The sequence below is a fragment of the Muricauda sp. SCSIO 65647 genome, assembly GCF_021534965.1.
In the GTDB taxonomy this organism is placed as follows: domain Bacteria; phylum Bacteroidota; class Bacteroidia; order Flavobacteriales; family Flavobacteriaceae; genus Flagellimonas_A.
On the sequence record NZ_CP091037.1, the window covers coordinates 1911175 to 2026517 of the forward strand.

101 protein-coding genes (2 of these 101 only partly in view) are annotated in these 115343 nt (G+C 43.6%); 48 read left to right on the top strand and 53 right to left on the bottom strand.

What is annotated here, in order from left to right:
- The 10 genes from L0P89_RS08495 to L0P89_RS08540 form a co-directional block, all read right to left on the bottom strand.
- Positions 1 to 1066 carry the 5' portion of a SulP family inorganic anion transporter gene (locus L0P89_RS08495; protein WP_235264672.1) on the bottom strand. The gene continues 797 nt to the left of window position 1, outside the view, so only the first 1066 of its 1863 coding nucleotides appear in the window; the start codon lies at positions 1064 to 1066; its stop codon lies beyond the left edge, outside the window.
- A 55-nt stretch (positions 1067 to 1121) separates the two neighbouring features.
- Positions 1122 to 1757, bottom strand: coding sequence for a carbonic anhydrase (locus L0P89_RS08500; protein ID WP_235264673.1), 636 nt, complete (start codon positions 1755 to 1757; stop codon positions 1122 to 1124).
- 86 nt (positions 1758 to 1843) lie between these two features.
- A complete protein-coding gene (locus L0P89_RS08505) occupies positions 1844 to 2602 on the bottom strand; it encodes an SH3 domain-containing protein (RefSeq protein WP_235264674.1) in 759 nt (252 codons plus the stop codon).
- Between the two features lie 2 nt (positions 2603 to 2604).
- Positions 2605 to 4386 (bottom strand): BatD family protein, encoded by a 1782-nt coding sequence (locus L0P89_RS08510; RefSeq protein ID WP_235264675.1) that lies wholly within the window; start codon positions 4384 to 4386, stop codon positions 2605 to 2607.
- Positions 4386 to 5282, bottom strand: coding sequence for a tetratricopeptide repeat protein (locus L0P89_RS08515; protein ID WP_235264676.1), 897 nt, complete (start codon positions 5280 to 5282; stop codon positions 4386 to 4388). The genes L0P89_RS08510 and L0P89_RS08515 overlap by 1 nt, the downstream gene beginning before the upstream one ends.
- Positions 5263 to 6309, bottom strand: coding sequence for a VWA domain-containing protein (locus tag L0P89_RS08520; protein WP_235264677.1), 1047 nt, complete (start codon positions 6307 to 6309; stop codon positions 5263 to 5265). Before L0P89_RS08520 ends, L0P89_RS08515 begins: the two co-directional genes overlap by 20 nt.
- Positions 6309 to 7307: a vWA domain-containing protein gene (locus L0P89_RS08525; protein WP_235264678.1), complete on the bottom strand. Its 999-nt coding sequence runs from the start codon at positions 7305 to 7307 to the stop codon at positions 6309 to 6311. The genes L0P89_RS08520 and L0P89_RS08525 overlap by 1 nt, the downstream gene beginning before the upstream one ends.
- Positions 7307 to 8956: a BatD family protein gene (locus L0P89_RS08530; RefSeq protein WP_235264679.1), complete on the bottom strand. Its 1650-nt coding sequence runs from the start codon at positions 8954 to 8956 to the stop codon at positions 7307 to 7309. Before L0P89_RS08530 ends, L0P89_RS08525 begins: the two co-directional genes overlap by 1 nt.
- 1 nt (position 8957) lies before the next feature.
- Positions 8958 to 9824, bottom strand: a complete 867-nt coding sequence (locus tag L0P89_RS08535) for a DUF58 domain-containing protein (RefSeq protein WP_235264680.1) — start codon at positions 9822 to 9824, stop codon at positions 8958 to 8960.
- Between the two features lie 68 nt (positions 9825 to 9892).
- Positions 9893 to 10894 (bottom strand): AAA family ATPase, encoded by a 1002-nt coding sequence (locus tag L0P89_RS08540; RefSeq protein ID WP_235264681.1) that lies wholly within the window; start codon positions 10892 to 10894, stop codon positions 9893 to 9895.
- 170 nt (positions 10895 to 11064) lie between these two features.
- Between L0P89_RS08540 and L0P89_RS08545 the strand changes: the two genes are divergently transcribed.
- The 3 genes from L0P89_RS08545 to L0P89_RS08555 are packed head-to-tail and all read left to right on the top strand — an operon-like array spanning position 11065 to position 13821.
- Complete coding sequence (locus L0P89_RS08545; protein ID WP_235264682.1) at positions 11065 to 11922, top strand: aldo/keto reductase family oxidoreductase; 858 nt, start codon at positions 11065 to 11067, stop codon at positions 11920 to 11922.
- Between the two features lie 10 nt (positions 11923 to 11932).
- A complete protein-coding gene (locus tag L0P89_RS08550) occupies positions 11933 to 12688 on the top strand; it encodes an SDR family NAD(P)-dependent oxidoreductase (protein ID WP_235264683.1) in 756 nt (251 codons plus the stop codon).
- Positions 12685 to 13821 carry an ATP-binding protein gene (locus L0P89_RS08555; RefSeq protein WP_235264684.1) on the top strand — a complete coding sequence of 379 codons (1137 nt, stop codon included), beginning with the start codon at positions 12685 to 12687 and terminating at the stop codon, positions 13819 to 13821. The genes L0P89_RS08550 and L0P89_RS08555 overlap by 4 nt, the downstream gene beginning before the upstream one ends.
- 22 nt (positions 13822 to 13843) lie before the next feature.
- Here L0P89_RS08555 and L0P89_RS08560 read toward each other — a convergent pair whose 3' ends face one another.
- From L0P89_RS08560 to L0P89_RS08570, 3 genes are all read right to left on the bottom strand, one after another.
- Positions 13844 to 15772 (bottom strand): amylosucrase, encoded by a 1929-nt coding sequence (locus L0P89_RS08560; RefSeq protein ID WP_235264685.1) that lies wholly within the window; start codon positions 15770 to 15772, stop codon positions 13844 to 13846.
- Between the two features lies 1 nt (position 15773).
- The gene (locus L0P89_RS08565) at positions 15774 to 16718 is read right to left on the bottom strand and encodes a carbohydrate kinase family protein (RefSeq protein WP_235264686.1); all 945 of its coding nucleotides are present in this window, start codon (positions 16716 to 16718) and stop codon (positions 15774 to 15776) included.
- Positions 16719 to 16810: 92 nt separating this feature from the next.
- Positions 16811 to 19360: an adenosylcobalamin-dependent ribonucleoside-diphosphate reductase gene (locus L0P89_RS08570; protein WP_235264687.1), complete on the bottom strand. Its 2550-nt coding sequence runs from the start codon at positions 19358 to 19360 to the stop codon at positions 16811 to 16813.
- 321 nt (positions 19361 to 19681) lie between these two features.
- Between L0P89_RS08570 and L0P89_RS08575 the strand changes: the two genes are divergently transcribed.
- On the top strand, positions 19682 to 20407 hold the full coding sequence (locus L0P89_RS08575) for a metallophosphoesterase (protein ID WP_235264688.1): 726 nt from the start codon (positions 19682 to 19684) through the stop codon (positions 20405 to 20407).
- A gap of 45 nt (positions 20408 to 20452) precedes the next feature.
- On the opposite strand, the gene L0P89_RS08580 is transcribed toward L0P89_RS08575, so the two are convergent.
- Positions 20453 to 21013 (bottom strand): hypothetical protein, encoded by a 561-nt coding sequence (locus L0P89_RS08580; RefSeq protein ID WP_235264689.1) that lies wholly within the window; start codon positions 21011 to 21013, stop codon positions 20453 to 20455.
- A 648-nt stretch (positions 21014 to 21661) separates the two neighbouring features.
- Between L0P89_RS08580 and L0P89_RS08585 the strand changes: the two genes are divergently transcribed.
- Both L0P89_RS08585 and L0P89_RS08590 read left to right on the top strand, forming a co-directional pair.
- Entirely contained in the window at positions 21662 to 22426 is a 765-nt protein-coding gene (locus tag L0P89_RS08585; RefSeq protein ID WP_235264690.1) for a hypothetical protein, read from the top strand.
- A gap of 254 nt (positions 22427 to 22680) precedes the next feature.
- The gene (locus L0P89_RS08590) at positions 22681 to 22818 is read left to right on the top strand and encodes a hypothetical protein (RefSeq protein ID WP_235264691.1); all 138 of its coding nucleotides are present in this window, start codon (positions 22681 to 22683) and stop codon (positions 22816 to 22818) included.
- A 135-nt stretch (positions 22819 to 22953) separates the two neighbouring features.
- Here the strand turns inward: L0P89_RS08590 and L0P89_RS08595 are convergent, their stop codons facing one another.
- The 6 genes from L0P89_RS08595 to L0P89_RS08620 all read right to left on the bottom strand — a co-directional run bounded on the left by L0P89_RS08595 (position 22954) and on the right by L0P89_RS08620 (position 27563).
- Positions 22954 to 24507, bottom strand: a complete 1554-nt coding sequence (locus L0P89_RS08595; protein WP_235264692.1) for an aldehyde dehydrogenase family protein — start codon at positions 24505 to 24507, stop codon at positions 22954 to 22956.
- 74 nt (positions 24508 to 24581) lie between these two features.
- A complete protein-coding gene (locus tag L0P89_RS08600; protein ID WP_235268012.1) occupies positions 24582 to 24950 on the bottom strand; it encodes a DUF1304 domain-containing protein in 369 nt (122 codons plus the stop codon).
- A 4-nt stretch (positions 24951 to 24954) separates the two neighbouring features.
- Entirely contained in the window at positions 24955 to 25494 is a 540-nt protein-coding gene (locus L0P89_RS08605; RefSeq protein ID WP_235264693.1) for a 3-hydroxyanthranilate 3,4-dioxygenase, read from the bottom strand.
- Between the two features lie 104 nt (positions 25495 to 25598).
- Positions 25599 to 26099 (bottom strand): CAP domain-containing protein, encoded by a 501-nt coding sequence (locus tag L0P89_RS08610; RefSeq protein WP_235264694.1) that lies wholly within the window; start codon positions 26097 to 26099, stop codon positions 25599 to 25601.
- A gap of 305 nt (positions 26100 to 26404) precedes the next feature.
- Complete coding sequence (locus L0P89_RS08615; protein WP_235264695.1) at positions 26405 to 26878, bottom strand: CAP domain-containing protein; 474 nt, start codon at positions 26876 to 26878, stop codon at positions 26405 to 26407.
- Between the two features lie 175 nt (positions 26879 to 27053).
- The gene (locus L0P89_RS08620; RefSeq protein WP_235268013.1) at positions 27054 to 27563 is read right to left on the bottom strand and encodes a CvpA family protein; all 510 of its coding nucleotides are present in this window, start codon (positions 27561 to 27563) and stop codon (positions 27054 to 27056) included.
- Positions 27564 to 27600: 37 nt separating this feature from the next.
- On the opposite strand from L0P89_RS08620, the gene L0P89_RS08625 reads away from it, so the two are divergent.
- The 3 genes from L0P89_RS08625 to L0P89_RS08635 all read left to right on the top strand — a co-directional run bounded on the left by L0P89_RS08625 (position 27601) and on the right by L0P89_RS08635 (position 30008).
- Positions 27601 to 27957 (top strand): hypothetical protein, encoded by a 357-nt coding sequence (locus tag L0P89_RS08625; protein WP_235264696.1) that lies wholly within the window; start codon positions 27601 to 27603, stop codon positions 27955 to 27957.
- On the top strand, positions 27958 to 28269 hold the full coding sequence (locus L0P89_RS08630; RefSeq protein ID WP_235264697.1) for an antibiotic biosynthesis monooxygenase family protein: 312 nt from the start codon (positions 27958 to 27960) through the stop codon (positions 28267 to 28269).
- Between the two features lie 68 nt (positions 28270 to 28337).
- Positions 28338 to 30008, top strand: coding sequence for a glycerol-3-phosphate dehydrogenase/oxidase (locus L0P89_RS08635; RefSeq protein ID WP_235264698.1), 1671 nt, complete (start codon positions 28338 to 28340; stop codon positions 30006 to 30008).
- Between the two features lies 1 nt (position 30009).
- Here L0P89_RS08635 and L0P89_RS08640 read toward each other — a convergent pair whose 3' ends face one another.
- Positions 30010 to 31254, bottom strand: a complete 1245-nt coding sequence (locus L0P89_RS08640) for a PDZ domain-containing protein (RefSeq protein ID WP_235264699.1) — start codon at positions 31252 to 31254, stop codon at positions 30010 to 30012.
- A gap of 196 nt (positions 31255 to 31450) precedes the next feature.
- Between L0P89_RS08640 and L0P89_RS08645 the strand changes: the two genes are divergently transcribed.
- Positions 31451 to 32203 carry a LytR/AlgR family response regulator transcription factor gene (locus L0P89_RS08645; protein ID WP_235264700.1) on the top strand — a complete coding sequence of 251 codons (753 nt, stop codon included), beginning with the start codon at positions 31451 to 31453 and terminating at the stop codon, positions 32201 to 32203.
- 27 nt (positions 32204 to 32230) lie between these two features.
- Here L0P89_RS08645 and L0P89_RS08650 read toward each other — a convergent pair whose 3' ends face one another.
- Positions 32231 to 33232: an NAD(P)H-dependent glycerol-3-phosphate dehydrogenase gene (locus L0P89_RS08650; protein ID WP_235264701.1), complete on the bottom strand. Its 1002-nt coding sequence runs from the start codon at positions 33230 to 33232 to the stop codon at positions 32231 to 32233.
- A gap of 124 nt (positions 33233 to 33356) precedes the next feature.
- Between L0P89_RS08650 and L0P89_RS08655 the strand changes: the two genes are divergently transcribed.
- A complete protein-coding gene (locus tag L0P89_RS08655) occupies positions 33357 to 34277 on the top strand; it encodes a nicotinic acid mononucleotide adenyltransferase (RefSeq protein WP_235264702.1) in 921 nt (306 codons plus the stop codon).
- 220 nt (positions 34278 to 34497) lie between these two features.
- A complete protein-coding gene (locus L0P89_RS08660; RefSeq protein ID WP_235264703.1) occupies positions 34498 to 35469 on the top strand; it encodes a phytanoyl-CoA dioxygenase family protein in 972 nt (323 codons plus the stop codon).
- Here L0P89_RS08660 and L0P89_RS08665 read toward each other — a convergent pair whose 3' ends face one another.
- The 6 genes from L0P89_RS08665 to L0P89_RS08690 all read right to left on the bottom strand — a co-directional run bounded on the left by L0P89_RS08665 (position 35470) and on the right by L0P89_RS08690 (position 39722).
- Positions 35470 to 36057, bottom strand: a complete 588-nt coding sequence (locus L0P89_RS08665; RefSeq protein ID WP_235264704.1) for a DinB family protein — start codon at positions 36055 to 36057, stop codon at positions 35470 to 35472.
- Between the two features lie 10 nt (positions 36058 to 36067).
- Entirely contained in the window at positions 36068 to 36427 is a 360-nt protein-coding gene (locus L0P89_RS08670; protein WP_235264705.1) for a YciI family protein, read from the bottom strand.
- A gap of 6 nt (positions 36428 to 36433) precedes the next feature.
- Positions 36434 to 37144: a membrane or secreted protein gene (locus L0P89_RS08675; RefSeq protein ID WP_235264706.1), complete on the bottom strand. Its 711-nt coding sequence runs from the start codon at positions 37142 to 37144 to the stop codon at positions 36434 to 36436.
- An 88-nt stretch (positions 37145 to 37232) separates the two neighbouring features.
- Positions 37233 to 37715, bottom strand: coding sequence for a cytochrome c (locus tag L0P89_RS08680; RefSeq protein ID WP_235264707.1), 483 nt, complete (start codon positions 37713 to 37715; stop codon positions 37233 to 37235).
- Positions 37716 to 37746: 31 nt separating this feature from the next.
- Positions 37747 to 38721, bottom strand: coding sequence for a YheT family hydrolase (locus tag L0P89_RS08685; RefSeq protein WP_235264708.1), 975 nt, complete (start codon positions 38719 to 38721; stop codon positions 37747 to 37749).
- Positions 38721 to 39722, bottom strand: a complete 1002-nt coding sequence (locus L0P89_RS08690; RefSeq protein ID WP_235264709.1) for a bestrophin family protein — start codon at positions 39720 to 39722, stop codon at positions 38721 to 38723. The genes L0P89_RS08685 and L0P89_RS08690 overlap by 1 nt, the downstream gene beginning before the upstream one ends.
- A gap of 92 nt (positions 39723 to 39814) precedes the next feature.
- Between L0P89_RS08690 and L0P89_RS08695 the strand changes: the two genes are divergently transcribed.
- Both L0P89_RS08695 and L0P89_RS08700 read left to right on the top strand, forming a co-directional pair.
- On the top strand, positions 39815 to 40093 hold the full coding sequence (locus L0P89_RS08695) for a UBP-type zinc finger domain-containing protein (protein ID WP_235264710.1): 279 nt from the start codon (positions 39815 to 39817) through the stop codon (positions 40091 to 40093).
- Position 40094: 1 nt separating this feature from the next.
- A complete protein-coding gene (locus tag L0P89_RS08700; protein WP_235264711.1) occupies positions 40095 to 41750 on the top strand; it encodes an FAD-dependent oxidoreductase in 1656 nt (551 codons plus the stop codon).
- Between the two features lie 5 nt (positions 41751 to 41755).
- On the opposite strand, the gene L0P89_RS08705 is transcribed toward L0P89_RS08700, so the two are convergent.
- Complete coding sequence (locus L0P89_RS08705) at positions 41756 to 42730, bottom strand: nitronate monooxygenase family protein (RefSeq protein ID WP_235264712.1); 975 nt, start codon at positions 42728 to 42730, stop codon at positions 41756 to 41758.
- Positions 42731 to 42832: 102 nt separating this feature from the next.
- Here L0P89_RS08705 and L0P89_RS08710 point away from each other — a divergent pair, with 102 nt between their 5' ends.
- Positions 42833 to 43309, top strand: a complete 477-nt coding sequence (locus L0P89_RS08710; protein ID WP_235264713.1) for a thioesterase family protein — start codon at positions 42833 to 42835, stop codon at positions 43307 to 43309.
- Here L0P89_RS08710 and L0P89_RS08715 read toward each other — a convergent pair.
- From L0P89_RS08715 to L0P89_RS08735, 5 genes are all read right to left on the bottom strand, one after another.
- Positions 43293 to 44186, bottom strand: coding sequence for a DMT family transporter (locus L0P89_RS08715; RefSeq protein ID WP_235264714.1), 894 nt, complete (start codon positions 44184 to 44186; stop codon positions 43293 to 43295). The genes L0P89_RS08710 and L0P89_RS08715 overlap by 17 nt on opposite strands.
- Positions 44186 to 44536: an arsenate reductase family protein gene (locus L0P89_RS08720; RefSeq protein ID WP_235264715.1), complete on the bottom strand. Its 351-nt coding sequence runs from the start codon at positions 44534 to 44536 to the stop codon at positions 44186 to 44188. Before L0P89_RS08720 ends, L0P89_RS08715 begins: the two co-directional genes overlap by 1 nt.
- A 65-nt stretch (positions 44537 to 44601) precedes the next feature.
- Positions 44602 to 45294: an aspartate/glutamate racemase family protein gene (locus L0P89_RS08725; protein ID WP_235264716.1), complete on the bottom strand. Its 693-nt coding sequence runs from the start codon at positions 45292 to 45294 to the stop codon at positions 44602 to 44604.
- 184 nt (positions 45295 to 45478) lie between these two features.
- Positions 45479 to 45781, bottom strand: a complete 303-nt coding sequence (locus L0P89_RS08730; RefSeq protein WP_235264717.1) for an ArsR/SmtB family transcription factor — start codon at positions 45779 to 45781, stop codon at positions 45479 to 45481.
- Between the two features lie 101 nt (positions 45782 to 45882).
- Positions 45883 to 46626 carry a DUF3298 and DUF4163 domain-containing protein gene (locus L0P89_RS08735; protein WP_235264718.1) on the bottom strand — a complete coding sequence of 248 codons (744 nt, stop codon included), beginning with the start codon at positions 46624 to 46626 and terminating at the stop codon, positions 45883 to 45885.
- Positions 46627 to 46734: 108 nt separating this feature from the next.
- Here L0P89_RS08735 and L0P89_RS08740 point away from each other — a divergent pair, with 108 nt between their 5' ends.
- The 5 genes from L0P89_RS08740 to L0P89_RS08760 all read left to right on the top strand — a co-directional run bounded on the left by L0P89_RS08740 (position 46735) and on the right by L0P89_RS08760 (position 52996).
- The gene (locus L0P89_RS08740) at positions 46735 to 47112 is read left to right on the top strand and encodes a nuclear transport factor 2 family protein (RefSeq protein ID WP_235264719.1); all 378 of its coding nucleotides are present in this window, start codon (positions 46735 to 46737) and stop codon (positions 47110 to 47112) included.
- Between the two features lie 27 nt (positions 47113 to 47139).
- Entirely contained in the window at positions 47140 to 48294 is a 1155-nt protein-coding gene (locus tag L0P89_RS08745) for a cystathionine gamma-synthase (RefSeq protein ID WP_235264720.1), read from the top strand.
- 137 nt (positions 48295 to 48431) lie between these two features.
- Complete coding sequence (gdhA, locus tag L0P89_RS08750) at positions 48432 to 49775, top strand: NADP-specific glutamate dehydrogenase (protein ID WP_235264721.1); 1344 nt, start codon at positions 48432 to 48434, stop codon at positions 49773 to 49775.
- A gap of 84 nt (positions 49776 to 49859) precedes the next feature.
- On the top strand, positions 49860 to 50579 hold the full coding sequence (gene recO / locus L0P89_RS08755) for a DNA repair protein RecO (protein WP_235264722.1): 720 nt from the start codon (positions 49860 to 49862) through the stop codon (positions 50577 to 50579).
- Between the two features lie 68 nt (positions 50580 to 50647).
- Complete coding sequence (locus L0P89_RS08760) at positions 50648 to 52996, top strand: TonB-dependent receptor domain-containing protein (RefSeq protein WP_409557573.1); 2349 nt, start codon at positions 50648 to 50650, stop codon at positions 52994 to 52996.
- Positions 52997 to 53048: 52 nt separating this feature from the next.
- Here L0P89_RS08760 and L0P89_RS08765 read toward each other — a convergent pair whose 3' ends face one another.
- Positions 53049 to 53414 carry a hypothetical protein gene (locus L0P89_RS08765; RefSeq protein ID WP_235264724.1) on the bottom strand — a complete coding sequence of 122 codons (366 nt, stop codon included), beginning with the start codon at positions 53412 to 53414 and terminating at the stop codon, positions 53049 to 53051.
- Positions 53415 to 53558: 144 nt separating this feature from the next.
- On the opposite strand from L0P89_RS08765, the gene ileS reads away from it, so the two are divergent.
- The 4 genes from ileS to L0P89_RS08785 all read left to right on the top strand — a co-directional run bounded on the left by ileS (position 53559) and on the right by L0P89_RS08785 (position 58665).
- Positions 53559 to 56960, top strand: a complete 3402-nt coding sequence (ileS, locus tag L0P89_RS08770; RefSeq protein ID WP_235264725.1) for an isoleucine--tRNA ligase — start codon at positions 53559 to 53561, stop codon at positions 56958 to 56960.
- Positions 56961 to 56963: 3 nt separating this feature from the next.
- Positions 56964 to 57347, top strand: coding sequence for a TraR/DksA family transcriptional regulator (locus tag L0P89_RS08775; protein ID WP_235264726.1), 384 nt, complete (start codon positions 56964 to 56966; stop codon positions 57345 to 57347).
- Positions 57348 to 57429: 82 nt separating this feature from the next.
- A complete protein-coding gene (locus L0P89_RS08780) occupies positions 57430 to 57990 on the top strand; it encodes a hypothetical protein (protein ID WP_235264727.1) in 561 nt (186 codons plus the stop codon).
- Positions 57991 to 58020: 30 nt separating this feature from the next.
- Positions 58021 to 58665 carry a lipoprotein signal peptidase gene (locus L0P89_RS08785; protein WP_235268014.1) on the top strand — a complete coding sequence of 215 codons (645 nt, stop codon included), beginning with the start codon at positions 58021 to 58023 and terminating at the stop codon, positions 58663 to 58665.
- Here L0P89_RS08785 and L0P89_RS08790 read toward each other — a convergent pair.
- The gene (locus L0P89_RS08790) at positions 58638 to 59213 is read right to left on the bottom strand and encodes a 5-formyltetrahydrofolate cyclo-ligase (protein ID WP_235264728.1); all 576 of its coding nucleotides are present in this window, start codon (positions 59211 to 59213) and stop codon (positions 58638 to 58640) included. The genes L0P89_RS08785 and L0P89_RS08790 overlap by 28 nt on opposite strands.
- Before the next feature lie 411 nt (positions 59214 to 59624).
- Between L0P89_RS08790 and uvrC the strand changes: the two genes are divergently transcribed.
- From uvrC to L0P89_RS08835, 9 genes are all read left to right on the top strand, one after another.
- Positions 59625 to 61412 (top strand): excinuclease ABC subunit UvrC, encoded by a 1788-nt coding sequence (uvrC, locus tag L0P89_RS08795; protein WP_235264729.1) that lies wholly within the window; start codon positions 59625 to 59627, stop codon positions 61410 to 61412.
- Positions 61413 to 61420: 8 nt separating this feature from the next.
- On the top strand, positions 61421 to 63670 hold the full coding sequence (locus tag L0P89_RS08800) for a patatin-like phospholipase family protein (protein ID WP_235264730.1): 2250 nt from the start codon (positions 61421 to 61423) through the stop codon (positions 63668 to 63670).
- 345 nt (positions 63671 to 64015) lie between these two features.
- Complete coding sequence (locus L0P89_RS08805; RefSeq protein ID WP_235264731.1) at positions 64016 to 64792, top strand: DUF3108 domain-containing protein; 777 nt, start codon at positions 64016 to 64018, stop codon at positions 64790 to 64792.
- A gap of 13 nt (positions 64793 to 64805) precedes the next feature.
- Entirely contained in the window at positions 64806 to 65774 is a 969-nt protein-coding gene (locus L0P89_RS08810) for a tryptophan 2,3-dioxygenase family protein (RefSeq protein WP_235264732.1), read from the top strand.
- A complete protein-coding gene (locus tag L0P89_RS08815; RefSeq protein ID WP_235264733.1) occupies positions 65774 to 67087 on the top strand; it encodes a peptidoglycan DD-metalloendopeptidase family protein in 1314 nt (437 codons plus the stop codon). The genes L0P89_RS08810 and L0P89_RS08815 overlap by 1 nt, the downstream gene beginning before the upstream one ends.
- Complete coding sequence (gene pgi, locus L0P89_RS08820) at positions 67053 to 68690, top strand: glucose-6-phosphate isomerase (protein WP_235264734.1); 1638 nt, start codon at positions 67053 to 67055, stop codon at positions 68688 to 68690. Before L0P89_RS08815 ends, pgi begins: the two co-directional genes overlap by 35 nt.
- A gap of 159 nt (positions 68691 to 68849) precedes the next feature.
- Complete coding sequence (locus L0P89_RS08825) at positions 68850 to 71561, top strand: TonB-dependent receptor (protein WP_235264735.1); 2712 nt, start codon at positions 68850 to 68852, stop codon at positions 71559 to 71561.
- A 92-nt stretch (positions 71562 to 71653) separates the two neighbouring features.
- Positions 71654 to 72091: a hypothetical protein gene (locus L0P89_RS08830; protein WP_235264736.1), complete on the top strand. Its 438-nt coding sequence runs from the start codon at positions 71654 to 71656 to the stop codon at positions 72089 to 72091.
- Positions 72092 to 72278: 187 nt separating this feature from the next.
- Positions 72279 to 72575 (top strand): hypothetical protein, encoded by a 297-nt coding sequence (locus tag L0P89_RS08835; RefSeq protein WP_235264737.1) that lies wholly within the window; start codon positions 72279 to 72281, stop codon positions 72573 to 72575.
- A 27-nt stretch (positions 72576 to 72602) separates the two neighbouring features.
- Here L0P89_RS08835 and L0P89_RS08840 read toward each other — a convergent pair whose 3' ends face one another.
- A complete protein-coding gene (locus tag L0P89_RS08840; protein WP_235268015.1) occupies positions 72603 to 73643 on the bottom strand; it encodes an endonuclease/exonuclease/phosphatase family protein in 1041 nt (346 codons plus the stop codon).
- Between the two features lie 96 nt (positions 73644 to 73739).
- On the opposite strand from L0P89_RS08840, the gene L0P89_RS08845 reads away from it, so the two are divergent.
- On the top strand, positions 73740 to 76475 hold the full coding sequence (locus tag L0P89_RS08845) for a TonB-dependent receptor (RefSeq protein ID WP_235264738.1): 2736 nt from the start codon (positions 73740 to 73742) through the stop codon (positions 76473 to 76475).
- A 55-nt stretch (positions 76476 to 76530) separates the two neighbouring features.
- Entirely contained in the window at positions 76531 to 77892 is a 1362-nt protein-coding gene (locus L0P89_RS08850) for a DUF5689 domain-containing protein (protein WP_235264739.1), read from the top strand.
- A gap of 12 nt (positions 77893 to 77904) precedes the next feature.
- Here L0P89_RS08850 and L0P89_RS08855 read toward each other — a convergent pair whose 3' ends face one another.
- Together L0P89_RS08855 and L0P89_RS08860 are read right to left on the bottom strand one after the other, a co-directional pair.
- Positions 77905 to 78306 (bottom strand): response regulator, encoded by a 402-nt coding sequence (locus L0P89_RS08855; protein WP_235264740.1) that lies wholly within the window; start codon positions 78304 to 78306, stop codon positions 77905 to 77907.
- Positions 78303 to 80177 carry a PAS domain-containing sensor histidine kinase gene (locus L0P89_RS08860; RefSeq protein WP_235264741.1) on the bottom strand — a complete coding sequence of 625 codons (1875 nt, stop codon included), beginning with the start codon at positions 80175 to 80177 and terminating at the stop codon, positions 78303 to 78305. Before L0P89_RS08860 ends, L0P89_RS08855 begins: the two co-directional genes overlap by 4 nt.
- 252 nt (positions 80178 to 80429) lie before the next feature.
- Between L0P89_RS08860 and L0P89_RS08865 the strand changes: the two genes are divergently transcribed.
- From L0P89_RS08865 to L0P89_RS08875, 3 genes are read left to right on the top strand one after another with little or no spacing between them, the layout of a single operon-like run.
- A complete protein-coding gene (locus L0P89_RS08865) occupies positions 80430 to 80912 on the top strand; it encodes an ankyrin repeat domain-containing protein (RefSeq protein ID WP_235264742.1) in 483 nt (160 codons plus the stop codon).
- Positions 80909 to 81532 (top strand): NUDIX hydrolase, encoded by a 624-nt coding sequence (locus tag L0P89_RS08870; RefSeq protein ID WP_235264743.1) that lies wholly within the window; start codon positions 80909 to 80911, stop codon positions 81530 to 81532. Before L0P89_RS08865 ends, L0P89_RS08870 begins: the two co-directional genes overlap by 4 nt.
- Entirely contained in the window at positions 81507 to 82310 is an 804-nt protein-coding gene (locus L0P89_RS08875; protein ID WP_313790914.1) for a nitrilase family protein, read from the top strand. Before L0P89_RS08870 ends, L0P89_RS08875 begins: the two co-directional genes overlap by 26 nt.
- On the opposite strand, the gene L0P89_RS08880 is transcribed toward L0P89_RS08875, so the two are convergent.
- Positions 82294 to 83913, bottom strand: a complete 1620-nt coding sequence (locus L0P89_RS08880) for an Ig-like domain-containing protein (RefSeq protein WP_235264744.1) — start codon at positions 83911 to 83913, stop codon at positions 82294 to 82296. The two genes, L0P89_RS08875 and L0P89_RS08880, sit on opposite strands and share 17 nt — an antisense overlap.
- A gap of 52 nt (positions 83914 to 83965) precedes the next feature.
- Complete coding sequence (locus L0P89_RS08885; protein WP_235264745.1) at positions 83966 to 84595, bottom strand: ComF family protein; 630 nt, start codon at positions 84593 to 84595, stop codon at positions 83966 to 83968.
- A 119-nt stretch (positions 84596 to 84714) separates the two neighbouring features.
- On the opposite strand from L0P89_RS08885, the gene L0P89_RS08890 reads away from it, so the two are divergent.
- Together L0P89_RS08890 and L0P89_RS08895 are read left to right on the top strand one after the other, a co-directional pair.
- The gene (locus L0P89_RS08890; RefSeq protein ID WP_235264746.1) at positions 84715 to 85614 is read left to right on the top strand and encodes a hypothetical protein; all 900 of its coding nucleotides are present in this window, start codon (positions 84715 to 84717) and stop codon (positions 85612 to 85614) included.
- A 37-nt stretch (positions 85615 to 85651) separates the two neighbouring features.
- Positions 85652 to 87193 carry a glycine--tRNA ligase gene (locus L0P89_RS08895; RefSeq protein WP_235264747.1) on the top strand — a complete coding sequence of 514 codons (1542 nt, stop codon included), beginning with the start codon at positions 85652 to 85654 and terminating at the stop codon, positions 87191 to 87193.
- A gap of 71 nt (positions 87194 to 87264) precedes the next feature.
- Here the strand turns inward: L0P89_RS08895 and L0P89_RS08900 are convergent, their stop codons facing one another.
- Both L0P89_RS08900 and L0P89_RS08905 read right to left on the bottom strand, forming a co-directional pair.
- Positions 87265 to 87882, bottom strand: a complete 618-nt coding sequence (locus tag L0P89_RS08900; RefSeq protein ID WP_235264748.1) for a hypothetical protein — start codon at positions 87880 to 87882, stop codon at positions 87265 to 87267.
- Between the two features lie 47 nt (positions 87883 to 87929).
- Positions 87930 to 88853, bottom strand: coding sequence for an AraC family transcriptional regulator (locus L0P89_RS08905; RefSeq protein ID WP_235264749.1), 924 nt, complete (start codon positions 88851 to 88853; stop codon positions 87930 to 87932).
- Positions 88854 to 89065: 212 nt separating this feature from the next.
- On the opposite strand from L0P89_RS08905, the gene katG reads away from it, so the two are divergent.
- Positions 89066 to 91246, top strand: a complete 2181-nt coding sequence (gene katG, locus L0P89_RS08910) for a catalase/peroxidase HPI (protein ID WP_235264750.1) — start codon at positions 89066 to 89068, stop codon at positions 91244 to 91246.
- A 235-nt stretch (positions 91247 to 91481) separates the two neighbouring features.
- On the opposite strand, the gene L0P89_RS08915 is transcribed toward katG, so the two are convergent.
- The 4 genes from L0P89_RS08915 to L0P89_RS08930 are packed head-to-tail and all read right to left on the bottom strand — an operon-like array spanning position 91482 to position 97720.
- A complete protein-coding gene (locus L0P89_RS08915) occupies positions 91482 to 91826 on the bottom strand; it encodes a VOC family protein (RefSeq protein ID WP_235264751.1) in 345 nt (114 codons plus the stop codon).
- The gene (locus L0P89_RS08920; RefSeq protein ID WP_235264752.1) at positions 91819 to 93279 is read right to left on the bottom strand and encodes a vanadium-dependent haloperoxidase; all 1461 of its coding nucleotides are present in this window, start codon (positions 93277 to 93279) and stop codon (positions 91819 to 91821) included. The genes L0P89_RS08915 and L0P89_RS08920 overlap by 8 nt, the downstream gene beginning before the upstream one ends.
- Positions 93280 to 93339: 60 nt before the next feature.
- Positions 93340 to 95610 (bottom strand): aminotransferase class III-fold pyridoxal phosphate-dependent enzyme, encoded by a 2271-nt coding sequence (locus tag L0P89_RS08925; protein ID WP_235264753.1) that lies wholly within the window; start codon positions 95608 to 95610, stop codon positions 93340 to 93342.
- Between the two features lie 43 nt (positions 95611 to 95653).
- Positions 95654 to 97720, bottom strand: a complete 2067-nt coding sequence (locus L0P89_RS08930) for a TonB-dependent receptor domain-containing protein (RefSeq protein ID WP_235264754.1) — start codon at positions 97718 to 97720, stop codon at positions 95654 to 95656.
- Between the two features lie 40 nt (positions 97721 to 97760).
- Between L0P89_RS08930 and L0P89_RS08935 the strand changes: the two genes are divergently transcribed.
- Both L0P89_RS08935 and L0P89_RS08940 read left to right on the top strand, forming a co-directional pair.
- Positions 97761 to 98522, top strand: coding sequence for an exodeoxyribonuclease III (locus L0P89_RS08935; RefSeq protein WP_235264755.1), 762 nt, complete (start codon positions 97761 to 97763; stop codon positions 98520 to 98522).
- Between the two features lie 65 nt (positions 98523 to 98587).
- Complete coding sequence (locus L0P89_RS08940) at positions 98588 to 99628, top strand: aldo/keto reductase (RefSeq protein ID WP_235264756.1); 1041 nt, start codon at positions 98588 to 98590, stop codon at positions 99626 to 99628.
- On the opposite strand, the gene L0P89_RS08945 is transcribed toward L0P89_RS08940, so the two are convergent.
- The 6 genes from L0P89_RS08945 to panC all read right to left on the bottom strand — a co-directional run bounded on the left by L0P89_RS08945 (position 99625) and on the right by panC (position 106660).
- Entirely contained in the window at positions 99625 to 101796 is a 2172-nt protein-coding gene (locus L0P89_RS08945) for a PQQ-binding-like beta-propeller repeat protein (protein WP_235264757.1), read from the bottom strand. The genes L0P89_RS08940 and L0P89_RS08945 overlap by 4 nt on opposite strands.
- A 42-nt stretch (positions 101797 to 101838) precedes the next feature.
- Entirely contained in the window at positions 101839 to 103200 is a 1362-nt protein-coding gene (radA, locus tag L0P89_RS08950; protein ID WP_235264758.1) for a DNA repair protein RadA, read from the bottom strand.
- A gap of 113 nt (positions 103201 to 103313) precedes the next feature.
- Positions 103314 to 104456, bottom strand: a complete 1143-nt coding sequence (locus L0P89_RS08955; RefSeq protein ID WP_235264759.1) for an alpha/beta hydrolase — start codon at positions 104454 to 104456, stop codon at positions 103314 to 103316.
- A 23-nt stretch (positions 104457 to 104479) separates the two neighbouring features.
- Complete coding sequence (locus tag L0P89_RS08960) at positions 104480 to 105445, bottom strand: lysylphosphatidylglycerol synthase transmembrane domain-containing protein (RefSeq protein WP_235264760.1); 966 nt, start codon at positions 105443 to 105445, stop codon at positions 104480 to 104482.
- A 2-nt stretch (positions 105446 to 105447) separates the two neighbouring features.
- Positions 105448 to 105798: an aspartate 1-decarboxylase gene (panD, locus tag L0P89_RS08965; protein ID WP_235264761.1), complete on the bottom strand. Its 351-nt coding sequence runs from the start codon at positions 105796 to 105798 to the stop codon at positions 105448 to 105450.
- Positions 105799 to 105811: 13 nt separating this feature from the next.
- Positions 105812 to 106660, bottom strand: a complete 849-nt coding sequence (gene panC / locus L0P89_RS08970) for a pantoate--beta-alanine ligase (RefSeq protein ID WP_235264762.1) — start codon at positions 106658 to 106660, stop codon at positions 105812 to 105814.
- A gap of 98 nt (positions 106661 to 106758) precedes the next feature.
- Here panC and L0P89_RS08975 point away from each other — a divergent pair, with 98 nt between their 5' ends.
- The 5 genes from L0P89_RS08975 to L0P89_RS08995 all read left to right on the top strand — a co-directional run.
- Positions 106759 to 107568, top strand: a complete 810-nt coding sequence (locus tag L0P89_RS08975; protein WP_235264763.1) for a glycogen/starch synthase — start codon at positions 106759 to 106761, stop codon at positions 107566 to 107568.
- A gap of 5 nt (positions 107569 to 107573) precedes the next feature.
- Positions 107574 to 109448, top strand: a complete 1875-nt coding sequence (locus tag L0P89_RS08980; protein ID WP_235264764.1) for a DUF4270 domain-containing protein — start codon at positions 107574 to 107576, stop codon at positions 109446 to 109448.
- Between the two features lie 119 nt (positions 109449 to 109567).
- Entirely contained in the window at positions 109568 to 111415 is a 1848-nt protein-coding gene (glmS, locus tag L0P89_RS08985) for a glutamine--fructose-6-phosphate transaminase (isomerizing) (RefSeq protein ID WP_235264765.1), read from the top strand.
- A gap of 200 nt (positions 111416 to 111615) precedes the next feature.
- Positions 111616 to 114417, top strand: a complete 2802-nt coding sequence (locus L0P89_RS08990; RefSeq protein WP_235264766.1) for a TonB-dependent receptor — start codon at positions 111616 to 111618, stop codon at positions 114415 to 114417.
- A 17-nt stretch (positions 114418 to 114434) separates the two neighbouring features.
- Positions 114435 to 115343, top strand: partial view of a G-D-S-L family lipolytic protein gene (locus L0P89_RS08995; protein WP_235264767.1) — the 5' portion only. It continues 750 nt past the right edge of the window; 909 of the gene's 1659 nt are visible here — the first part of the coding sequence; its start codon is at positions 114435 to 114437; its stop codon lies beyond the right edge, outside the window.

The following is a 115343-nucleotide window of genomic DNA, read 5'->3' on the forward strand; positions in this document are numbered from 1 at the left end:
CGCCAAAAACGGCCGCTATACTATTGCCTATGCCTTGCCCTACCAGTTCTTTGTTGGGTTTGTGCTTGGTATTGGTCATATTATCGGCGACCACAGAGGTCAGCAATGAGTCGATCGCCCCCAAAAGGGCCAAGGTAAGGGCCGTAAAAATATAGGGTGTAATGGCCGTCAATTTGAATTGGGTAAAAATGTCCATCTGCAAGATTGGCAACCCTTCAGGAATCTGTTCAATAGGGCGGTAATCGAGTCCGAATCCAAAGGCAACCCCCGAAACGACTATCAAGGCGACCAGGGTGCTCGGTACGGCCGTGGTAATGCGTTTGAACCCATAAATGATAAAAATGGTCGCCAAGGCCAAGACCAACTCAAGCCAATCGATATTTTTCAAGGCTCTGGGCAATACCTTGATGGTACCTACTACCCCAGAGGCATCTTTGGCGGCAAGGGTTTGTGATTCTTTGAGTATATCGGCCTCAGTGGTCATTTCTGCCCTTCGAATGGTTTCCTCAAAATCTTCCAGTACCAAAATGCCCTCACCGGCCTCTTCTTTGAGAATGTTCTCTAAAATCTCCTCTTCTGCTGCCGGTATATACTCTGACACATAATCGTTGTCTTCTTTTGGATAGTACCCTACCGCTGGAAGAATCTGGGTGACCAGTATGATGACCCCGATGGCTGTCATGAACCCCGAGACCACTGGGTAGGGAATATACTTGATGTATTTACCAAGCCCTATGATTCCCAATCCTATCTGCATCAATCCGGCCAAAAGAAAAACTGCCAGTATGATGGGCAGCGCTTTGCCCACATCACCATCGTTTACGGCCAATATACCTGCAATGATGACCATGCTTACAGCTGTCATGGGTGCTGTCGGGCCAGATATTTGGGTGTTTGTTCCTCCGAACAAGGCGGCAAAAAAACTGATGAATATCGCTCCGTATAATCCGGCACTTGGGCCCAACCCTGAACTCACCCCGAACGCAAGTGCCAAGGGTAGTGCTACGATACCTGCGGTGATGCCTCCAAAAAGATCGCCCCTAAAATGGGCGAAAAGATTCTTCATATTGTTGATTTAAAGAAAGATTGTTTGTGAATATCGGATTGGCAATAAGAGAACCTTAATCTGGTCGTATGTGATAGATGTCATCTAATTGTGTGACATCGTTCATGCTGATTTCCATATCGTTCGCAATACCCGTTTTAATGTCATATACCCAACCATGAAGATGAAGAAACTGACCTTCTTTCCAGGCATTTTGTACTATCGAGGTTTTGGCAAGGTCTGCAACCTGTTCCTTGACGTTCAATTCTACCAGACGATCCCACCTTTTATTTTCATCGTCGATAGCCTCAAGCTCTTCTCTATATTTGGCATAGATGTCTTTGATATGGCGTATCCACTTGCCTACAAACCCGACAGTACTGTTCCCCATGGCTGCTTTCACGCCTCCACAGCCATAGTGCCCGCATACAATAATGTGCCTTACTTTAAGGGCATTGACCGCATATTCGAGCACACTGAGCATATTGATGTCTGTATGTATGGCCATATTGGCAATATTTCTATGGGTAAAGACCTCGCCAGGTTCAGCCCCTATGATCTCGCTCGAGGGTACCCTGCTGTCAGCGCAGCCCAGCCACAGCAACGGAGGGTGCTGCCCCTTTGACATTTCACTGAAATATTCAGGATTGCTGGCAAGTTTCTCGGCCGCCCATTTTTTGTTCTTTTCAAGAATATCTTTATAGTATAACATAACAACGATGCTTTTATTTAGGCTTTAAAATAGGGGTTTTGAAGCATATTTAAAAGTAATACTTTTGCAAATAATGCTGAAGGTGATCAAAAATCTTTTAGAGATTTTAGGTTTTCGGTGGGCATCCAACCTGTCTGCCCATCGGCTATCTTGATTTTACTCCATCCATCATATTGGTCAAGTACATTGACTTTGGTGCCTTCATGCAAGATGAAGACCGCTTGGCTTCGATTGTTGGGTTCAGCTGTTATCTTGACCTCTTCAGAAAAGATAATCGCAGGTTTATCGTTCTTGTACTCTTGATGTCTCAGATAAGAAAAGATCAGTGCCCAGAATGCCAAAAACATTGAAACCATGCTTGAGATGAAAGCAATGCGTTTTTTTAATGCTGAACGCATGAAATAATAAAACAGATAGGCCAAGACGAATATCATTGCAGATATGACCGCCATGGCGGCCCACTGGTCAAAAGAAAAAAGGCCTATAACACCTTCATAGATTTTTGCCATGGCCGTTTTGGGCATTTTTTCTATGGCATCAAGCCTCATGTTCTGGGCATAGACCAAATTGTTCTTGATTTCACCATCGCTGGGGTTTAGCAATAGGGCTTTTTCATAATAATAAATACTAGGTCCTATTTCGTTCAACTTGTAATGGGCGTTGCCCAAATTGAAATATAGTTCTGAAGAATGCAGCCCATCTGCTATTATTTCTTCATATAATTCAATAGCTTTTTGGTATTCGCCCGAATTGTAGGCATCATTGGCCTGGGAGAACAATTGATCGCTTTGGGCATTTGCCCACACGCTGGCAAACAATACAACACTAGCCAAATATTTCTTCATATTCACAGTTGTTTGTCCATTTTCGAAATGACTTCACTTGCCTTGTCGTAATCTTGCTGCATCTGCACTTCTGAAAAGGGACTGTACCTAGCCATCTCGCAGTTTTTTAGCAATGCGATGAAACCATTGACAGTATCTTCATCAACATCTTTATCATTCAACAGAACCATTATCTTCTCTTTGCTGAACTCACTGGTGACGATTTTCAGTTTGGCTTTCAGGTAGTTGTGAAGTGCTTTTTCCAATGCGATATAAAAATGATCTTCGTTGCCCAATTCTTTTTTGGCCGTTGATAGGTATTTTTTGGCCAATCTATCTGCTCGCTTCAATCTGTTTCCTTCCACATCACTTGCGATGGCCTTTCTTCTTTTGAACACCAAAATTGCTACGGGAATAAGCAACAATGGCGAAATCAATAGCAGATAGAAGCGTGTTGAACCAAAGAAAAAGTCAGTATCGATCTTAGTGAGGTTTGGGTTCACTTTTATGAAATGGAACTGCTTGCCCGTGGGCACGACAAATTTGGTGCCTCCATTATTAGAAGCTATCGAGGTGGTAGCATCGGTCGGGCCTTGAAGTACATCCAAGGTGATTTCTTCCGATTCAAGTGTATGGTATTTTCCTGTCTTCGGATTGAAATAACTGAAAGAAATGCTCGGAATAGGGTATTTTCCTTTATAGGAAGGAACGATGGTGTAATTGTTGGACACTTTTCCCTCCATGCCGGAAGAAGTGGTTCGAACTTTTTCCTCAAATTCAGGTTCATATACTTCCAGTGCGCTCGGAAGCTCGGGCTCTGGCAATTGAAACAACTTTAAATTTCCATTGCCACTTACCTCAATTTTGGCCTGCAACGACTCAGAGGCATTCAATGAAGACTTACTTGTGCTCACAGAAAAGTCAAACTGGCCGACCGCTCCTCCAAAATTTGCGGGTTTGCCCGTTTCAGGCAGCCTTCTGACGTTGAGCAGCCTTTTGCCTGCAGAGACTGTCTTGCTGGCCTGCTTATAGATTCTGCCTCCAAAAAAATCACGCCTGTTGGTGGGAACATCCACATAAATTTCAAGTGATAACGGCTCGATTTCCAATTTTCCGGTTTTCTGCGGATAAAGTACCATCCGCTTTAAGACAACACTCCGATAGGGCTTGCCCCTGAAAGTGGTATTGACCGTATTATACTTGGTCACAGGGATATCTTGACTCCAGAAATTATTGTACTTGGGGTTGTCAATATGCCGATAATTGGTTACGCTGATATTCGGACTGATATATAGTTTGTACACCACACTCACGGCCTCGTTCAGGTAGGGGGAAGATTTTGAGACCTCGGCCACTAAGTGAAGGCTTTCATCGGCCACATCATCTACTGTCTTGGGGGCATTGGGGTTGTCTACCGCCGAGGTCACTTCGACCGCTTTCGGAACGGTCTTGTATGTTTCACCACTGATTTCGATGGTGGCCTGCTCGATGGTGAACCTACCCTGTTTCGTTGGGGTCAGAATATAGGAGTACGATTTTGAAAAACTGCGTTTGCCGTTTATCCATGAAGAACTTATGGATTGCGATGGCCCCATGACTACTTTGAACCCCTCAAAATCTGGCGGAACAAAATTATCGCCATCTTTGTTCATCTTGAACTCGACCCGCAACCGTTCATTGACCCCTAATTTTTCTTTGCTCAAGTTGACATTGAAAGTAACTTCATCGTCTTGTGCCAAAGCTAGGGGCGCAACAAGAAACGCGCAAAGAAAAATCAACGAATATTGTAGAAAACGCCGCTGCATCACCAGTCTTTTTCATTTTTGATTTTGGCTCCCTTTACTTTTTTCGCCTCCAATTTTTCTTGAACCTTTTTCTCTTCGTTCTGCATGGCCTCTAAAAGGTTCTGTATCTGTTGTTTTGACAGTTGGTTCGGTCTAGGTTTCTTTTGTTCGTCAGGTTGGTCGCCTTTGTTGGGTTTTTGTTGCTGTTCTTTTTTCTGCTCTCCTTCCCCTTCTTTATTTTCTTCGGGCTTTTCATTGCCTTTGTCTCCTTCGTCCCCCTCATCTTTGTTTTGGTCTTCGTTCTGCTCTCCCTCGTCTTTCTTGTCGTTTTCGCCCTGGTTGTTCTGATCTTGGTTCTGCTGTTGTTGGTCTTGTTGGTCTTCGTTTTGTTCGTCGTCTTTGTTTTGGTCGTTTTTTTGTTCGTCTTGCTGTTTTTTCAACATTTCCTTGGCCAAGGCCAGGTTATACCGTGTCTCCTCATCATTCGGGTCATTGCGGAGGGCTTCTTTATAGGCTTCTACCGCCTTTTGATATTCTTTGTTCTTCATGTACACATTGCCCATGTTGTGATAGGCTTTGTGTTTTTCTGGTTTGGCCGTGGCTTTTTCACCAGCTTGTTTGAAGCGCCCAAAGGCTTCGCCAAAGCTCTCCCGGTTATAATAGGCCCTTCCTAAATTATAAGGGGCGGCAATATTTTCAGGATTTTTTGAAATGGCCTTACGGTAATCTACCTCGGCACCCACAAAATCGTTGGCCCGAAGCTCTTTATTTGCCTCATGGGTAAGGTTTTGTGCTGTTCTGATAGATTTTTCATCGATACCATTATCGCCAGCTTCTTCTTGTGTACGGCCAATCTGCCCGAACGCCAAGAAAACCAGTAAAAAGATCAAACCACTCCTATCCATGGTACTCTTCATTGAATAGATTCAATTTTTTTAACCACTGTGTTTTTCTGTCCAAAATGAAAACATCTAAAAATAGAAATAAAAGGCCAATGCCCAAGAACCATTGAAACTGGTCTTTGTATTCTGCAAACTGTTTGGCTTCGAACTCTTTCTTGTCCATTTTGTTCAGTTCTTCCTTGATAAAATCCACTGCATCATCGGTATTGGTGCCATCGATATATTCACCGTTGCCCTCATAGGCGATCTCTGCGAGCACAGACTCGTTCAATTTGGTGATGACCACTTCGCCCTCGGCATCTTTTTTAAGGCTTTCGACCACTCCGCTTCGCTTGATGGGAATGGGTGCGCCCTTGGTCTTGCCCACACCGATCGTGAACACACGAATACCATTTTCAACTGCATTTTCAACTGCCTTCAGGGTCGATCCCTCAGAATGGTCTTCACCATCGGAAATCACGAAAAGCACCCTGTTGGTCTGTTCGGCATCGTCGTAATAGGTGCTGGCCAAATCTATGGCCGCATTGATGGCCGTACCCTGTGATGACAGCATATTGGTGTTCATGCCCTGCAAAAACATTTTTGCGGCACCATAATCAGTAGTAATCGGCAGCTGTGGATATGCTTGCCCCGCATAGGCGATGATGCCTATTCGATCGCTGGCCAACTGGTTGATGATCTCTGAGACCAGTCGTTTTGACTTTTCTAAACGATTGGGGGCAATATCTTCTGCCAACATACTTTTTGAAACATCGACTGCGAAGACGATATCGACCCCTTCTCTTTTCACCGTTTCAAGTTTGGTGCCGATTTTTGGATTGACCAACCCGATAATCAAGAAGAAAAGGCCGGCCAACAAGAAGATCATTTTTAAGGAAGACTTCAAAATTGACCTGTTGGGGGCCAACCGTCTCAAAAGTTTTTTATCGGCGAACTGCTTTTGCACCTTGACTTTCCATAGTTGCAGCAATAGAAAGACCAAGACCATTATGGGCAAAATGGCCAGCAGATAAAAATGAATTTTTTCGTCAAGCTGTATCATTAGATAGAACTTCTAAAAAAAGTACTTCGAAGTACCCATTCCATTAACAGTAAAGCCCCGGCCAAAAAAACCAATGGCCTGAACTTTTCTTCGTATTTATAATATTTGAACTCTTCTATTTCGGTTTTTTCCAACTTGTTTATCTCTTCGTAGATTTCTTCAAGTTTCTCGTTGTCGGTCGCCCTGAAATAGGTGCCTCCGGTCAATTGGGCAATATCTTTCAAAAGCTCTTCGTCAATCTCTACTTGACGCATGCCATAGCGAAATGTACCGTCACGATTGTAGGCAATCGGTGTCAGTGCATTGCCATTGGTGCCTAGGCCGATGGTGTACGTCTTGATATTGTATTCAACAGCGAGGTCGGCAGCCGTTTGTGGCTCGATGAAGCCCGAGTTATTGACTCCGTCGGTCAATAAGATGATAACCTTGCTAATGGCCTTGCTTTCTTTCAATCTGTTGACCGAGGTCGCCAGCCCCATACCGATGGCGGTACCATCTTCCAGTTCGCCGTAAGAAATGTCACGAAGGGCATTCAGTACAATCGATTTGTCGCTGGTGATCGGGGTCTTTGTATAGCTTTCTCCGGCATAGGCCACTAAGCCAATTCGGTCGTTTGGTCTCTTTTTGATGAAATCGGCGGCCACTTCTTTCAAGGCGACCAAGCGGTTTGGTTTGAGGTCTCTTGCCAACATACTTGATGAGACATCGATGGCCATGACGATGTCGATTCCCTTGGTGGTTTTGGTACGTGTAGAGATATCTTCTGTTTGAGGCCTTGCCAAGGCAGTGATGACCAACGCCAATGCCAGCACTCTTAGCACAAAGAGCAAAGGTTTCAATTTCGGGAGCAATGAAGTATGTGAGAACCCTTTGAGACTTGACATTTTTAAGGAGGGTATTTCTCTCTTCCTTTTAAAAAAAGACCAAAGTATGGCCACTGGCAACAGTAACAGTAACCAAAAAAACTCAGGATTCGCGAATTCAATATGCTGCCACATCACACTTGGGCTTTAACATCGACCGAAGCCAATATACGTTCAACAATCTTTTCTGCATATTCATCACCGTCGAGCCAGTTCAACAAGACATGTTGTTGAAAGCCTTTTCCACCAAAACTCAAGATCACATATTTGCCACGTACCAGTTCATCAGAGTCAGGTACTTTGAATTGGCCGCTACCATAAACCTTCAATCCTTGTATCCCGGCTTTTGTCACAAACTCTTCTTGTTTGGTAATAATGTTTCTGGCCCCGTCTTCTTCGTATTTTTTCAAAATTTGCTCGAGGGTCTTTTCAAAATCGGGCTCGACCGCCTCTGTAAACGAGGTCGCTGTCGCCGCTACCGTGAAGAGGCTCTCTTGGCTGTTGTAGACAAAGGTCTGGGTGCCATCGATCTTTTCTTTTGCTTCTGTCGGGATCTCTACTTTTTGTCTGATGAGTACTTGGGGCGTTTCCAATTCTACAGGAGGGAATCCATATGAGCTGCTTACCCACTCACTTTCCAACAATTCTTTTGTAGGATGCCCCAAAACGGTGTCTTTTACTTCCTTGAAACCAAAATAGGCAATGGAGGCCGCGCCGCTCAAAAGCAAAACTCCCACAAAAATGGCGGCGGCCCAATAGATTCTTTTTTGGCGTTTTTTTCGGGCAAGCTCTTTGAGATATTCTTCATTCTGAAGTAGTTCTTCCTCTGTGGGCTCTGGTAAGGCCTCTTTGGTCTTGACCACGATCAATTCGACGGCTTTTCTATCTTGTTCTGCAATGGAAGTCTGTGGTCTTGACCTTGCAAATTTCACCAAGTCGGCAGTTTCGAGTACTTTCTTGAACTGTTCGATCGTAGCTTCTTCAAGATTGAGCTCTCCAGCATCTTTGAGCATTTCCAATTTATCGATGAGTTGGTTGGTGGTGCTCTCTAGGGCAGAAACATGTACTTCTTCCTCTAGGTACGATCTTACGATATTGGTCAGTTCAGAATAATACTTTTTGTATTCGTCTTGTATAAGGTATCTCGAATTTTCTAAGCGTTTCAATTCGAGCAATGCTCTGTCATATGCAGGTAAAAGGGCCTCTTTTTCTTCTTCGGTCAAGGGCTTTTTTCGAAGGAAAAACCAATAGATGGGGCCACCGATCAGAAGCAACGCCAAAAGAACCCCCAAAATGATCTTTATAATTCGGGCATAATTTTTTTTGACCTCTATCAAGGGCTTGATGTCGTACATTTTCTGAGTTAAGGTATCGACAGGTACCGTGGCGACCGCGATTTGAAAAGAATCGGTCAAAAAAGGCTGTTCGTTTATGCCGATTCGCTGTGGTGGTATGGTGTACGAACCACTGTCGAACTGCGTCAACGCATAGATGCGCTGAAGCGTCATTCGCTCTTTGTTTCTTGTGGTGTCGATGGTCAGGGCCTCGACCATTTCAAGGGGCGAAAAGGTTTGGTCTTCAGGAAAATGAACAAGGTCTGTCGAATCGGTCTCCACGGTTATCTTGTACCGAATTTGTTCTCCGATTTTGATGGAAGTGGTATCGACTTCGGCCTTGACCTTTGATTGTGCAAAAGAAAAATGGGCATGACAAAATAGCAACACTACGGCCAAGGCTTGGGCCAAGGGCGTTGTAAACATTGTATTTTGTCTGTCACACTTCATTTTATCCTCTCTTTTTGAAATAGCCCAGCAATTTTCTAACATAGCTTTCATCTACCCGGCAATGAATGATACCGCTGCCAGATTTGGTGAAAGAATCCACAAAATAATCGACCTTTTCATGATGAAACTTGGTGTAATCTTCACGAACCCTCTTTGATTGGGTATTGATCAGGCGCACATCGCCCGTTTCGGCGTCCAACAGTTGTACCAGACCCAGGTTCGGAATCGCTTTTTCCCTTTGGTCATAGACCCTGATACCCGTTACATCATGTTTGTTGCCCACAATTCGAAGCGTATTGTCATAGTCATCTGAAATGAAATCAGAAAGCACGAATACAATGGCTTTTTTCTTCATCACGTTGGTCAAAAACTTGAGTGCCTCGCCAATGTTGGTTCTAGAAGTATTGGGCTTGAATTCTAACAGTTCCCTGATAATTCGCAATACATGGCTTTTTCCCTTTTTTGGGGGAATGAAAAGCTCGACTTCTTCAGCAAACAAGATCAAGCCCACCTTGTCATTGTTTTGCATGGCCGAAAAGGCCAAGGTGGCCGATATTTCGGTAATCACCCCTTTTTTGAACTGATTGTGCGTGCCAAAAAATTCTGAACCGCTGATATCGACCAAAAGCATCATGGTCAATTCACGCTCTTCTTCGAACACTTTGACGAAAGGTTCGTTGTATCGGGCGGTGACATTCCAATCAATGCTTCGCACATCATCGCCAAATTGATATTGGCGTACCTCACTGAAGGTCATACCGCGACCTTTGAAAGTCGAATGGTACTCACCCCCAAAGATATGGTCAGACAACCGACGTGTCTTGATTTCTATCTTCCGTACTTTTTTGAGCAGTTCTTTGGTGTCCATTGAGGTTCAAGATTAATGCGTACTGGTTCAGTTCTAGGTTGGAACATTGAACACGAAACGATGAAACCCTAAGGTACCTCAACCTCGTTCACGATTCTATTGATGATTTCCTCTGAAGTGACATTCTCTGCTTCGGCTTCATAAGTGATGCCGATTCGATGGCGCAGCACATCATGCACGACCGCCCTTACATCTTCTGGAACCACATACCCTCTTTGTTTGATAAAGGCATAACATTTAGAGGCTATGGCCAAGTTGATGCTACCTCTGGGTGAGGCACCAAAGTTGATGAGGGGCTTAAGATTTTCCAATCCGAATTTTTCAGGATATCGTGTCGCGAACACCAGGTCAAGAATGTATTTCTCGATCTTTTCGTCCATATACACCTGTTGCGCCGCTTTTTGGGCGTCAAGAATCTGCTTAAGCGTAATCACAGGCTTAACTTCGTTCAGGGTACCGTTGAGGTTCTGGCGTATAATCAATTGTTCTTCGGTGAATTTCGGATAGTCGACAACCGTCTTGAGCATAAAACGGTCAACCTGAGCTTCTGGTAATGGGTAAGTACCCTCTTGCTCGACTGGGTTTTGTGTGGCCATAACCAAAAAGGGGGCATCGAGCTTAAAAGTTTCATCACCAATGGTCACCTGTTTTTCTTGCATGGCTTCCAAAAGTGCCGACTGCACTTTGGCGGGAGCCCGGTTGATCTCATCGGCCAAAACAAAATTGGCGAAAATGGGTCCCTTTTTGATTGAAAAATCGTTTTCCTTTATATTATAGATCAACGTACCGATTACGTCAGCAGGCAAGAGGTCGGGAGTAAACTGTATTCTACTGAAATCTCCTTTGACCGCTTTCGCCAATGTATTGATGGCCAAGGTCTTGGCCAACCCTGGGACGCCCTCCAAAAGAATGTGCCCCTGTCCTAAAAGACCTATTAGCAGGCGCTCAACCATCACTTTTTGTCCTACAATGACCTTGTTTATTTCCTGGGTGAGCAGGTTAATAAAAGCACTTTCCTTAGCAATTTTCTCGTTCACAGCGCTAATGTCAATAGTAGTATTTTCTTCCATAAAGATTATTTCGTAACGTTAATCAAATGAGCATTTTAAATAGACCGCAAAATGAAGATTTATTTAAAATTGAGCTGTTAATTAATGGTTAAAAATATCACGGAACCCCAAGTTTTATGAAGTATTTAAGGGATTAATTTTATATTTTCAAAAGTACCTAAAAACCATTTATGTATTCTAGAATTATTGCAGGAACAATGACATGGGGAAGTTGGGGCAAACAACTTTCCAAAAAAGAAATGATCGCCATGATGAACCATTGTATTGAGAACGGTATCTCAACCTTTGATCATGCCGATATCTATGGCAATTATGAAAACGAGAGCGAGTTTGGCAATGCATTTGCCGAGAGCGGTATTGATCGTGAGACCCTACAGCTGATCAGCAAATGTGGTATTCAAATGACCACGGGGCGTGATAACAAGGTAAAACACTATCAATATGACAAAGCCTATATCATATGGTCAGTCGAGCAATCGCTTCAAAAGCTTCGGACTGATTATCTTGATCTGCTGTTGCTGCACCGACCCAGTCCATTGATTCAACCAGATGAGGTGGCGCAAGCAGTTCAAACCTTATTAAGAGATGGGAAAATCAAGCAATTCGGGGTATCTAACTTTACCCCATCACAGATTGCATTGATCGAGACCAGTGTGCCGGTGACCGCTAACCAAGTAGAATTTTCACTGACCCATGTTGATTGTATGTACGATGGAACGTTTGACGATTGCCTCATCGAAAAAAGAATGGCCATGGCATGGAGCCCTTTGGGAAGCTATTTTAGGGAAAATGATGAAAAAAAGTCAAGACTGGCCAAGATTTTGCCCAAGCTAGAAGAAAAATACGGGGCCACCACCGATCAGTTGCTACTGGCCTGGTTGCTAAAACATCCCGCAAAGGTGCATCCAGTGGTGGGGACTACCAATAGAGAACGACTTTTAAAGGCCAACAAGGCCATAGCACTGAATTTAGAGCTCGAAGATTGGTTCATATTGCTCGAAGCCAGTCAGGGTTATCGCGTACCATAAAATCGTTGGCATGAAGAAGACAGTATTGATAACCGGAGCGACCAGCGGTATTGGCAAAGCCACGGCAGAACTATTGGCCGAAAAGGGATTCACATTAATCTTATGTGGAAGACGGCAAGAACGATTGAATGCACTTCGATCAAAACTTGCAAAAATGGCCAAAGCGACCACTTTGAATTTTGACGTTCGAGATAGGGAAGCGGTGTTCAAAGCCATTGGCTCTTTGCCAAAAGAATTTTCAACCATTGATGTACTCATCAACAATGCGGGCAATGCACATGGACTTGATGTGATCGACGAGGGAAATCTAGATGATTGGGACGCCATGCTCGATATCAATGTGAAGGGATTGCTCTATGTATCGAAAGCCATTTTGCCCCAGATGGTCGAACGAAAAACAGGCCATATCATCAATATTGGGTCTACGGCCGGGAAGGAAGTATATCCCAAAGGCAATGTGTATTGTGCCAGCAAGCATGCCGTAGATGCGATCAATCAGGGTATGCGCATCGATTTGAACGAACATGGCATCAGGGTCGGTGCCATCAATCCCGGTCTGGTTGAAACAGAGTTCAGTGAAGTGCGCTTCAAGGGCGATATCGAAAAAGCTGGAAAAGTATACCAGGGCTATCAACCTTTAAAACCAGAAGATGTTGCAGAGATTATCCTATTCGCGATTACCCGCCCGCCTCATGTGAACATTGCCGATTTGGTTGTGATGCCAACCGATCAGGCGAGTTCTACCATAATCAACAAAAAGGCATGATCAATAAACGACTTCTCGTTAAAAACCTACTGGCCCATAATGATGAGAACAGTTTTTATGATAAGAAGCGCTTTATCTCCATTGGTGAAAAAGAAGGAAAGGCCAAATTTCTGAAACACGTTTGTGCGTTGGCGAACAGCAACCCGAAGAACAACTCATATATTGTGGTGGGGGTTGAAGATGAGAACAATAAGATAATAGGGGTCGATTTCTTTGATGATAGCAAAATACAGAATCTCGTCAATGCATATTTAGACAACCCACCCATTATCAACTATGAGAATATACACTTTCCAAAACTGCCCGAAGGAAAAGTGGTGGGGCTCGTGACCATTAGGTCGAACGGCAAAATATGCTCCCTTAGAAAAAACATTTGGAAATATTACGGAGGCGCTGTTTTTTTTAGGGAGGGAAGTATCAGTATGCCGAAAGTCTTTGATATTGAACTGAAAGATATCAATGCCAAAATTGTTGGGAGGCTTGAGCAGCATGCCCGAAACAACATTGAACTTACGCTTGACGGCGTCATCGATTTTATCAACAACCGACATGCCAATTTGACCAGCCACTACAAGGTCTTCAAAGAACAGTTTGTGGTTTGTTGGGCCGGACATCAAAAAAAGGTCAAGAACCAAGAGTATTATTCAAGGGTCGATATCGAGCTGATCAACGAGCAGGTAAAATTGTTTTATTCTGCACTTGATGAAATCACAATCGATTACAATGATGATTCTTTCGCAATTCTAGAGTTTGTTCAACTGGGGCTGGGCAAATTGCAAAAGTACTATCCGTTGGAAGAGGTCATTATCACATTTTCAGAAAACGGCACCTATCAGTTGAACAGCCAGCTGGTGTTTGATCCTCCCCAATACGAAAAAAAGACACTACACCATATTTTCAATGCCAATCAAGCAGTTTTGGAAAAGCTGAGAAACAATATCGTATTGAACCAAGCTGAAAAAAGAGATTTGGAGCACCTACCCGATACGTTTCTAATATGCTATCTCAATGGGTTTGAAGATTCTAAAGACCATATGGAAAATGCACGGTCGCTATTGAAAAACGTTGACAAAAAGATTTATCAATCCCTCAAGGAAGCACTCCGAATCATCAGAAAGGTCAATTATAACTAGATCACCTATCTTCAAACACGCCCTACAACTTTTTAAGCCACAGCATTTGATAGGGCTTTAGTTCAATAAAACCACTGTTGACCTCAGATTTTTTGGCGGTGATGAGGTCATGAAACGCAGAATTGTTGAGATAACCCAGTTTGGCCACCCAACTCCCGTTGATTACCTGTGATGCTTCGTCAAAGTTACAAAGGACCAAAACCCCCTGTTTATCGACACCGGTTCTTTCAAAGACCAGCACATGCTCGTTGCCGGTATGATGCAATTCTAGGTTATTGCCATCGGCCAGTTCTTTTGTTTTCTTTCTAATGGAGATAAGTTTTTTGAGGGTGTGGTAAACCTTTGATTGTGGCAGTTTTTTGTTGTGCAGGTGTTCAACCGTTTTCCAGTTGTGTTTTGACCTGTTTATCCAACGGTTGTCATCTTTTTTGTTCTTATCCTTTAGAAAGGAATAATCATTTAAAGCGGCAATCTCATCTCCGGCATAGATAATGGGCATTCCACCAAAGGAAAGAATGATTCCGTGCAACATGATTATTTTGTTGACACTGGCTTCAATTAGTTGTGCATCATTTTGCTCTAAGGCTTTTTCAAGTCCCAATAGTGATGCCGCACTTCCAGAGATTCGCCCATCTCCCGTTTTTGGATTGTACATAAAAAGAACTCCTTTGGCTGGCGACCAATCAAGGTTTTGACAATAATAATCGAGTAAAAATTTGCGGTGTCCCTGAGGGTTCCATCCCGACTCGGCAATAAAACGGTCATCTAACCCCAACCCGATATCATCATGACAGCGAATGTAGTTGACCCATGTACAGTATTCGGGTTTTTGAGGAAGATTGGCCATGCTTTTATAGAGCAATCCTGTTTTTTTGGTAGCAATCGAATTCCATAGCAAAGCCATCAAAGAGGCATTATAGGCCACTTCACATTCGTTGCCCTCAGTCGGCCCTTGGCCCAAGTACTTGATGATTTCATGGGGTGCGACAATGGCCTCGGCCAAAAAAAGAGTGCCCGGGGCGACCACTTGCAAGCACATTTTAAAAAGTGAGATAAGGTTGTGGGCTTCGTGCAGGTTTTGGGAAACGGTACCTAGTTTTTTCCAAAGAAAAGCAAGAGCATCAAAGCGTACGATATCGACCCCGAGATTTACCATTTTGCAGAGGTTCTCGAGCATCTCAAGAAATACTTCAGGGTTGGAGTAATTAAGGTCCCATTGATACTCGTTGAAAACGGTCATCACCCATTTCTCCATTTCAGGATCATAGGTGAAATTGCCGGGTGCTTTCTCTGGAAAGACCTCGGGAAGGCTTTTTTCAAATTCATCGGGTATGGCCCGGTCGTCGTAGATGTAGTAATATTTTTGGTATTTTTTGTTGCCCTGTTTAGCTTTTTTCGCCCAAGGAAACTCATCAGAGGTATGGTTTACCACAAAATCGAGCATCAAGTACATTTTTTCATCCCGCAGCTTTTCAGATAATTTCAAGAGGTCTTTTTTTGTGCCGTATCTCTTATCGATTTCATGGTAACTGTTCACGGCATATCCACCATCGTTTTCACCGCTCGGCCGGGTCATTATGGGCATAAGGTGCAAAAAGTTGATGCCCAAGTCGTTGAAATAGGGAATTTTTTCCAGTATTCCCCTTAGGTCTTTGTTGAAGAGGTCGACATACAATTGCATGCCCGCCATTTGCTCAGATTGGTACCAATCGCCCGATTCAATACGTTCAACATCTTGGGTGCGCAATGTTTCGGGTCGCTGGTTGAAAAGCTTTGGGAGTAGGGCAAGTAGCCTTTCAAAATGCTTTCTATGTATTTTCTTGTCATAAACTGAAAAGAAAAGGTCTTTTATCAAAGTGAGGTTGGTCGCAAAACGTTTTTCAAAAAGCAGTTCAGGATTTTTTTCTTTCAACGATGAGGAAATCAATCGATGCAGTGCGGCTTGGTTCATATCAATCGGTCAGCTGGGATTTTGTCGGTAGTGATACAATGGCTCCAAAAGCAGTTGTGGTAATGGCCCCGGCCTTGTTGGCCATTTCGACCATATTGCGCAATAGTTCAAAATCGTCTTGAACGACTTCAAAATTTGATAGCTCGGCGATTTGATAAAGGAGGCAACCGATGAAGGCATCACCTGCTCCTGTGGTGTCTACTGGCTTTACTTTTATACTGGGCACTATTTCCTTGCGATTGAATGCGCTTAGCAATGTGCCTTCTTTGCCTAGGGTCACGGTTATTATCTTGGCACCTTCTTCATGAAGTGTGTCACAGGCCTCATCAACATCATTTTTTCCTGAAAGCAGTTGGGCCTCTTCCAAACTGAATTTGCACAAATGTGATTTTTGAACAAAGGGCAAACACTTTTTGATAAAAGTCTTCTCGTTGTCTTTCCAAAGGTCAGACCTGAAATTGGGATCAAAACTGATAAACGAGTTTTTGGTCAACGCATCAAAAAGGTAATGGCTATACGCTTTTTCAAGCGGACCACCTAGAAGGGCAGTTGCCGCACCCAAATGAACCATATTGCCCTCAAACTCTTTTTTGAGGGTCTTGTCGTATTTCAACTCTCTATCGGCACCACGACTAAAAACAAAATCACGTTCGCCGTCTTCGGCTAAAGAAACAAAGGCCAAAGTAGTAAACACATGGCTGCGTTGGGCAAATGAAATTTCTACATTTTCGTTTTTGAGCACATGTAACAAAAAATCACCAAAGGGATCTTTTCCCGTGCACCCCACAAAGGCACTCTTGCCACCTAATTTGGCAATGGCACAAGCGACATTGGCCGGGGCACCGCCCGCTTTTTTAGTAAATTCGACTGCCTTTGAAAGGTCGTTTCCCTGATTTTCGGCAACAAAGTCGATTAAAAGTTCGCCAATACAAAAAACCTTTGCCATGTGGTTGTTTTAGTAATTGGCAAGATAAGCGAAAAAAATGTCCCTTGCCCAAAATCTATAGGGCTAAGGAGTCAAAAATAATTTTGACTTAATCAACCGCATTTTGAAGAACCACAATCTTTACAAGTGAGACAGCCTTCTTGATAAATGAGGTTCTTTGATTTGCAGTTCTCACAAGTTTGCCCCTTTGCAGCGGTACCATCGGCCACGAATCGCTTTAAGGCACGGGCCACGCCATTTTTCCACGTATTGATCGATTCGCTATCGAGCTGTAGGCTGTTGATAAGGTCGACAACCTTTTCAATGGGCATGCCATGGCGCAGGGTACCTGAAATTAGTTTGGCATAGTTCCAGTACTCAGGGTTGAACTTATGCGACAGGCCTTCAATGGTCGTTTTGTAGCCCCTTTTGTTGGTGTATTGAAAGTCATAGCGAGAGGTGCCATCATCATTTCGGTTTTTGATGATCAGACCGTTGTTTACCCAACGGGGCAACAGAATGCCATCTTCATCATCGGCCAGACCGGTAAAAATCTCATAGGGCTTTTCATCGATAAGCCCTATGAATGCTATCCATTTGTCTTTGTTGTTTTGAAAGCGAACCACATCTGCCTCTAAGATTTCAGGGCGTTTGGTTGGGAAAGGTGTCAAACTTTCCCCTTTTTCCTTATTGTCATCATTTGAAATCAATACACCCGAACGGGAGCCGTCACGATATACTGTCACACCTTTGCAGCCTACTTTCCAGGCTTCTAGGTATAATTGTCCTACCAATTCTTCAGACACATCATTGGGTAGGTTGATGGTAACACTGATAGAGTGATCGACCCACTTTTGCACCGTCCCCTGCAGTCTTACCTTGCTCAACCAGTCCACATCGTTTGACGTAGCTTTGTAGTACGGTGACCGTTGTACCAAGGTATCCAACTCTTCTTGACCGTATTGTTTTTCGGTGTCGATCCCGTTAACCTGCATCCATTGTTTGAACCTGTGGTGAAAAACAACGTACTCTTCCCATGAATCCCCGACTTCATCCACAAAATCAACACGGGCATCCTTGTCGTTCGGATTTACTTTTCTTCTTCGTTTGTACACAGGAAGAAAAACGGGTTCAATGCCCGAAGTGGTCTGGGTCATGAGGCTTGTGGTACCGGTGGGGGCAATGGTCAAAAGGGCAATGTTTCGCCTGCCATGCTCCAACATTTCGTAATAGAGCTTCTCATCAGCTTTTTTGAGGCGCTGAATGAACGGATTTTCTTTTTCCCTTTCGGCATCGAAAATGGCAAATGCCCCTCGTTCCTTGGCCGTGTGCACTGAACCACGATACGCTTCGAGTGCAATGATCTTGTGTACTTCTTCTGAAAACAGATTGGCTTCTTCAGAACCATACCGCAGCCCCAGGGCGGCCAACATATCGCCCTCTGCCGTGATGCCAATACCGGTTCTTCTGCCTTCTGTCGCTTTTTTTCGTATGTTTTCCCAAAGGCTTCTCTCGACCGCCTTGGTATCTTCCAATTCAGGGTCTGCGTCGATTTTTTTCAGAATAGCATCCACTTTTTCAAGCTCTAGGTCTATGATGTCGTCCATTATGCGCTGTGCGGTGGCGACATGCTTTCTGAAAAGGGTAAAGTCAAAACTGGCTTTTGCGGTAAAAGGTTCGTCTATGTATGAGAATAGGTTAATGGCCAACAATCGGCATGAATCATAGGGGCATAGTGGAATTTCCCCACATGGATTGGTAGAGATGGTGCGGTAGCCTAGATCAGCATAACAATCAGGTACCGACTCCCTAATGATGGTATCCCAGAACAGCACCCCTGGCTCAGCCGATTTCCATGCATTGTGAACAATCTTGTCCCAAAGTTCTTTGGCCTCTATTTCTTTTGAATATTTTGGATTTTCACTATGCACGGGGAAACGCTGCAGATACTTTTCTTCTTTCTCTACGGCACCCATGAAGGCATCATCGACACGAACGGAAACATTGGCCCCGGTTACTTTTCCCTGCTCCATCTTGGCATCGATGAAGTCACCGGCATCAGGATGGTTGATCGAGACCGAAAGCATCAAGGCACCCCGTCGGCCGTCTTGTGCCACCTCTCTGGTAGAATTTGAGTAACGCTCCATAAACGGAACCAGGCCGGTCGAGGTCAAGGCTGAGTTCTTGACGGGCGATCCTTTAGGGCGAATATGGGAAAGATCATGGCCAACCCCACCCCGACGTTTCATCAATTGCACTTGCTCTTGATCAATTTTCATGATACCACCGTACGAATCAGATCGACCGTCATTACCGATTACGAAACAGTTTGAAAGCGAGGCAATTTGAAACGGATTGCCAATGCCGGCCATGGGGCTTCCCTGTGGCACGATATATTTGAAGTTCTTGATCAGGCCGAACACGTCATCTTCACTCAATGGATTTGGATACTTTGATTCTATTCGAGCAATTTCCTTCGCTATTCTACGGTGCATCTGATCGGGATCTTTTTCATAAAGGTTTCCCACAGAATCTTTTAAGGCATATTTGCTGATCCATACTTGAGCGGCCAGTTCATCACCATTGAAATAGGCCAGTGAAGCTTCATATGCCTCTTCATAGGTGTATAATTTTTGTTTGGGCAGGGCGGTTTTTGTTTGCATGCGTATCGGTTTTTGAACTTTATGAGTCGATGAAAAGCTGTGTAAAAATATAAAAATGATGAGAACCGTGAACATGACAAAAGTCATGAAGTGCACACAAAATGAAGGTTAAATACCTGATAAACAAATATTTAAAAAAATATCAACAACAGAAAGTTGACAAAAAATTGAAAGGAGCCAAAAGAATATGCTCAAAAATCAGTAAGGTAGACCACCTTTGTTTTAAAGATGGTATTTTCAGTATCGTCGTGGCTTGCCAAAAGCAGATAAATGTGTTTGCCGATAGTTTGAACTGAGCACATTATTTATCATTTTTGCCCCATGAGAACATTTGTGATCGGTGATATACATTCGGCATTGAAAGCCTTGGAGCAAGTGCTTGAAAGGGCAGGCGTAGGAGTAGGGGACAAAATCATTTTCTTGGGCGATTATGTAGATGCCTGGAGCCAAGCGGTCGAAACCATTGATTTTTTGATTGATTTGAATAAATCGCATAACTGCATTTTTATTAGGGGAAACCATGACGATCTATGTCGTGATTGGCTTTTGACCAAGAAAGACAATCCGTTATGGACGATGCACGGGGGTCAAGCGACCATGGAGTCGTATTCAGGGATCGATCAGAAAAAGTTGCAGCAACACTTAAAATTCTATGACGGTTTGGAGAATACCTATTTAGATACCCAAAACAGGCTTTTTGTCCATGCCGGATACACCAACTTGAAAGGCATAGCACATGAATATTTTGACAAGATGTTCTATTGGGACCGTACACTATGGGAGCTGGCCCGGGCGGTGTGCCCAAATCTAAAAAAGGGAGATAAAGATTACCCTCAACGGCTCACCCATTACCCTGAAATTTTTATCGGCCATACGCCCATCTCAAAAATGGGCCATGTCAAACCCCAACGGGCCGCAAACGTATGGAATATGGATACCGGGGCAGCGTTTAAGGGCGCTCTTAGCATTATGGATGTCGAAACGAAGGAATTTTGGCAAAGTGACCCGGTTCATACCTTGTACCCTAACGAGAATGGCAGAAACTAAAAGACCGGTCCCAAGAGAACCGGCCCGTTTTCTGGTCGGTCATGATTAAAACTTACCTGCTTTGTGTTCGTCTTGCCATTTGATAAGACCTTTCCATCTGCCCTGGTAGGCCATTTTTGCCTGCATTGGCCATGAAGAAGGATCATGAATACGATAGCGATCACCTCCCGAGTCGAGCACTTCTTGACACTTGGCAACTGAAGCCTCTGAAAGTGCTTTCCAGGTCTTGATATCGAACGAATGAAAAAGTTGTTCGATTTTTGGACCAATGCCCTCGACAATTTTGAGGTCGTCTTGTTTGACTTTCTTGCCTAAGGCCGCTTGGGCCGCTTTGCCATTAAAGGCAATTACCTTAGACTTCTCGGTGAGTGACGTAGCCGTAGGTGGCGTCGTGGAAAATTCTTTGGAAGCATCGGCCAATTTTTTGTTACAGGCTTCAAGATCGGCCTGCAGCTTTATGCTTTTGTCTTCAAGTGCCTTGATTTCGGCAGAGTTGTCAATGGCCGTATTATTGCCTTTCCCCCATAGATAGCCTAGAATTCCTGATATCAGACCCACTAAAAGTGGAATCAGCCAGCACCAGATATTTATATTTTCAAAATCCATTTTGTACGGTGTTTAGATTTGCTCCTTTCATTTGATGTAATGGCAATCTGTCGATTTTTGGCCTTTTCATCCCCAAGATGATTGGGTACGGCTTGCTCGGTTGTTGATTTGGTTGTTGTAGTTTCATGTGCGCGACAGCAGCTACAAAGTTTTAGATAGAAATAGATTCCTATCAAAACAACCAAAATGATTCCGATCGCACAGGCCAAACTTCTTCTCATGTCGCCTAAAATTGATAATCAGATGTACAAAATATTGAAAATCTTAGAAAAAAGTTAAAATTTTTCACATTAAATCTTAATTTCCAAATACTTACAGGTATGTAAATGGATATGGCAAAACAGAAAAAAAAGGAAAAATAACCAAGCATACACTTTTTGCGACCACTTATAAGGAAGCATGTTTTTCGTCAAAAGAATCTTATGATCTTTATACAAAGATTAGGTAAGGACCCTATTTCTCCCGACAAGGTTCCGGCATTGAAATGGGGTTTTCAATCATTAAGTTTGAGTTAGTTAAGTTGGTTCAAAACCATCTCCCACACTTCAAAAAGGGAGGTGGTTTTTTTATGGACACTATTTTGGCCAATATAGGTCAAATGGTAAAAAAATTCAATATATTAACCTGATAACCAAATAAATACGAAAAATGAAAAAATTACTCATGTTTGCCGTGGTATTGATGTTCGCGATGTCCTCTTTTGGGCAGGTGGCCTATTTGCAATATCGCGTGGTTCCCGCTGACCGTGAAGCGGAATTTGTAGAAAAAGAGACCAAGTATTGGTCAAAAGTCGCCAAGGCGGCCATTGACCAAGGAAAGATGGCCGGTTGGTCATTATGGAGAAAAGTTGGCGTTACCGAAGAGGGAGCTCCAAACTATGTTTTTGTGAATACATTTGAAAGTTTTGAAAAGGTCAATCTTGGCGAGGTTTGGTCTGCTGACAATTTGAAATCAATGGGAGTCTCTCCAGAAATGGTAGAGACCAACTCGTTTACCAAAGTACCGTTTGACTACTGGATGCAGTTGGAAGACATGGTCGAAGGAGATTACAAGTACGCTTTGGTGAATTATGCCATGCCCAAAAGCCTTTCAGCATTTATTCAAGAAAACAAAGAACTTTGGAAACCTCTTCACGAGAAAAACATCAAAAGCGGAAACTTGGGAATGAAATCATGGGGGCTGATGTCGGTGGTGTACCCCACTGGAAAACTGGCGAGGTTTTCGGTTTTGACCTGGGATGGGTTCGATAAAATGTCAGATGCCATGAATTACTTGAGGTATGACCCCGAGGGAATGGATGCCTCGTTTCAAGAAGTAATTTCAAAATCAAAAATGGGTGAAATTATGCCAGAAGGGGGTTTTGAATATAGTATATTATATGAGCTCGTAGATCGAATCGAGGCGAATGAATAATCGAAACAAGCCACTTGTTTTGAACTGAATATGGTCTAACGGCCACATTAAAGAGAAAACAGGATCAAGACCATCTCCTTGACTTTAAAAGGAGGTGGTTTTTTGTTGATGGGGTTCCATTCTTCAAAATTTTTGTGATCTACCGAATATACAGTAAGAGCTGACAAGCATAAAGAATTTCTTTCAGAAACCACATTACCCCTTTCAAACCAATTCTTTGAACAGTATATTGGGTATTGTGAAACGAGATGAAAATGAAAACCGCTATACTTAATTTTTTGACCTTTGGTTGTATGCTGCTCATTCTTGGGGCACAAAACTTGTTGCGTGGTAGCTGGACGGTTAGCGACACGGCCATTGCAAAAGAAAACAAAAGCGCAAAAGACCAATAGCCAACCGAATAGATCTTTGCTTCCGGAATAAAGATTCTTCGATCCCCATTGGCTGTAAAAATTCCCTGATCGTTTGAGCCAGTGCTATATCTGACAGCGCGAAGGAGCTAAGCGAACAGGGAATTTTTATGCTTGTTATAAGTCAAATTTTATGCCTTGCGCCAAAGGCAGCTCTGTAGTATAGTTGATAGTGTTCGTTTGGCGGCGCATATAGATTTTCCAGGCATCAGAACCGCTTTCACGACCTCCGCCCGTTTCTTTTTCGCCACCAAAGGCCCCACCGATCTCAGCACCCGAGGTGCCTATATTCACATTGGCGATGCCACAGTCGCTTCCGGCGGCCGACAAAAACTTCTCGGCTTCCCTAAGGTTATTGGTCATGATGGCAGACGAGAGCCCTTGTACCACGCCATTTTGTAACTCGATCGCGTTTTCGACATCTCCGGTATATTTCAATAGGTATAAAATAGGGGCAAAGGTTTCTTCTTGTACGATTTCGAAATCGTTCTTGGCCTCGGCGATCGCAGGTTTCACATAACAGCCACTTTCATGGCCATCACCGTTAAGAATGCCACCTTCCACAATAATGTTTCCGCCTTCGTCCTTGACTTTTTGCAAAGCCGCTTCGTACATCTTTACGGCATCGGTGTCGATAAGGGGCCCTACATGATTATTTTCATCGAGAGGATTACCGATACGCAGTTGTCGATAGGCATCGACCAAGGCATTCTTCACCTTCTCGTAAATTGATTCGTGGATTATCAAGCGCCTTGTAGAGGTACAGCGTTGGCCAGCAGTGCCCACCGCACCGAAGACAGCCCCGATGATGGTCATTTTTAAATCAGAATCGGGAGAGACGATAATCGCATTATTACCGCCAAGTTCCAACAACGATTTGCCAAGCCTCGATGCCACGGTCTTGGCCACGATTTTGCCCATACGGATGGATCCCGTAGCCGAAACCAACGGAATGCGCTTGTCATGGGTCATCATCTCGCCTACCCTGTAGTCGCCGTTGATGAGACAAGAAATACCCTCGGGAAGGTCATTTTCTTTCAGCACTTCGGCAATGATGTTCTGACAGGCGATCCCACAGAGTGGGGTTTTTTCTGAAGGTTTCCACACACAAACATCGCCACATACCCAGGCCAAGGCCGTGTTCCATGACCATACCGCCACAGGAAAATTGAAGGCCGAGATAATACCTACCACCCCAAGTGGATGATATTGCTCGTACATACGGTGCCCAGGTCTTTCTGAATGCATGGTGAGGCCATGGAGTTGGCGTGAAAGACCCACCGCAAAATCGCAGATGTCGATCATCTCTTGTACTTCGCCCAACCCTTCTTGGTACGACTTGCCCATTTCATAGGAAACCAATTTGCCCAAGGGCTCTTTCAATTCACGGAGCTTTTCACCGAATTGACGCACGATTTCCCCACGTTGGGGTGCGGGCACCTTTCGCCAGTGTTTGAACGCTTGGGTGGCAACCGACATCATTTTTTCATAATCTTCTTCAGTGGTCGTGCCCACTTTGCCGATTAGCTGGCCATCAACAGGTGAATACGAAGTTATGGGTTCTCCAGAGCCAAAATTTTGTGACCCTGTGGAAGTTCCTTCGTTCACGTCTTGTACCCCTAATTGTTGAAGGGCATTTTCTATTCCAAAATCCGTGGCTACCAATGACATATATAACTTTTTTGAGGTGTTTTGTTACATTTTTTGCAAAGCTACAAAGAATGGGCATCATGCCCCAATTACTTTTATAAATAAGAGGCTAACAATAGAAGAATGCCGAGCAACGCGGGCAGTGCTTGAACGATAAATATCTTTTTGGATACGGATATGGCCCCATAAACTCCGGCCACGGCCACACAGGCAAGAAAAAAAAGGGCCACATTGAATTGCCATGTGGCATTTTTGATCGTTAACGACCAAATAAGGCCAGCCGCCAAAAATCCATTATAAAGTCCTTGGTTGGCCGCCATCGTTTTTGTGGGTTCGAAGAGCTCCTTTGGAAATTTGCGGAACACTTTTTTGGCTTTGGTCGTCCAGGCGAACATTTCCAACCAAAGAAAATAGAGGTGTAACAGGGCCACCAGTGCAATGATGATTTTGGCAATGATCGACATCATATCATTTTTCAGCTACGAACCGTTCATCGACTTCCATCACAGTACCACAATTGTCGCACGTTCTTAGGTCTTTTGAACCATAAAAATATTCAAAGTGCTTCAAAAAGTCTTTTTCGATGTCATGTAAAGTAAAATAGGCCTCGTATAATTTGTGGTTACAATTATCGCAGAACCAGAGCAGGCCGTCGTCAACGTTCATTTCGGCGCGCTTTCGCTCAATCACCAAACCGATCGAGCCTTCATGTCGAACCGGGGAGTGGGGTACTTTTGCAGGGTGCAGGTACATATCACCAGGGCCGAGTTGCATGGTTTTTTTCTGACCATTTTCTTGTATATGAACCTCGATATGGCCCTCGAGTTGATAGAAGAGTTCTTCGGTTTCGTTGTAGTGGTAATCTTTTCGGGCGTTGGGACCTGCAACCACCATAACGATATAATCATCGGCATCTTTATACAAGTTTCGATTACCGACCGGTGGTTTTAGGGTATCACGGTTTTCTTCAATCCATTTATTTAAATTGAACGGAGTTGCCATGTCCATTTTCCAATTTTTCCGAAAGGTATGAAAAAGCCTCCAAAAAGGAGGCTCTTTACCAAACCATTATAAACATGTATCTGGGGATAATACTAAGTCCGAATCAAAATTTATTTACGAAAGAAAATCTGTGTGAAGTATAGATTTCCTTCATCATCTTCCTTTATGTTGATGGTGCTATGCGTATAATTGCCTTCGATGGTCTTTCTATGTGATTTGCTCTCTAGCCAACCTTGCAATGCTTCTTCATTGGTGTAATCTTTGGCCACATTTTCAGAAACATGGCCTGCACCGGTTTTTTTGGCCACACCTTTAGCCCTATCGTTGAAATTATCGTGGCTCAACTTGCCCTTCTTTATCATATACTCGTTGTGTTCACCGGCAAATGGGTACGCCTCGTTGCTGAACTGTAACTTTTTCAAGCCCATTTCGGCGCGGTGTTCGTTTACTAGATTGTGCAGGTTCTCTTCTAGATCGGTCGCAACCAATTTTGTGTTTTCAGAATTGCCACCTTGATTTTCAAATAGCGCTTCTTCTTCTGTTACCGAAGAAGGGGAGCATGAAAAGACCATCATGGCAAAAAGAAAAAACAGTAGATTTTGAAACTTCATGATTTGGGGAAACTTAGTCTTGTACATTTAGGTTTATTGCACTGCTAAAGTAGTTTTGAAAGCACTGGTCTTTGGCAAAAAGTCCGTGAGAGAGATTATTTTTTCGTTTATCTGTAAAACCAAGCCTCATACGGGCCAATCGACGAAAAACGACTAAAATTTCATCGATAAAAATAGAAGTTTCATAGGGTATTTGACCGTTTATCGAATAGAAAAAACCAATGAACGGAACCATGAAGACCAAGAGCCGCATCAAGTGTCAATTTTGTCGATGAACCACCTTTTATTGGTGTTATGCACAAACCTTATTTGAAGAAAATCTGGGTGTAATAGATGTTTCCTAGGTTGTCTTTTTTCACGCTGATGCCCGTATGGGTAAAATTGCCCTCAAGTGAAGATTTATGTGTAGGGCTGTTCAACCACCATTGCAATGCCTCTTCGGCAGTTTGAAAGTTTCTGCCCACATTTTCTGCAATCTCTTTGGCACTGGTTTCGGCATGTATCTTAGATGCCCGCTGTTCAAAATTATCATGACTTAAACTTCCTTTTGATATCATATAATCATTGTGGTCGTTTGCTACATCATATGCTATTGCATTAAGCTCAAGAATTCCCTCGCCAATGGACACACGATAATTATTGACCGATGCCAAAAGTTCGCTTTCCAATGTTTGAACATTAGTGGATTCAATAAAATCTGGTTCTTGCACTTCTTCAGAAGTACACGAAAGAAATAATAGAAATATCAGAGTAGAATACCTACGAAAAAAAACTGCCATTTTCATCTTCATGTTCTTAAGGCAGCTCAAGGAAGAATTGGGGGTTCTCCGTCAGCGTTTTCCATACTCGATCAAAAAACGCGGACAACAATGTTAACCGTTTTTTTCTTTAATAACAGGTTCTTTTCGGTAATGAGTACGATTTTTTGGAAGAAAAGCAGAAAAAGGGGAGTTGCTATTCGGTCATATGTTGATCGTCATCTTCTTTATTGAGCACCAAACTAAAGACAAATGCCCCAATTTCTTTGATGGGTTCATAGAGAATCGAATCTTGTCTTGTTTCTTCATTCACAAGGCTCAACGAAGTGCTCATCCTATCAAAAAATATAAGAAATGCCCCCAGAATAACCGCAACTTTAAGGGCGCCAAAGATGCCTCCAGCAATTTTGTTCAATAACCCCAACATGGCAAAATCGGCAATCTTGGTCAAGAACTTTCCCGCCAGATGAACAACCATGACAATGATGACAAAAGTGATGATAAATGCGGTGATCTTGATGTAGCGTTCGTTCCATTCCATGTTTTCGCCGAGATAATCCGCAGTGATATATGAAAAATGTATTGACCCGTAAATGCCGGCAATTAGCGCGATGAGCGAGGCGATTTCGACAAAAAGGCCATTTTTGAGTCCTTTGTAGAGACCCCAAACCAACATAATGCCAAGCACGATATCCAAAAAGCTCATGACCCAAATATAGGACATTGATTTGTACCTTTGAAGCATGGCGAGAGATACGTTGTTAAAAGAACGTTGGCAGCTATTGGTCGAAAAGCTTTCTGACCAATTTGCCGATGGTGATGTGCTCGAACTTGACAGTATCATTTATCTGGTCGGAGTACAGGAACTGGGACAATTGCACCGTAACTTCAAGAAAGATGAAAAAATCAATTTGATTCATATCGCCATTTGTAGGCTTTTGGAACCCTATGGATACTACGAATTCGATTTCTTTGACGACGAGGGCTGGCCGCATTACAAGGTAAAGGAAAATCTACCTCCCCTAAAGGCAGGTGAGCAATCAGTGCTGATGAAAGAGGCCATTGTCAACTATTTTTTGGAAAAGGAATATATCTTCTAAATGGAATTATCAAAACCTTACTATGCCGTAATCTTTACCAACATTAGAACTGAGGGTGATCACGGCTATGCCGAAATGGCTGAAACGATGGAAAAAATGGCACGAAAACAACCTGGATTTATCGATTTTGAAAGTGCTAGATCCGGTTTGGGCATTTCGATAAGCTATTGGCAGAATTTACGGTCCATTGCCGATTGGAAAGCCAATGTCGATCACCAAGTGGCCCAAAAAAAGGGTATTGAAGAATGGTACTCATGGTACAAGGTTCGTATTTGTCTGGTAGAACGCGAATATGAATTCACCAAACCATAACAATGGCCTCTTTGTAAGGGTGCCGCAAACCCTTACATTTGAAACTATTGTAAAAAACTGCTATTGAAATGAAAGAAACCTTACGATTTTCAAACCTTGACCGCAAAAAGACCATTGATGAACTTTCAAAAGAAGCATTTGACCTGGTTGTTATCGGTGGGGGCATAACGGGGGCCGGTATTGCGCTGGATGCCGCCTCAAGGGGATTGAAAACAGCACTGGTCGAAAAAGGGGACTTCGCTTCCGGTACCAGTAGTAAATCGACCAAACTGATTCATGGCGGACTGCGATATCTTAAGCAATTTGATTTTTGGTTGGTGAAAGAGGTGGGTTCAGAGCGGGCCATCGTACACAATTTGGCACCACACCTAGTATTGCCCGAAAAAATGCTGCTGCCCTTGATAGAAGGGGGGTCATATGGTAAATGGTTGACTTCGATAGGGTTAAAGGTCTACGATATTCTGGCCCAAGTGACAGGGGATGACAAACGGCAGATGCTCGACAAAAAACAAGCGTTGAAATTAGAGCCTTTGTTGCCAAAAAAGATCTTGAACGGTGCCGGTTATTATGCCGAATATCGTACCGATGATGCCCGGTTGACCATTGAGAACATCAAAACCAGTTTACAATATGGCGCAAAAGCGCTCAACTATGCCGAGGTAACTGATTTTTTGTACGGAGATGAAAAAGTGGCGGGCGTTAAGGTGAAGGATGTGGCCACAGGAGATGAGTTCGAAATCAAATCGAGATACGTTATCAGTGCAGCAGGGCCATGGGTCGATGAGCTGAGAAGCGTCAATAATTCAAAAAAGGGAAAGCGGCTGCACTTGACCAAGGGGGTGCATTTGGTTTTCCCACACGAAAAGCTTCCGGTGAAACAATCGGTGTATTTTGACATTCCTGATGGGCGTATGATGTTTGCCATTCCCCGTGGCAAGATCACTTATATCGGCACCACCGACACGAATTACAATTCTGATAAGGATAACGTGCAGACCGACTTGGCCGATGCGATTTACTTGATTTCAGCAGTGAACAATATGTTTCCTAAAATACAATTGGAAATGGAGGATATTATCTCTTCATGGGCGGGCTTGCGGCCGTTGATCCATGAAGAGGGCAAATCGGCTTCAGAGCTTTCCCGAAAAGATGAGATTTTCACTTCTGATACCGGACTTATCAGTATGGCAGGTGGAAAATTGACCGGTTATCGCAAAATGGCCGAGCGGGTCGTCAACCGCGTTGCCAAGAAACTGGAAGAAGATCATGGCGTTGAGGTCGGCAAATGCAAGACAGATGTGATTCCGCTTTGCGGCAACGATTTCAAAAGGTCGAAACATGTTGAAAAGTACATCGCCAAGGTATATGGCCAGATCAAAAGTGACGGTTTCTCTGAACACGATGCTTGGTACTTGGTGACCACCTACGGTGTACAGACCGAGCAGATTTTAAAGTACTACACAGGCTTCAAGAACAAAGATATTTATACTCGGCTAATTCGGGCAGAGTTGAAATTCGGCATCGAAAATGAAATGGTGCTCAACCCTATGGATTTCTTCATCCGTAGAACCGGTCGCTTGTATTTTGATATCGACAGCGTGCGCACTTTTATGGAGCCGGTTTTGGAAGATATCAAAAAAGCGTATGGTCATGATGCCCAACAAATGAACGCTTTTAGAGAGAAAATGGAAGAAGAACTCGAAAAGCACTCAGATTTTTCATTGGAGCGAGCGTTTTGATTTATAAACCTACCATATCTCTAGCCCATTCTATAATGATATTGATGGTGCCCTCGTCCCAAACGCCTTCTTTGCCTTCGAAGGAGTTTTTGGGGGTATCGTGAATGGTGTTCCAATGGTCAAGTCCTGGATACTCATGAATAATGTGGTCGGTATGACCATTTCTTTTGAGTACATTGATAATCATTTGGTTATCAAAAGATGACATAATCCAATCATGTTCGCCCCTTAAAATACGAACGGGCACTTTAATTTTTTCCCATTGCCCGGCAAGGTCGAAATTTTGCAACTGTTGATAGTATCTGACCGGCCTACCATACATGTGATTTGGTGGGTGATAGTTGAACTCAGAAAGGGCCGGGTACTCATTGACCACTTCTTGATACGTTTTCTTCTTTATCAACATTCCATAATAGAGCGGAATGTAATATTTGTTTAACAGTGCTACGATTTCCGATTCACTGTGTCCTTTAAACTCAAGTATTCGACGTTCGATCTCTAACATATGTTCGAACCAAGTCTTGAAAAAAGTGCCATCAGAAATGACTCCCGCCAAATTAAACTCATTGGCAAGCAAAGGGGCTATGGCACTTCCCATACTTGAACCGTAAACGATAATTTTTGAGGTATCTACGTAGGGTTTTGATTTCAACGTTTTGATAGCTGCCCGATATCCTTCAAGATCCATTAAAAAATCTGACTGGCTGCAATTGCCCTCACTATCTCCTACTCCGGGTTTTTCGATCCGCATGACCACCATACCTGACTTTTCGACCAGATCTTTGATGGTCTGTACCCAATTTCCCTTTCTTGTGGGATAGACTTCGATACTCGAGCAACTCAGTCCTCCGATCAAGACTACAGCTGGTTGTTTGCCCGTTTTATTTGGTTTTGTGATAATAATCCGCTGGGTGATGCCATAAATGCTGGTGACTTCTTCATAAAAAGTTTCCAGACCTTCGTGGGTTTCTTTCGGGCGCTCGTTGAAAGCAACCTGAAATTGCACCTTCTTTTGGTTTCGAACAATTTCTAATTTAGTGGTCTCACCACCTCTCAGGTCATACAAAATATCGCTCCAAACGTCCTCATCGGCTATCTGGGTCCCATTTACGGCAACAATTATATCGTTGGGCAATACACCGGCTTTTTGTAGAGGGCTGTCATCGTTGATTTTTTTTACGATTGCACCGGGTTTATTGTTTGTTGGCGACGCAATCATAGCTTCTAGGCTTGCTCTTCTTTGCAAGGTCTGGGCATTTGTTGCTGTATTCAAAAGAAATAGTGTCACTAAAAGAACTAAGGCAGAAAAAGGCTTCATGGCATAGAAATATTTTAAGTTCTATTTAAAGTTAGATTGGTTACTTTTAGGGGTCTGGGATTTTATTCGAACGCTGGGGATTTTTATGTCTACCGAGGATTTACGATGATAAAAAAGTTGATTGATGTCTTTGAAAACAAATTTTTACCTTTTTAGATCAAGAATTCTCACGCATGTGGTCTTCTGGTTTTTGTATTATCTGCTATTCGGATTTTTGTGGGCCGGAGATAAAGGTTATTTGGCTTCTTTTTACCTAGAATTTTTATTGTTGCCGATTCGGATGATGGCGGTGTATATGGTCATTTATCTTTTGTTGCCCAAATTTTTGATTAAAGGCCGATACAAGACTTTTTTTGCAGGATATGTTCTTGTTTTACTCATGGGGAGCGTGTTACAACGTTTTTTCATCCATTTCTTTTACGAAGAATTATTATTGAATGATTTTAGCAATGGCCTATTCGGAATAAAATCGTTGTTGCGGGCGATGGTCTTGATCAATACCACGGTCTTACTTGTTCTAGGCGCAAAGCTTTTTCAGTTATGGGCGGTTGAACATGAAAAAAATAAAGTGAACGAAAATGAGATTTTAGAAATAAAAGCGAATCGAAAAACCCATCGTATTGCGATAAATACCATTCTTTTTATTGAAGGTCTTGGCAATTATGTGACCTTTCACCTAGAAGATACCTCGAAAGTGACAAGTTACGGTAGTATCAAAGGGGTGTTACAGCGATTGCCGAATAATTTTAGAAGAGTGCATAAATCTTACATCGTCAATAAAGATCATATCAAATCATATGACGCGATGAGCATTGATATACAGAACAAGACCATTCCCCGCGGAAAAAGTGTTAGCACAGAAGTGCTTTTAGATTAGGTAAAAGACTTGAATGGCAACTGGTGGCTAATCCAATTTTTCAGTCAGTTCCTTTATGGTTTTTTGGGCGTTCTTTCCTTCATAGAGAATGCCGTACACAGCATCAATGATCGGGGTCTTAACCTTCTTTTCAAGCTCTGATTTGATTTTATGCGCACTCTTGACCGCATAATAGCCCTCGGCGACCATGTTCATTTCCATTATGGCGCTTTTTACCCTATAGCCCTTTCCGATCATATTGCCAAACATACGATTGCGGCTAAAGGTCGAATAGCCCGTGACCAACAGATCGCCCAGATAGGCTGAGTGGTTGATGTTTCTATCGATATTATGAATGCGCTTGGTAAAACGTTTCATCTCACGAATGGCATTGCTCATCAATACACTTTGAAAATTGTCACCATATCCCAAGCCATGTGCTATACCGGCGGCTATGGCATAGATATTCTTGAGCATGGCGGCGTATTCGGTTCCGATGATGTCATCAGAAATTTTGGTCTTGATATAGTGGCTGTTGAGATGTTCGGCCAAAAGTTCTGCCTTGTCTTTGTCATTGCAGGCAATGGTGAGATATGACAGTCGTTCCAAGGCCACCTCTTCAGCATGGCATGGCCCCGTAATGACCCCGATATTTTCATAGGGGATATCGTATTTCTCATGAAAATGTTCGCCAACGATCAATCCTGATTCGGGCACAATGCCCTTTATGGCCGAAAAAATGATCTTACCATTTATCGGCACAGTGAGTTTATGAAGTTCTCCATCCAAAAAAGCAGAAGGAATTGCAAAAATGAGCAATTCAGAACCGTGGACCGCCTCGTTGATGTCATCGGTTAGGTTCAAATATTCGGTATGCAGTTCAACCGAACTTAAATAGTTGGGGTTGTGCCCCTCTTTTTTGATATGCGCTATAGCATTCGAGTTGCGCATGTACCAATGAACGGTGTCTAGATTTTCGGTAAGCATCTTGACAATGGCAGTGCCCCAACTTCCACCCCCCAAAACGGCAATCTTTATAGGTCTTGACATAGGTTGAATAAAGTTCAAAAGTAGCCAAATCCAAAATACTCCATATTAAATATTGATTATCAGTATGTTGTGATTTTTGGCATGGTGCTTGGTATTTTATTTGTGAACCATAAGACCAAATGATATGAGAGCAAAAAAACTACTATTCACATTATTGGGTATCGGCCTATTGGCCAGTTCATGTTATACAGAAGTACTATTGGATGATGACTTCATTGTCGATTCGGCCATCAATACCGATCAAGTACTACGATCATTCGATTTGTGGTATGTCGATATTAATGCTACTACTGGAAATGGGGAAGTACCTTTTTTACAGAGGGCTTTCACCGTATCTTTTGATAATGGAATACTCTTGGCCAACAATAATATTGTAGGTATTGGTAAAACGGGCAATGGTTTTGGCATTGATGTCGGCTCTTACGCCACCTTACCGGGCACCGTAGAGATTGACCATGATATCGACGGCCTGTGGCTGCTCGATGTCTTTGCCATAAACGGCAATACGTTGGAACTGTATGACCCAAGAAGCGATACTTCCTACTTTTTGAGGGGCTACCAGCGCCATAATTTTGATTACGATCTTGTCTTTTATGACAATCTTGATTATTTCTTGCAAGAATATAGGGCTTGGGAGAAGACCTTTACCAGTGAACTAGGTGCCGTTAACGAATTTGACAATGAAAATTTCCTGCGATTCTTTCCTGGGAATGGTGGTTATTTTCAATCATCGGTTGATGCTGTGGGCACATCAATCCCCAACTTGGTTTGGGATTATGAAGGCGATTACCAGATTTACGATACCGATAATGAAATGCTCAAAACTTTAACACTCGATTATGACTTTTTGGGCAATGATTATTTTGAGCTGTACGTTATTGATGATAGTACGATTGAACTTTATCACGCAGCTAGTGAAACGGTTTATGAGTTTCGAGGTAGAGGATTTATGCAGTATTTGAAATCGAACGATAAGAAGATGGGTAAAAAGCGTACGAGAACGGATAATAAAAAGATGAACGTAATTCAAAAGCGTAAAATGTAAGGATATGTAATGGTCATCGACTATTCAAATAAGTTTTTTGGTTGGTTATTTAGTTAGAAACCGCCCCAAGCATCTTCAGCTCGGGGCGGTTTTTTTGTTCGAATGAATTCCGTATACCCCTCTGGGGGATCACTAGGTCTGAACCGAACATGATCAAATTGGCCCTGATTATGAATATCGGGGTCTTTTAATTCCAACTCAATTTCGTAACTTTCTGGTTATGAATCCAGAAGAAAAAATAGAAATGGGCAACAAAGCCCATAAAGAGATTCCAGGCAATCCTTCGACCGCGACCACAAGTACAAAAAAGCTGAATGACCGTTCAGACGGAGAGCCGTTGCGCGTACTGTCTGAAGCGGATTGGAAATTCTGGATCGAAAACGGCTACGTCATCATCAAAAATGCCGTGCCGAAAGAACAGGCAAAAGCCACGGCAGGTTTTCTGTGGGAGTTTGAAGAAAAAAAACCCGATGACCCAGAGACTTGGTACATGGCGCCTCGTGCCGAGATGCAGATGAAAGAACTGATCGGCACGGGCATGGTCGAAATCTACAATCACCAATTGTTATGGAACAATCGCCAAACCCAAAAGGTATACGACGCTTTTGTGGATATCTGGGGAACAGAAAAATTATGGGTTTCCATTGATAGGGCCAATCTGAACTTTCCCAATCGACCAGGATTTGAGCAAAAAGGGTTTATCCATTGGGATTATGACCCAGAAACCAAGCCCCAGAATGTTCAAGGCGTCTTGGCTTTGGCCGATCAGCTTGACACAACAATGGGTGGATTTCAATGTATACCGTGGTTATTCAGAAATTACGATACTTGGAAGCTTACCCAGCCCGAAGATCGAGACCATTTTCAGCCCGATGTTACCGGTTTGGAGGATAAAATTGTCAAAGTATCCATGGAAGCTGGTGATCTGCTCATCTTCAATAGTCTTCAACCACATGGAATCCGTCCCAATAAATCAAAAGACAAGGTACGTATAGCCCAGTATATCTCTATGATGCCAGCAGAAGAAGACAATGAAGCAATTCGCGACTGGCGCATCCATTCATGGAAAAATAGAGTGGCCCCCGAGGGCTATGCTTTTCCCGGTGATCCTAGAAATTGGGAACGTGATAAATATGAAACGGCCCAGCTTTCAGAATTGGGTGAAAAACTATTGGGTTTAAAAAGGTGGTGATCATTCCCTTATCTTGCCCAAGAAGACACTGACATTCGGATTCTTCGGATTACCATTTGCCCTGCGCATCAACACGATTTGCCCTGTATGGTAGATGCAGTCTGAGAGCATGCCGTTGAGCATGTTCCAGAAGGGAAAATCACTTTTTTTGTCACCGCGTTGAAAGATGACCTTCGAGTTTTCAAAATCATCGTCTTGCATAGCGGAATAAAGTTTGCTCGCCGCCTGTAAATTTTCTAAGGTCTTTTTGCGAAGCTCATCAAATGAATAATGGCCAAAATCTTTGGGTTGCACATTGGGCGTGGCACTGGGGGCGTTCAAAATGGTTTCTGACATGCTATGGATGTGCTGCAGGGTCTCCATAACGGTTCGGGCCTCTTCAGAGGGTTTATAGTCAAGGTCTGATGGCGTCAAACCATCAGTCGCCCAATAATAGCGAAAACCGAGACCATCGACCAACCGTGAAACAATGTTTCCAGAAGTATATTCGGAAGGATAGTCAGGAATTTGGTGATAAGGCAGACCCATTTCTTGAGCTTGAACATTGATGATCAAAAATAGGAACAAAACACTGAGACAAGGTTTCATAGGCGATATATTATTCGATGCAACCTTTGTAGAACGGAGCAAAGGCATGTACCTCAACATTGAAAAGATGGTGCTGTACGGCAATATCAGAATTAACAAGTTTTTTGGCGGCGTCAAGATTGGGGGCCTTTAACACGATCATGCCGGTATCAGCATATCGAGCACCCAAGGTGATGATAGTATCATTACGAAGCTTTTTTAAAAAAGCGGAATGGTCTTTGAAATAGGGTTGTTCATTAGGAGATTTTTCGGTATTCCAATTCTCCCCCACGGTATAGAGAACCACAAAAAGAGATTCTTTTTTATCGTCTGTTTCTTGGCCCGTCACCAACATGGGAACCAAAAGAAATAAGAAGAGTAATCGCATCATGTAAAATTAAGGCATTCGTGTGCTCCAAATTTCATAGATAGGTTGGCCTTTGCTGCTAAGCCCTGAATGGTGCCAACCACCATCTTTTAGTTCATAATCGAACTGTAGGCTTGCCCCGACCCGGGAATTATCGCGTGAGAAAAACTCGATGTTCTCGGTGTACTTGCCTTCTGCCGTGGTATAGGTGCCCCCGCCGGTACCCATAAACTCTGCTGTTTCGGTGTTGTAGGCAATCCATTGAAATCGGGTGCCCGACAGAATTTTCATGGTCTTTCTCGGCCTGTTGGTATCCATCTGGCGCATCTCATCGTTTTGTTTACGCCCTGAAATCAGCCACGCCCCTGCCAAATCACCGGGAGTACCATCATCGATGCGCTTCCAAACCATATCAACATCTTTGATGCGCAATTCATCGCTATCGAAAATTACTTCAAAAGAAGTTGTGGTGCCAACCCGTTCAGGTTTCTTGGTGTCGAATTCGATCGTCTCGGTCATCGTATTGCCATCTAAGCTCCAAGTGCCTCCGTTTGTGCTTACAAAGGCTCCTGTTTCGGCATCGTAAAAAGTGGCCGCTTGATAGCCATCGGCAAAAATGACCACATTTCTGAGCAGGTTGCCTTCATGGGAGGTAGTGGCCTCCCAAGCCCCGATAAGCGACTGCCCCTGAATCGAAAGTGAAAAGATCAACAATAGTGACGGGAAGAGATATTTTTTCATTTTCTTATGCTTAGTGTTTTATCTGAACAAAAAATACCGCTCTCCCCATTTATTTGAAAGCGGTATTTTTCATAATTGATTTAAAGTGTTATAGTTTTCTTAGATACTCGGCTATATCGCGGGCTTCGTCTTCGGTCAAGTTTTGGTTCAACATGATGGCGTTGTTGTATTCTTTCAACAAAGCCTTGGCAATAGGGTCTTCTTTTAGCATACCATCAGGGTTCAGAATCATGTTCATGACCCATTCGGGACTACGTCGCTCATAGACCCCTGCCATTGCCGGACCGATCATACGTTGATCGACCATATGGCAAGCGATACATATGGTATTGAACTTTGCTTCGCCACGGGCGGCCATTTCTTCATTGATCTCATCAGGAAATTTCAGGTCTTTGATAGGCCCGACACCTTTATTGTTCAAATCAACGGGCACACCCTCACTGGTCTCCACTTTTTTCTCTTCTTTTTTGGTGCGGCTCACCTCAAACCCATCATCTTTTTTTTCTTCCTTTTTACCCCCACAGCCCACTATAAAAGCTCCTAGGGCCAGAAACAATATTGCTTTTTTCATATTCAAAATATTGGAATTACTAATATAAAGGTTATTTGTCATTTTGGGCCAATGCGGCAAAAAACTTAACTGCCCGCTGTTCGGCATAGGTCACGTTTTGTTTTCCCCAGAAACCCACATGGCCACCAAAATCGGGCACTTCGAGATGTACATGTTCATTGGCTTCCGCTTCGTCAAAGGGATAGCAATTGCTCCCTAGAAATGAATCGTTTTTTGCATTGATGATAAGACTGGGCACGTTCACATTTGACAAAAATTGTTTACTGCTGCATTGCCGGTAGTAATCCAAGGCATCTACAAAACCATGGGCGGGACCTGTATAGACATCATCAAAATCTTTCAGTGTCACTATCGAATCGATCCGTGCTTTTGAAACACGTTCAGGAAATAAGTGATGCTTTTCTTTCAATTTGGCTAACAGATGTTTTTTGAACCTTCGGGCATACAATATGTTTTTGGGTTTCAACAACTCGATACAGGCATCATGTAAATCACAAGGTACCGAGACCGCTACGGCCCCTTTCACCTGTTCAGGAATCATATTGCCCTCACCCAAATATTTTAGGGCAACATTACCGCCCAAGCTGTATCCCTTCAAGTAGAGTTCTTTGTACGTTCTGGTGCTCAGAATGTGATCGACGACGGCCACCAAATCATCAGTGGCCCCAGAGTGGTACGATTTATATTTTCGGTTGGGTTCGCCACTGCATCCCCGAAAATTCACGGCACAGGTATCAAAACCATAGCTATTGAGCTGTTTGGCACTGCCCGTAATATAGGGGCGTTGGGCATTGCCTTCTAAACCGTGCAACAAAATGACCGCTTTTTGGGTAGGGGCAGCGCTTTCACTCCAATCAAGGTCCAAAAAGTCACCATCTGGTAATTCAAGCCGTTCACGTTGTTGTACCACACCATCGACCTTTCTCAACAAGCCATGGTAAATGGTTGAAAAGTGTCCATTTCTGAATAAAAATGGAGGTTGGTAATCGGCAGGGACCAAAGGCATCAGTATAGAATATTGTGCATGGGCCGGGTCTTTTCTGGCAAGTGCTCCTCATCGAGCATATCGCGTAGATCGATTTCTATGGTACGGCAAAGGGCCGTCATGGGCACATCGTTGATACGGCCCTCGAACGGGTCTTCACTGTTGCTTCCGATTTTTTCCATAGTGGTGAAAATCCAAGAGATGAGCACCGAAAAGAAAATCATGAGTACGATGTACCACCAATTGTTGCCGACCTCGAGTTTATCGAGGTTGCTCTCAAAGACGTTCAGCAATCCAAAAGGCAACAACAAGATGAAAATCCATGTGAACACTGTGCTGAAATAGGCATATTGCCTAGGGAAAGGGGTGTTCTTGATACGCTCGCACTTACCTTGAAGATTATAAAGTTCTTCTAAATTGTTGTGAAAGACCTGCTTGTCGAACTCAGTGATTTTTTCCTCTTCCAGCAATTTTTTGAGCTGCAGCCCTTGGTTTTTTACAAGATGCGTAGCGACATTCTTTCGGTTTTCAAGGTCATCGACCTCTGTTGCATCGAGCAATAACTCCATACCACTGCAGACAGGATTGCGCTCACCATGCTTGTCAAAAAGGCGCTCGACCGATTTGTTTTCTTTAATCGAAAATGAGGTCGGTTGCCGTAGTTGAATACGCAGGGCATTGATCCAAGCGATGTGTCGGTGGATCAATTGTATCTGGGCATTTCGGTCGTTTTGTACAAAACAGAGTACGTTGTTGGCCCAAGTTCGTGAATAGTTCACGATGCCCCCCCAAATCTTTCTGGCTTCCCAAAAGCGGTCATAGCTCTGACTGTTCTTGAAACCAATATAAAATGCCACCGCGATACCGATGACCGATAACGGCTGAAAGGGGATGTCAATATGATTCCAATTCAAATAATGATAGAGTCCGAAGACTAGGCAGGCATATATGGTGAAAAACAATAAGTTTTTCCACGCAAAGCGCAAAATGATGCCCCAGCTGATATTTCTTTTGATATACATGATCGATCAGGTAAAATCTAAAAATACTCAAATCTCCAAGATTTCGCTTTATCTTAAAATTGGAAAGTGAACTTTGTCGTAATTTTATGGATATGGGGCTAAGAGCAAAAAAATGTGAGCATCTAGAGGCTGTCAAAGAAGTAAAAAAAACCAAAACTTATGAATGTGAGGCTTGTGTGGGGATCGGTGGTTCTTGGGTGCACCTAAGAACATGTCAGAAATGCGGTGTCACCCTATGTTGTGACAGCTCACCCAATAAACATGCCCGTAAACATGCTGAATCACACAAACATCCTGTCATAAGTTCTGCCGAACCCAATGAAAAATGGCTCTGGTGCTACGAACACAAGACCATAATGAAATATACATAATATGAAAGACCCAAGATTTCCTGAGTTGACCGCACGTCAGATTGCCATTCTGAAGAATTACGGTGAAATTGAAAGTTACCCTGAACCCGCCAGAATATTTACCTTGGGGGATTTGCAGTACGATTTTTTTGTGGTGATGGCAGGCGAAGTATCCATCGAAGACCCCTACAATGATGACAATGTGATCGTAGTGCACAAAAAAAACGAGTTTACCGGTGACAGTGGCATGCTGTCGAACCGTGGCGCGCAATTTCATGCCGTTGCCAGGCCCAACACCTGTGTGCTGCGAATCAAGCCAAAGCGATTGAAAGAGGCCATTGCCAAGTACAGCGATATCAGCGATGTGCTGCTCAATGCCTTTTTGCAACGTCAAGAAACGGTTCTATCAGAGTTTGTGGGGGGCATAAGGCTTGTCGGTTCGGGCACTTCGAAAGAGACCTACGCCATTCGTGATTTCATGGAGAAAAACCATATTTGGTATAATTTTTTGGATGTTGATTCTTCAACGGAGGCCCGAGAATTATTGAACAACTTTGGGCTTTCAAAAAACGATTTGCCCATATTGATCAATAGCGATGCCAAGGTTTGTCAGAATCCATCACTAGACGAATTGGCCCGTTATGCGGGGGTGTTGATGGATTTTGAGGATGAGGTCTTTGATCTGTTGGTCATCGGTGCGGGCCCGGCAGGTTTGGCAGCAAGTGTGTACGCCGCATCTGAGGGCCTTAGTGTGGTCACTATTGACAGCAAGGCACCCGGGGGGCAAGCGGGCAAGAGCTCAAAGATTGAAAATTATCTGGGCTTCCCCACAGGAATCTCGGGAAACGACCTTGCCAATAGGGCTTATGTTCAAGCGCAGAAATTCGGCTGTAATATTTCAATACCGCATAAAGCCGAGAATATCGAATTTACAGGAAATCATTTTATTGTAACGGCCACCAACGACAAGACCATAAAGACAAAGGCGGTAATGGCCGCCACAGGGGCCAATTATCGACAATTGCCCATTGAAAACATTGAGAAATATGAAGGCAGTGGGGTTTATTACTCGGCCACGGGAATGAATGCCTCGGCCTGCAAAGACGAATTGGTCGGTGTGGTAGGCGGTGGCAATTCGGCCGGTCAGGCCGCCCTTTTTTTGGCAGACCATGCGAAAGAAGTACATGTGATTTTACGCGGAGGTAACCTTGGGGCCAAAATGAGCGATTATCTTGTGCAACGTATCGAGGCGGCCGAAAACATTTATGTGCACCTTTTTACCGAGGTAAAAGAATTGCACGGCCAATATCATCTAGAGTCTGTGGTCTTAGCGGGCGGTAAGGGCGAGACAACCAAAAAAAGCATTACCAACCTTTTCACGTTTATTGGGGCCAAGCCCTGTACAGACTGGCTTAAGGGGCTGGTGGCCACCGATGAGCGTGGATTCATCTGCACAGGACCTGGAATAAAAGAGGAAGATTTGCACCAATGTTCCATTTTTAGAAAGCGCAAACCCCAATCACTTGAGACCAGTATGCCGGGCTTCTTTGCGGTGGGCGATGTGAGAAAAGGCTCTGTGAAACGCGTGGCCTCTGCCGTAGGTGAAGGCTCGATGGCGGTCAGTCAGGTACATCAATTTTTGGCAGACTTGAAAAACACGGAAACGGTTGAAGCCTGATCATTCTATTTTGGGAACCGGGCAAGAAGCGCTGCTTGTTCTTCAACCGCACTTTTGAACTCTTCTTTCAATTGGGCCACCAAGGCTGCAACGGGTAGCGTGTTCGCAATTGTCGCCACACCTTGCCCTGCCGACCAAATGGTTTTCCAAGCTTTGGCCTCGGTATCGAGTTCTTTGCCAAAATCGATTTTGTGGTCTTTTTTGAGGTCTTCTTCGGTGATGCCAGCTGCCTTAAGGCTAGCCGATAAAAAATTGGCATGTACCCCAGATATGGCCGCGGTATAGGTCACATCACTGGCACCTGCCTCAATGATCATCTGCTTGTAATCGTCAGGGGCCCTGCTTTCTTCAGCGTTGATGAAACGGGTACCCATATAGGCTAGGTCGGCCCCCATCTGCATGGCTGAGGCAATGTCACGACCGGTACTGATGCAACCTGACAGAATGATGGTTTTGGTAAAAAATTGCTTCACCTCGGCAACGAGGGTCATTGGGTTGATGGTACCTGCATGGCCCCCGGCCCCAGCCGAAACGAGTATCAATCCATCCACACCTGCTTCGGCCGCTTTTTGGGCGTGACGCTTTTTGATGATGTCGTGAAAAACGAGCCCACCGTAACTATGAACGGCATCGACGACCTGTCGAACAGCACCCAAAGAAGTGATGATGAGCGGCACTTGGTGCTTGACACAGAGTTTGAGATCGGCTTCTAACCTCGGATTGGTCGGATGCACAATAAGGTTCACCCCGAACGGTGCCGGCTTTTTGCCCGTTTTCTCTTCATACCTTTTTAACTCCGCTTTGATTTCAACGAGCCATTCCTCAAAACCCTCGCTGGTACGTTGGTTCAACGCAGGAAAAGTACCCACAATGCCGTTCTTGCAACATTCAATGACCAATTTGGGGCCAGAGATCAGAAACATGGGGGCCGCAATGGCAGGTAATACGAGATCGTTGATAAAAGGTGCGCTAGGGCTCATCGAAAATTGTTTTGAGAATTGTTGTCAGTTTTTGTTCGGGGATACCCCAAAACTATGTTATTTTTACAAATTATTATGCATGCATAACAAAATATCCTATCCATGTTTCTAAAAGAGTTTGAAATTCGTTGGAGTGATCTCGATGCGAATCGCCATCTGGCCAATTCGGCCTACATCAATTTTATGAGCCATACCCGAATGGCGTACCTTGGCCAATTGGGGTTCAACCAAAAGACTATGGCACAGCATAACATTGGCCCTGTGGTCTTTTATGAGCATGTATATTATTTCAAGGAAGTATTTCCTGGAAAACCTGTACAGGTCTCGTTGGGCTTTAAGGGGATGAGTAAAGATGGTATGTTCTTTGAATTTCAGCATGATTTTTATGATTCGGATGGGACAAACTTTGCCCGTTGTGAGATGATGGGCGCTTGGATCGACCTAAAGGAGCGAAAACTCACTGCCCTGCCCCAAGTTTTTTTGGATGCTTTCGATAAGATGGAGAAGGTCGAGGAATTCAGGATCTTGACAAAAGAAGATACCCGCAGGTTTGCGAAAACACCTAAGAATTTGGTCTGACCCTTTTACTTGCCAAATAAACACCCAACAGTACCAATACGCCGGCCAAGATCTTGACCAGGGTGAGCTGGTCTTTGCCCATGGCCATGGCAAAGAGGATTCCGAAAACGGGTTGCACATAGATAAAGGCACCAATGGTACTGGCCTTGAGTTCGGTCATCGCGAATATGTTGAAGAGATAGGTCAAAAAAGTGGTGCCTATCACCACAAAGGCAATGACCCCATAGACCCACAGCGGCATAGTGGCCCATTCGATTTCAAGAAACTCTGAAAAGGTGATAGGAAAGTTGATGACCAAGCCAATCAAGAACAACCACTTCATCAAGGTAAAAGGATGATATTTTTCAACCAGTTTTTTCGCGATGATAAGATAGGCACCATAGGCTGCAGAATTGACTACGAACAAGGTGTTGCCCAAGGGAATGTTAGGGGCGTCTTGCCGTATTTCGGCTCCGAACAAGATCAGTACCAGGGCACCGACAAAGCCTAGAAAGATTCCAAACCCCTTGTTAAAAGTGATTCTTTCCTTTAAAAGAAAAAAAGAAAGCAAGACCACAATAATGGGGCTAATGGTGATAAGTACCGAACTGTTGATGGGAGTAGAAAGCTCTAATCCCTTAAAAAAGGAAAGCATGTTGATCGACATGCCCAACAGGGCACAGACCAACAGCCTGAACCAATCTTTTTTTTCGACTCTTTCTTTGGGCCCGAAGAAAGAGATGCCCCAAAAAAGGAGGGTGGCCCCCACAACACGCAAAAAAATGAATCCGAAGGGTTTGACATAGGTCGGCATGACCCCTTTGGCGATAGTATGGTTCAATGCATAAATCAGGGTTGCCCCAATGGCGGCCATAAAGGCCAGCGTTCTTTTGCTCATCAATGTAGGGCGGCTTTGGCCCCTTCTACGGCCTTTTTGGCGTTGCCTATAAAGATTTGATCATCGACTACCACCACAGGTCTTTTTAAAAAGGTATAGTGCTCCAATATCAAGTCGCGGTAATCATTCTCGGAAAGCTGTTTGTCGTTTAGGCCTCGTTGTCTGAACAGCATGGCCCTTCTGCTGAACAGCGATTCGTAACTGTCGGTTCGGGCACGCATTTCTTCCAGTTCTTCAGGGGTTATGCCCTTTGACTTGATTTCGCGGAGTTCCACATCGTTCAAGGGCTCCAGTTCCTTTAAGATTTTTTGGCAGGTTTTGCAGGTTTCAAGATGATAGATCTTTTTCATGGTCTGTAGTTTAAAATGGTTTTGCAAAGAAACTCATTTCCTTTGTAAAAACGTTTCATAATTGATTATGCCAATGCGAGGTCAACGACTTTTTGCGAGTGGATTTTCGTGGTATCAAAAGTGGGCAAATCGACTTCGTTGCCGGGAATCAATAAAGGAAGCTCTGTACAGCCCAAAATAATGCCCTCTGCCCCCGATTGTCTGAGTTTTTTGATGATGCCAAGGCATTTGTTTTTTGAAGCCTCGTCAAAAATACCCTTTACCAACTCGTTATAGATGATATCTTGTAGCATTTGCCTTTCTTCTTCTGATGGAACAACGACGTCCAAACCAAAATCAATCTCAAGAATTTTGGTATAAAAATCTTTCTCCATTGTGAATTTGGTGCCAAGAAGCCCCACCTTCTTCAGCCCCTTTTTTTGTATGGCCTCGGCGGTTGTCGTTGCGATATGTACAAAGGGCAAGTCTATCGCTTGGGTAATAAAATCGCTTACCAAGTGTATGGTGTTGGTGCCCAATATGACCATTTCTGCCCCTGCCGTTTCAAGTTTTTTGGCATGTTCGGCCATTATTGCTCCGATTGTGTCCCAATCGCCTGTGAAAGATAGTTTTTCGATCTCGGCAAAGTCGACAGAGCTCATCAAGACTTTTGCAGAGTGCGAGCCGCCCAGCCGTTCATTGACCATACGATTGAGATATTCGTAGTACACCTTAGATGATTCCCAGCTCATGCCCCCGATCAATCCGATAGTTTTCATAGTGGCCTATTTGGTTTTTGATAGCGCTTCAGCTCCTTCAATGACAATTTGCGAAAGAAATCTTGCCGCCGTTTTTCTAAATGATCTTGTTCGACCGCTATCGCAGTCATGCTTCTTATAACACGTTAAGGTTGTCTCCATGATATTTATATTTCGCTATTTATCGATTTGAACTGCGAAAATTTTACAGTTCCTTTTTTAAGGCTTCAACATAAGCCTGTAATACTTTTTCATTTCGCTTATAATATGTCCATTTACCATGTCGGGTAGGGATTACCAAATCGGCATTCTGCATTGAATTCAAATAGGTTGAAATGGTCGATTGCGATAGGCCCGCCTTATCTTGAATATAGCCCACACAGACCCCATCGTCGAAATGGTCAATATCTTGATGGGGAGGGAAATTCGCCTCAGGGTCTTTTAACCATTTCAGAATATCGACTCTTGTCTTATTTGATAGAACCTTGCTGATTTCAATGATGTTCATGGCACAAAATTACAAATAATATTTAAATATCTAGATAAATAGATATGTTTTGATGTAAGATTCTAAGATACTGAGCACTATTGTGCCTTTTTTTGAAAAGATCAAGACTTCACTTTGTGCTTTAAATACGGGGCAGCCTCTTTAAAGGGAATAATCAGGGTAATTGGACCATCGGCGTAAGAAGCAATTTCATATTGGTTGTAGATCATTTGCAGCCCCTGTTCTGTATAGGCGATGTTTTCGGCCAAATGAAAACGGTTTCGTTCAAACATAAAACCCGTTTGGTTGATGTCGCCCTCTTTGGGAATCGACTCTTGTTCCCTGAACCTAACTTCGGCCAGTTTTTCAAACCCTTCCAAATCACTGAAAAGCTCATGGTTTTCCAACTCTTGGTTGTTGTTCTTGTCGAAGTTCAGAAGAGTGGTTGAGCCATTTCCATGGGCGCCACCGGTAAAAATATATGAATTCAGCATTATGGTCAGTAGATTGTCATCTTCAAAAATAATTTCTGCATTGATTTCAGCTTCCCATGGCAGTGACTCATCGGCAAACTTCTGTTGTACTTGTTGAAACTCTTTTGTAAAAGAGGCTATGGCCCCATCGATGGTAGCTACATCACTGCCTTCATCAAACCTCAGATGATAGATGATTTCTTCCCTAAGAGCTGTACTGATGGTTGCCGCCAATTTATCTTCGTTCAATGCATGGGGTATTTGAATTTTGATTTTTGGGCATTGGTGACAATCGGCCCCTGAAAATTCAAGAGGTTCAAAAGTAAGTTTATGTGATTCTTTGCAACTGATGAACGCAATGAGCAATGATATGGTGAAAAAGACTTTTTTCATGAGGGGGTGTTTGGGGTTTCAAATTTAGCATTTGATTGAATACTCAAAAACTTAACGATACATTTGTGGGATAAATTTTATTCTGTAGAACAATTTAAAAACAGAATCATGAATTTGGAAAAGAACAAAGAAAATGCCATTGCCTTTTACAAAATGGCTTACGAGGGAAATCCGAAAAAAGCAGTGCAACTATATGTAGGGGATATTTATGTTCAACACAACCCTGATGTAGCGGATGGCCCTGACGGATTCATCGATTATTTTGAAAGGATGCAACAAGAGTATCCCGAAAAATCAATTGAATTTGTCAGGTGTATTGCCGAAGGCGATTTAGTCGCGCTGCACACACATCAAACCTGGCCGGGCAATGAAGAATATGTGACCATGGATTTTCTCAGATTTGATGAACGTGGAAAAATAGTCGAGCACTGGGATTCCATTCAAAAAATTCCAGAAACGGCGGCCCATAACAATGGAATGTACTAAGGCAAGCATAAAAAGCACTTAATGACAATGGCAAAAAAAGAGTTGAAATTCAATAGCAAGACAATACACGGCGGGCAACGACCTGACAAGGCCTATGGGGCCGTCATGCCGCCTATTTACCAAACGTCTACCTACGCGCAGAGCACGCCTGGCGGGCATCAGGGGTTTGAATATTCGCGCAGCGGAAACCCCACAAGAACAGCTTTGGAAAATTCTTTGGCAAGCATAGAAAATGGGCAATACGGTCTGGCATTTGCCAGTGGGCTTTCGGCCATGGACGCAGTAATAAAATTATTGAATCCGGGTGATGAGGTAATCTCTACCAACGATTTGTATGGAGGAAGTTACAGGCTGTTCCGTCAGGTTTTTGAGAAATACGGGATTGTCTTTCATTTTATCGGAATGCAAGATATGGCCGCTATCGAGGAAAAAATCAATAAAAACACCAAATTGGTTTGGGTTGAGACCCCAACAAACCCTATGATGAACGTCGTTGACATCAAAGCCGTTTCGGCTTTGGCCAAAAAACACGATCTGCTGCTTGCCATTGATAATACGTTTGCTACACCCTATCTGCAGCAACCTTTGGATCTAGGCGCAGATATCGTTATGCATTCCGCGACAAAATACTTGGGGGGCCATAGTGATGTGGTCGTCGGGGCCCTGATCGTTAATGATAAAGAACTGGCCGATAAATTATACTTCATTCAAAATGCCAGTGGGGCCGTCTGCGGACCTATGGACAGTTTTTTGACCCTTCGTGGCATCAAGACCCTTCACGTACGCATGCAACGGCACAATGAGAATGGGGAAATCATTGCAAAGTACCTTAACGACCATCCAAAAATAGAAAAGGTGTACTGGCCCGGTTTTGAAGATCACCCCGATCATGATATTGCCAAAAGTCAGATGAACGGTTTTGGAGGCATGATTTCCTTTATTCCAAAAGGTGGCACCTTTGAAGCTGCGGTCAAGATCGTAGAAAAACTTGAAGTGTTCACGCTTGCTGAGTCTTTGGGAGGCGTCGAAAGTTTGGCTGGCCACCCCGCGAGTATGACGCATGCCAGTATACCAAAAGAAGAACGCGAAAAGAGCGGTGTGGTCGATGCCTTGATACGGTTGAGCGTCGGCATCGAAGATGTTGATGATCTTATTGCGGATTTGGGCCAGGCCATTGGGTAAGCATCTTCATTTTTTCAGATACCGCAAAATGCTGTTTTTGAAATATTTTTAAAAAAACCCCCTTCAAATTATGTAAATAGCATATTTTTGACGCCATATTTCTAATTCAATAATTTAAACAACTGCTATATTCCCATATGGAAGCTAAAATCAAAGCATTTATGGAGGAGGTCAAGACCAGAAATGGTCATGAACCTGAATTCATTCAAGCGGTACAAGAAGTAGCCGAAACGGTGATCCCATATATCGCAAAAAATGAGATTTATAACGGAAAAAATATCTTGTTGCGCATGGTCGAGCCTGAGCGATTGATTTCTTTTCGGGTGGCCTGGGTCGATGATGATGGCGAGATTCATGTCAACAGGGGGTACCGAATTCAGATGAACTCGGCCATCGGTCCATATAAAGGGGGGCTGCGGTTTCACCCAACGGTAAACGCGAGTGTTCTTAAATTCTTGGCATTCGAACAAGTGTTCAAGAACAGTCTGACCACATTGCCGATGGGCGGTGGCAAGGGCGGTTCTGATTTTGACCCGAAAGGCAAATCTGATGACGAGGTGATGCGGTTTTGCCATGCTTTTATGACCGAACTGTCTCGACATATTGGCCCCAATACTGATGTGCCGGCCGGTGATATTGGTGTAGGTGCCCGTGAAATAGGTTTCTTGTTTGGTAAATACAAAAAAATAAAAAACGAATTCACCGGGGTATTGACCGGAAAGGGACGTTCATGGGGAGGATCGTTGATTCGACCTGAAGCGACAGGATACGGTACTGTTTATTTTGCCGATAGCATGATGAAGACACGTGGAGATTCCTTTAAAGGAAAAAGCGTGGTGGTCTCAGGTTCTGGTAACGTGGCCCAATATGCTGCTGAAAAAGTGCTGCAATTGGGTGGTAAAGTTTTGACCATGTCAGATTCAGGAGGTCATGTGTATGATAAAGATGGCATCGATACCGAAAAATTGGCATGGATAATGGATTTGAAGAACAACCGGCGGGGAAGAATCTCAGAATACGCCGAAAAATATCCAAATGCCGAATATCATAAGGGTGTTGCTCCTTGGGTAGTACCTTGTGATATCGCCCTACCTTGTGCCACTCAAAACGAATTGAACGGCGAGCATGCCAAAACACTCTTGAAAAATGGCTGTATCTGTGTGGCTGAGGGCGCAAACATGCCCTCAACACCCGAGGCAATCCATGCTTTTCACGATGCCAGAATATTGTTTGCCCCCGGCAAGGCTTCAAACGCGGGTGGTGTGGCCACTTCAGGACTGGAAATGTCTCAGAACTCGCTTCGAATCAGTTGGACCCGCCAAGAGGTCGATGATCGCTTGAAGGCCATCATGAATGATATTCACGATTCGTGCATCGAGTTTGGCAAAGAAGATGACGGATATTGCAATTATGTAAAAGGAGCCAATATCGCGGGCTTTGTGAAAGTGGCCGATGCCATGCTCGCACAAGGCGTTATATAGCTAATTCAAATAATCACTGTGCCCGTTGCATTTCAGTGTAGCGGGTTTTTTCTTTTTTATCTTTACGGTATCGTTTGATTTTCCATGCAGGTAGCTACCAGGGCCATTGTTTTTTCATCACTGAAGTATGGAGATACAAGTTTGATCGTAAAGGCATTTACCCAGTCTGACGGTCTTAAATCGTATCTGTTGAAAGGTGTGCTTTCTTCAAAAAGAGGCAAATTGAAAACTGCCTATTTTCAGCCCTTGACCCAATTAGAACTAATCGCCAACCATAAAAACAAGGGTACGCTCGAGACCATTAAAGAGGCCAAGGTCATCTACCCGTACAAGACGCTGCATACCCATGTGGTGAAGAACAGCATAGTGCTTTTCTTGGCAGAAATGTTAGGGTCTAGCATTCAAGAAGAAGAAAAAGATGAAAGTCTATATAATTATTTGGAATACAGTTTGAATTGGATGGATGACCATGAAAACATCGCTAATTTTCACATTCTTTTTTTGCTGAACCTGACCAAATATTTAGGATTCTACCCAGATACTTCCTATCAAAAAGAGGCCTATTTTGATTTGCTCGAGGGAAACTTTTCAATACGACCTTCGCTCAATCCCATTATTCAAGGATCGACCCTCGATTGTTTTAGACAATTTTTAGGCATAAATTTTGATGCACTATTGACGATAAAAATGAACAAGACCAACCGACAAGAACTGTTGCAAGCAGTGATTCTTTATTTCGGGCTACATTTGCACGGATTCAGAAAACCCAGATCGTTGGCTGTTTTAAATGCGGTGTTTGATTAAGTATGGGCAAGAAGGGTTTCCTACTTTTTTTTCTACTTTTCCCATGGTTCGTTTCCTCACAACAAGTTATGGTGATGGATGTCGATACTGGCAACCCTATTGCCAACGTAGCGGTGTTCAATAAAGATAAATCAAAGAGTATTATCACTGATTTTGGTGGTCGTTGCGACCTTTCCATCTTTGGTCGCAATGAACGTATTGAGTTCAGGCATATCAGTTATCAGCCCTTGAAGACCAGCAAGGCGATCATATCAAAAAGGGGCAATAGGGTTTTTTTGCAGGTAAAAGCAGAGCAGCTTGACGAAGTGATCATGTCAGTCTCAAAATGGGAGCAACAACGAAAAGATATACCCCAAAAAGTAGAATTGATCAACGCACAGAGCATCGCCTTGGCCAATCCACAGACCTCAGCAGACCTTTTACAGCAAAGTGGCAAGGTATTCGTGCAAAAAAGCCAGTTGGGCGGTGGTAGCCCCATGATTCGTGGTTTTGCCACCAATAGGGTACTGTTGTCGGTCGATGGTGTTCGTATGAACAATGCCATTTTTAGGGGCGGTAATGTACAGAATGTCATTTCGATCGATCCCTTTACGGTACAGAACACCGAAGTGATTTTTGGTCCCGGCTCGGTTATTTATGGTAGTGATGCCATTGGTGGGGTGATGAATTTTTTTACGAAGAATCCACGTTTTTCATTCACCGACAGCCTTGCGGTTTCGGGTAGCGCCCTGTATCGTTTTTCAACGGCCAATACCGAAAATACCGCCCATGCCGATGTCAACTTGGGCAAGAAAAAATGGGCATCTTACACCAGTGTTTCCTACAGTGATTTTGGTGATTTGACCATGGGCGAGCATGGCCCTGATGATTACTTGAGAAATAGTTTTGTGGTGAGGCGGAATGGGCAAGACGTGCTGGTACCAAATAAGGACCCAAGAGAGCAGGTGCCCTCTGGGTATGACCAAATCAATTTTTTGCAGAAGTTCAAATTCCGCCCGAACAACAACTATACCTATGATTTGGGGCTATATTATTCTGAAACATCAGACTACTCTCGATACGATCGTTTGATTAGGCCCAATAACGCGGGTGATGGGCTACGCTCAGCAGAATGGTTCTATGGCCCCCAAAAATGGTTCATGGGCAATTTTCAGGTCACCAAACAAGGAAGGAATAAATTTTACGATCGTGTGAAATTGACGACCGCCTATCAATTTTTTCAAGAGAGCAGAAATGAGCGGGGTTTTCAAGATCCTACCCTTTTCAAGACGGAAGAAAAAATCGATGCTCTTTCGGTGAACCTTGACTTTGAAAACAAAAAGATCGGCAACCTCAGACTCTATTATGGGGCCGAGTACATTTTCAATAAAGTGAACTCTGATGGAAGCCAACAAAATATCGAAACGAGCGAAACAAGTGATTCAGCTTCGAGATATCCTGATGGGGCAACTTGGCAGACCTTTGCAGGGTATATCAACGGCGAATATCAGATCAAACCCAATTTCACAGTTTTGTCAGGGCTGCGTTATAGCCAGGTATGGGTTGATGCACAGTTCGATGACAGCTTTTTTCAATTTCCCTTTGAGGAGGCCGATATCATTACGGGGGCTTTGACGGGCAGTATCGGTTTCAGTTGGTTTCCAAAAGAAAATTTTCAGGTCACACTGAACGGTTCAACTGCTTTTAGGGCGCCGAATATTGACGATGTGGGCAAGATATTCGATTCTGAACCTGGTTCGGTTGTGGTGCCCAACCCCGATCTAAAACCTGAATATGCCTATAATGTTGACTTTGGCATCAGAAAAAACTTCAATGATAAACTGGTATTTTCGGCAGCCACCTACTATACCTATCTGGTCGATGCCCTGGTGCGGAGAAATTTTGCCTTCAATGGACAATCTGAAATAGAATACAATGGTGAACTCAGTAATGTTCAGGCCATTCAGAATGCGGCTAAGGCCTATGTGTATGGTTTTGAATTCGGGTTAGAGGCCTTTCTGAATGAAAATTGGTCACTGAGATCAAACCTTACCTTTACAGAAGGTGTTGAAGAAGAAGAAGACGGTACCGACTCACCGGCCCGTCATGTGGCACCTACCTTTGCCGATGTTCATTTACTGTATAAGAATTCAAAACTCACCACCGACCTGTTTTTGAATTTTAATGGTGAGATACCTTTCGAAGACCTGGCTTTTTCTGAACGGAACAAACCTTTTATCTATGCAATCGACGACGAGGGAAATCCGTACTCGCCTTCATGGTATACCCTGAACCTGCGTTCGCAATATCAAATATCCCACGCCTTGAAGGCCTCGCTGAACCTTGAGAATATCACAAATCAACGATACCGTACCTATTCTTCAGGTATTGTTGCCCCGGGAACCAATTTGATCATGGGGCTTGAATATAGTTTTTAAACAGAAAAGCCCAGATAAAACTGGGCTTTTTTGATTCTTTAAACTAGACGGCCTAGTGGTCTTCAGTTGCCTCCTCTACCTTTTTAGCTGCATCGTTTACGGCTTTTTTGGCGTCATCTCCAACCTCTTTGGCCGCGTCTTTTACATCATTTGCCGCATCTTCAGCAGCATTCTTGACATTTTCTCCCATTTCTTCAGCCGCTTTCATGGCATTTTCACCGGCTTCTTTGGCCCCGTTCATGGCGTCTTCTCCCGCTTCTTTTAGGTTTTCACCAGCCTCCTCTAACGATTCAGCGGCCTCACCTGCTGCTTCGGCAGCTTCTTGGGAGGTATCCTTTACTTTATCGGAACAGCCTTCACATGATTGAAAACCCAGGGCAAATGCCGTAACGGCAAATACAAGCAGTACTTTTTTCATTTTAATGGTTTTAAGTGTTTATGCCCAAATATACATTATTTCAACCTGCTTCGAATCATAAGTGCAACTAACACTGTTCGTTGGCCATTTTTTCCTTCTAAATTTTTAATTTTGCAAACTTGTAATTCCACAGGATTGAATGTTATGAAGTTTGCCGAATATAAGGGATTGGATTTGCCAAAAGTGGGCCAAGAAATTTTAGAGCACTGGAAGCAGCACGCCATTTTTGAAAAAAGTGTTTCTACCCGTGAAGGCAAACCCGGTTACGTCTTCTACGAAGGGCCGCCCTCGGCCAATGGTATGCCCGGCATACACCATGTGATGGCGCGTACCATCAAGGATATTTTTCCAAGGTACAAAACCATGAAAGGCTATCAGGTGAAGCGTAAGGCTGGCTGGGACACCCATGGGCTTCCGATAGAATTGGGCGTTGAAAAAGAACTGGGCATTACCAAAGAAGACATCGGCAAAAAAATTTCCATCGAAGAATACAACGAGGCTTGTAAAAGAGCGGTCATGCGCTACACCGATGTCTGGAATGAAATGACTGAAAAGGTAGGGTACTGGGTCGATATGGACAACCCTTACATTACGTACAAGCCCAAATACATGGAGTCGGTATGGTGGCTGCTCAAACAGATTTACGACAAAGGCTTGATATATAAGGGCTATACGATACAGCCGTATTCGCCTAAAGCGGGCACAGGCCTCAGTTCGCACGAGCTGAACCAACCGGGCACCTATCAAGATGTGACCGATACCACTGTGACGGCACAGTTTAAGGCAAAACGGGAAACACTGCCTGCATTTTTGAAGGAAATAGAGGGAGACACTTATTTTTTGGCGTGGACGACCACCCCTTGGACACTTCCCTCCAATACGGCATTGACCGTAGGGCCAAAAATCGATTACGCAGTGATCAAGACCTTTAACCAATATACGTTTGACCCCATCAATGTTGTATTGGCCAAGGCGCTGGTAGGCAAACAGTTTTCAGGAAAGTTTTTTGAAGCAGAATCGGATGAGGATTTCGAAAACTACGAACAACAAGACAAAAAAATACCCTTTCGGATCATAGCAGAGACAAAGGGCAATGATTTGGTCGGTATTGGCTATGAGCAGTTATTGCCCTACGTGCTTCCCTACCAAAACCCTGAAAATGCCTTTAGGGTAATCGCAGGTGATTTTGTGACCACCGAAGAAGGTACTGGAATCGTACACACTGCACCCACTTTTGGCGCCGACGATATGCAGGTGGCCAAACAGGCAAAGCCCGAAGTGCCGCCCATGTTGGTGCTTGATGAGTACGACAATCCCGTTCCCTTGGTGGATTTGCAGGGCAGGTTTCGCCCTGAAATGAAAGAGCTGGGAGGCAAGTATGTCAAAAACGAATACTATGAAGAGGGCGAAGCACCTGAAAAGTCCGTCGATGTTGAAATCGCCATTAAACTGAAAGAAGAGAACAAGGCTTTTAAGGTTGAAAAATACCTTCACAGCTATCCGAATTGTTGGCGTACCGATAAGCCTATTCTGTATTACCCGTTGGATTCGTGGTTCATCAAGGTCACCGATATTCGAGATCGCATGCACGAACTGAACCAAGAAATCAACTGGAAACCGAAGTCAACGGGCGAAGGCCGTTTTGGCAACTGGTTGGCCAATGCCAATGATTGGAACCTTTCTCGATCACGTTATTGGGGCATTCCGTTGCCCATTTGGCGAACCGAAGATGGTCAAGAAGAAATAATTATCGGTTCTGTCGAAGAACTCAAGACCGAAATGGCAAAAGCTGTTAGGGCCGGCTTCATGCAGAAAGACATTTTTGAAGATTTTGTCGTGGGAGACATGAGCGAGGCCAACTATGACAAGGTAGACCTACACAAAAATATTGTGGACCGCATAACATTGGTTTCTTCTTTGGGAAAACCCATGAAACGGGAGACCGATCTTATCGATGTATGGTTTGACAGCGGTTCAATGCCGTATGCGCAATGGCATTATCCTTTTGAAAACGAGCATTTGATTGATGGCGGGGAGGCTTTTCCGGCCAATTTCATCGCAGAGGGCGTAGATCAGACGCGTGGTTGGTTCTACACGCTACACGCCATTGCCACCATGGTTTTTGATTCTGTGGCCTACCGAAATGTAGTTTCTAACGGACTTGTGCTTGACAAGGATGGAAAAAAGATGTCAAAGCGATTGGGCAACGCCGTTGATCCCTTTGAGACCATGAAATCGCATGGGGCCGATGCCACCCGTTGGTATTTGATATCCAATGCCAATCCGTGGGATAACTTGAAGTTCGATATTGAAGGAGTGGCGGAGGTCAAACGTAAGTTCTTCGGTACTCTCTACAATACCTACTCGTTCTTCGCCCTGTATGCCAATATCGATGGATTCTCTTATACAGAAGAGGAGATTCCACTTGATGAAAGGTCAGAACTTGACCAGTGGATTCTTTCAGAATTGCACTCGTTGATCAAAATGGTCGATGAGGCCTATGCCGACTACGAACCGACCAAAGCGGCCAGGGGAATCTCTGATTACGTACAAGAAAACCTGAGCAACTGGTACGTTCGCCTGAGCAGAAGAAGATTTTGGAAGGGAGATTATCAAAAAGACAAAATCTCGGCTTATCAGACCCTATACACTTGTTTGAGGGTAGTGGCCAAGCTATCTGCACCTTTGGCACCATTTTATACCGACAGGCTGTACAAAGATCTAGAAGCCGTTGTCAAAAAAGAGGATTATGAAAGTGTGCACCTTTCTGATTTCCCCGATTATGACGAAAAAATGGTGAACAAAAAGCTGGAGCGTAAAATGCAGACCGCCCAGAAAATCACGTCATTGATACTTTCCATTCGGCAGAAAGAAAAAATCAAGGTACGGCAACCCCTGCAGAAAGTAATGATTCCTGTTCTGGATGCTTCCCAAAGGGGAGAAATTGAAGCGGTCTCTGATTTGGTAAAATCTGAAGTGAACGTCAAAGAGATCGAACTGCTCGATGATGCTTCAGATATTTTGGTCAAGCAAATAAAGCCAAATTTCAAGATTTTAGGCCCAAAATATGGAAAGGAGATGAAGTCTATCGCAGCGGCTGTTGCGCAGTTAGACCAGTCGGCCATCCAAAAAATCGAACAAGAAGGCGAAATATCGCTTGATTTGGAAAATAAAAGCATTAAATTACAGTTGTCAGATGTAGAGATCAGTTCTCAAGATATTGAAGGCTGGCTAGTGGCGAGCAATGGCACCTTGACCGTGGCACTTGATGTGACCATTGACGAAGACCTCAAAAAAGAGGGTATTGCAAGAGAGTTGGTCAATAGAATTCAGAATCTCAGAAAAGATTCAGGTTTTGAGGTGACCGATAAAATTGACATTAAAATTTTGAAAGATGGTCTTGTTGAAAAGGCCGTGGAGAGTAACAAAGAATATATCAAATCAGAGACCCTGACCGCAGTGCTTGATTTTGAAGAGAAACTGGAAGAGGGAACTGCAGTGGCCTTTGATGGCGTGAACACTAGATTGTTAATTAAAAAACATTGAACGATGGCAGAAGATACAAAAGTCAGATACTCAGACAAAGAACTTGAAAAGTTCAGAAAACTGATAGAAGAAAAAATAGAAAAGGCCCAAAAGCACCTTGACCTTTTGAGAAGTTCTTACATGAACGACGGTAATAACGGTACCGATGATACTTCACCCACTTTTAAGGCGTTTGAAGAAGGTTCTGAAACCATGAGCAAAGAGGCCAATACCCAATTGGCCATTCGTCAAGAAAAGTTCATTCGTGATCTTAAGAACGCCTTATTGCGCATTGAGAACAAAACCTATGGCATCTGCCGTGTGACGGGCAAACTGATCAACAAAGAGCGGTTGAAGTTGGTGCCCCATGCCACTTTGAGCATCGAAGCGAAGAACATGCAAAAGTAACCGTGTGCTTTTACTGCGAGCCGCGCGTCTTTTTTTGTGGGCCTTTATCTCTTTATCCACCGTTGGGCTGACGTGCCAAAAAGTGGTCAAAAAGACTTTCGTAGACCCGCGAAACAGCTATATTCAAATCGACTCAAAAGACTGCTATCACATAGATTTGAATACTGCATCTGGAGATGAGCTATATGTAGAGGCCATCATTGATGGGGAATACACAAAAGATTTGCTTGTCAACATTGAACAAGAAGGTGAAACAGTGATGGTCTATACCGATTTTCAACCGAATTTTGTGTTTCCGAACGATAAATTGAGTGCCCATAAAGTAATATCGGTCAAACTTAACATCACAGTACCAGAATATCATGACATTCGGCTCTTTGGTACGAGCAGCAATGTAGCGGTAACGGGTAAATACAAAAACCTTGAAATTGATTTGTCAGATGGTTATTGCGAATTGCATAATATAGCCGAACATGCCCAAGTAAAGACCCAAAAAGGAGGCATATACCTTTTTGCTGCCGAAGGTGATATCACGGCGTATTCGACCTATGGCAAAGTAAGCGAAAATGCGATTCCACCAGGAAATGTTAGTTACGACCTACGGTCGATACAAGGAAATATTTATCTCAAAAGAACTGAATAATATCAGTACTTTTGCAACTTATTTCTAATGATGAACCTTAAGAGATCACTCGTACTTATCGTTATAGTTTTATTGATTGACCAAATCAGTAAAATTTACGTAAAGACCCACTTTGAATACCAACAATCTGTAGAGGTCTTCAACTGGTTCAAAATTCTCTTCATTGAAAATTCAGGTGCTGCATGGGGCACCAAATTAAATGATTTTCTACCTGTGTCTGAGGCTGCGGGAAAGCTCATATTGACCATTTTTCGTCTTTTCGCGATAGTAGGTATCGGATATTGGTTATATGATATTATCAGAAAGAATTCTTCTCGAATATTGATCATCGCGGTATCATTGATTTTTGCTGGGGCGTTGGGCAATATTATTGATTCGGTTTTCTACGGGGTGGTGTTCAATGACAGCTACAACCAAGTGGCCACCTTGTTCTCTGATGAGCCCTATGGCAAATTGTTTCATGGCCGGGTGGTCGATATGCTGTATTTCCCGATCATACAAGATGCCGTATGGCCCAAATGGATGCCCATAGTAGGGGGAAAAACCTTCAGTTTCTTCGAACCGGTTTTCAATATTGCAGATTCAGCCATTAGTATTGGGGTCGCTATGTTGATCGTTTTCAATAAAAAGGCTTTTCCAAAGAAGGTTCAAGAAGAAGTAGAAGAGAAGTCATAGCTATTTTTTGGGGTGACGCAATAGTCCATTCGAACATCATGATCGGCAACACCACTTATAACGGTCTCCGCTTCGAAAAATGACAAACCGACCTTTAAGGTATCAGAACGACATTTTCGTAAGAAGCCATCATAATAGCCTTTGCCGTAGCCGATGCGATTTCCAAGTCGGTCAAAGGCCAATAGCGGAATAAAAACTACGTCTATTTTCGTTTCTTCTACCTGTTCGCTGCCCGAAGGCTCTGGTACTTGCCAATTGTTTACGGCAATGGTCGTGGTATCGGTCAACAGATAGTGTTCAAGTGTAGCGCTGGCGGCCATTTTGGGCACTACGATATTCTTGCCTTTTGTTTGTAAAAAATTGATGATGGGGGCGGTGTCAACTTCTTTCTTATCGACAATGCTTAGAAAAATATGATAATATGAAAAATCCCAAAGAGGAAGATCAAGTAGTCGGTCGACTATTTTAAGGCTACTTTCGGAGATAAAAAAAGGAGAAAGTTCTTTTCTTTTCTCCTTATAAATTTTCCTTAGTTCATGTTTCAACATACTCTGATGTTGATTGATTCTGTGGGGCAGTTTCAGGCATTCGTCACCTATTCTCTAGTTGAGACGGCGAAATAGATTTTGAAGAACAACATCAAAATCAGGTACATGCCCAAAACAATCAAATAATTCTCCATGCATTTAACGTTTAGGTGCTTAAAAATAAATAAAAAAATAACATTCACACCATGAACTGCACTTTTTTATCGGTGAACTGCACTTTTTTTATCAAATTTTTAACATAGAAAAAGCCAGCCTAAATTTTTTATATAGAATTGGGGGTAAAAAAATGAACTATTCAAATCGGTGAAAAAGCATTTGCCCCTCCGATGGGTTAAAACAGGCCTAGGCTTGTGCACTTTACAAAAAACATAGTAACTTCATGTTGTCTTTTAAAGATTGCCCTTAGATTCTATGTCAACCCTTCCCATTGAAGTACAGTTAAGTTCTTTGCCCGATAATCCTGGGGTGTATCAATTTTTTGATCAAGATGGAAAAATATTGTATGTCGGTAAGGCAAAAAACCTGAAGAAAAGGGTTTCATCATATTTTGCCCGAAAACAAGAGTATGGCAAGACCAGGGTCATGGTCAAAAAGGTGCAAACCATCAAACATGTCGTTGTGCCCACAGAATCTGATGCACTTTTGCTTGAGAACAATTTGATCAAGAAGCACCAGCCGCGCTACAATGTCATGCTGAGAGATGATAAATCGTACCCGTGGATTTGTATCAAGAACGAACGCTTTCCCCGAATCTTCATGACCAGAAAATTGATCAAGGATGGCTCTGAATACTTTGGCCCCTATACAAGTGTCAGAACGGTAAAGACCATTCTTGATCTGATAAGAAGTGTTTATCCGCTGCGCACTTGCAACTATGATCTGTCTGAAGAAAAAATATCGGCCGGAAAATATAAGGTCTGTCTCGAATACCATTTAGGTAATTGCAAGGGCCCCTGTGAAGGGCTTCAGACATTGGAAGAATACGATGGGCAGATCGATGATATACGTGCCATCATCAAAGGAAGTTTTTCATCTTCGCTTTCGAACCTCAAAAAACAGATGAAAGCACTGGCCGCTGAGATGCATTTCGAAAAGGCCCAAAGGTTAAAGGAAAAAATAGAAGTGCTTGAGAACTATCAGGCAAAATCGATGATCGTGAACCCGAAGATCAGCAATGTAGATGTTTTTTCGATCATATCAGATGAAACCCATGCCTATATCAATTTCTTGCAGATATCACATGGTTTGGTCGTCAGGTCACATACGCTTGAAATAAAGAAAAAACTTGAAGAGACCGACGAAGAGCTTTTACAATTGGGTATCATTGAGATCAGGCAACGTTTCAACTCTGAATCGAAAGAACTGTACTTGCCCTTTCCGGTCGAGGTTGAAGAAGGGCTAAAGATCATGGTTCCTAAATTGGGTGACAAGCGAAAACTGGTCGACCTCTCGACCAGAAATGCCAAATTCTATCGCCAAGAGCGTTTCAAACAGATCAAGATTACCGACCCCGATAGGCATACCAAAAGGGTGATGGCCCAAATGAAAGCCGATTTACGACTTTCTGAAGAGCCGCGCCATATTGAATGTTTCGATAACTCAAATATACAGGGCAGCAATCCAGTAGCGGCCTGTGTGGTCTTCAAAGATGGAAAGCCCTCAAAAAAAGAATATCGACACTTTCATATAAAAACGGTCGAAGGGCCTGATGACTTTGCCTCGATGGAAGAAGTGGTGCACCGTCGCTATAAAAGATTGTTGAGTGAAGGTACACCGTTGCCCCAACTCATCATAATCGATGGGGGCAAGGGCCAACTATCTTCTGCGCTAAAGAGTCTTGACTTGTTGGGGATCAGGGGCAAGGTCGCCATTATTGGCATTGCCAAACGTTTAGAGGAAATCTATTTTCCGGAGGACCCCATTCCGTTATATTTGGATAAAAAATCAGAAACCTTGCGAATCATCCAGCAACTGCGAAATGAAGCACATCGATTTGGAATCAATTTCCATAGAAATAGAAGAAGTAAGGCGGCTATCAACTCAGAGCTGGAAAGTATTGAGGGCATAGGTGAGAAAACGGCCCAGCAACTGTTGCAAGAATTTAAATCGGTCAAGCGCATCAAAGAGGCCACAATTGACCATTTGGCAAAGAGCATTGGCATGGCCAAGGCGAAAAAAATTTATGAATCCTTTCATTGATAACTGAAATGAAGCGGGTCTTTCTTTTAATAGGGTTTTTTGGTCTGTTTCAGATGGTACTCTCTCAAGAAGAACCCAAAGTAGGTGTTGTGCTGAGCGGAGGTGGAGCCAAGGGCCTTGCCCATATCGGGGCGCTCAAGGTAATTGAAGAGGCAGGGGTCAAGGTCGATTATATCGGTGGCACCAGCATGGGGGCAATTGTAGGGGCACTCTATGCCTCAGGATATTCAGCTACAGAATTGGACTCTATTTTCAGAGTGACCGACTTTACCGAATTGATACAAGACGATGTGCCAAGAGGAGCCAAGACATTTTATGAGAAAGATGATTCGGAACGATATGCGTTGAGCCTTCCATTTGATAAATTCAAGGTTTCTTTTCCACAGGGCATTTCTGGGGGCCAGCGCATCTATAATGAACTTGTTCAGCTTTTGTACCATGTAAAGGATGTTCGTGATTTTGGCCAACTGCCCATACCTTTTATATGTATTGCCACCAATATTGAAACAGGAGAAGAAGTATTGCTTGACAGCGGATTTTTACCAGAGGCCATTACGGCGAGCGGTACCTTTCCCTCTTTGTTCGAGCCGTCCGAAATCGATGGCAAAGTATTGATTGATGGGGGTGTGGTAAACAATTATCCCATTGATGAGGTGAGGGCAATGGGGGCCGATATCATTATCGGGGTCGATGTACAGCACGGCTTGGTCGAACGTGAATCATTGTCTTCGGCGACCGGAATACTCTTACAGATAAACAACTACCGTACGGTCAAAGATATGGTTGAAAAACGGAAACAGACCGATGTATATATCAAGCCAGAGATCGATGATTTCTCGGTAATCGATTTCGACTATTCTGGTGAGATTATGGATAGCGGTGAGGTCGGAGCAAATACAAAATACGATGAACTTGTTCAAGTGGCGCAAAAACAGTCTGGAAGAACGGGCAAAGAGCATAAGGTCAGTATCTCAGATAGCCTCACCATCAATCGGTTGATGGTCAAGGGTGATAGCCGCTATTCACGTGGCTACATAAAAGGCAAGCTAAGAATCGAGTTGGGGACGAAAATTTCGTTCGAAAAATTGGAACAGGGCATCAACAACCTTGCAGCAACGGGTAACTTCAAGGCTCTTCGATATGAATTGGCCTCAAATGGTCTGGGCACTGACCTTATTCTAAAGCTGCAAGACGAACCTACCAAGATGTTCATTAAAATGGGGGCACATTATGACGACCTGTATAAAAGTGCTGCTTTGATCAATCTTACGAGAAAAGGTCTCCTCTTTCAAGATGATGTGGCCTCTTTTGACTTCATATTGGGAGACCATATCAGATACAACCTTGAATACTATATTGATAAAGGGGCGTATTGGAGTTTTGGCATTAACTCAACTTTTACAGATTTTGATGAGGAAATCGATTATGGATTGATAAGTTCAAATTTTGATGTGGTCGATGACCCCAATATTGGTGAAATTTTGCTCGATGTCACTGACTTGACCAATCAAATATACCTACAGACAGTTCTGAGGGAAGAGTTTGCTTTCAGTATCGGAGCTGAACATAAACTGTTGCGATATAGTACCCGTACATTGACAGATGCCGGTCAAAATGCCGAATCAAGTTTTGAGCCTACTGCCGGCGACCGCACTTTTTTTGAAGATAGCAGCTACTTTAGCACATTTGGCAAATTGACATTGGACACCTATGATGACAAATATTTTCCAACAGAAGGACTCTACTTTGATGGAGATTTTCATTTTTACCTTTTTTCATCAGATTTCAATGATAATTTCAGGGAGTTTTCAATAGCTAAAGCACGTATGGGAACTGCCTTTGGCCTGTTCGGTGATCTTTCGCTCAATATAGAGACAGAAGGCGGTTTCAAATTGGGCACTTCGGCAGTTTCGTCCTTTGATTTTGTGCTGGGGGGATTTGGAAACGATTTAATCAACAATTTCACACCTTTTATTGGATATGATTTTCTGAGCCTGCCCGGCAATAGTTTTGTGAAGGCCTATATGAGGCTCGACTATGAGATTGCACCTAAGAACCATTTTTTGTTTACGGCCAATGTTGCAAATGTGGACGATGACCTGTTCAGAACAGGTGAATGGTTCACAGAACCTAACTTTTCCGGTTTTGGCATTGGATATGGCTTGGAATCCTTCCTAGGGCCGGTGCAGATATATTATTCATGGTCGCCCCAAATTGATGATGGCAATTTTTTCTTTAGTATTGGATATTGGTTTTGAGCAGAAAACCATAGTTTTCCCATGGTTTTTCACAACATGTCTTAAGAATTTCCAAAAGTTCTATTAACCATTCGCCAATAAAATTGGTTTTATAGTTAAAGTCCGTTAAAAACTGATATTTCGCCAAAAGTTCATCTTATCTTTGATAGTGATAAAGGGTGGTTCCTTTATTACTTTAAGTATTGGTTTTTCATAATTTAAAGTTTGGTTGGTTATTTAGAAAAAGCCCAGTTTATAACTGGGCTTTTTTTATACATAATATTTTGGAATAACTTTTGTTTAAAGTAATGTAAAATATATTGTCCAGAAGAGTCATTTAGTATTTTTGGACATGAAATGAACGTGATGAAAAAGATTGCCCCTATTGTATTGGTTCTTTTCAGTCTATGCTTGTCAGCACAAAGACCAAAGGCCTATAAGCCTGGGGAATGGTTGAAATTCAGAATACATTATGGATTCTTGAATGCCAGCTATGCCACACTGCACCTCACTTCGGAAGAGTTGGACAGTATACCCGTCTATCATGTGGTCGGAAGGGGTAAGACAACAGGTTTTGCCAGTATATTCTTCAAGGTCGATGACACCTACGAAAGCTATTTTGACAGAAATGACGGCAAGCCATACCGGTTTATAAGAAAGGTTGACGAGGGAGGCTATACCAAGGATATTGAGATAGATTTCGATTATTCGAAAAATACAGCATTGTTAAAGGACAATAAGAATGAGAAAAAATATGATTTTCCCATTCATGACCAAGTTCAAGATTTGGTGTCGGCCGCCTATTACCTTAGGGCAAAATATGGTGTGGAAGATCTAACGGTGGGCGAAAGTATAGGCATGGATATGTTGTTCGACGACGATGGTGTTTACCAGTTCAAACTAAAGTTTTTGGGCACCGATACCATCAGAACAAAGTTTGGTAAGGTAGAATGTCTTAAATTTAGGCCCTATGTACAATCTGGCAGGGTTTTTCGCGAAGAAGAGAGCCTCACACTTTGGGTATCGAACGACCTTAACAAGATTCCGATAAGAATTAAGGCTGATTTGGCCGTCGGCTCATTGAAAGCTGACCTCGATGGCTTCAATGGCCTTAAAAATCAGTTCAAGATAATTATGGATTGAGAACGACCCACTAATGAAGAGAGATGAGCGAATTGAGTCCCAAATCAACAAGCTTGAAGAAAAATACAGAGATTCTGGCCAAGATTTGAGTTCGTACCTTGATGGACTACTTTATCAACGCTATCTTACCTACTGGGACTATGTTCATCTCGACACACTGCTGAGTTTACAGGTACCTAGAACCTACTTTCCTGATGAGGAAATCTTCATCATGTACCATCAGATTACCGAGCTTTTCTTCAAGCTCATCTTACATGAACAAAAACAGTTGGTAGATGATAAGACCCAAGCGCTAGACTTTTTTATTCAGAAGGCAAACCGGATCAATAACTATTTCAAGGCATTGACATCTTCATTCGGCATTATGATTCATGGCATGCAGCAAGAGCAGTTTATGCACTATCGTATGGCCTTGCTTCCTGCCAGCGGCTTTCAGTCTGTTCAGTACCGTATGATTGAAATCTATGCCACTCCCCTCGAAAATTTGGTACACCATACCGAGCGTGAAAAATTTTCCGAAGAACATTCCATAGAAGAACTCTATGATCATATTTACTGGAAAAAAGGGGCCACAGACCTAAAAACCGGAGAAAAAACCCTGACACTAAAACAGTTTGAATATCGTTATACACCTAGGTTGATACGTATTGCCAAACAGGTAAAGGGCAACACAATTTACCACAAGTATCTTCAATTGCCTGAAAAGGTAAGGGAAAACCCTGAACTCATCGGGGCCTTGAAAAGGCTTGACATCAATGCAAATGTCAATTGGCCATTGATGCACATGGGCTCGGCCTATCGCTATTTGAAAAAGGAAAATTCGGCCATAGAGGCCACTGGAGGCACGAACTGGAAACAGTATTTGCCACCCAGTTTTCAGAGAATAATATTTTTCCCAACTTTGTATTCAGAAGAAGAATTGCAAAATTGGGGCAAACAATGGGTTGAGCATATGTTCAATCCTGAAAATATTGAGGAATAATGCAAAAATACTGGGGCGTAATTTTGGCATTGACGGTTTTGGCATCATGCAAAGAAGAAAAGCCAATCGTTGACGAAGTGGTCCAGATCGAGGTTGAAAAACCTGTCATTAAACACTTTGGGTTCAATCTTGATGAATTTAAGGTCGTGAATGACACAATTCGGTATGGTGACAGTTTTGGCGAGTTAATGCTAAAGAACAATGTTGATTATCAAAAAATTGCCGCAGTCTCAGAAAATTTCAGAGATACTTTTGATGTTCGTAAAATCAGGGCGGGCAAACCTTATCTGATCTTGAAATCGAAAGATACCCTAGAGTCGGCCCAGGTTTTCATCTACCAGAACGACAAGGTCAATTATACCGTCGTTGATTTGAGAGACAGTGCTTTGGTCTACAAAAGCAAAAAACGGGTAAAAAATGTTGAACGAGAGGTTGGGGGCAGCATAGAGAGCAGCCTTTCTTACACCCTTGACAGTCTCGGGGTAGATTACATGGTTACCATTAATCTTTCTGAAATCTATGCTTGGACAATCGATTTCTTTAGGTTGGAAAAGGGTGACAAATTCAAGATCATATATGATGAAAGGTATATCAATGACACCATTTATGCAGGAAGCGGTGCCATAAAGGCCGCCTATTTCGAACATAAAGGAAAGCCTATATATGCTTTTCCGTACGTGACGGACTCATTGAAGAACATACTCGATTATTATGATCAAGATGCCAATAATCTTAGAAGCACTTTTTTACGGGCACCCATAAAGTTCGGATACCGCCTTTCTTCCCGATATAACCTCAGACGCCGCATCGCCTACTACGGCAACAGGGTCAGACCACACAGGGGAACCGACTATGCCGCACCGGTCGGTACGCCCATTATAGCTACTGCCGATGGCACGGTGACCGAATCAACGCGAAGAGGGGGCAATGGGCGCTATGTGAAGATACGGCACAATGGCACCTACAGCACCCAATATCTGCACATGAGAAAGCAAAAGGTAAAAAGGGGAGAGTTCGTTAGACAGGGTGATGTCATTGGCTGGGTCGGTATGACCGGCAACACTTCAGGCCCCCATGTATGCTACCGGTTTTGGAAAAATGGCAGACAGGTAGATCCGTTGCGCGAAAAATTACCGGCAGCCGATCCCATTGCCGATTCATTGAGAGCCGCCTATCTAGAACATATTGAGCCTCTTAAGTTTCAGCTTGACTGTATTGAGTTGAAACGGCCTTCCCCCATTGAAAATGAAAAAGATTTGCTAACCCTCAACCAATACGATGACACTGCCCAAAACCAATCCGACTTCAACTGAGGCCTGGAAAGCACTTGCCAAACACCAGAAAGAAACAGAACAACTACACTTAAGGGAGCTATTCAAGGCAGATGAGAACCGTGCAGAAAAATTCCATATCAAATGGAATGACTTTTTAGTCGATTACTCAAAAAACCGCATTGGTTCCGAAACCCTCGATCTGTTATTGCGATTGGCAGATGAAGTGAACCTTCGACAAAGCATCGGCAATTACTTTAATGGTGATTTGATCAATGAAACCGAAGGCCGCGCCGTACTCCATACGGCACTCAGAACCTCTATAAATGATAGGGTCATGGTAGGGGATGAAAATGTTGTGACCGAGGTCTATCAGGTCAGGGAACAGATCAAAGTATTTTCAGAGGCGGTTATTTCCGGACAAAAAAAAGGATACACGGGCAAGGCATTTACCGATATCGTAAATATTGGTATCGGGGGTTCAGATTTGGGTCCGGCGATGGTCACCGAAGCCTTGAAATTTTATGAGAACCATCTAAAGGTGCACTTTGTCAGCAATATTGATGGTGACCATGTGCATGAGGTCTTGAAAGAATTGGATCCTGAGACCACACTTTTTGTGGTAGTTTCAAAAAGCTTCACCACGCAAGAAACCTTGAGCAATGCACTGACCATTAAAAGATGGTTTTTACAACATGCTGAACAAAAAGATGTTGCCAGACATTTTGTGGCGGTATCGACCAATCTTGAGAAGATAGAAGAATTTGGCATCGCCGCTGAAAACGTTTTTCCGATGTGGGATTGGGTAGGGGGCCGCTTTTCACTTTGGAGCGCCGTTGGGCTATCGATCGCACTGGCCGTAGGATATGAAAATTTTTCCGATCTCCTCGAAGGGGCCCATGAAATGGATGTTCATTTCAGGGATACCGATTTCAAGAAGAACATTCCGGTAATTTTGGCACTCTTGAGTATATGGTACAATAATTTTTATGGCGCTGAAACAGAGGCTATTATACCTTACACCCAATATCTGCATCGCTTTTCGGCCTATTTGCAGCAGGGTATTATGGAAAGTAATGGTAAAAGTGTTGACAGGGCTGGCAACAGGGTGGGCCATGAAACCGGAACCATTATTTGGGGCGAACCGGGCACGAATTCGCAGCATGCCTTTTTTCAGTTGATCCACCAAGGCACAAAATTGATTCCGACCGATTTCATCGGCTTCAAAAAACCATTGCATGGCGACCAAGATCATCACGAAAAGCTGATGGCCAACTTCTTTGCTCAAACCGAGGCACTCATGAACGGCAAGACCGCAGAAGAGGTCAGGGAAGAACTGAAACAGCAGGGCCATAACGATGACCAGATAAATTCCCTACTCCCATTTAAAGTCTTTGAGGGCAATAAGCCGACCAACACCATTTTGATCGAAAAATTGACGCCAAAATCACTGGGGGCATTGATTGCCCTTTATGAACACAAGATTTTTGTGCAAGGCGTCATTTGGAATATTTTCAGCTACGATCAATGGGGGGTCGAATTGGGGAAACAATTGGCCAAGAATATCCTACGGGACATACAAAATCCGGATATCGGCGACCATGATGGCTCTACACTTCAGCTTTTACATTTTTTTAAGGATTAGTCCAACTTTTCATAAACAAAGTGTTTTATCATAAAAGTCTGATTTTAAGATATTTGTGATAAAATAGAAAAGCTCTAAATTATCTTTTCTTAATATTTTCTTAACATACTTGAGGCCAAAAAGCAAGACTTTTGCCATGCTAATTAAACACTATTTGAAATGAAAAAAGTCTACTTGGTTTTTGCTGCACTTTTAGTGTCGGCAATGGTATTTTCTCAAGGAACAATAACCGGGAAGGTACTAGATGAAGAACTTGGGCAACCACTGCCCGGGGCCTCAGTTGTTGTGAAAGGCACACAGAATGGAACATCGACTGATTTTGATGGAAATTTTACTCTAGAGATTGATTCTGGTTCAGGAATTTTGGTCGTTTCATACATTGGCTTTATCACAAAAGAAATTTCGTTCAGTGCCGTGGGTGATGTCGGAACAATAACACTTCAATCTGATACAGAAGTATTGGAAGGTGTTATCGTTACAGGGGTACAAGATATAGCCAAAGACCGTAAAACCCCGGTCGCCGTATCTACCATCAAAGCTGTAGAAATACAAGAGAAACTAGGCTCTCAGGAATTTCCGGAAATATTGAATACGACACCATCGATTTATGCCACTAAGACAGGAGGTGGTTTTGGTGATGCAAGGGTAAACATTAGAGGTTTTGATACCAATAACTCGGCCGTGATGATAAACGGTATTCCGGTCAATGACATGGAGAACGGACGGGTGTTTTGGAGTAACTGGGCAGGTCTTTCAGATGTTACTTCTGCTATTCAAGTACAGCGTGGCCTGGGTTCTTCAAAGCTGGCAATTTCTTCTGTCGGTGGTACAATCAATGTAATTACCAAAAGCTCGCAGAATAGGGAAGGAGGCTCTTTCGGAACAACCATTGGCAATAATGACTATTTAAAAACCATAGCATCTTATTCTACCGGTATTTCAGATAATGGATTTTCTGCTTCTGTATTGTTGAGTAGAACTGCAGGAAGTATGTATGCAGATGGTACTGAATTCGAAGGGTATAACTTTTTCTTGGGGTTAGGGTATACCACAGATGAGCATAGCCTCGAATTTATGGTCACTGGTGCACCACAATGGCACCATCAAAGAAGTTTTGCCCCATCCATTGCCGACTACATAAGATTCAGTGACAATGGCGTGGATCCCGATAGAAGATATAACAGTGATTGGGGTATTTTAGATGGGCAAGAATTTAACTTTAGAAGGAACTTTTACCACAAGCCCGTTATCAGTTTAAACTGGACTTGGAACATCAACAATGTTTCAACATTGGAAACCTCTACCTATGCATCATTTGGCCGTGGTGGTGGTACCGGAGAGATCGGTCGTGCCGCGGGAGCAAGACAGTTTGACGGTAGATGGAAAACACCTAACGGTTTGGTCGATGTCGAGCGTATCAGGGCATATAACTCTGGTCAACCAGTATTGTTCGATGGCGAGATCGTACAGAGAGAGCTTACCAATGGGCTATATGTGAACCAAGGCAACGGAGATCGCTCTGCTGCCAACGGTATAACGCGTAGGGCTTCTATCAACTCCCATAACTGGTTTGGTATTTTGGCCAACCTCAACAACCGATTTACCGATGCGCTGACAATTGATTTCGGTATTGATCTGAGAAGATATAAAGGATATCACTACAGAAGAGTGAACAATCGTTTGGGGGGTGATGCCTATCTACAGACAGACAACCAGAACAATGACCCTAATCCCTTGTTTTTTGAAACATATGATGCCAATCAGCCATGGTGGGTGTTCGGTGATATAGATGAAGAAGAGAAAATCGATTACTACAATATTGGATATGTCAATTGGATGGGTGTCTTCGGGCAGGTAGAATACAACTTCACGCCCGACATCACGGCTTTCGTACAAGGCGCACTTTCGAACCAAGGTTTTTCAAGAGAGGAGTTTTTCGCGGAAGTACCCCCTGCGCAAACCGACTATGAGAACATTTTAGGGGGCAATATCAAGGGAGGTGTGAACTGGAACATTGATGCACACCACAACATATTTGCCAATGCAGGATTTTACTCAAAACAGCCTTTGTTTGATGCAGTGTTCATAAATTTCTCTAACACGGTGAACCCAAATTTAACAAATGAGAAGATTGTAGGCACCGAGATAGGATACGGATTCAGAAGTTCGATGTTGAGGGCAAACGTAAACCTTTACAGAACCAGTTGGACAGATCGATTTGAATCTGTTGCGGCAACCTTTAATTCAGGAGAGCCTGATGAAGTGAGAGGTAATGCCAATTTGTTGGGCATTACCCAAGTGCATACCGGTATCGAGTTTGATGCGATGTTTATGCCGAACGACAGGCTGACTTTTACCGGAATGTTGTCGATAGGAAATTACGAATACAAAGACGACGTCAATGCTACTTTCTTCGATGCCAACCAAAACCCTATCATAGTCGATGGCCAGCCACAAGAAGTGCTATTGCCCTTAGATGGTGTTAAGGTGGGTGATGCTGCCCAATTCACTGCTTTTATTGGGGCTGATGTTAGAGTTTTGGACAATCTAAATGTTGATGCAGGTTATCGCTTTGCCGATAATTTGTATGCCGATTTCGATGCTACTGATATTACCGAAGAGGGCGCTTTGAAATTGCCATCATTTGGTTTGGTTGATGCGGGCCTTTCCTTTAGGTTGCCCTTTATGGAACAAACCATGAATTTCAGGTTGAACGTAAACAATCTTTTTGATGAGGTATATATCGCTGAATCTGACACCAACATATTTGCAGAGCCGGGTGATGATACCTATATGGGCATCAATACCAGAAACCGTGTTTTCTTTGGTTTTGGTAGAACTTGGAATGCAAGCTTAAGATTTAATTTTTAAGAAAAGACCTATAGTTATGCAAAAACCCTGACCAAGGTGTCAGGGTTTTTTTATTTCTAAAAATCACTACATTTAAGCTTCAAAATTCAGTTATGGAAATCCTGCAAAACCTACACTCTTATTTTGCCTATGTCGTATTGGCGATTTTGGTCGTTGCCGTGTTCAATGCCTTTTCAGGTTGGTTGGGCAAGCGAATGTTCACTATGCACAAAGACCTCCGAATCAGTCTGTTTGCGCTCATATTGAGCCATATTCAATTGTTGATCGGTCTTGTTGTCTACTTTATGTCTGCAAGTGGTTTGAAGGCCATTCAAGCCTTGGGAATGGGAGGGTTAAACGCCCAAGCCCGTCTTTTGGCATTAGAGCACCCTTTGATCAATATCATTGCCATTGTTTTGATTACCATTGGATGGTCGCGACATAAAAAGTTCTTGGAAGGCGATAAAAAGTTCAAGAGTATCGCCATTTTCTATGGTCTGGGGCTGTTGTTGATCCTTAGCCGTATCCCTTGGGGACTGTGGTTCAGCTAATATTTCATTAAAAGGCTGCAACAATCAGAAAGTGCATTAATCATTAAATTCTTACAAAACATAAAATATTTTCGGTAATCCATACAATTATTGTTTAATTTAGTGTAGGAAAAACCTTAGATTGAACTTGAAGGTAGATTCAATGTCTATGGTAACCTAAGTTAGATAACCATTAAGCCTGAGAAATATGGGAACTGAAAAGTTTAAATTGACAATTCTGATTGCGGTAATTTTTACATTCTCTTTGACAAGCTGTAAAGAAGATAGAATAGCCGCCAATGAAGCATGTGTAAGTGCATGGAACGCATGTAAAAATAAGTGTCCTGAATATCCTGATTGTGACTACCCCGGCTTAGATGCCACGCCAGAAGAGCTAAATGCATTCAATGAATGTCTTTTGGGAATTAAGATTAGGGAAGACTGCCTGGAAAGCTGTGATGAGGCTTTGGTAGAATGCCTGACCACTCCCCTTCAAGAGAATTGAATCACCCGAACACATTTCGCTACTCAATTATTGGGAGACGTGCTTTACTAAAAATAAATATACTGGAAAGTGGTCGGCGTACCCACCCTGATAGGTGGTGCCCACATAGGTGCGAAACGGATAGCCTTTGTACCGGCCATTTTGGTTTTTCAGATAATCAGGGTCGTAGACGCCGACTTTCCAATACGAATAGCCCTCCTTGCCGTTTGATAGCACATTGGCCGTGAAGTAAAATTGATCAAAGAGGTTCCATTTGTCACGGTAGGCCAATGAGCCCACGCCTTTTTTGAATAGTTTCTCCATAGGATTAAAAAGCCCAAGGCTATCCAGTTTTTTGATCTTGCCTTCGGTTTTCAATACTTTTTTGAAACTGGCGTCAATGGGATCGTCATTAAAATCGCCCATCGAAACAATTTTGGCACTATTGTTCAGCCCTTGAATTGAATCTATGATTCGCTTGTTCAATCGAGCTGCCCTTATTCTGTTTAATCTACTTTTGGCTTCGCCACCACTACGTGAGGGCCAATGGTTGACAACAAAATAAAATTCCTCATCATCCAACAAGCCACCCACCACAAGTTGGTCACGGGTGTAATCTCGATTTCCATCTTCATCAAAAAGCAATAGTCGATGGCTTTTGAACGAATGGGGCAAAAAAACATCCTTTTTATATAGCAATGCCACATCAATGCCTCGTTCGTCGGGCGAATCAAAATGTACGATTCCGTAGTTTTTCGCTCTCAGATTTTTATGTGCGGCCAAGTCGTTGACGACCAGTTTGTTCTCAGCTTCACAGAGACCGATGATATCAGGCGCGTTACCCGTGGTTTCTTTGCCGATTTCAGAAAGTACTTTTGAGATGTGCGCTATTTTTTTCTGATAGCGCACGTCAGTCCAATGGTAAGCCCCCGATGGGGTTCTTTCATCATCGAATATCAGGGTGTCATTTATGGTATCGAATAGGTTTTCGATATTGTAAAAGGCAATACTCCTTATTTGATAAACTTTTTTTGATTGACCAAAACCCGATAGCCAAAAAAAATAGAACAGAATAATCATCAGTCTCATCATCAACACTTTGTGGTTAAAACAAGAAAATTTGAAGTAGAGTCATTGGCCATAATTGCACAATTTTATGTAAAATTGGGGAAACACTAACCAAAAATGCGGATATCACTATTGATACTGCTCTTCTCTGTATTGCCTAAAATGAATGGGCAACGAGCTATCACTATTTCGGGCAAATTGATAGATGCACAATCGAACAAACTTTTCGAAAATGTATCGGTCTCCATTGAAGGTTCCTCTTTTTCTACAATGACAGATTCGAAGGGTGAATTCATCATAATCGCAGAATTGAGCGGAGAACAGTTATTGGTCTGTACTTTCAATGATTATGTGCCGAAAAGAATTCCGGTCTATTTCGGTGGGAGCAACATTGACCTTGGCGTCATTTCTTTGGAACCTGACCTGACCGTAGACCAAACTGACAACCTCATTACACTGACAGATACCGATCTTTCCGATGATGTTGGAATAGTATCTAACGCCGTAGCACTGTTACAAGCGACCCGTGATGTCTTTTTGAACCGTGCAGCCTTTGATTTCGGGCAAGCCTTTTTTAGGGTAAGGGGTTATGATTCCCGTGAGGGAAAAGTACTGATCAATGGCCTGCCCATGAACAAGCTTTTTGATGGAAGACCCCAATGGAACAACTGGGGCGGACTTAACGATGTGGTCAGAAACCAGACCTACACGAATGGTTTGGAAGCAGCTGACCTTACCTTTGGCGGCATTCTGGGAAACACCAATATCGACACTCGACCATCAGGGCTCCGTCCAGGAATTCGGCTATCGGCATCAGCATCAAACAGAACCTATACAAGTCGGCTTATGGCCACGTATACCTCACCTCTTCAAAAAAGAGTGGCCTACTCTTTCTCTGCTTCAAGGCGCTGGGCAAAAGAGGGTTATATTGACGGCACCCTTTATGACGCCTATTCTTTTTTTGGAGCGTTGGAATACCGGCCCAGTGGCACCCATGCCCTTATGTTGACCGCTATTTTGGCAAAGAATCGTAGGGGTCGTTCACCTGCCGTTACCGAAGAGGTTTTTGAATTGGCCGGAAATCGGTACAACCCATATTGGGGCATACAGAACGGTGATATTCGCAATGCCCGTGAACGCGATATTTTCGAACCTATCATCATGTTGAACCACTATTTTCAATCTGGTGGACTTACATTGACATCTGGTATCGCTTACCAATTTGGTGCGCAATCAAGAAGCAGACTAGGATATTTCAATGCCCCTAACCCCGACCCAACCTATTATCGTTACTTACCGAGTTTCTACATCAATAATCCCATAGGGGCCGATTTTACCAATGCTGCCCTTGCCAAAGAAGGGTTCTTGGAAAACCTCCAGCTTAATTGGAACAATCTTTATTTGGCCAACTCAAATACGGTCAACGCCGAAAAAGCTGCTTATGTTTTATATGATGATGTTGTGAAGAACGTCCGTTTTATGGCCAACAGTGTGGCCAATTTACAATTGGGAGACTATTTTAAAGTTGATGCAGGAATCAATCTTCATAATCTTTTTTCAGAAAATTATGCCGAACTGGATGATTTGCTGGGGGCATCATTTCATGAAGATATCGACCCTTTTTCAGATACATTGAATGATGTGAATGGAGAAATGAACAAGGTACAAGGTGACATTTTTTCTTATCACTATGAGATTGATGCCACGACCTTGAATGGTTTTGTACAACTGAGAACAAATATCAATAAGTGGGAAGCCTTTCTTTCCACAGCACTTTCAAATACTTCTTACCAACGTATCGGATTGTTTCAAAACGAAAGGTTTCTAGAAAGCTCTTTTGGCAAAGGTGAAAAGATCCACTTCTTAGATTATGCCCTCAAAGGAGGTGTTTCGTATCAATTCTCGGGAAGGCACTGGCTAAGAACGCATGCAGCATATCTGACCAGGCCTCCTGTGCTTCAGAGCACATTTGTGAATCCCCGTGAAAGCAATGAGATTGTTGCGGATATTCAAAGTGAAACGGTTTCTTCGGTTGATTTGAACTATTTCTTAAGGCTGCCTGACTTGACGGGAAGAGTAACCGGGTTTTATACGCGATTTCAAAACACCACCGATATCAATTTCTTTTTTGTTGATTCGGGTGTGGGTTCTGATTTTGTTCAAGAAGTCATTACCGATCTTGACAAACTGAATATGGGCATTGAGCTTGGGTTAGCGTATGAGGTTTCTTCAAATGTTACGCTGTCACTGGTGGCCAGTATGGGGAAATATCTGTATGCCAATAATCCATCCGTAACGATAAACTTTGATACAGCTGGTCAAGAAGAACCTATTGACCAAGAGGGAAACATTGATTTGGGCTTTGCCGATATCAAAGATTACAGATTGGCCCAAGGGCCACAACGGGCAATGGCATTTGGCATTGAATATCGCGACCCCGAATATTGGTGGGCGGGGGCCACTGCCAATCATTTGGCAAACAATTACGAACAGATATCGACCATCACCAGAACCCCGAGTTTTTTGTTAGATCCAGAAACAGGCCAACGTTTTGTTGATGCCACCGAAGAAAATGTGACCAAACTTTTGGCACAAGAACCGCTTGATGATTTCTATTTGCTGAATTTGGTGGGAGGTAAGTCATGGTTGATCAATGACAAGTACATCAGCATATTTGCCAGTGTGAACAATTTGTTCGATACGGTTTTTAGAACAGGAGGATATGAACAAAGTAGAAATGGCAATTTTGGCCAATTACAACAAGACAATTTACGGGATAACCCCACTTTTGCGCCGAAATATTGGTACGGATTTGGACGCACTTATTTTTTGAATGTGGCCGTGAGTTTTTGAAAGACGGTCTAGGATCAATAGAGAAGAAAAGGGAATAAGAATAGTTAAAACTTTAATGGCAAACATTCGTGTTTTTTTGTCGGTAGTATCGGTTTTTGTTTGGTTGTTCGGTTGTGTCAAAAACCAAGACTTTACTCTAATTTCCAATGCATGTGAGGCAAATTTGGCCGCCAATGCCACTTTTGCCGACGTAAAGGCCCTTTATCAGGGAGAGTTGTTACAGATACAAGAAGACTTGGTGATTGAGGGATATGTGGTTTCTTCAGACAGGGCTGGAAATTTCTTTAGTGTATTGCATTTTCAAGATTCACCTACAAATGCAACCGAAGGCTTTCAAATTGAGATAGACCTTTTTGAATCTCACTTGCTGTTTGAGCCTGGCAGCAAGATTTTGATAAGGGTCAAAGGGCTGTATTTGGGTCAGAGTAGAGATGTTTTCAAGCTTGGTGGCACTTTTGCCGCTTTTGGCACCACTAATGTCGGCAGATTACCTGCTCTAAAGATTCCCGAACATGTTTTTAGAAGTTGTGACGAAATTGTTTCGGTTCAACCAAGAGAAATAGAACTGGTCGAATTGGATGACGGTTTCACGAACTTCCTGGTTAAAATCGATAGCCTTGAATTTGTGGAAGATGAACTGGGGTTGCCATTCGCTGAACCTGGGGAAGAAACCGAACGTACACTCAGAGATTGCCATGGCAACGAGTTGGTTTTGCTAAATAGTGGGTTTGCCGATTTTCAGGCTGAGGGACTTCCAGAAGGAAATGGTTGGATAACAGGTATACTTTTAAGGGAAAATGATGATTTTCAACTTGTCATCCGTAATCTGGGAGATATCGGGTTTACCAATGAAAGATGTGAAGAAATTGTGACTGAGTTTACCTCAACTGAAATCTTTTTTTCTGAGTTGGCCGATCCAGATAACAATGCCAGGGCAAGGTTTGTAGAGTTGTACAATGCAGCTGATGAACCTTTGGATTTGAACGGATGGACACTTCGCCGCTATACCAATGCCAATACCGATGTAGGTTCGACCATTGATCTTTCAGGATTCACCATTGCGGCCCAAAGCACCTTTGTCATCTCGCCCAATGCCACTGAATTTGAAAATGTATATGGATTTCCTCCCGACATGGGGGTTTCCACAAACAGCCCCGCCGATTCAAACGGAGATGACAATTTAGAGTTGGTCGACCCTTTCGGAACGGTCATCGATGTCTTTGGCATAATCGGTGAAGATGGCTCTGGTACCAATCATGAGTTTGAAGATGGTCGGGCACTTCGAAATATAGACGTGGCACAAGGTAACCCCAACTACACTTTTGTAGAGTGGACAATTTTCAATGATACCGGGGCAGAGGGTACCATCGACCGACCCCAAAACGCCCCAGAAGATTTTTCTCCTGGTGAGCGTTAGGCCCGAAAGAGGTCATACCACAGATTTTAATATGCCATCAAGCTTTTTTATGGTCAATGGCTTTAGTATATAGTTATGGACGATATCAAAATCTTTTGCCCGTTCTAAATCTCGCTGAGCGATAGAAGAGCTTACGATATATACATATACTTTGTCTTCATTGTGATGGGGTAATTTGATGAAGTCTTCCAAAAAATCCCAACCATCCATGATGGGCATGTTCAGGTCAAGTAGAATGACTTCTGGCAGTTTTTCACCTTTTTCGGTTATTTCTTTTAAACCTTTGATGGCATCATACCCATTTTCAAACACCAAAATACTTTCAGAGAACTTGAGCTCACCCATGATCTTTTTTGCCCAATACGTATATATGGGATCGTCATCGATGACACATGCACGTTTTATCCTTTTCATGGTTTTTTGGCTTTGCCAAATGTTAAAGTGAATGCTGTGCCTATGTTGGGCCGACTTTCTACACTAATGCTTCCACCCATGGCCTCTATTTGGTTTTTGGTAATGAAAAGTCCGATACCTTTGGCGTCTTTATGCTTGTGAAAAGTCTTGAACATGCCAAAAATTTTATCGCCATGTCGTTCAAGGTCTATTCCGATCCCATTGTCACTGAACTTCAAGATAATGCAGTCTTCGTGCATGCGTGATGTTAGCTTCAGAACAGGTTTTCTTTCAGGTGAACTATACTTTAGTGCATTGGTAAACAGGTTGAGCAGAATACTGTCAAGATAAGCAGGTACGGCACTGACATAATGGTCTTTTGATACGCTGATGTTGATCTCGGTATCTTTTTTGTCAATTTCGGCACGTATATGATTTTTGGTTTTTTTGATGGCCTCCAATAGATTCATCGGTTTCAAGTTCTCGAGGGCCGTGGTCTTTATTTGCACCATTTCGTTCAAATGATCAACGGTCTCGTTAAGCCCTGATGAGGCCGATGCAAGCATTGCCATAATTTTTTCGGTCTCAGAGGCATTTTCCACTTTTGATAAAAACGCAATGAGCATTGACATGTTGGTCGCATGCGATCGTAGGTTGTGCGACACAATATGGGCAAAGTTCATCAGGTTCTTGTTTTGCTCAAGAGTGATTTCATTGAGTTTTCTCTGCTTTTGTACTGCATCGATTCGGGAAGAGATATCAACTATCTGTGATATAAAATGGGAGAGGTTGCCATTGATATCATACCCACCCGTTACTGTCAACAATACATAGACCAAATGCCCTTCTTTATGGTGGTACCTTTTTTCTATTTGATAGGTTTCTCGTTTACCGTTGATCAATTCGTTAAGCAGTCTTAAATCTTTTTCAAGATCTTCAGGATGGGTAATATCTTGAAAAGTGAGTTGCATCAATTCTTCCTTTGTATAGCCAACACTGTCACAAATGCTTTGGTTCACATCTATCCATTTACCATCCAGGCCTACCAGTGCCATACCTATCGAAGAGTTTTGAAAAGCACCTACGAACGATTCATCGCTTCTTTGTAGGGCGAGTTGGGTGGTTTTCAATTCGGTAATGTCCCAATTAGTGCCGACCATTTTTAGGGGACTGCCCTTTTTATCGCGTTTGACACTGGCCGAAGCTTTTATATACCGCACTTCACCGGTGGGTTTGACAATACGGAATTCGGTATCAAAATCTTTTTTGCCCGAAAGGGCCATAGCGACCTCTTCTTGATTTCTTTGTTTGTCTTCAGGATGTATACTGGCCTCCCATGCTTCAAAGGCGCCCGCAAAATCTTTTCTTTTGATGCCGTACAGTGCAAACATATTGTCATCCCAGATCAAGGTGTTGTTGACCACGTCAAAATCCCAAATACCAACTTTGGCGGTTTTGGTCGCCAACGCCAATCGTTCCATGGCCTCGTTGTACCTCAACTCGCTTCGTTTCTTTTGATCGATGTCTTGAAAGGTTCCGAATAGGCGAATGGGCATGTCATTTTCAAATTCTACCTCGCCTTGGGCGCGAACCCATAGTTCGTCTTCTTCGGCAGTGATAATGATCAGTTCTACATCCCAAGGTTCACCGGTTTCAATGGCATTGTTGACAACATTGGTAATCGTCTCCCTATCTTTTCCATCTTTATAGAAATTGATGCTATCTTCAAGATTGGGGATATACGTAGTAGGAACTTTATGTATGGCTTTGGTCATTTCTGACCAAGTAACGGCATTATCGATAAGATTGACTTCCCAATACCCGACACGGGCCATATTAAAAGCCTTATCAATAAGCTCTTCCTTTTTTTCTGCCCAAATAAAATTCTTCATCTAAAACGTAAAATCTTACACTAAATTAAATGAAAAATAAACAAAGTAAGATTTTACGCATTCTTAACTAGATAGACTTTTTTTCTAGATGGTTGCCTACAAGAAAAACTATACGGCTTTTTTGGTCTACGAAGACTGGTTTGCTTGTGGAAAGGCAAATATTTTTTCAGGGAGTTCAAAAAGTCAAAAAATGATGACATTTGATGGTTTTTGCCCAAAAATTTGTAACAGTTTTTATACCTTTCTGAGCGGATGGAAAAGGCAGGGCAATTCTTTGGTGAGATTCGAAATGGCAATCTTAAAGCTGTCGAACAACTGGTAAACAATGATCGGTCTCTTGTACATAAGAGAGACCAACGAGGGGCAACGCCGTTCATTTTGGCGACCTATTATGGCCATGCTGACATAAGTGCCTTTTTATTGGATAACGGGGTTGATATCAATGAGAAAGATGGTTCGGGCAATACGGCCCTTATGGGTGTCTGTTTCAAGGGATATGTAGACATTGCCGAACTTTTGCTTGAAAAGGGCGCCGATGTGAACCATATCAATGCGATGGGTGCTACCTGCTTGATCTATGCGGCAACTTTTAAGCAGCTTGAAATTGCAAGACTCTTACTACGGTATGGCGCGAATACCGACATAAAAGACCCTAAAGGCAACACGGCATTGGATCACGCCAAGATGCAGGGCGAATCACCTTTAATAGAATTGTTACTAAACAACACCGAATGAGTCTTGAGGCACAGCTTAATCTGTACAAACGAATCAAGGCATTGGCCGAGGTGGGCCTCGTATATGCCCAAAACGGGTATGACGAAGAAAGATATGAAGAGTTGAGACAAATCGCCTTGCAATTGATGGCCAATTCTGCCAAGCAACCTATACAAGGGTTCAGCGACTTTTTTATGCCGCAAGAAGACTACCCTACACCCAAGGTCGATGTAAGGGGGCTGGTGCTGAACGACGAAGATGAAATATTATTGGTAAAAGAAAGAATTGATGGTAAATGGACCATCCCCGGGGGGTGGGGCGACATTGGGTTTACCCCATCAGAGGTCATCATCAAAGAAATTGCCGAAGAAACAAACCTACAGGCCGAGGTTGTCAGATTGTTGGCCATTTATGACAAACGTTGTCATTCGCACCCACCGCAACCATTCTATGTGTACAAGTTGAACTTTTTATGTAAGGTAACCGGCGGTGAATTGAAGCCGAGTTTTGATATTGAGGATGTAGGTTATTTTCCCTTGTCAAAGTTGCCGGAACTTTCTGAGGATAGAATTCTCAAAAGTCAGGTACAACAGCTCTTTCAGCTGGCGAAATCAGATGATGGCAAAGTATACTTTGATTGAGATGCAACAACAACTTAACGTAGCGCTGATACAATCCGTTTTGCATTGGGAAGATCCAGAGGCGAATCGGGCAATGTTCGATAAAAAAATCGATTCAATGACCGAGAATGTCGATGTGATCATACTTCCTGAAATGTTCACTACCGGTTTCACCATGAATCCACAGCACATCCATATTTCCGAAGGAAGAAAAACCGTGGAGTGGATGCACCGCAAGGCCGATGAGAAAAAGGCGGTCATCATCGGAAGCATTGTTTATTTTGAGAACGGCAACCATTACAACCGGTTGCTCTTTGCGGCCCCGAATAGATCAGAAACCCACTACGACAAACGGCATACCTTTACTTTGGCAGGGGAGCATGAGGTGTATGAACGTGGAAATGAACAGCTCATTGAAAAATATAAGGGCTTCGTTTTTTGTCCTCTTATATGCTATGACCTGCGTTTTCCGGTGTGGTCGAGAAACACTTTTGATTATGATATCTTGATTTATGTGGCGAATTGGCCCAAACCCAGGGTCGCTGCTTGGGACAATCTATTACAGGCGAGGGCCATCGAAAACATGGCCTATTGCATCGGGGTAAACCGTTTGGGGCTTGATGGGCTGGGCCATGAATATTCAGGCCATTCGGCGGTCTATGATGTTCTGGGCAATAAATTGGCCTATTCAGAAAAGGAAGAGGTGCTCTATGCCACACTGACCAAAGAACATATTGTTTTGAACAGGGAGAAGTTACGCTTTCTAGACGACCGGGATGAATTTACTCTAGTACGGTAAAGGTTTGTTCGAGTTCCCAGTTGGCCCGCACATCGATCATGTCGGGGTAGTAACGTACCTTTTCGGGCTGAATTTTTTTCAGATAATTTCCCGTATCCCACTTTTGGTTGCCATTGTCATCAAAAATCAGGCGGAGACCATATTTTGCAGGGGTCAAATGATTGAACTCTATTTGCCGGGGTTCGGTCATATACACTTGTTTTTGTGTTTCGCCCTTGTCATTGATGAGTTGAACTATCGCCGGATAGTCCACCGCTCCCGTAATATTGAACCGCAGATTGCCATAGTCGGCGTAGCTTCCCGTTGATATACCGTACTTGAGCGTATCGTTCTGCATTCCGAAAAAATCGGTGATAGCACCCGGAACGAGTTCAAAACTGTATTTCTGGTTGGGCTCTTGCAAGAATTCAAAATTCAGTTGATTCTTCAATGTATCTAAAGTAATTCCATATGAAAGAGGGATGGAGTCATTTAGGGCGCCCGAAATTTTGGAAGTATCGATTTGAACAATTGGTGTAGAGGCCAGTATGCTCAGGGTATCGCCAAAATTGATCTTGCCCCTGGTAGTTGTGCTCAGCTTCAGGGAATCCAGTTCTAACTTTCGCCTTTTGACCGTAAAAGTATCGATCAATTGCTGCTGCTCGTTCACTACGGTAAACACGATTGAATCTAAATCGGTAGGGGTCAACCAATAGTTCAGCGTATCCTTGTCCCTTTCTTTCAAGATTATGGTGCGTACCGAATCGGGCAGTTCGGTCAAGGGCTTGATAGCAATATGTTCTGCCGGGCCCTGATAACCGAAAATGATTTTGTTCTTGGCCACGTAGCTGGGCACCGAGATGGCATAATCGGGCACTTCTTTGAAAAGGCTCAACAGAAAGAGTGAATCGGTGGGCACAACTACCGTATCGGACAGAAAACCGATTTTATCAGACCTTTGGTCAAAAACATTGTTCTTGCCCGCATCTTTGATGGCCACTAGCGCATATTTGCCCGCCTTCAGGTTTTTCAGTTGAAACACCGGGGTGCTGTCCAATGTATTGGTGATATAGTTTGGGGGATATTTGTAGATCGTCGAATCGTTGAAGATACTATCGATTTCATAGAGCATGACACTGATGAAATCATCTGGCTCCCGTTTGAAGGCGTCTTTGACCAGTCCCGTGATCTGTAGTGAGTCGAGATAATCGCCCGTTGAGAACACATAGGTCAAAAAACTGTTCGGATTGCCCTCGTTGTTATCGACGATGCTCTGGCCAAAATTGATGGTATAGGTCGTGTTTTCCTGTAAAGTGTCTTTTATGGTAATTTCTATGTACTTGCTGGGCCCTCCCTGTGGCATTATAACGGGCTGGTTTTTTAGGGGAGGTGAAACGATCATTTGGTTCTGAACATCCTCTAACTTGATGTATTCATCAAAATATAGGCGTATTCTATCGCCTTCAAAATTTGTGGTGAAATTTTCAGGGTCTGTGCGCAATAAAACAGGGGGTGATTCATCTTTTGGCCCACCACTCGGGTTGCCCCTCCTGGCACATTGCCAAAGGGCAATACTGATAAAGAATAGAAATAAGACACCAAAAAATCTTCTCAGTAGCAACATGGCAAGATTTATTCGACAAAGAAACGATTAATTCAAGAATTATGCCCCAATTTCAAATACCCGTTTTAGACACGACGGCCATTGCGGCCACATAGATTTCAATACCCTCGGTTTCAGAAAGTGCTTGGGCACAGGCTTCAATGGTGGCCCCAGTGGTGATGACATCATCGACCAAGAGCACTTTTCTGTGCCTGAGCATTTTTTCATCACCCAATTCGTAGAGGTTTTTGCTGCTCTGCCATCTAAAAGAACGGTCTTTTTGTGTTTGTGTCTTCACATTGGCAGTTTTGACCAGAACATGGTCGACTACACTAGAATTTAAGTGGTTTGCCAGCTGTTGGGCAAACCTGTGCACTTGGTTGTACCCTCTTTTTCTAAGTTTTTTTGCATGTAAGGGCACGGGCACGATATAATCTATGTTAGGGAGCCCTTCGTCCATTTCCAAGAGGCTTCCGTACCAATCGCCGAGAAAATTTCCAATGTCTTCTTGGTTTTTATACTTTAACTGGTGCAAGAGGTTTTTGACCTTTCCCTTTGCCGAAAAGTGAAGAAATGCGCTCGCCTTGATAATGGCAATATGGCCATAAAATATGCGGTCTATCGCGTTTTCTTCCCTGAAATTGTATTCGGTGAGCGGTAAATCATGTCGACAAACGGTACAGAGGTGGTGTTCTCCTCCCAATAATCGTACATTACATCCAAAACACACTTGTGGCAATAGTATGGAGTTAATATCGTTTATTATCTTTGAAAACTGTGTTCGAATCAAATCTTAAACCTACTTATAAGCTGCATTTTAGCATGGACTCCGAACAAGATAAGAATTTCAACTACAAGATCATCGTTGCGGCGCTTGTGGCAGTGATCATAGGGATTCTTATTGCCTTTTATTACAGCTATGCGCAGTCTCAGAACCAGCTGAACTTTTTGGAGCAGGAAAAAACGCTATTGGTAAAAGATATGACGTTGATGAGGGCCGAGGTGGATCGTTTGTCGGGGCTGAACGAGGTGAACGAGATAGAATTGAACGATTCACGCGTAAAAGTGCAGCAACTGTTAGATTCGGTAGGGAGGCTCAATTTTTCCATTTCGAAACTCAAGGAAAGTAGAAAAGCACTTCGAGAACTTGAAATAAGGTACGACAGCCTCAAGCTCAAAAATAATTTTCTTCGATACAACAACAGTCTTTTGGCAAGTCGTTTTGAAGAGACCCGCAAACAATTGGAAGAGTTAAGGGGCAAAAGCAGTTCACTTGAACAGGCCGAAGCCCTTTTGCGCCAAAAAAACAAAGAGCTCAGCAAAGAATTAAAAATCAAGAGTTACTTGAAACTTCAAGATGCCGAAGGCAGTGGTTTCAGACTACGGGCCGGAAGACCCCTGAAGACGAACAAGGCCTCGACCATCGAAAAAATGAGGGGCTGTGTCACGATTATGGGCAACCCCAATGAAGAGGGTCAGGTAAAAGTAATCTATTTTCAATTTTTAGACCCCAATATGAGCGTCATTGAAGATAACGCAAACACGGTTTCGGTCAGTGGCAATACCTACAGTAAAAGGGTAGAGGTCTTGTACATGGGTCAAGAAATGAGCGTCTGTGATGCCATAACCGTGCCCGAGGGCTCGCTGCAAGAAGGCATTTATACCCTCAATGTCTTTGAAGACGAGAGACTACTGGCCTCGACCGAATTTCAATTGAAATAATTTTCCCTGCTTTGGGCCATTGTACTATTTTTGCGCAATGGCAAATAAAGAAGACATCTTTAAGAGAGTCATATCGCACGCGAAAGAATATGGATATATCTTTCAGTCGAGCGAAATCTATGACGGGTTGAGCGCGGTTTATGACTACGGTCAAAACGGGGTCGAGCTCAAGAACAACATTCGCGAGTATTGGTGGCGGGCCATGGTGCAGCTCAATGACAATATTGTGGGCATCGATGCCGCTATCTTCATGCATCCTACCACTTGGAAGGCCTCGGGCCACGTAGATGCCTTCAACGATCCCTTGATCGACAACAAAGATTCCAAAAAGCGCTATCGCGCCGATGTTTTGGTCGAAGACCATGTGGCCAAAATCGAAGCTAAGATCGATAAAGAAGTGACCAAAGCGGCCAAACGTTTTGGCGATACTTTTGATAAGCAGCAGTTCTTAGCTACCAACACACGTGTTTTAGGGTACCGTGAAAAGGCCGATGCCATTTTGAAGCGTTTGGGCAAATCGTTGGAGAAGGAAGATTTGGCCGATGTAAAAGCCCTTATTGAAGAGTTGGAAATTGCCTGTCCGCTCTCAGGATCCAAAAACTGGACCGACGTTAAGCAGTTTAATCTCATGTTCGGCACCAAATTGGGTTCCACTGCAGAAAGCGCGATGGACTTATACCTACGTCCAGAGACCGCCCAAGGTATTTTTGTGAACTTCTTGAACGTTCAGAAAACGGGGCGTATGAAGATTCCGTTTGGCATTGCCCAAACCGGAAAAGCGTTCCGAAATGAGATTGTGGCCCGCCAGTTCATCTTCCGTATGCGCGAGTTTGAGCAGATGGAGATGCAATACTTCATCAAACCCGGCACCCAAAAAGAATGGTATGAGGCCTGGAAGGAAAAAAGGATGAAGTGGCACCTTTCTTTGGGTATGGGTGAAGAAAATTATCGTTTCCACGATCATGAAAAACTGGCGCATTACGCAGATGCCGCCGCCGATATCGAATTCAAGTTTCCGTTTGGGTTCAAAGAGTTGGAGGGCATACACTCGCGTACCGATTTTGACTTGGCCAACCATGAAAAATACTCCAGCAAGAAACTCCAGTATTTCGATCCCGAAGAAAACAAAAGCTATGTGCCCTATGTTTTAGAGACCTCCATTGGGTTAGATCGTATGTTCTTGGCCGTTTTCTCGAATGCCCTCCAAGAAGAGGAATTGGAGAACAACACCACACGAACGGTGTTGAAATTGCCAGCGGTATTGGCCCCCAATAAGGCCGCGGTATTGCCACTGGTCAAAAAGGACGGTCTTCCCGAAATCGCCCAAAAAATAGTCGATGACCTGAAATGGCATTTCAATGTGGCCTATGACGAAAAAGATGCCGTGGGCCGACGGTACCGCAGGCAAGATGCCGTGGGCACACCATTCTGCATTACTGTTGATCACCAAACGGTAGAAGATGACACCGTGACCATTCGCCATCGCGATACGATGCAACAAGAACGCGTTGCCATTTCTGAGGTCAAGGGGGTCATTGAAAAAGCGGTGGCGATGAAGGAGTGGTTAAAAGGGATATGACGCGCAGGTGATCGAGCGCAACGCCCCGGTAATAGTGACAACTAAATAGATCCATTTCATAAACGTACAGTTCAAAACTCTACTCGGACGAAAATACCCGGGTCAATCTCAAAATCCCAATCTTCTCCATATTGATAGGTATTTGTTCCCAAACCGAATTGATATTTTTTCCAATTCAATCCCAGTCTTAATCTTTGAAAACTAAACTCGTGTGAGTCCTTGTTGAAGTTTATTGAATTTTGAAATTGACTGAAAAAGCCCAAATCTTCATTCATGGAAAATCGATATTGAGCAAGAAGAAAAAGCTCATAAAATGGTTGACTTCTTAACTCAGTGGTAAGGTTTGTGGTTATCAAAAATTGTTCGCCCGCCCTTGCCCATTGAACACCTGCCAACGCACTTGCCCTTCCATCAAAAAATCGTCCACCGCTAACTGGACCAAAGCCTTTCCAAACATCATAACCTAAAACGGTGTATGAAACCAAAGAAGCTTCTTCTGTTTCATAGTCAATTACCGCGTCACTTAGAATAAAAATACTCCACTCATAATTTTCGGTAAGTGGCTTGAAAAACCAAGACTCCACAACCATTTCTTCCATTCCGAAAAAGGTTTCGAGTGTAGTTTGTGAATAGTTGTTGGGGGTAAAGGTAAGCAGCAGAATTACCCCTAAGACTAATTTTAATTTCATAGCATTTAGTATTTGATGCTATAAAATTAGTTTGCCCTTTAGCGGTTTTATTTATAATATTTAAGGTATAAATTATAAATATTATGGTTTTTTCTATACTTGTTGGGTGTGATGCCAACCTGCTTTTTAAAGTAGTTTACAAAATTTGAGGTTTCAACGAAGCCTAATTCTATGGCCACATTTTGTATTTTACTATTGGATTGATTGAGTAGTGCTTTTGCTTTGAAAATGATAAACTCTTGTATCAGGGCCTTGGCTGATTTTTGAGTTGATTTCTTGACGCACTCTGACAAATAGGCCGTGCTTATAAAAAGTTTGCTTGCGTAGTACGCTAATTTGTTTTTGTAATTGATATCTTTTTTTAGCAAGTTTTCAAATAAATAGGTGATTTCATCAGCTCGATTGGTAAAGATTTTTTTTGTTGTGCTTGAATCGACAATAGAATTGATTTTTTCCAATAAAATGGTCAAGTAAGAGCTTAAAATGATAGACTTTCTTCCACCAGAATTTTGATTAAACTCAGTATGAATGGTTTGCATCAACTTTATAAGTGCATGCTTTTGAGATTCAGAAAGTGAGTGCATTGGTGAAGAATACAAGTTCAAAAAAGGAAACGTGGTGTACAGGTCTAAGTTGCTATACTCTGATTTTATAATGTTAGGATTAAACAGGACCATATATCCAATCGAATTCTCTTCAAATGAATTCACTTTCCACGAGGTAATTTGATAAGGTGTGTTGAAGGATAGGACGTTTTCTACGGTATTGAATTTTGTTGTTCCAATGTTAATATCTACATCGTGACCGATTCCAAAAGTCAGTTCAAAAAAGCTATGCTTATACGTTGACATTTCAAAATCGTTGTCTCCAAAATGGTCCTCGATTCTGAAAATAAAGAAGTCTTTGTTTTCCTGAAATGACTTAATTCCAATCTCACACAAAAAGTCATCTATTGATTGAAATGTTTTCATTTTTTAAATTGCCGTAGACGTAAGAATGTAGATCATATAATCTGTTTATCTTTATAGATGTAAAACTAATATAACCAAAATCAATTGGTTTTCAATCCTCCATAGACAACCTTAATATCCACATAACGCAAATAGATAAGGGCCTCCCTTATTTTAAGGTTGATAGTACTACTTTTAAAGCTGAATAGAGAAACCTAAAAAACACTATTGATATGGATCATTCACACAACGGAAATGGCGATGCGAGCCAATGCCCTTTTTTAAAAGGTGCTAACACAACCATAGCGGAAACCAGCGTAACCGGATGGTGGCCAAACACCTTGAACCTTGACATTCTGCACCAACACGATACCAAGACCAATCCGTTGGGAGAAGATTTTGATTACCAAGAAGAACTGAAAAAATTGGATGTTGAAGGCCTCAAAAAAGACCTTCATGAGCTCATGACCGATAGTCAAGATTGGTGGCCAGCCGATTGGGGGCACTATGGCGGATTGTTCATTAGAATGGCTTGGCACGCTGCCGGATCTTACCGTGTCTCTGACGGTCGTGGCGGTGGCGGTACTGGCAACCAGCGTTTTGCACCTTTGAATTCTTGGCCCGATAATGCCAGTTTAGATAAGGCAAGACGCTTGTTATGGCCCATTAAAAAGAAATATGGCAATGCTGTAAGTTGGGCCGACCTGTTGATTTTGGCGGGTAACATTGCCTATGAGAGCATGGGCCTAAAGACCTTTGGTTTTGGTTTTGGCCGAGAAGATATTTGGCACCCTGAAAGGGATACCTATTGGGGTTCAGAAAAAGAATGGTTGGCGCCAAGTGAAAACCGCTATGAAAATTTAGATGATGCATCGACTTTGGAAAATCCTTTGGCCGCGGTACACATGGGCTTGATCTACGTGAATCCCGAAGGGGTGAACGGCAACCCTGACCCTGCCAAAACGGCCTTTCACATTCGCGAGACTTTTGCACGTATGGCGATGAACGATGAAGAGACGGTAGCACTTACCGCTGGGGGTCATACGGTCGGTAAAGCCCACGGTAACGGTGATGCTGGAGCGCTGGGTCCTGAGCCCGAAGGTGCGCCTATTGAGGAACAAGGCTTCGGATGGACCAGCCCGACCGATGGTAAAGGGCGAACGGCTGTAACGAGTGGTCTTGAAGGGGCATGGACGACACATCCCACAAAATGGGACAATGGCTATTTTGAAATGCTCTTCAACCATGAATGGGAACTGAAAAAGAGTCCGGCCGGGGCACAGCAATGGCAGCCTGTTGACATTGCCGAAGAAGATATGCCGGTAGATGTCGAAGACATGACCACAAGAACAAGCCCTATCATGACAGATGCCGATATGGCCATGAAGATAGACCCAATTTACAAGGAGATTTCTTTGCGGTTCAAAAACGATTTTGATGCCTTTTCAGATGCCTTTGCCCGCGCATGGTTTAAATTGACCCATAGAGACATGGGTCCAAAGGCACGCTATTTTGGTCCTGATGTGCCGAAAGAAGATTTGATTTGGCAAGATCCCGTACCTGCCGGTAAAAAAGATTACGATGCAGCGGCAGTAAAGGCTAAAATAGAAGCTACGGACCTTACGGTTTCTGAATTGGTATCCACGGCCTGGGACAGTGCCCGAACCTTTAGGGGCTCTGATATGCGCGGCGGAGCCAATGGTGCCCGAATCAGATTGGCGCCTCAGAACACCTATGAGGCCAATGAACCTGAACGATTGAACAAAGTACTTGGCGTTTTAGAACCCATTGCTGCTGAATTTGGTATCAGCGTGGCTGATGTTATCGTATTGGCTGGTAATGTCGGTGTAGAAAAAGCTGCAAAAGCTGCGGGCTATACGATTGAGGTGCCGTTTGCGCCTGGTCGTGGCGATGCGACAGCTGAACAGACAGACGCAGCTTCTTTTGAGGTGTTGCTTCCGTTCGCAGATGGCTTTAGAAACTATCAAAAGCAAGAATACGCTTCGAGTCCTGAAGAGATGTTGTTAGATCGAAGCCAGTTGTTGGGTCTGACGGCTGTAGAAATGACCGTGTTGATCGGTGGCATGCGTGTAATGGGCACCAATCATGGCGGAACGCGTCATGGGGCATTTACCGATAATTTAGGGGCATTGACCAATGATTTTTTCGTGAACCTGACCGATATGGGCAACGTTTGGAAACCTGTTGACAATGGAATTTATGAAATACGTGACCGCGCAACAGATGACTTTAAGTACTCGGCCACCCGGGTCGACCTTGTGTTTGGTTCCAATTCCATTCTACGTTCTTATGCCGAAGTTTATGCGCAAGATGACAGCAAAGGAAAATTTGTAAATGATTTTGTGAAGGCTTGGGTAAAAGTAATGAATGCCGATCGTTTTGATTTAAATTGAGGTAGGCCCTAAAACCGTCGGTTCGAGTTTTTCCATAAGAGAAAAGTATCGAGAACCCGACTTGCCGATAGGCAAGGTTTTCGACTCTAAAACCTTCTTTTCGATACTATTTTTCACTACTGCGCCTTGAAAAATCACTCGAAGTGACGAGTTTTATCTAAAGTTCTCTGCTTGTTAATCTAAGCTATGGATCAGAAAATGAACAGCGCCCATTTGGGCGCTGTTTTTTATGGCATTATTGGTCACTCCAAATGGCCAACTCATTACCCGAAGGGTCTAAGAAATGAAAGCGCCTGCCCCCGGGAAACGAGAAAATATCCATCGAAATTTTTCCTCCCACTTCAACAACCCTTTCCTTGATTGCTTCCAGATTTTTGTGGTACAGCACGACCAAGGCACCGTTCACTATGGGTGCTTCGGTCAATTCAAAACCGCCTTCGAGGCCACTTTCTGAAAAGGCGGTATAGGTAGGGCCGTAATCCGTAAATGTCCAACCAAAGGCCTGGCCATAGAATTTTTTGGTCTCTTCAAGATCTGAAGCTTTGAATTCTACATAATTGATGGGGGTGTTGCTACTCATCACCAACGTGCTTTTTATAGAATTTCCATACTTCATGGGCCACATCGCGCCCCAATTTCAATCCGGCCACATTATCGGCCTGAACATGGTAACCTCCCATGACCCTCGATATTCCGGCCATTTCCGCAGTTTCTGTAAAGGTGGGGAATTTTAGGGTCACCGTATCGCCCAAATGTTGGGGATGTGTTAGTGCACCGGCCACCAATTGCACTTCTTCACCAAACTCATCACTGCCCGTCCATAGCTTTAACGCTTCCCCACAGGCACCGCTGATGGTGCTATGGCCCGAGGTATAACTTGGAAATGGTGGACAAAGAAAAACATCAGGGGAATAGGGCCGCCATTGGTTGCCGTCCATTTCGATCATTCCCTTACCAGGGCCTCCCCAGCCTGTAATGGTCTTACCACCATAATATTCATGCACCAGGGCATAGGGTCGTGCATAGTCATAGAACATTTTTGAATCCCACGAAGCGATAAAACCATCCATGGCCACCACTTGGTTGTAGAAATACATTTTTACGTCTTGATCCAATGTATGATCGTCCCTTCTTGATACATCTTGGGCGAACTTGAGCCAATGCCCCGCCTGTTGCACTGATTTTGGCCCGTCACGCATAAATTCTACCAAGGCCTTTTCTTCATCGGTCAGATTGGCTTGAAGTTCAACCACTTCGGCCACCTCATTTTTCAACTGTTCTGAACCCACGAAAGGGGGTGGGCCAGGTCGGAACTGATCGGCAGATTTTAGGGCAATGGGCCGTACCTTATCCCAAAATGGTGTTAGGCATCCCGGCGCAAATTCGCCCCCTTCACCATCAGAAAAATACTTGGGCTGCCAACGGTTGATATCCACATTTTTATCAGCCGAATTCACGGGTTCATAACCTACGTAATTGAAATAGGGTTCGCCATTGGAGCCTTCTTCCTCACTATACTGGTTGGCCCCGTCGTTCTTTCTAGCTTCAATCACTGCTTTGGCAGCCAGATTTCCTATTCCTGCAGGAGTTGTAGGATCTAGGGACATATCTGAGGGGTCAAGGCCCAATTCTTCTTTCATCCATTTTTCGAACAAGGCCCTGTCAGAATAGTAATATTCGTTCATGGTTCGCAATGCGGCATAACTAATGGCCACTTCTTTGTTCTTAAGGGTCATTTCATCTATGGGCCTTCGCTCAACCCCATCTAAATACACGGGAATCGCTTTTTCATCATAGCGCGACCAAGCATCAAAAACGGCGGTAAAAATGAGTCCCAAATAACGGGAAGTGATCGTGGGTCGGGGGCTAAATCTTTCGGTATCCAAAGCGGTGGCTTCCAAGGCCATTTCACCCCATTGGTATGCTACATTTTCAACCCCCTTGGGTTCGGCTTCGGTTTTTTTAACGGTTGATTTGTCTTTGCAGGAAACGGTCACACAGGCCATAAGGCACAGTGCCAATATCTTCTTCATTTGAATGCGGTATTTATCGGTTTGTCAAAGATTCAAAAATAAAGATTGTCCCTGATACCTTTACTGACGAAAATCAGTTAAAATTTGCTCCATGGCACCCACGACTTCCTCAGCATTTTCTTTAGAGAAACACAAAGGGGGCTTGCTTTTGATGACGTTATCGGCGGGGCCATCGGTACTGATCAAAATATGTCTATTTCGAAGCTCATTTTTTAAATGCTGTGCCAATGGGGTGTCGGGCTCTCTGGTGCCTTCTTTCACCATATCGATACCGATAAAAAGTCCTGATCCGCGAACATCACCGATACAAGAATGATCGTTTTGCAATGCTCTTAAAAGCTGTTGGTAATAATTGCCGACCTCCAAAGCATTTTGTTGAAGGTCTTCTTCTTCGATAACCTCGAGCACGGCCATACCTATGGCACAGGAAACAGGATTTCCACCGAAGGAGCTGAAGAATTCGACACCCTTTTCGAACGAAGCCGCGATTTTATCGGTGGTGACCACCGCACCGATGGGATGCCCATTGCCCATGGGCTTGCCCAAGACCACTATATCAGGAACCACGCCTTGCTGTTCAAAGCCCCAGAAGACATCGCCCAAACGCCCAAAACCGGTCTGTACCTCATCACTTATACATACTCCGCCTTGGGTACGAGTGGCCTCATAAACAGGCTTGAGGTAATTCTTTGCCAACGGTATTTGACCGCCACACCCCACGATGGGTTCTGAAATAAAAGCGGCCAAAGGCTCAGAAAGGCCTTTTATGTTTTCAATGGCTTCTTCAGAATAAATTTTGCCTGCCGTTCCATCATTTTGGGTATAGGGCCCCCTAAAGGTGTCGGGCAATGTTGTTTTGTAAATATGGGACCGCTGCCCCTGCCCTTTGGCATTATTGAATTTATAGTCGCTAATGTCGATACCGATCTGCGTATTGCCATGGTATCCATGTTCCATAACCATTAGGTTTCGAGTTTCGGTATGGGCTTTTGCCAATCGAATGGCCAAGTCGCTGGCGGCACTCCCCGAGTTTACAAAAAACACCTTGTTCAAGGGCTCTGGAAATGTAGCGAGCAAACGTTCTGCATAATTCGGCAAAAGATCATACAGATATCGGGTATTGGTATTCAATAGGCCCATTTGTCGTTGCCCGGCTTCCACTACCTTGGGGTGTTGATGCCCCACATGGGGAATATTATTGTAAGCATCCAAAAAGCAATTTCCTTGCGAATCGAACATATATTGAAATGCCGCCCGCTCCATCACTATGGGTTTTTGATAGCTAATGGAAAGGGTTTTGCTGAGGTGCTTATTTCTATGCGCCACTGCATTTTTAACGGTATCCCCATACTTCTTGGGAAAGCTCAACGCTTCCCTAAAGCAGTTTTCCGCTTTTTTCGGACCGATTCGCAACCATTTGTACACTAAAGACCATGCTTTTTCTTCGCTGACCGAGGCATATTTGTTATCTGGATTTACCCTTGCGGCATGGGCCGAATTGCAGACACTGGTGCAGAGCCGTGCGGCGATGAGGTAGTAAAGACTACCGATCTCTTCTTCGGATAGGGGCAATGTTTTGTGGTAAGCTTTCAAAAAAGGCTTTGCCCAGGTCAAGGGATCTTCTTTGTCGTAGCAGATGTATGTCAGGGCAATGGCCACTTCGTTGATGACAGGAGAGTGGGCAAGGTCACCAAAATCGATCAGCCCCGAAACGTAACCGTTCTTCATCAAAATGTTCCATTCGTTGGCATCGTTATGGATGACCGATTTTCGCAGTTTGGGCAACAAGGGCAGCACTTGCCGCTCATACTGCTGAAAAAAGTGACGTACCAGGTTACGCTTTTGCGGATCTGGTATGGCAGCAAGGTGTCTTTTATTGAGGGGGAGGTATTGCAGATCCCACTCCCATTGGCGTGCCCTAAGGGCGATATGGTCAAAATCGAACAGTTGCCTGTCCAATTTGGCCAAAAAGCTTCCGAGCGAGGCCACCATGCTTTCATTGACGGTAACATCACCCATAAAACTTCCCTCAAGAAAAGAGAGCATTCGACACCACGAAAGATTTCCGTCTACCTCAAATAGCTTTATAAATGAACCGTCAGAAAAAGGTAGTGGTTCGGGAACCGCTTCAAATCCTTTTTTCCTCAAAAACAAAAGTGTGTCGTTTTCTGCCTCGAGCAAAGACCTTTCGATGGCCGCTTTTGGATAGGTCTTGAAAATAAATTTTTGCCCTTCATTTTCGACCAAATAGTTTTTGTTGTCATATCCGTCAAGTTGTCTGACACTATGACTTTTAAAACCAAAGGCTGTTTTGAGAAGTTCGGCTATCACCGTCTTGGGTTTTACTCGATAAGCGAAGATAGGGCAATAGGGTTTAAAAATCGTAGCGCAATCGAAGACCGGCAAAATAGTTGCGGCCATTGCCCGGGTAGAAGAAGCGGGGCTGATTGCCGCCAAAGCCCACGGCATTCACCAGCACAGATTGGGCGTAGTTGGTATCAAAAAGGTTGTTCACACCAAAATTCAGTCCCCCATTCAATTTATCAAAGATTTCAAAGCCATATCGAAGTTGTGCATTAAAAACGTTGAATGCCTCACTGCTCAACAAATTTGAATCGGTCAAGGGTATTTCATCGACGAACTGATGGGTAAGATTGAAAATGAAACCTTTGGTATGCCTAAAGGTCATCCCAGAATTGATACGGTGTCTGGGTACTCCAGCCAAGGCATTGCCAGAGAAATCAGTGTCGCCATCGATAAAATCAACGAAAACATGATCGCTATAACTGTAGCTTACCCTTGGGATCACTTGCCATTCTTCAGAAATATTGCCTATATAGTTCATGTCGAGCTCAATACCTTGGTGTTTGGTTTCCCCGGCATTTCTGCCGATGAACAGGTCTTCGTCAATACGTTCGGCGACCAAGAGGTCGGTAATGTTCATACGATATATCGAGGTGCTGATGTAGAATCGACTGTTGAATAGTGAAAACACCCCGCCCAGTTCATAGCTCATACCTTTTTCCTGTTCAATATCTGGATTGATGGTACCTTCTGGGGTCAAGGTCTCTTCTAGACCGGGATTCGAGAACCCGCGGCCCACATTTGCAAAGAACCTGCCATTTCTTACCGCATAGGTCAATGCGAAACTGGGAAGCAGAATAGGGTCGAAATCCCTTCGGGCCGATGTATTTTCGCTATCTGTATTGAACAGATCTCTAAAATCATAAGTGGTCTTGTTGAAATTGATACCAACCTGCGCTTGTAGTCTATCGGATATCTGAAAAGCATAGACCCCAAAAAGATTCAGTTGTGAACGAAATTCTTTGTTATTGCTCAATTGGGCACCTTGCAAGCTTCCGTTACCATCATTATCACGGAATTGGTTAAAAAAGGTCTGCCAATTGTATTCGTCACGATAAAGCTCACCGCCAATGGTAAAGGTTCCTTTGAACAGCTTTCCCTCGGTGATCGACCTAAAGCCAAAGCCATTGGTAAACTCATCCAAGATATTGAAGGGTCGTGGCTCGTAATGGTCTAGATAGGTATAAAAGACACTATTGATCGTCTTTAGATCAGGGTTGAAGTCGTGGCTATACGATAGCCCGGCCAAAGTGTATTTATTGTCTTCAAAACCTCTTGCTGCCAACCAATTGGCCGCAGCCCTACGGGGGTCTTCTTGAAAATCGGTCTCATCGATCGAACTGGGGATATTTGCCGTGTAATCTATGTAATTGACCAAAAAACCAAGTATACCTTTTTCATGTAGCCGAACTGAAGAAGTCAATAAGAAACCATCTCGTTCAAAACTGTTGTTCTGGCGAAAACCATCGGTTTGAAGATGGTTGTAACCCAAGTTGATGTTAAAATCTTTTTCAGAATGCCGAAAGGCAAGGTTGTTCTTCACCATGTTGAAAGAGCCAAACGTAAATGCATTGTTGAGAAAAGTGCTACCGACCTTGGGCGGTTTGGTAGTTAGTACGATAGCCCCTCCCAAATTGGCACCCAACGAAGTGCCTTTAGGCCCTTTTACCACCTCGATCCTTCCCATGTTCTCAAAGTCATAGGCTTCGATGGTCGAAACCCCGGTGCCATTGGTCACGGGAATTCCATTAAAATACATCCTGAGCTTATCGGTGCCAAAAGGGGTACGAGCCCCTACGCCCCGAATGGTGATCCTGTTGGTGTTCAAAGCTCCGGAGAGCACATATAGGCCGGAAATTTGATTGAGACCCGCCGCAAAATCAATAGGGCTGAACTGCTCCAAATCAGCTGTGCCCAAACTCGAAGACTCGGTGATGCCCACTGCTTTTTTTTCGATGAAATCCTCTAAAAGGATAATCTCATCAAGAGAAGTAACAGAATCATTTTGCACCTGTGAAACGGTAATACCAGAAATCAAAAAGAGTATTGGTAGGAAGATTTGGCCAAGTCGGTGCATGGGTCTAAAAATAGCTATTTTTGAAGCAAACTAAAGATGAATGAGAATAGTTTCATATAACGTCAATGGCGTTCGGGCAGCACTCAATAAGGGGTTGGTAGATTGGTTAAGGTCGGTCGATGCCGATGTAGTGTGCCTGCAAGAGATCAAAGCGATGAAAGAACAGGTCGAGACAAGACTTTTTGAAGAAATCGGCTATGAACACCATTATTGGTTCAGTGCAGAAAAGAAAGGCTATAGTGGGGTGGCACTGCTTTGCAAACAAAAGCCTGACCATATTGAATATGGCACGGGCATCGATTATATGGATTCTGAGGGAAGAAACCTTCGCGCCGATTTTGGTGATCTACATATCATGAGCCTTTACCTACCCTCAGGAACCAACTTGGCTCGATTGGAGCATAAGCTCACGTACATGGCCGATTTTCAGAAGTATGTCGACCGGTTGCGAAAAACGCATGAAAACCTAATCGTTTGTGGCGATTACAACATCTGCCATAGAGCGATAGACATTCATGATCCCGTTCGAAATAAAAATGTCTCTGGTTTTCTTCCTGTTGAGCGAGAGTGGATAGGCAACTTCATCAACAGTGGGTTTATCGACAGCTTTCGCCATTTTAACCAAGAACCCCATAATTATACCTGGTGGAGCTATCGCGCCAACGCTCGCGCCAACAATAAGGGTTGGCGATTAGATTATGGCATGGTGAACGATAGTTTGAAAAATCGGTTGAAACGTTCTGTCATTCTATCAGAAGCGAAACATAGTGACCATTGCCCCGTACTTTTAGAAGTCGATTGATAACCTTTATTTAAAAAGACACTTCATTACAGAATAGTTAATTTTGCCATCGAACTAAAAAAGCCATGAAATACACCTTTCTTCCACATACAAACATCCGTGTCAGTAAAATATGCTTGGGCACGATGACCTGGGGCCGACAGAATTCTGAGGAACAGGCCCATGAACAAATGGACCATGCCGTGGATAGGGGAGTCAATTTCTTTGATACCGCTGAGATGTACCCCATTCCTCCCAAAAAGGAACTATATGCCGTAACGGAAGAGTTCATCGGAAATTGGTTCAAGAAAACCAAAAAGCGCGAAGAAATCGTGTTGGCGACCAAGATTGCGGGCAGGGCCGATTTTACCAAACATATCAGAGCGACAGGCTTTAGCAAAGAGGCCATTATTTCTGCCGTGGATGCCAGTCTTGAACGACTTCAGACCGATTATATCGATCTTTACCAATTGCATTGGCCTGAACGAAACACCAATTATTTTGGGCAACGCGGCTACAATGCCGATATGGCAGATCTCTGGGAAGATAACATTCACCAAATCTTGGAAACCTTGCGTGATCTGGTCGAAGCAGGAAAGATTCGCCATGTAGGGCTTTCAAATGAAACTCCGTGGGGCACTATGCGATTCTTAGAGGAAAGCAAGGTACATCGTATGCTACCACGGATGATTACCATACAGAATCCGTATAGTTTGTTGAACCGCTCGTTTGAAGTGGGCCTTTCAGAGGTTTCCATGCGTGAAAAAATAGGGCTACTGGCCTATTCGCCCATGGCCTTTGGGGTGTTGAGCGGTAAATATTTGGGAGACGTGCAACCCAGAAAGGCTCGGTTGACCCTTTTTCCGACGTACAGTCGATACAGCAGTGAAACGGCTACCGAAGCCACCAAAAAATATCAAGCCCTTGCCAATGACCATGGCCTGTCTTTGGCACAAATGGCCTTGGCCTTTGTGAACACACGGGCCTTTTTGACCAGTAATATCATCGGGGCCACTACTATGGGGCAGCTAAAGGAAAATATTGAAAGTATCGATGTGGAATTATCGAGTGAACTGTTGGAAGGTATCGAAGAAATTCACTCGGCGATTCCCGATCCGGCACCTTAGTTTTTGTTCGGCAGGGCATATGCCCGATATTCATCACCAGACTTAGTGCCCATTTTGCCGCCGCCGCAGGCAATGACCAAGAATTGTTTCCCATTTACTTCATAAGTAGCGGGAGTGGCGTAACCTCCTGCAGGTAATCGGTCTTCCCATAGTTGTTCACCCGTCACCATATCAAAGGCACGTATCTTCTCATCATTGGTGGCTGCAATGAACAATACACCACCCGCGGTGACAACGGGGCCACCATAGTTTTCGGTACCCGAGACAGGTATGTTGGGGTCATTCAATTCTTCTTCATGGCCCAAGGGAACCGTCCATACATATTCGCCGGTATTCAGATTGATGGCATTTAGTGTTCCCCATGGGGGTTTTACAACGGGGAAACCTCGGTCATCTTTAAATCTTCCAAAACCTGCAACGGCATAAGGAACTTTGATCGAAGTTTCTTCTACACGATGATCGGTTTCCATTTCAAGTCCGGAAATGAAATGGGCCACTGCATCAATTTCATCATCGGATAAATTGGGCACACCGGGCATGGCCCCTTTTCCATTTTTGACAATGCTTATGACGGAATCTAACCCAAATCGACTTTTTACAGTCTGCAGTTCTGGAATACCGGCCAATCCCTGCAATTCACCACCATGGCATCTAGCACAATGAATTTGCGTCAGTGCTTCTCCTGGATGCGTATTGTCGCCATCATTTTCCTTAACTTCTCTCATTCGCACAATCCAGGCCATTTCATTGGAATTCACGTACATCACGCCGTTTCTTGGATCTAGTGCCGCCCCACCCCATTCCGCTCCACCATCGGCACCGGGATAGAGAATGGTCCCCAAGGTATCAATTGGGACAAACTGCCCTTTGGAAGCCACCCTTCTCAATTTTTCCAAGACGGTAGGGGGATCGATATTTTGGTCTTTGTCCACAAAATCATCGACAAAAGCAGGTCGGTTAGGTTCGTACAGATCATCCTCCGTGAGCATTTGTCGAGCAAATGGTCTGGGTTTCGTGGGAAGGGGCTGTGTAGGGTGGGCCTTTTCGCCCTTTAGAAGTGATGCAGGATATTCTTTTTCTTCAATGGGGAACAAAGGGTCTCCGGTAACTCGGTCAAACACAAAAATATGGCCGCTTTTGGTGACTTGGGCAACTGCCGGAATTTTCTTGCCGTTACGTTCCATTTCGAAAAGGTTCGGAGGGGCGGGCAGATCCCTATCCCATATATCATGATGTACAAATTGAAAATGCCAAAGACGTTTACCGGTTTCAGCATCAAGCGCCAAAAGACAATTGGCAAATAAATTCTCTCCATGTCGGTCGCCCCCATACCAGTCGAAAGCCGCAGAACCAGTGGGAAGATAAACAATGCCCTTCTCCTCATCTAAGGCAATACCCGACCAACTGTTGGCACCCCCTACGGTTTTGTAGGCCTCTTTGGGCCAAGTTTCATACCCGAATTCTCCGGGTTGGGGAATGGTATGGAAAATCCATTCAATTTCACCGGTGATGACGTTATAGGCTCGAATATGACCGGGAGAAGAACCTGGGCCTTCACCTACCCGGGTTCCCATGATGAGCAGATTTTTATAGACAACCCCAGGGGTGTTTGCCACCACCGATAATTTTTCGGGATTTCTGCCAAGGCCATTGCGCAGATCGATGTGTCCGTTATCGCCAAAGTCAGTAATCGATTTACCATTTTCAGCGGTAACGGCATATAGCTTGGTGCCGGCAGAAAAGAAGAGACGGCTTTTTTCATTTTCGTTCGATGCCCAATATACCAGTCCGCGGTTGAGCCCGAGACCTGACTCATCTTTTTCTTTTGGGTTAAATTTCCATAATTCTCCACCAGTGGCAGCATCTAAGGCAAACAGTTCAATTGCGGCATTTACACCATAAAGCTTATCTCCAATAATCAGTGGATTGGTCTGTATTTGTGTGGTTCGCCCCTCTTCTAGACCCCCGCTTTGGTAGGCCCACGCCAATTTTAAACCTTCCACGTTCGAGGTGTCTATTTGTGATAGGCTGGAGTAGTGCGACCTACTGGAATCACCCAAGTAATCTTGCCAAGTGCTAAAATCAGGATTGTCGTCAATACGTTTTGACGAATCATTTCCGCAAGCTAGCAGAAATAGCGCCATCAATGGAAATATAGTTTTTAGCATGGTCGGTTTTATTTTAAAGATAGGAAATAGGAGCGAAGAGATTCACCCGAACAGGTATCCGACCACTTCTTCGATTTTTGAGACCAACCGCACTTCCACTTTCAGGTTTTTTAGACCGATCTTGTTGCTTTTAGACACAAAAATGGTCGAAAAGCCCAGTTTCTCAGCTTCCATAATGCGTTGATCGATACGTTGCACGGGCCGTATCTCACCCGCCAGCCCCACCTCAGCGGCAAAGCATATTCCTTTTTCAATGGGGATGTCGGCATTGCTCGAGAGTATGGCGGCGATCACAGCCAGATCGGTTGCGGGGTCATCGATTGAAATGCCCCCCGTGATATTCAAGAAAACATCTTTGGCCGCCAGTTTAAAACCTGCCCTTTTCTCAAGCACGGCCAGAAGCATGTTCAACCGTTTGGCATTAAAGCCCGTGGCCGAACGTTGGGGCGTACCATATACGGCAGTGCTTACCAAGGCCTGTATCTCGATGAGCAATGGGCGCATACCCTCAATGGTTGCCGCAATAGCTGTGCCACTCAGCTCTTCTTCGTTTTTCGAGATCAACACTTCTGAGGGGTTGTTCACTTCTCTAAGCCCATTGCCCAGCATCTCGTAAATGCCCAGTTCAGCTGTCGAACCAAAACGGTTTTTAAGCGACCGAATGATGCGGTACACATAATTGCGGTCACCTTCGAACTGTAAGACGGTGTCGACCATATGCTCCAATATCTTGGGGCCGGCGATTATGCCATCTTTGGTAATGTGCCCCACCAAGATAACCGGGGTGTTACTTTCTTTGGCAAACTTTATAAGCTCTGCCGTACACTCACGGATTTGCGAAATGCTTCCGGCCGCTGAATCGATATAATCAGAATGTAATGTCTGAATGGAGTCGATGATGACCAAATCGGGTTCTATAGTGCCCAACTGTTGAAAAATGTGCTGCGTTTTTGTCTCGGTCAAAATATAACAGTTCGGGTTTTCAGCATTCATTCTATTGGCCCGCATCTTGATTTGACCTTGGCTTTCCTCACCTGAGACATATAGCGTTTTGAACGGAAGTTTAAGGGCAATCTGTAGCAACAAGGTGCTCTTGCCAATGCCCGGCTCACCCCCCAACAGGGTCAACGACCCCGGTACGAGTCCGCCCCCCAGCACCCGATTGAACTCTTGGTCCAAAGTATCCAACCTTATTTCGCGGTCGTTACCGATCTCATCAATTCGTATGGGCCGGGGTGCTTTTTTGATTGGGGAATCACTTGACCGCCATGTCTGTTTTTCCTCTTTTTGAACGACCTCTTCCACCACGGTATTCCATTGCTTGCAGGCCGTGCATTGGCCTACCCATTTGGCATATTGTGCGCCACAGTTCTGACAGAAGAAAGCAGTTTTGGTCTTGGCCATTCAGAAAATAAGAATTTGACCAAAGATAGGTTTTTTGATACTTGGATCAAGAGATTAGATGGTATGATTTTCTGCCATTATGATCAAAGGCGGCACCCATGATCTTGTAAAAATCAATATCCAAAATCGGCTTTGAGCGCATCGATTTTCTCTAAGGCCATTTCTTTGGTGAGAAAATCGATTTCCTTCATTTGAAACGCTTTTTCAAAGGCCTTGAACGCTTTTTTGGGTTCACCCAATTCTTCGAGATATTCCCCTTCAAAATAGAAACCCAGCATGGTTTCAGGAAATTGTTCTTTGCACAGATCTGAAAGGGGCTTCAACGATTCAAAGTCGTCTTTTTTTCGGCAGCCCGCATAGATGGCCATGATATCGTTCAGTTCTACGTCTTTTTTAAAGCCCAATAGTTTTTCGATAAGGGTATACCTGTTTTCAAGGTAGTCGAATACAGGTCCGTCAGAGGTCAATATCTGTGTTTTGTACTCTTTTGGCGTTATGGGCCTGAACGGTTTGAAGATGTTGTCAAAAGATTTACTGATACCGTAGGCTACTATCGACACGTGGTCTGCTTCTTCATATTCATCAAAAAAGTAGTGAATGTTCTCTTTGGTAATCGATTTCAAGGCATTGTTCATTTGCAGAATACGGTTACGGTCATCGGTTGTCGCCTTTTCAAGAACGATGTTGTAAAAAATCTCTTGGTCAAGGTCTGATAGACGAGAAGGTACCCTGCTTTCCATTTCGGTGGCCAAAATAGGTGAAATACTGAGGTAAGCGTTGAAGAACGATTTGTCTTTGAACAGAAAATAGTTGCCAAAGTTGGCGGTGATGTCATAACCAATGAACATTTTGAACGGGGCAACATTATAGCTGGTCTCGAGATAGGGTATCAATTCCGTTCCCAAGAACTCGTAGAATTTAACGCCCTTTTCAGTGGGCAGGCCCGAGGTCTGTTCAAAATCACAGTCTTCCCAACGAATATCGTCCTCGCTTTGGTGTACCCCCACGACAATGGCTTGGGGCATTCTGTCATGCCTACTGTAAAATTTATTGTGGGCCACTACCAAATCGAAGAGGTAGTCGGCGTCTAGCACCACAATGAGCGGATATTTTTTGTCATCTACATAATCTTCGGGGAAGTAATAAGAGACATCCCTTCGTTCTTGCAGTTTGAACGACTCGAAAATTTCCTTTTTGACCTGTGCGGTACCCAAAAAGCTGCACAATATGATGAGCGGGAGTAAAATTTTCTTCATGGGGCTTGATTTTGAACCAGGGTCTACCGACCTCTGTTCAATAACGGCAAGAGTACGAAAGATATTGCCCCGAAAACCACTACCATTAGGGTCTGCGCAATCCACATGATCCACCCAAAGGCATCTCCTGAAACGGAGGAAATTCCATAGATGCCCAATGCACTGCTCACGGCAATAGGGTATAGGCCAATGCCGCCATTGGTGGTCGACATGGCAAAGGCCCCTGCGATAAAAGCGACCAAAAGCTCACCCAAAGAGAGGCCAATGGTCTCGGGCACGGTATACTTGATGACCCAAAACATGCCGACGTACGCAGACCATATAAAAACAGTATGAAAGATAAAGGGCCATTTCTTTTTCATTTTGAAGACACTCATGACCCCTTCAAGCAGTCCCTTTAAAAAAACTTTGAGTTTAAGGGCCCAACCTGAATTCGATTTTCGAAGAAACTTTATGCTGAGCCAAAGTCCCACAATACCTACTAAAAGAATAAGGGCAGCACCTGCAAGATTGACACCTTTTTCGTTCAAAAAAGCGATAATGGCCGAAGTTTGCATCAAAAGTGCCACGATGATGATCAAGAACAACATGATCAAATCGATGACCCGTTCAGTAACAATGGTGCCGAAGCCTTTTTCAAAAGGCACTTCTTCATAAGTGGTCAATGCGGTGGCCCTTAGAAATTCACCAGACCTCGGTATACCGAGATTGGCGAGATAGGCAATCAATATCATCAAAACATTATTCGTCACTTGCGGTGAATGGCCCAGTGGCTTTAACATGTAGTTCCACCGAACGGCCCTTGAAATATGGCTTAGAATTCCAATAATTATGGAAATCGACACCCAAAAAAGATCGGCATTTTTAATGTAGTGTATGATCTGTGCCCGGTCTTCGGCCGTGGTCTCATTGTACGAGTACCATACCAGAAATACCCCAAAAGCAATGGGTAGAACGATTTTCAGGGTTTTTTTCAGGGATTTGGACAAGGCTATTTCAAAAGGTTGGTGTTTTCATCTGGAAATACCAAGGCCGGATTGAATTCTCTGGCCTCTTCAACACTCATCCAGGCATAAGTGATAAGAATCAATACATCGCCCACCGAAACCTTTCGGGCAGCAGCTCCGTTCAAGGTCAGTTCACCACTGCCACGTGGTCCAGGAATGACATAGGTTTCAAGACGCTCACCGTTGTTATTGTTCACGATCTGGACTTTTTCACCACGAATGATGTTTGCGGCATCCATCAGATCTTCATCGATGGTAATACTGCCAATGTAGTTGAGGTCAGCACCTGTGACCTTCACGCGATGAATCTTTGATTTTACTACTTCAATTTGCATGGTGCAAAAATAATCAATTGAGGGCGATGTTGTCTATTAGCCGAACGCCACTGGCATAAACGGCTATGAAAGCCCTATATTTTTTGTTTTTCTGTTTTCTTTGGATGGGCGTTAAATTTTCTTGATCTGCAATCTCGAAATATTCCAATTCAAAATCTTCATTTTTTTGGAATTTTGCCTTTACCCATTCCCTTATATCGTTAGCACTTTTCGTGCCAAATTTTTTCTTGGCAGCTTTCAACACGTTGAAAATGAAACCAGCCTTTTGTCGTATTTTATTTGGCAACCTTTCATTACGCGAACTCATGGCCAGGCCGTTGGCTTCCCTTTCAATGGGGCAGCCCACAATCGTAACAGGAATGCGCTTCAATTTGACCAATTTTTTGACAATCTGCAATTGCTGAAAATCTTTCTCGCCAAAATAGGCCTTGTCTGGGGCTACTATTTTTAAGAGTAGCTCAACAATGGTGGCCACCCCGTCAAAATGTCCGTTACGGTAGCTACCTTCCATTGTTTTCTCCAAACCGCCGAAACGAAACTCCTGTGAAGTGATTTCACCTGGATAAATTTCGGCCTTTGAGGGGGTAAATACCACGATTTGCCGTGACAGCTTTTGTAAAAGGGCTAGATCACCATTTAAATTACGGGGATAGTTTTTCAGATCATTGGCATTGTCAAACTGGGTCGGATTGACAAAAATGCTCACCACTACCCTATGATTTTCTTCGATGGCTTTTTCGACCAATGATAAGTGCCCTTGGTGCAAAGCGCCCATGGTCGGTACCAGACCGATAGTGTTCTTCTCGTTCCTGGTAGTTTGTAGGAGCTTTTGAAGTTGCTGTTTGTCGCTGATCGGGCGCATAAAAATGATAAAGGCGTGCAAAAATACTATAAATACTGGTAATCGGCATAATTTTTGTACTTTTGCAGCTACGTTTTTGGTAAACAAAAGAATCGTTTATGAATGGTAAAAAGATATTGTTCGTATCTTCAGAATTAGTCCCCTATCTACCCGAGAACCCAGTTTCATTGATGTCTTACGAAGCCCCGCGAATGGTCAATAGCAAAGGTGGCCAAATACGGATTTTCATGCCTCGCTATGGCAATATCAATGAGCGTAGGCATCAACTGCACGAGGTGATTCGCTTATCAGGGATGAATTTGGTCATCAATGATATGGATATGCCCTTGATCATAAAGGTAGCTTCCATTCCCAAAGAACGGATACAGGTCTATTTCATAGACAATGATGAATATTTCAAGAGAAAGGGAACCTTCACCGATGTAGAAGGCAATCTGTTTCCAGATAACGATGAACGCGCCATTTTTTTTGCAAAAGGCGTGGTCGAAACAGTAAAGAAATTAAATTGGTCTCCAGATATCATTCATGTTCATGGCTGGATGGCATCGCTTCTTCCACTCTATCTCAGAAAGTACTATGCCGATGAGCCCATTTTTGCTGATAGCAAGATAGTCACCTCGGTCTATGACATAGGTTTCGAAGGAGAACTTGATAATGGGATCGTGGACAAGATTGTGTTTGACGGCATACCCAAAGAAGATATCGGGGCCTTGGCAACCCCCAACTATAATAATTTGTTAAAAGTTGCAGTCGATCATTCAGACGCCATTATTTTAGCCTCAGAAGCGATTTCTGATGAACTCGAAAAGCATATTGCCAATCTTTCAAAGCCCGTGTTGCCATATGTTTCTTTCAAAGAGACCGAAGAAGCATATGCAAATTTCTATAACTCGGAAGTTTTAAAATAATTTTCATGAACCTTAAGAGAAAGGCGACAATTTCAACTTTGGTTGGAATTTTTCTGATGATGATGTCTTGTGAGGAAGATTTGACCACCTTGGGTGAGGGTGTGGTCGGCGGTGAACCTTTTAGTACCGGAAAAGTGGTTTTTGATGTTTTCGCCTATAACAAAAGGGTCAATGCGGTGCAAACCAACAGATTGCCCATATACCAGTTGGGCAACTTCAATGACCCCGTTTATGGAACACGCCGGGCCAGTATCACCAGTCAGGTACAACTTTCCATCAATCAAAACACTGGAACCATAAGCAATGTCTTTGGTGACTTTTCACAGGCTGTCGAAGATGGAGCGGACGATGATGAGAGCAATTCGACCATACCGGAAAACGAAACCGTAAAAGAAGTTTTTCTGTATCTGCCGTATCAATTGCCGCCAGAGAGTCTTCGAGATAGTGACCTTGACGGGGTTGAAGACCCATTTGATGCCGACCCTGATGATCCAAATAGTGATTCCGATAATGATGGGGTGACCGATAACGCCGAGAGAACAGGCGGTACAGATCCCTTGAACCCCGATACCGATGGTGATGGTATCGGTGATGCCGATGATGACAGTACGGTTGCCAATGCCTTTGCCAGAACGTTATCTCTTGATAGTATCTATGGCAATCGTGATGCGTCTTTCAGGCTAAAGGTCGAACGTTCGACATTCTTTTTAAGGAATTTGGATCCAAATACCAATTTTGAGGAGGCACAAGAGTACTTTTCAAGCCAAAGCTTCTCGCCCGATTTTGTAGATGAGGTACTTTTTGATGGGGATGTTCAGATAGATAATGAACAAATTGTTTTCTTCAATGAGGATGACCCCGATACTGAAGATGTTGATGAGTCATTGACATTGGATGCCAGCAGGACCCTGAATCCAGGTATACGAGTGCCTCTTGACCCATCTTTTTTTCAAGAAAATATACTGGACCGGGAAGGAAGTTCAGAGTTGTTGAGCCAAGCCAATTTCGCAGATTTTTTTCGAGGGATCCATTTGTCTTTAGATGCCAATGACGATATGATGCTGCTGCTCGATCTATCAGCAGCGAACATTACCATCACCTACGAATATGACAATTATAACGATAACGATACCTTTTCTGATACTTCAGATGATTTCATCGAACAGGTCGAACGCGATCTTGTATTGAACCTGTTGCGAAACATCAACGGATTCATTTCAGGAAATGCCGTAAATACCTTCGAAAGTGATGATTTTCCACCTCAAATTGCAGATCAGCTTGACAATGGCGATAACGCTTCCAGAATATATCTCAAGGGCGGTGATGGGGCCGTGGCCGAGGTCAGTCTTTTTGATGACACAGATGCCGACCCAATATTGGAAGACATACGCTCGAAAAATTGGATAATAAACGAAGCCAATCTGGTGTTTCACGTTGATGAACAATCGCTCAATGGTTTGATTGAAGAAGAACGACCTCCAAGAATATATCTCTATAATGCCGAGACAAACCTGCCCATTTATAATCTTGCGATTGAAAATGCAAGTTCAGACAGCGCAGAGCCCCTGGGGTTGTACCTTAATTTTGGAGGTATTCTGGATAGGGAAAATAATACCTATACCATTCGTATTACCGAACATATCAACAATATCATAGTACGTGACTCTGCCAATGCCAGACTGGCCCTTACCTTGACTTCAAATATTGATATTTCGCAAGCTAGGATCGCTGAGGCCATGGGGGCGAATGGATCAGTAGTTGATGTGCCGGTGATGTCGACCGTGAATGCCTTGGGCACGGTACTTTTTGGAAGCAATGTGCAGGCTGCCAACGAAGAGAAAAAATTAAAGCTCGAAATCTTTTTTACAGAGACAAATTGATTTATACATAATATTTAATACCGCTGACGGATTTTTTGCGTTTTATATCCGAGAATTGTTTTCATTTCCCCCTTAAAAACTAATTTTGTTTATCTAAATCAATTGAAAACTACCTAGTTATGTGTGGAATCGTAGGTTATATAGGCCATAGAGATGCATATCCCATCATTATTAAAGGACTGCAGCGCTTAGAGTATCGAGGATATGACAGTGCCGGTGTTGTGCTTTTCGATGGCGAAGACATGCATTTGTCAAAGACCAAGGGAAAGGTCGAAGACTTAAAGAACAAAGCCGAGACCAGTATTAAAACCAGAGGTAAGTTGGGCCTTGGCCACACTAGATGGGCAACCCACGGTGTGCCAAACGATATCAACTCACACCCCCATTATTCGAATTCCGGTGATTTGGTGATTATCCATAACGGTATCATTGAGAATTATGAATCTATTAAAAAAGCCTTGACCAAAAGAGGGTATACCTTTGAATCAGATACCGATACCGAAGTATTGGTCAACCTCATCGAAGAAGTCAAGGAAAAAGAAGGGGTCAAACTTGGCAAAGCCGTACAGCTAGCCTTGAACCAAGTCGTTGGGGCCTATGCCATTGCCGTGTTTGACAAAAACAAGCCTGATGAGATCGTCGTGGCGAAATTAGGTAGTCCGCTTGCCATTGGTATCGGTGAGAATGAATACTTTATCGCTTCCGATGCATCGCCATTCATTGAGTTTACCAACAATGCCGTGTACTTAGAGGATGAAGAAATGGCCATTGTCAGAATCGGCAAGGAGATAAAATTGCGCAAAATAAAAGATGACGCCATTGCTTATCCGAATATACTGGAACTTCAACTGAATCTTGAAGAAATAGAAAAAGGGGGCTATGAGCATTTCATGCTGAAAGAAATCTACGAACAGCCTAGGGCCATCCACGATACTTTTCGAGGAAGGTTGCGGCCCGATCAAGGCATTATCAAAATGGCCGGTATTGATCAAAACATTGAAAAATTTCTAAATGCCAACAGAATTATTATCGTCGCTTGCGGTACTTCTTGGCACGCAGGTCTAGTTGCCGAGTATATTTTTGAAGATTTGGCGCGAATTCCCGTTGAGGTCGAGTATGCTTCTGAATTTCGCTATCGCAATCCGGTGATTACAGATAAGGATGTACTTATTGCCATATCGCAATCTGGTGAGACGGCCGATACGTTGGCGGCCATTAAACTGGCCAAAGAAAAAGGGGCATTTGTATTTGGCGTTTGTAATGTTGTGGGCTCTTCGATAGCCAGAGAGACCAATGCCGGAGCCTATACCCACGCAGGACCTGAAATCGGGGTCGCCTCAACAAAGGCCTTCACCACGCAGATTACAGTACTCATGATGATCGCCATGAAATTGGCCAAAGAAAAAGGAATTTTTTCCGAATCGAAATTTCATGAGTTTTTGACAGAACTGGAAGGCATTCCGAGCAAGGTTGAGAAAACATTGGAGTCAAATGCTTTGGTAGAGCACATATCAGATGTTTACAAAGACTCGACAAACTGCTTGTATTTGGGCAGAGGGTATAACTTTCCGGTTGCGCTTGAAGGAGCTTTAAAGCTAAAGGAAATCAGCTACATTCATGCCGAGGGCTATCCTGCGGCAGAAATGAAGCATGGCCCAATAGCTTTGATAGATGAACAAATGCCAGTTGTGGTCATAGCAACCAGAAAAGGGCATTATGAAAAAGTGGTCAGCAATATCCAAGAAATAAAATCTAGGCACGGCAAAATCATCGCAGTGGTCACTGAAGGCGACAAACAGGTCAAAGAATTGGCCGATCATGTCGTAGAAGTGCCGGAAACTTCAGAGAGTTTGACACCCTTGCTTACCACCATACCCCTGCAATTACTTTCATACCATATTGCCGTAATGCGTGGGTGTAACGTAGACCAACCGAGAAACTTGGCCAAATCGGTTACAGTGGAGTAACATAGTATATCACGTAAAATAAGAAAAGTCGCCTTTTAAGGCGACTTTTTTGTTAATTCAACAATGATTGAATCATTTCATTGCCAAATCAATACTATGCATGCATAATTTTTTATTCTGTTATGGGTTTGGATGCAAAAAAAATGTATATTCCACCCGTAAAATTAAAACTAACTTAACGTTATCTAATCTTAGCACTCATGAGAATAATAATGCTTGCTTGCTTCCTGCTGTTTGGCTTTGTGGCCTATTCGCAAACAACGGTACAGGGTAAAGTAGTAGATGAGAACAATGAACCGATTCCCGGTGCGAATGTGATCCTAGTTGGAAAGGCAGAGGGGACCACCACTGATTTTGACGGAAATTATGAGTTCAAAACCTCAGAAAACCCACCTTTTCAGTTGCGTATTTCAATTCTTGGTTTTTCTGATGCCATCGTGAATGTCACCTCAAACAATCAAACCATCAACGTAACATTGAATGAGGCATCTACTTTGCTCGATGAAATTGTGATATCGGCCTCAAGAACACCAGAGCGTATTTTCGAATCGCCCGTAACGGTCGAACGTATGGATATCAAGGCCATTCAAAGCTCGACATCGCCCACTTTTTATGATGCTTTGGAAAACCTCAAAGGGGTTGACATCAACACCAACAGTTTAACGTTCAAATCGGTGAACACCCGTGGTTTTGCCACCTTTGCCAACACCCGTTTCATGCAGTTGGTCGATGGTATGGACAACTCTTCACCTGCCCTTAACTTTCCACTGGGCAATCTCTTGGGCATGTCTGAACTTGATGTGAACACCGTAGAGCTTTTGCCCGGGGCCTCATCGGCACTTTATGGTGCCAATGCTTACAACGGTATCATGTTCATGACCAGCAAGAGCCCTTTCAATCACCAAGGAATCAGTTTTTATGCAAAAACAGGGCTCACCTCAAGTAGTAATGCCGGCGACAACGACTTCTTTGATGTGGGCATACGGGCAGCACATGCCTTTAGCGATCACTTTGCCGCGAAGGCATCGGTATCTTTTTTAAAGGGTACAGAATGGTTTTCAACAGATTATACAGATTACAACAATCCTGGTCTCACAAGGGATGACCCGGCATATGACGGACTCAACATCTATGGTGATGAGGCATCGACCACACTCAATTTTGATGAATTGGCCGCAGCATCGTTGCCCATTCCGGTGGCTACCGATTTTGGTGAGGCCACGGTTTCAAGAACCGGCTATGAAGAAAGAGACCTTATGGACTATGATGCAGAGAGCTTAAAAGCAGATTTCGCACTTCACTTCAAGCCGTGGGCCGATGATTTTGAAATAGTCTGGAATTCTAAGATCGGTCGTGGAAACACCATTTATCAGGGTGCCAACCGTTATGCCATAAAAGATTTCTTTATGCAGCAGCACAAGTTGGAAATACGCAACAACAACTTCTTTGTTCGCGGATATACCACTGCAGAAAAGGCAGGAAACTCTTATGACACAAGATTTGCCGCACTTAATGTAAACCGTAGGTGGAAAAGGGATGCACCCAACCCTGACAATCCCTCAGAGCCTTCATGGTTCGGGGACTATGCAGCGGGCTTTATCGGCTTTTTGGCCAATCAAGGTATTTTTGCCCCTACGGACGAACAAAAAGTTGCTGCCCATGCCTTTGCCAGACAACAGGCCGATACGGGCAGGTTCTTGCCTGGAACCCCAGAATTCAACAATGCTTTGGCCGCCGTCACCGCCGACCCTAATTTAGAGACCGGGGCCAGATTTCAAGACAACTCCAAAATCTACCATATCGACGCCAATTACAATTTTACGCATTTGACAGGTGATTTTGCCGATATTATGGTAGGGGGTTCTTGGAGACAATATGAGTTGAATTCGGGCGGTACCATTTACACCGATAGCGATGGCCCAATCAACTACAATGAATATGGCGCGTACGTACAGCTGCAAAAGAAAATGCTCGAAGAGCAGTTGAAGTTTACGGGTTCTATTCGGTATGATAAATCAGAATTTTTTGATGGGTTCGTTTCACCGAGGCTTTCTTTGGTCTACGCCATTGATGAGAACAAAAGGCATAATATCAGGGGATCATTTCAAACAGGTTTCAGAAACCCCGATACCCAGTCGCTCTTCATCGGCCTCAATGCAGGTAGGGCCATTTTGGTGGGATCGGCACCCGATAACCTAGATCGCTATACCACGCCGGAACTTTTGTTGAGTACCAATGGCCAAGCGCTGACAGGTCAGCAGACGGTTCAGCTTTCGGGCGGCGAGGCCTATACCAATGCCTTTTCGCGCGAATCGGTCGAGGCCGGAGTCCCACAAGCATTTGAGTCATCTCTGGTACAACCCGAGCAGGTAACGGCCTATGAGGTAGGCTATCGTGGCGCTGTAGGTAAGGTCAATATCGATTTCAGTGCCTATTACAACCAATATGATGATTTTATCTCGAATAGAACCGTTTTGGTACCCCTTTACGGTGAAGCGGGAGACAATGCATTGTCTTTGTTGGCATTGCAGAACGAAGATTTTCAAGCCTTTCAGACCTACACAAACTCCGTGGCAGACATAAGCTCATATGGAGGTGGCTTGGGCATCACCACACAGATATTTGGCAACTATGACTTTGGCATTAACTACACCTATGCGAAACTTGATTTTGATAGGAGTTCAGATCCAGGTTTTGAGCCCAGCTTCAATACCCCTGAACATAAGGTAAAGGCCTCATTTGGTAATCAAGAACTGTTCAAGAATTTTGGTTTCAACATCAATTGGCGTTGGAACGATTGGTATCTCTGGGAGGCCACTTTTGCCGATGGTTTCATACCATCGAGGCATGTCGTCGATGCCCAGGTCAATTTTAGTGTTCCGAGCATCAAATCAATTTTCAAGCTAGGGGGCGCCAATATTTTAGGAGAAGAATATGTGAGTGCGCCCGGTGCAGGGCTCATAGGGTCACAATTCTTTGTATCATGGGTTATCAATCAATAATAAAAAAGCTAAGAAAAATGAAAAACAAACATATATATACCGCATTTCTTTTTGGGGCATTTCTTTTTTGGGGTTGTAGTGAGGAAGACGATATTTTTGCGGTGCCCTTTGTGCCAGAGGTAGAACAGGTGACTCCACCGCCAGTAAACTATACCAGTGGTACGGCAGATTTTTCTACCTATGTGTCCGTGGGCAATTCTTTGACGGCGGGCTTCTCTGACAATGCCTTGTTCGTAAGAGGGCAGACAGCCTCTTTTCCCAATATTTTGGCCCAACAATTTGCTTTGGCCGGTGGGGGAGATTTTTCCCAGCCGTTGATGAACGATGATTTGGGAGGATTGTTGCTGGGGGGCAATGAAATAGCCGATACCCGACTGATTTTTGATGCCGCAAATCAAGTTCCCGTCAATATTCCGGGAGACCCTACCACAGAGGTTTCCAATGTGCTGTCGGGCCCCTTTAACAATATGGGGGTGCCAGGAGCGAAAAGCTATCATTTGTTGGCCAATGGCTATGGCAACGTGGCCGGTGTGGCTGCTGGACTTGCCAATCCGTATTTTGCTAGAATGGCCTCTAACCCCAATGCATCGGTAATGGAAGATGCAATGGCACAAAACCCGACTTTTTTCTCTCTATGGATAGGCTCCAATGACATTTTGGGGTATGCCGTATCAGGGGGTTCGGGCGAAGACCATAATTTGACAGGTAATCTTGATGCATCGACCTACGCGGGAAATGATATTACCAACGCAGGGGTTTTTGCACAGGTGTATAACGGCCTGTTGGCTACTTTGACGGCTGGTGGTGCCGTGGGCATTGTGGCCAATCTGCCCAATGTGACCGATGCACCTTATTTTACAACGGTGCCCCATGCACCGTTAGACCCTACCAATCCTAGTTTTGGCCCCCAGATCCCTACATTGAAT

Bases quoted from the DNA above. Each gene is read 5' to 3' on its own strand.
- L0P89_RS08665 (WP_235264704.1), bottom strand. From the start codon at position 36,057: ATGAAACCTTGTCTCAGTGTTTTGTTCCTATTTTTGATCATCAATGTT.
- L0P89_RS08725 (WP_235264716.1), bottom strand. From the start codon at position 45,294: ATGAAAACTATCGGATTGATCGGGGGCATGAGCTGGGAATCATCTAAG.
- L0P89_RS08860 (WP_235264741.1), bottom strand. From the start codon at position 80,177: ATGAAGAATTTTATTTGGGCAGAAAAAAAGGAAGAGCTTATTGATAAG.
- L0P89_RS08505 (WP_235264674.1), bottom strand. From the start codon at position 2,602: ATGAAGAAATATTTGGCTAGTGTTGTATTGTTTGCCAGCGTGTGGGCA.
- L0P89_RS08675 (WP_235264706.1), bottom strand. From the start codon at position 37,144: ATGAAAAAATATCTCTTCCCGTCACTATTGTTGATCTTTTCACTTTCG.
- L0P89_RS08810 (WP_235264732.1), top strand. From the start codon at position 64,806: ATGAAGAGAGATGAGCGAATTGAGTCCCAAATCAACAAGCTTGAAGAA.
- L0P89_RS08720 (WP_235264715.1), bottom strand. From the start codon at position 44,536: ATGAAAAAGATCTATCATCTTGAAACCTGCAAAACCTGCCAAAAAATC.
- L0P89_RS08835 (WP_235264737.1), top strand. From the start codon at position 72,279: ATGGGAACTGAAAAGTTTAAATTGACAATTCTGATTGCGGTAATTTTT.
- panC (WP_235264762.1), bottom strand. From the start codon at position 106,660: ATGCGCCCGATCAGCGACAAACAGCAACTTCAAAAGCTCCTACAAACT.
- L0P89_RS08695 (WP_235264710.1), top strand. From the start codon at position 39,815: ATGGGGCTAAGAGCAAAAAAATGTGAGCATCTAGAGGCTGTCAAAGAA.
- L0P89_RS08585 (WP_235264690.1), top strand. From the start codon at position 21,662: ATGAAAAAATTACTCATGTTTGCCGTGGTATTGATGTTCGCGATGTCC.
- L0P89_RS08905 (WP_235264749.1), bottom strand. From the start codon at position 88,853: ATGAAAACATTTCAATCAATAGATGACTTTTTGTGTGAGATTGGAATT.
- L0P89_RS08775 (WP_235264726.1), top strand. From the start codon at position 56,964: ATGGCAGAAGATACAAAAGTCAGATACTCAGACAAAGAACTTGAAAAG.
- L0P89_RS08915 (WP_235264751.1), bottom strand. From the start codon at position 91,826: ATGAGTAGCAACACCCCCATCAATTATGTAGAATTCAAAGCTTCAGAT.
- gdhA (WP_235264721.1), top strand. From the start codon at position 48,432: ATGGAAGCTAAAATCAAAGCATTTATGGAGGAGGTCAAGACCAGAAAT.
- ileS (WP_235264725.1), top strand. From the start codon at position 53,559: ATGAAGTTTGCCGAATATAAGGGATTGGATTTGCCAAAAGTGGGCCAA.
- L0P89_RS08930 (WP_235264754.1), bottom strand. From the start codon at position 97,720: ATGCACCGACTTGGCCAAATCTTCCTACCAATACTCTTTTTGATTTCT.
- L0P89_RS08615 (WP_235264695.1), bottom strand. From the start codon at position 26,878: ATGGCAGTTTTTTTTCGTAGGTATTCTACTCTGATATTTCTATTATTT.
- L0P89_RS08550 (WP_235264683.1), top strand. From the start codon at position 11,933: ATGAAGAAGACAGTATTGATAACCGGAGCGACCAGCGGTATTGGCAAA.
- L0P89_RS08570 (WP_235264687.1), bottom strand. From the start codon at position 19,360: ATGCAAACAAAAACCGCCCTGCCCAAACAAAAATTATACACCTATGAA.
- L0P89_RS08545 (WP_235264682.1), top strand. From the start codon at position 11,065: ATGTATTCTAGAATTATTGCAGGAACAATGACATGGGGAAGTTGGGGC.
- L0P89_RS08830 (WP_235264736.1), top strand. From the start codon at position 71,654: ATGGAAATCCTGCAAAACCTACACTCTTATTTTGCCTATGTCGTATTG.
- L0P89_RS08530 (WP_235264679.1), bottom strand. From the start codon at position 8,956: ATGAAGTGTGACAGACAAAATACAATGTTTACAACGCCCTTGGCCCAA.
- katG (WP_235264750.1), top strand. From the start codon at position 89,066: ATGGATCATTCACACAACGGAAATGGCGATGCGAGCCAATGCCCTTTT.
- L0P89_RS08595 (WP_235264692.1), bottom strand. From the start codon at position 24,507: ATGTCATTGGTAGCCACGGATTTTGGAATAGAAAATGCCCTTCAACAA.
- L0P89_RS08610 (WP_235264694.1), bottom strand. From the start codon at position 26,099: ATGAAGTTTCAAAATCTACTGTTTTTTCTTTTTGCCATGATGGTCTTT.
- L0P89_RS08740 (WP_235264719.1), top strand. From the start codon at position 46,735: ATGAATTTGGAAAAGAACAAAGAAAATGCCATTGCCTTTTACAAAATG.
- L0P89_RS08710 (WP_235264713.1), top strand. From the start codon at position 42,833: ATGTTTCTAAAAGAGTTTGAAATTCGTTGGAGTGATCTCGATGCGAAT.
- glmS (WP_235264765.1), top strand. From the start codon at position 109,568: ATGTGTGGAATCGTAGGTTATATAGGCCATAGAGATGCATATCCCATC.
- L0P89_RS08940 (WP_235264756.1), top strand. From the start codon at position 98,588: ATGAAATACACCTTTCTTCCACATACAAACATCCGTGTCAGTAAAATA.
- L0P89_RS08890 (WP_235264746.1), top strand. From the start codon at position 84,715: ATGGACTCCGAACAAGATAAGAATTTCAACTACAAGATCATCGTTGCG.
- L0P89_RS08655 (WP_235264702.1), top strand. From the start codon at position 33,357: ATGAGAGCAAAAAAACTACTATTCACATTATTGGGTATCGGCCTATTG.
- L0P89_RS08850 (WP_235264739.1), top strand. From the start codon at position 76,531: ATGGCAAACATTCGTGTTTTTTTGTCGGTAGTATCGGTTTTTGTTTGG.
- L0P89_RS08805 (WP_235264731.1), top strand. From the start codon at position 64,016: ATGAAAAAGATTGCCCCTATTGTATTGGTTCTTTTCAGTCTATGCTTG.
- L0P89_RS08705 (WP_235264712.1), bottom strand. From the start codon at position 42,730: ATGAGCCCTAGCGCACCTTTTATCAACGATCTCGTATTACCTGCCATT.
- L0P89_RS08540 (WP_235264681.1), bottom strand. From the start codon at position 10,894: ATGGAAGAAAATACTACTATTGACATTAGCGCTGTGAACGAGAAAATT.
- L0P89_RS08580 (WP_235264689.1), bottom strand. From the start codon at position 21,013: ATGGATTTTGAAAATATAAATATCTGGTGCTGGCTGATTCCACTTTTA.
- L0P89_RS08855 (WP_235264740.1), bottom strand. From the start codon at position 78,306: ATGAAAAGGATAAAACGTGCATGTGTCATCGATGACGATCCCATATAT.
- L0P89_RS08765 (WP_235264724.1), bottom strand. From the start codon at position 53,414: ATGAAAAAAGTACTGCTTGTATTTGCCGTTACGGCATTTGCCCTGGGT.
- L0P89_RS08800 (WP_235264730.1), top strand. From the start codon at position 61,421: ATGAAGCGGGTCTTTCTTTTAATAGGGTTTTTTGGTCTGTTTCAGATG.
- L0P89_RS08590 (WP_235264691.1), top strand. From the start codon at position 22,681: ATGAAAACCGCTATACTTAATTTTTTGACCTTTGGTTGTATGCTGCTC.
- L0P89_RS08920 (WP_235264752.1), bottom strand. From the start codon at position 93,279: ATGAAGAAGATATTGGCACTGTGCCTTATGGCCTGTGTGACCGTTTCC.
- L0P89_RS08980 (WP_235264764.1), top strand. From the start codon at position 107,574: ATGAACCTTAAGAGAAAGGCGACAATTTCAACTTTGGTTGGAATTTTT.
- panD (WP_235264761.1), bottom strand. From the start codon at position 105,798: ATGCAAATTGAAGTAGTAAAATCAAAGATTCATCGCGTGAAGGTCACA.
- L0P89_RS08975 (WP_235264763.1), top strand. From the start codon at position 106,759: ATGAATGGTAAAAAGATATTGTTCGTATCTTCAGAATTAGTCCCCTAT.
- L0P89_RS08565 (WP_235264686.1), bottom strand. From the start codon at position 16,718: ATGGCAAAGGTTTTTTGTATTGGCGAACTTTTAATCGACTTTGTTGCC.
- L0P89_RS08880 (WP_235264744.1), bottom strand. From the start codon at position 83,913: ATGTTGCTACTGAGAAGATTTTTTGGTGTCTTATTTCTATTCTTTATC.
- L0P89_RS08690 (WP_235264709.1), bottom strand. From the start codon at position 39,722: ATGTATATCAAAAGAAATATCAGCTGGGGCATCATTTTGCGCTTTGCG.
- L0P89_RS08650 (WP_235264701.1), bottom strand. From the start codon at position 33,232: ATGTCAAGACCTATAAAGATTGCCGTTTTGGGGGGTGGAAGTTGGGGC.
- L0P89_RS08900 (WP_235264748.1), bottom strand. From the start codon at position 87,882: ATGAAATTAAAATTAGTCTTAGGGGTAATTCTGCTGCTTACCTTTACC.
- pgi (WP_235264734.1), top strand. From the start codon at position 67,053: ATGACACTGCCCAAAACCAATCCGACTTCAACTGAGGCCTGGAAAGCA.
- L0P89_RS08785 (WP_235268014.1), top strand. From the start codon at position 58,021: ATGAACCTTAAGAGATCACTCGTACTTATCGTTATAGTTTTATTGATT.
- recO (WP_235264722.1), top strand. From the start codon at position 49,860: ATGCAGGTAGCTACCAGGGCCATTGTTTTTTCATCACTGAAGTATGGA.
- L0P89_RS08670 (WP_235264705.1), bottom strand. From the start codon at position 36,427: ATGATGCGATTACTCTTCTTATTTCTTTTGGTTCCCATGTTGGTGACG.
- L0P89_RS08525 (WP_235264678.1), bottom strand. From the start codon at position 7,307: ATGTGGCAGCATATTGAATTCGCGAATCCTGAGTTTTTTTGGTTACTG.
- L0P89_RS08825 (WP_235264735.1), top strand. From the start codon at position 68,850: ATGAAAAAAGTCTACTTGGTTTTTGCTGCACTTTTAGTGTCGGCAATG.
- L0P89_RS08845 (WP_235264738.1), top strand. From the start codon at position 73,740: ATGCGGATATCACTATTGATACTGCTCTTCTCTGTATTGCCTAAAATG.
- L0P89_RS08745 (WP_235264720.1), top strand. From the start codon at position 47,140: ATGGCAAAAAAAGAGTTGAAATTCAATAGCAAGACAATACACGGCGGG.
- L0P89_RS08730 (WP_235264717.1), bottom strand. From the start codon at position 45,781: ATGAACATCATTGAAATCAGCAAGGTTCTATCAAATAAGACAAGAGTC.
- L0P89_RS08865 (WP_235264742.1), top strand. From the start codon at position 80,430: ATGGAAAAGGCAGGGCAATTCTTTGGTGAGATTCGAAATGGCAATCTT.
- L0P89_RS08895 (WP_235264747.1), top strand. From the start codon at position 85,652: ATGGCAAATAAAGAAGACATCTTTAAGAGAGTCATATCGCACGCGAAA.
- L0P89_RS08790 (WP_235264728.1), bottom strand. From the start codon at position 59,213: ATGTTGAAACATGAACTAAGGAAAATTTATAAGGAGAAAAGAAAAGAA.
- L0P89_RS08935 (WP_235264755.1), top strand. From the start codon at position 97,761: ATGAGAATAGTTTCATATAACGTCAATGGCGTTCGGGCAGCACTCAAT.
- L0P89_RS08680 (WP_235264707.1), bottom strand. From the start codon at position 37,715: ATGAAAAAAGCAATATTGTTTCTGGCCCTAGGAGCTTTTATAGTGGGC.
- L0P89_RS08735 (WP_235264718.1), bottom strand. From the start codon at position 46,626: ATGAAAAAAGTCTTTTTCACCATATCATTGCTCATTGCGTTCATCAGT.
- L0P89_RS08700 (WP_235264711.1), top strand. From the start codon at position 40,095: ATGAAAGACCCAAGATTTCCTGAGTTGACCGCACGTCAGATTGCCATT.
- L0P89_RS08760 (WP_409557573.1), top strand. From the start codon at position 50,648: ATGGTGATGGATGTCGATACTGGCAACCCTATTGCCAACGTAGCGGTG.
- L0P89_RS08535 (WP_235264680.1), bottom strand. From the start codon at position 9,824: ATGGACACCAAAGAACTGCTCAAAAAAGTACGGAAGATAGAAATCAAG.
- uvrC (WP_235264729.1), top strand. From the start codon at position 59,625: ATGTCAACCCTTCCCATTGAAGTACAGTTAAGTTCTTTGCCCGATAAT.
- L0P89_RS08600 (WP_235268012.1), bottom strand. From the start codon at position 24,950: ATGTCGATCATTGCCAAAATCATCATTGCACTGGTGGCCCTGTTACAC.
- L0P89_RS08630 (WP_235264697.1), top strand. From the start codon at position 27,958: ATGGAATTATCAAAACCTTACTATGCCGTAATCTTTACCAACATTAGA.
- L0P89_RS08945 (WP_235264757.1), bottom strand. From the start codon at position 101,796: ATGCTAAAAACTATATTTCCATTGATGGCGCTATTTCTGCTAGCTTGC.
- L0P89_RS08715 (WP_235264714.1), bottom strand. From the start codon at position 44,186: ATGAGCAAAAGAACGCTGGCCTTTATGGCCGCCATTGGGGCAACCCTG.
- L0P89_RS08870 (WP_235264743.1), top strand. From the start codon at position 80,909: ATGAGTCTTGAGGCACAGCTTAATCTGTACAAACGAATCAAGGCATTG.
- L0P89_RS08990 (WP_235264766.1), top strand. From the start codon at position 111,616: ATGAGAATAATAATGCTTGCTTGCTTCCTGCTGTTTGGCTTTGTGGCC.
- L0P89_RS08575 (WP_235264688.1), top strand. From the start codon at position 19,682: ATGAGAACATTTGTGATCGGTGATATACATTCGGCATTGAAAGCCTTG.
- L0P89_RS08815 (WP_235264733.1), top strand. From the start codon at position 65,774: ATGCAAAAATACTGGGGCGTAATTTTGGCATTGACGGTTTTGGCATCA.
- L0P89_RS08515 (WP_235264676.1), bottom strand. From the start codon at position 5,282: ATGAAGAGTACCATGGATAGGAGTGGTTTGATCTTTTTACTGGTTTTC.
- L0P89_RS08510 (WP_235264675.1), bottom strand. From the start codon at position 4,386: ATGCAGCGGCGTTTTCTACAATATTCGTTGATTTTTCTTTGCGCGTTT.
- L0P89_RS08555 (WP_235264684.1), top strand. From the start codon at position 12,685: ATGATCAATAAACGACTTCTCGTTAAAAACCTACTGGCCCATAATGAT.
- L0P89_RS08605 (WP_235264693.1), bottom strand. From the start codon at position 25,494: ATGGACATGGCAACTCCGTTCAATTTAAATAAATGGATTGAAGAAAAC.
- L0P89_RS08625 (WP_235264696.1), top strand. From the start codon at position 27,601: ATGGCGAGAGATACGTTGTTAAAAGAACGTTGGCAGCTATTGGTCGAA.
- L0P89_RS08520 (WP_235264677.1), bottom strand. From the start codon at position 6,309: ATGATACAGCTTGACGAAAAAATTCATTTTTATCTGCTGGCCATTTTG.
- L0P89_RS08500 (WP_235264673.1), bottom strand. From the start codon at position 1,757: ATGTTATACTATAAAGATATTCTTGAAAAGAACAAAAAATGGGCGGCC.
- L0P89_RS08620 (WP_235268013.1), bottom strand. From the start codon at position 27,563: ATGAGCTTTTTGGATATCGTGCTTGGCATTATGTTGGTTTGGGGTCTC.
- L0P89_RS08635 (WP_235264698.1), top strand. From the start codon at position 28,338: ATGAAAGAAACCTTACGATTTTCAAACCTTGACCGCAAAAAGACCATT.
- L0P89_RS08840 (WP_235268015.1), bottom strand. From the start codon at position 73,643: ATGAGACTGATGATTATTCTGTTCTATTTTTTTTGGCTATCGGGTTTT.
- radA (WP_235264758.1), bottom strand. From the start codon at position 103,200: ATGGCCAAGACCAAAACTGCTTTCTTCTGTCAGAACTGTGGCGCACAA.
- L0P89_RS08660 (WP_235264703.1), top strand. From the start codon at position 34,498: ATGAATCCAGAAGAAAAAATAGAAATGGGCAACAAAGCCCATAAAGAG.
- L0P89_RS08955 (WP_235264759.1), bottom strand. From the start codon at position 104,456: ATGAAGAAAATTTTACTCCCGCTCATCATATTGTGCAGCTTTTTGGGT.
- L0P89_RS08875 (WP_313790914.1), top strand. From the start codon at position 81,507: ATGATGGCAAAGTATACTTTGATTGAGATGCAACAACAACTTAACGTA.
- L0P89_RS08685 (WP_235264708.1), bottom strand. From the start codon at position 38,721: ATGCCTTTGGTCCCTGCCGATTACCAACCTCCATTTTTATTCAGAAAT.
- L0P89_RS08560 (WP_235264685.1), bottom strand. From the start codon at position 15,772: ATGAACCAAGCCGCACTGCATCGATTGATTTCCTCATCGTTGAAAGAA.
- L0P89_RS08645 (WP_235264700.1), top strand. From the start codon at position 31,451: ATGTCTTTGAAAACAAATTTTTACCTTTTTAGATCAAGAATTCTCACG.